This is a genomic window from Pseudomonas sp. NPDC077451, from assembly GCF_044543345.1.
In the GTDB taxonomy this organism is placed as follows: domain Bacteria; phylum Pseudomonadota; class Gammaproteobacteria; order Pseudomonadales; family Pseudomonadaceae; genus Stutzerimonas.
The window spans coordinates 224,237-328,688 of the sequence record NZ_JBITVX010000005.1 but is presented as its reverse complement, the minus strand read 5'-3'; the positions used below and the strand labels follow the sequence as shown (position 1 = coordinate 328,688).

The following is a 104,452-nucleotide window of genomic DNA, read 5'->3' as shown; positions in this document are numbered from 1 at the left end:
AAGCTGCTGCACATCGCCTATGGGGTACTTAAATCGGGCCAGCGTTTCGACCCTCAACTGGCCCTTGCGCGCTAATGGGGAAGACGGTATCTACGCTCAGCTTCCAGCTTCCTTTCGAGTAAACTGCGCAGCCTGTTTTCGTCCTTCCGGTTACCGTCATGACCTTCGCCTCTTTGGGCCTGATCGATCAGCTGCTACGCACCCTCGAATCGCTTGAATACACCCAGCCGACGCCGGTCCAGGCCAAAGCGATTCCGGCTGTGCTCAAGGGCCGGGACCTGATGGCCGCCGCGCAGACCGGCACCGGCAAGACCGCGGGTTTCGCCTTGCCGCTGTTGCAGCGGCTGCTGCACGAAGGGCCGCAAGTGGCGAGCAATTCGGTCCGCGCACTGGTGCTGGTGCCGACCCGTGAGCTGGCCGAGCAGGTGCATGAGAGCTTCAGAAGCTACGGCCAGGACCTGCCGCTGCGCACCTATGCGGTCTACGGCGGCGTCAGCATCAATCCGCAGATGATGGCCTTGCGCAAGGGCATCGACGTGTTGGTCGCCACACCCGGGCGGTTGCTGGATCTGTATCGACAGAACGCGGTGAAGTTCAGCCAGGTGCAGGCGCTGGTGCTGGACGAGGCCGATCGGATGCTCGACCTCGGCTTTTCCGAAGAGCTGGATGCGCTGTTTAGCGCGCTGCCGAAAAAGCGCCAAACCTTGCTGTTTTCTGCGACCTTCTCCGACCCGATTCGGCAGATGGCGCAGGAGCTGCTGCGCGATCCCCTGTCCATCGAGGTCAGCCCGCGCAATGCTGCGGCGAAAACCGTGAAACAGTGGCTGGTGCCGGTGGACAAGAAGCGTAAGTCCGAGTTGTTTCTGCATCTGCTGGCAGAAAAGCGCTGGGGGCAGGTGCTGGTGTTCGTGAAGACGCGCAAGGGCGTCGACCAGCTTGTGGATGAGTTGCAGGCGCAGGGCATCAGCAGCGACGCGATCCACGGTGACAAGCCGCAGGCTTCGCGACTGCGTGCGTTGGAACGCTTCAAGGCCGGTGAAGTGCAGGTGCTGGTAGCCACCGATGTGGCCGCACGTGGCCTGGATATCCATGATCTGCCGCAGGTGGTCAATTTCGATCTGCCTACTGTTGCCGAGGACTATGTGCACCGTATCGGCCGGACAGGCCGGGCGGGCGCAACGGGCGAGGCCGTGTCGCTGGTCGCCGCCGATGAGGTCGATCAGCTCGCTGCCATCGAGACGTTGATTCAGCAAGTTCTGCCGCGCCACGACGAGCCGGGTTTCGTCCCGGATCATCGGGTGCCGACCACCCAGCCGGGCGGGCAGATCATCAAGAAACCGAAAAAGCCGAAGAAGCCTAAAGAGTCGGCTGCCAAAGGCCGTGTTCATCTGGGCAACTGGTTCGATGAGAGCGAGAAGCCCAACGCCAAGCCGATCCGCAAGGTGCCGAGCCTGGGCGGAACGAAGCCGACCAAAAAGCGCTGACCGAGGCGGGTGGCGCGCCGTGCGGGCGTGTCAGCTCGTTGCGTGTTTGTCGCATTGAGATCGCAACAATGGATGAGCGCCGGTTTGCCTGATTGCTCGTGAAGCCGGGCGTCAGATTGAGAAGGCCTGAGGCTTTGCGTTTTTCATACATGCAAGACAGCACAGGAGAGATCGCTTTTGGCACACGCGCAAGCGGAGCTTCACTCGCTTAGCCGAGCTGACGTATGGGCCGGGTTCAGGCAATTGACGCCGATCTCGCTATTCGTTGTGGTGTTTGGGCTGGCCTTTGGCTTGGCCGCGACGCAGGCGGGGCTGAACGACTATTCGATCCTGATGATGAGCGCGCTGGTCTTCGCCGGCGCCTCGCAATTCGCCTCGTTGGAACTCTGGGGCACGCATGTTCCGGTCGTTCCGCTGGTGGTCACCGTGTTTGCTGTCAATGCGCGGCACCTGCTGATGGGCGCGACGCTATACCCCTATCTGCAACACTTGCCGCCGGCGAAGCGCTACGCGGTGATGTTCGTTGTTTCGGATGCCAACTGGGCCATGTCCATGCAGGCGTTCAGTCTCGGCAGGCCGGGGTTAGGCATCTTGTTCGGCGGTGGTCTGGCGCTCTGGACCTTCTGGGTGTTGGGCACCTGGCTGGGGCTTTATTTCGGCAGCGCCATCCACGATCCGGTCAGCTGGGGGCTGGACATGGTCATGGGCTGTTTCCTCCTGGCGATGGTCGTCGGCGGCAAGAAGGATCTGCGGATGAGTGTGATCTGGATCGTCGCGGGTGGCGCCTCGATGTTGGCGTACTGGTATTTGCCTGCCAATAGCCATGTGGTGGTCGGGGCGCTTGCCGGTGGTCTGTTGGGCGCGCTGTGGATGGAGAAACCGAGATGACGCTGGAAACGGCGGGATCCGGCACGCTGATCGTTATTCTGATCATGGCGGTGGTCACCTTGGTGACCCGTTGGGGTGGTGTGTTCGCCATGTCGTTCGTGCCCATCAGCCGCCGAACCGAGCAGTTCATCAGCGCCATGTCCGGTTCGGTGCTGGTGGCACTGCTGACACCCATGGCAGTCAACGGCGACAACGGTGCCCGGCTGGCTTTTCTCGCCACGGCGGTGACCATGCTGCTGCTGAAGAAGCCGTTGCCGGCCATCGCGGCTGGAATCATCGCCGTGGCGCTGTTCAGGCATCTGGCTTAAACGAGCGCCGTTCCATCAGGCGCTGGGCGGGTTAGCAATCCCCAACCAGCGCAGAATGCCCACCGCTGCCGCTCGACCGCTGGCGAAACAGGCGGTTAGCAGGTAGCCCCCGGTGGGGGCTTCCCAATCCAGCATTTCTCCCGCGCAGAACACGCCCGGCACCTGTCGCAGCATCAATCCGTCGTCCAGCACCTCGAACGGCACGCCGCCGGCACTGCTGATGGCTTCGTCCAGCGGGCGGGGGCGCAGCAACTCGATGGGCAGGGCCTTGATCGCCTTCGCTAAACGCTGCGGGTCATCGAAGGCGTCAGCGGGCGCGAGTTCCCGCAACAACCCCGCCTTGACGCCATCAAGACCGAGTTGACGCTTGAGGTGCTTGGCCATGGACTGCGAACCGCGCGGTTTGGCCAAGGCGCGAATGATCCTCTCCAGCGAATGATCGGGTAGCAGGTCCAGCGTGACTGTGGTGCTACCGTTCTGCTCGATCGCCTGGCGGATCTCGGCGGACAACGCATACACCAGGCTGCCCTCGATGCCGGTGGCGGTGACGACGAACTCACCCTTGCGTGGCGCGCACTCGGCGAGACCGAGGCTGACGGTTTTCAGCGGCGCGCCCGCGAATTTTTCCTGCAGGTGCGAACTCCAGCCTGCCACCTCGAAGCCGCAGTTGGCAGGCCGCAGCGCGTTGACTGCAATGCCGCGGCGTTCCAGCACAGGGACCCAGGCACCGTCGGAGCCCAGGCGTGCCCAGCTGCCACCACCCAACGCGAATAGCACTGCGTCGGCGTCGACGCTGATCTCACCCGACGGCGCAAGCAGACGCAAGCTGCCGTCGGTGTTCCAACCCAGCCAGCGATGGCGCGTATGGATCCGCACGCCCGCATCGCGCAGGCGACGCAGCCAGGCGCGTAGCAGCGGTGCCGCCTTCATGTCCGAGGGAAACACTCGCCCGGAACTGCCAACGAAGGTGTCGATGCCCAGCCCATGGATCCATTCGCGCAGGGCCTCGGGGTTGAACGCGTCCAGCAGCGGGCGCAGTTCAGCGGCACGCTCGCGATAGCGCGCCACAAATGGCTCGAAGGCCTCGGAATGGGTGATGTTCATCCCGCCGACGCCGGCCAGCAGAAATTTGCGACCGACCGAGGGCATGGCGTCATAGAGGTCGACGGCAACGCCCGCCTGGCTCAGCAGTTCGGCAGCCATCAGCCCGGCGGGGCCGCCGCCAATGATCGCGACGCGAGATTGTGAGGTGGGCATGGCGAAAGGCCGTGGTTAAAAGGCGGCCATTCTAGCGGTTCGCGCTGCGAAGTCGCAGCGAGAGTGGTGTCGGGGGATACGCGGACAGGACGATGAGCGGAAGAGAACCCCCGGCGCAGGGCGCGCCGGGGTGCAGGCTGTTAAACCGCGTCGGACTGCTTGGGTTGGCGGCGATAGCCGAACATGCCGGCAAAGCCTGCAACGGCACCAGTGATCAACATCATGATCAGTAGCGCCCAGCTGGCTTGCGATACACGTTTGGCGGCTTGTTCAGCCAGTTCACGGGCTTTTTGCTCCGCCTGGGCCTGCAGCTCTTTGAACTTCACATAGGCTTCCTGATACTGCTGCTCGATCTGGCTGACCATTTGCTCGGCTTCCTGCTGGCTCATGTTGCCGCGCTCCTGTATCAGATTGACCATCGCTTCACGGTCGGCGGCATTCAGGGCTTCTTCACCTTTCTGCTGAATGCGGTCGATTAGTTGCGATATCTGCTCATCAGCCTGCTGAGGATTCTGCTGCGCTTGCTCTACGCGATTCTGAGCCTGCTGCTGAACCTGTTGGACGTCTTGCTCAAGGTTCTGCGGGGCCAGTTGCGGCTTGCCGGTCTGGCGCAGTGCCTTCTTGAGTTCAGCCTCGATATTGCTCAGATCGAGATTGATGTCAGCCTGCTTGACCTGCTGCTTGATCTCACCGCCGATGGCGGGCGCCATGGACGCAACACTGGAGCCAACCGCTTGCAAAGTCGAACCCGCCACGCTGGCTGTGCCCGAGACAGCCGAACCGACCAGGCTGGCAATCAGATACACCGTGATCAGAGTCGTGACAGCCCAAACCAGCAAGCCGTGCAGCATGCCGTGACGGGGCGCCATACGGCCCGCGATGTAGCCGCCTATGGCCAGCGATATGACACCGGCAAGCACCATCCAGATAATCGCGCCCATGCCGAGGCCCGCAACGGGGTTGTGTTCAGTTGCGGGGTCGATCGTGGAAGCGCCGATGGCGGTCCCAAGCAAGTGCAGCAGCAGCGAAACAGCCAGTGCCAATGCAATGCCGGCGAACACGGCACTCCATGACGCGTGGGGCAGGTAGCGGGTAAGAGGGTTGCGATAGGCAGTGGTGTCGCGGTCAGTTTCGAGCATTGGTGCATCCTCATTGTTATGTTTGCCAGTGCTTGAACAGCGATCCAGACGTGCCGGGACGGTTCATTCACACATAGAAGTGAGGGTTTCGCTGCCGTTTGAAGTTCCGCGCTGCGAGCGTTGGTGTGACCAGTGGTGTCAGCCCAGGCCGTGTCGCTGCCAGGCGTTCGCGGCGCTGATGTGCAGCTGCGCATGGCGCCGTGCGAGCAGTGCGCGGTCCTTGTCGTAGCCGCCACCGATCACGCCAACCACCGGAATGTCTCGCCCCAGACAGTGTTCGATCACCGCGCTGTCGCGCATGGCCAGGCCGTCGTCGCTGAGCTCAAGCAGCCCCAGCGCGTCATCACGGTGCACATCGACACCGGCGTCATAGATGACCAGATCCGGCTGATACAGTGGCAGCAGGTAGCTGAGCGTATCGTCGACGACTTTCAGGTACTCCGCATCGCCAAGGCCCGGCGCCAAAGCGATGTCCCAATCGCTGCGGGCCTTGCGCGTCGGGAAATTCTTTTCGCAATGCAGTGACACAGTGACCGCGTCCGGTACCTGCTCGAGGATCCGTGCTGTGCCGTCACCCTGATGCACATCGCAATCGAAGATCAGCACACGACCGACACGGCCGCTCTCCAGCAGCGAAAGGGCGATGATGGCCAGGTCGTTGAATATGCAGAAGCCGGAGGCATGATCGTGATGGGCATGATGGGTGCCACCCGCGAGGTGACAGGCCAGCCCGTGCTGCAAAGCAAGATCTGCGGCCAGCAGCGAGCCGCCAACTGCGCGTACGGTGCGCTGCGCCAGTTGCGGGCTCCAGGGCAGGCCCAGGCGGCGCAGTTCGTCGCGGCTCATGTCGCCGCTGCAGTAGCGCTCGACGTAGTGTCGGTCATGTGCGAGCGCCAGCATATCGGGCGGGCAGAGTTCGGGACGCAACAGCGCCGCATCCGTGGTCAAACCGCAATCAACGAGATGGTCGCGCAGCAGGCGGAACTTCTCCATGGGAAAGCGGTGTCCCGGCGGCAGAGCGGGGCTGTAATCGTCGTGAAATACCAACGGCAAGGACATCGAATCGGCCCCATTGAGGTCAACCGCGAGTATGCAGCCGTTACCGAAATCTTCAAGGGAACAGCATGGACGAACCGATGGAACGTATTGAACTGGAAACACCGCGCCTGCGTCTGCGTGCCTGGCGTGATGGCGATCTCGATGCCCTGGTCGAGCTGTGCAGCGACCCGCTGGTGATGCGCTATTTCCCCGAGTTGCTGTCGCGCGACGAATGCGCGGCGGTGATGGCGCGCAGCCGGATCCATTTCGCGCGGTTCGGCTTCGGGTTCTGGGCGCTGGAGCTCAAAAGCGATGGGCGATTCATCGGTATGGCCGGGCTGGCCTGGAGCCGTTTGCAGCTGCCGTTCTGCCCAGCGGTGGAAATCGGCTGGCGGCTCGCCCATGAACATTGGGGGCAAGGCTTCGCGCGCGAGGCGGCAGAAGCATCGCTGGCGTGCGGCTTCGAACGGCTTCAGCTTCCGGAGGTGGTGGCCTACACCGCGGCGATCAACGAGCCATCGCTGGGGGTGATGCAGGCGTTGGGCATGCGGCATGAACCAGCGGATGACTTTGACCATCCGATGATTCCCGAAGGGCATCCGCTGCGCCCTCATTCGCTGTATCGAATCACGCGGGATGATTGGGTAGCGCTTCGCCGACAAGCGCTACCAGTGGAGCCGCTTCGGCGGAATCCGTAACATTGCGCGCCAGCCTCGTGCCTCGCATACATAAAGGAACTACACCATGAGCGACACCCTAGACACGCTGGTCAACCTGCTGTCGCTGGAGCGAATTGAAGAAAACCTCTTCCGCGGTGCCAGCCAGGACCTGGGCTTTCCCCAGCTGTTCGGTGGCCAGGTGGTCGGTCAGGCGCTGTCCGCGGCCAGCCAGACGGTGGCGCCGGAGCGTCACGTCCATTCGATGCACGGCTACTTCCTGCGGCCTGGTGATTCCCACCAGCCGGTGGTCTATGACGTCGACCGCGTGCGCGACGGTGGCAGTTTCACCACGCGCCGGGTCAGCGCGATCCAGAAAGGGCAGACCATCTTTACCTGCAGCGCGTCGTTCCAGGCCGACGAGACCGGGTTCGAGCATCAGTTGCCGATGCCCGACGTGGTCGGTCCCGAGGACCTGCTCAGCGAGTGGGAACTGTTGCACAAACTGACGCCGCTGGTGCCGGCGCGTGTGGCAGAAAAGCTGCGCCGTCCGAAACCCATCGAGATCCGCCCGGTCACGCTGCAGGATCCGATCAACCCGCAGCCGATCGAGCCGGTCCGGCATATCTGGTTCCGTGCCGATGGCTCGCTGCCGGACAACCCGGCGCTGCACAAGTACTTGGTCGCCTACGCCTCGGACTTCAGCTTCATAGGTACCGCACTGCAGCCACACGGCGTCAGTTCTTGGAGCAAGTTCATTCAGCTGGCGAGCCTGGACCATGCCATCTGGTTCCATCGCGAAGTGCGCGCCGACGAGTGGTTGCTGTATTCCATGGACAGCCCCTGGGCCGGTAACGCGCGTGGTTTCGCACGCGGCAGTATCTTCAACCGCGCCGGGCAGCTGGTTGCCTCGGTAGCGCAGGAAGGTCTGATTCGCGTGCGTGAGGACTGGAAGTGAGCCTGGCCGATGCGCGGCACTGGGTGTTCGACATGGACGGCACCCTAACGCTTGCCGTGCACGACTTCCCGGCGATCAAGCGCGCTCTGGATATTCCTGAAGACGACGACATCCTCCATCACCTCGCCGCGCTGCCGGCTGAAGAGGCCGCGGGCAAGCGCGCCTGGTTGCTCGAGCACGAACGCGAACTGGCCTATGCCGCGACGCCGGCGCCGGGCGCCCGTGAACTCCTGCATACGTTGCGCGATCGTGGTTGTCGGCTCGGCGTGTTGACGCGCAACGCACATGAGTTGGCGCTGGTAACCCTGCAGGCAGTGGGCATGGGTGACTGCTTCGCCAGCGATGACATCCTCGGCCGTGACGAAGCGCCGCCGAAACCCGATCCGGGCGGGTTAATGCATCTGGCGGACAAATGGCGCATCGAACCCAGCGAACTGGTGATGGTGGGCGATTACCGCTTCGATCTGGAATGCGCCAAGGCGGCGGGTGCGCGCGGCGTGCTGGTCAACCTGCCGGAAAATCCCTGGCCGGAGCTGACCGAGCTGCACGCCCGTGATTGCATGGCACTGCGCCAGTTACTCGAGGGCTAAGGGGGATCAATCACCCTCGGATCGGCATGCAAAGCTAGGGTGGCTCACGTTGTACCGATCCACGGTGGCGTCAGGCGGGACCCGCCGCTTGGATGTCAGTGCAGGCCGGGGCTCGCCCCATTCGCAGACATCAATAGAGCGCCTGGTACAGCTTGCGTCGGTAGGTGGTGACCAGAGGGTGGTCACTGCCGAGCAGATCGAATACTTGCAACAACGTCTTGTGTGGCAGGCCGTCGGCGTAGCCGCGATTGCGTACGAAGAGCTTCAACAGTCCGTCCAGTGCCGCTTCGTGCTGCTGACGTGCCAGCTGCTGAATGGCCAATTGGTAGGCCGCCTCGTCATCTTCGGCGTTCTGCGCCAAACGGCTCTTGAGGTCGGCAACCTCGGGCAGGTCATTGGCCTGGCGCAGGAACGTCAGCTGCGCGCGGGCGCCAGCCAGTGCCTGCTTGTGTTCGTCGCCCTTTACAGCATCGAGCACCAGTTCGGCTTCGCCGAGCTCGCCACGTTCGGCCAGGCAGCGTGCGTAGAGGATCAACGCGACAGCGTTCTCGTTGTCTTCAGCCAGCGCTTGCTTGAGCAGCTCCTCTGCCTCACCGATGCGTCCCTCGGCGAACAGCGCTTGTGCGGTTTCCAGCGAGTCCGCTTCCGGCGCAGCGGGCGCCTGCACGTGGGGCTCGAGCATGGCGCGGATCGCAGATTCCGGTTGCGCGCCGGCAAAGCCATCGACCGGCTGGCCATCCTTGAACAGCACTACGGTTGGCAGGCTGCGCACGCCGAAACGCGCAACCACGTCCTGCTCGATATCGCAGTTGACCTTGGCCAGCACGAGCTCGCCCTGATACTCCTCGGTGATCTTCGCCAACAGCGGCATCAGCGCTTTGCAGGGCGCGCACCACTCGGCCCAGAAATCCACCAGCACCGGCTTGTGAAAGGAGTTTTCCAGCACCAGCTGCTCGAAATTGGCGCTGGTGACGTCAAAGATGTAAGGAGTCTGGCTCATTGGAATTCTCGGAATGGGCGCATGCGAAATGAGGCGTGCATGTTAAGTGGGGGCGAGCCGATTCGGAAGCAAGGGCGGCGCTGATACCCGATCAGCGACCGGGGGTCGCCAACGGCCAGCTCGCCAGTTCGCTGTAATGAACACCCGATGAGGTGTTTTCTGAGCAATAGAGACCGAAGTGGCGCACCGGCCAATGGAATGCCGGTGGCTGGATATCCGGCAAGGCGTGAACCTGGCGTGAAAGCGTGACGTGCGGCAGAAACGGCCGCGCGTCGAGCATGACGCCGTGGGTGGACAGTCCCGCGTGCAGCTGCTCGACCAGTTGGTTCAGCGGTGACGGGCTCTGGCTGGGCATCAGGCAGGCGAAATCCTTGCCGATCGTCCGCAACTGATCGAGCCGCAGCGCAAAGGCATCGACGCGCACCTTTGTCGCAAGCTGATTCAGGCCCTCGACGGAGGCCGCGGGCTGGTTACCGAGAAAAGCCAGTGTCAGGTGCAGGTTGGTCTGGGCAACGGGCCGACCCCCTACCTCTTGGCTGTCACGCCAGTCGCAGACGGCCTCAGCGAGGTCGGAAGGGCAGGCCAAGGCGAAGAACAGGCGTAATGGTTTGTCGGTCGGCATGTTTCCTCCTGACGGCAGGCGCTGCTTGTCAGCACATCGCGACGGGCACGGCTTCGCGACGGGCGTGGTAGAGGCTGACCCGTCGAAATTCCGCAGGTTCGGCCAGGTCGGGCCAGGTACAGGCGTCAAGGATGTCCAGGCGCTGATACAGCGGGTGCTGGAAATCCCGCACGCGGGAATCGGCCACCAGCGCGACTTGGCCGCGACTGAGGAACTGATCCAGCAAGGGCAGGTTGGCCCGGTCGTAGAGCACGTCGGCCACGATGATCAGGTCGTAGCGGTCAGCCTCGCTGAAAAAGTCTTCCGAATAGTTGAGCTGCACGCCGTTGAGTTCGGCGTTGGCGCGGCACGCGGCAAGGGCCAACGGATCCAGGTCGCAGGCGACAACCTCGGCCGCGCCGGCCTTCGCTGCGGCAATGGCGGCGACACCCGAGCCCGAGCCGAAATCCAACACGCGCTTGTCGCGCACCCATTCCGGCCGCTCGGCCAGCCAGCGCGCCAGGACCAGGCCGCTGGCCCAGCAGAAGCTCCAATAGGGCGGCTCGTCGAGGATCCGCCGGGTTTCCTCCGGGCTGAACGCCCGGTCCATATTGGCCGCATCGATCAGCCATAAACGGATATCGGTGCCGGGCAGCGACTCGATACTCAGCGAAGCGTCGCCGAGCAGCTCAGCCAAGGCTTGTTGCAGCGCAGCGGGCGGGGTCAAGGCGCTGGTACCAGATGCAGCGGGCCCAAGGACTGATTGGCCGGGCTGCTCACCTGCACGGCTGGTAGGCGCATGATCAACTGCCCCGACCGGGTCACTCGCCCACGCAGTTCCACGTCTCGACCCTGGGGGAATTTCTCAGCATTGAACTTGAGGATGAAGGGCAGCTCGGTTCCCCTACCCTGCAGCTTCACATTGCTCAGCAGTCGGTCTGGCTGGTCACGGCGGTTGACCTCCAGCAGCGCCAGCTCGACTTCGCTGTCGGCGGGGACGCCGATCAAGCTGCCGTGCAGTTCGTGCATCAGGGTGGTGGCCTGGGGTGGTTCCTCGAAGGTAACCGCCGCAGTAGGACGCTGGGATTGCTCATTCGAACACCCAACCAGAACCAGCAGCAAAGCAGGCAGAACAAAGGGGCGTAACTGCACGGACGGCTCCATAACATGATGTTGATGCGCGCCTGTATAGCAACAATCCGCTCGATTTGTCTTGCCGGCGGGATGCGCTACCATGGCTCTCCCGACGTCTGACAGCTCTAGCCCATGCATTGTCCCTTCTGTGGTGCACATGACACCAAAGTCATCGACTCGCGTCTCGTGGCCGAAGGCGATCAGGTGCGCCGTCGCCGTGAATGCCTCGCCTGCGGCGAGCGTTTCACCACGTTTGAAACCGCCGAGCTGGTCATGCCGCGGCTGATCAAGCAGGACGGCAGTCGCCAGCCATTCGATGAAGAGAAATTGCGCGCCGGCATGCAACGCGCACTGGAGAAGCGGCCGGTCAGCGTCGAGCGCCTCGAAGAAGCCATCGCCCACATCAAGCATCGCCTGCGCGCCACCGGCGAGCGCGAGATCAAATCACGCGTGCTGGGCGAGCTGGTGATGGTCGAGTTGCAGAAGCTCGATGAGGTCGCCTATATCCGCTTCGCCTCGGTTTATCGCCGTTTCCAGGATCTCAACGAGTTCCGCGAGGAAATCGAGCGCCTGTCACGCGAGCCTGCAAAAACCGAATGAGCACCAACGATCACGCCTGGATGGCCCTGGCGCTGCAGCTGGCACGTAAAGGGCTGTACTCCACGCATCCCAATCCACGGGTCGGCTGCGTCATCGTCAAGGATGGCGAACTCATCGGGGAGGGCTGGCATGTGCGTGCTGGCGAACCGCATGCCGAAGTTCATGCCCTTCGACAGGCCGGCGACCGCGCCCGCGGTGCCACTGCCTACGTCACCCTCGAGCCCTGCAGCCACCATGGCCGGACGCCGCCTTGTGCCGAAGCCTTGGTCAACGCCGGGGTTGGTCGTGTCGTCGCGGCCATGCAGGATCCGAATCCGCAGGTCGCTGGGCGTGGTCTCGAGCGCTTGCGCAGCGCCGGCATCGAAGTGGCGAGCGGCGTGCTGGAGGCAGAGGCGCGAGCGCTAAATGTTGGCTTCATCAAGCGCATGGAAACCGGTCTGCCCTACTTGCGCGCGAAACTGGCGATGAGCTTGGATGGCCGCACCGCCATGGCCAGCGGCGAAAGCCAGTGGATCACCGGGCCCGCTGCCCGAGCCGAGGTCCAGCGGCTGCGTGCGCAATCGAGCGTGGTGTTGACCGGCGCCGATACGGTACTCATGGACAATGCCAGGTTAACCGTGCGCGCCGCCGAGCTAGGGCTCGATGAGGAAATGATTGCGCTGGCCATCCAACGTCCGCCTTTGCGGGTGCTGGTCGACGGAAAGCTGCGCGTGCCGCTGGATGCGCCGTTTTTCCAGGCAGGGCCGACGCTGGTGGCAAGCACCCGTGCGGACCTCGTTGACGTTTACCAGTCGGCTGGTCACGAGCTGCTGACATTTGCCGGTGATGCCGGACGCGTCGATCTGACTGGGCTGCTTCGCCAGCTGGCCGAACGAGGGGCCAACGAAGTGCTGCTGGAAGCCGGGCCGCGCCTTGCTGGGGCCTTTGCGGCCCAAGGGCTGATCGACGAGTACCAGCTGTTCGTCGCGGCCAAGTTCCTGGGGTCGTCGGCCCGACCCTTGCTGGAGTTGCCCTTGGATCGGATGAGCGAGGCGCGCGAACTGCAGATCAAGGATATCCGGGCGGTTGGCGATGACTGGAAAGTCATCGCCGTACCCTCGAACTGACGCTCAATCCGTCGTTATTCGATGCCAACTTGCTGGTCATATAACGTGAATCCGCGAGCCTGGTAGTTCTGCAGCGCGCTTGGATGATCGAGGGTACAAGTGTGGACCCAGACGCGTCGCGTCCCGGGCCATTCCCATGCACTTGTGATCGCATGGCTCAGTAAGCCACCTCCAAATCCTCGGCCGAAGAAGCCGCTTTCCAGCCCGAAATAGAGTATCTCGACGTCGTCAGCGCTACGGCGCAACTCGTAATAGCCAGCGATGGCGCCGCGGTGGTAGGCCACCCAGGTGCGAAGATCGGGACTTTCAATCTCCCGCTGCCAGGCTTCGTCGGACTGATCGAGTCGCTCGATCCATTGCCAAGGGCCGCCGATCAGACGGTAGAGAAACTGATTGAACCGGAACTGCTTGATCTCGCATTCGCTGACCAGCAGGTCCGTCGGTACTGGTTTGGCCCGTAGCTGCGATGGCGCGGTCATCTCGAGGAAATACGTCACCGTTTGATCAGTCAATGTTGAAGTCTCGTTGGCAAACACCGGGCCGCACAGCATACGCGATGGGCTCGCGATTGCTGTGCCGCAGGTGAACCTACTCGCTGAGATCAAGCTTGTCGGGTGGTTAGTTCACCGGCTTCAGCCCGTTGTGATCGAGCTTGGCTTTTCGCTTGTTGGTGCCCAGCAGGTGCCGTGCGACCAGGCTGTCATGATGCGGATTGCCGAAGTGAAACAGCGCCGTGGCGCGCAGCAACGCGGGATCGCATTCATCATTCGCGTGCAGGCTTCGGTAACCCGAGAACAGGTAGAGGTTGCCCGGCTCCAGCTTCAGGCGAATCGGCTTGAGCCAGCCGCGTCGTACCGCAAAAGCGACCAGCTTCTGGCTGGCGGTATTATGCAGCACGGCCTTTTCGATGACGTTGCGCAGGGCGTTGAAGCGGATGCGCCGCACACTGGGAAAGATGATCAGATCGCCGCAGTGCTCGCCTTCCGTCGGGATATACAGCGGCAGTAGTGCGGTGACCGCCGTGGCGTCGAAGTGATAGAAGTGCGATTGCTTGAGCCCGCTGCGCCCCTGGAGACAGCGAATGACGGGAAAGATCTGCTCCGTTGCGGCCGGCTCCCGGCCCGTCTGGAGTCGATAGAGTTCTGTCAGTGTCTCCTTGAACGGCTGTGACAGCGCCAGCCCGGCGATCAGACTGCCGCCCAACGCCTCGATGCCATGAATGGCGAAATATTCGTGGTCATGGCTGGCCGCTTGCTGGTTGATGAAGGCGCGGCCCAGTTCAAGTTGCTCGGGCGAAATGTAGTGCTCAATGACCGTGTAGCCCTGCGGTCGATCTCGGCAGCGCAAGCCGCTGCCGACGGTTCCATAGCCGTAACCTCTGACATACCCAATCCCTCGTGGCACATGTGAAGGTTCGGAGCATTCGTCCTGATCGTGTCCTGATCTGCGCGGAGGATCGGCATACTGCGAGCGGATCCTGGCTCGGCGTGTCGGTACGAAGAATGCGGGAGTGACGTTCCTTCCTGATCGTCTTGCGTTGCGTCGGGTGCGGCTGGCGGCGTCTATGCGATAGCCCGCTGCGATGCGTATGGACAAACAAGCGCAACGCTAGTTGCGAGGATCGTCAGAAATTTTTACTGTCTGGGCTTGAAGTCAAACGGTCGTTTGTCGGCTGCAGAACCGGCGCAACTGTGGTAAAAACTGCGTCGGGCCTTAGCGGCCCACGTTCTCAGGGCGGGGTGAGATTCCCCACCGGCGGTAATAACGATGCGGTTGGCCATGCTGACGATCGTTTAGCCCGCGAGCGCTTGCTTCGGTAAGGTCAGCAGACCCGGTGTGATTCCGGGGCCGACGGTATAGTCCGGATGAGAGAGAGCGGGATGCCTCGACGGGCGCCTTTCGTGCGCGCGTCCACTCCCTATCGATCTGCAGCGCCCTGTTTTATCCAAAACAGGAGTTCGTCATATGCATCGTTTCAACAGCCTTCCACGGGAGGCCGTATGTTCACAGGAATAATAGAATCCATCGGGACCATTGGTGCCATGACGCCGAAGGGTGGCGACGTTCGCGTGCTGGTCGAGACCGGCAAGCTGGATCTGGCGGACGTCAAGCTGGGCGACAGCATCGCGGTTAACGGCGTTTGCCTGACCGCGGTCGAGCTGCCGGGCAACGGCTTCTGGGCCGATGTCAGCCGCGAGACGCTGGCACGCACCGCGTTCGTCGATCTCAAGCCTGGTAGCCGCGTGAATCTGGAGAAGGCGCTGATGCCGACCAGCCGTCTCGGCGGGCATCTGGTCAGCGGGCACGTCGATGGCGTGGGCGAGGTGGTGGCGCGTGAGGAAAACGCCCGCGCCGTTCAGTTCCGCATCCGCGCGCCGCGTGAGCTGGCCAAATACATCGCGCTCAAGGGTTCTATCACGGTGGATGGCACCAGCCTGACAGTCAATGCCGTCAACGGTGCGGAGTTCGAGCTGACCATTGTCCCGCACACCCTGGCCGAGACCATCATGGTCGACTACCGGCCCGGGCGGAAGGTGAATCTGGAAGTGGACCTCTTGGCTCGCTATCTAGAGCGCCTGCTGATGGGCGACAAGGCCGCTGAGCCGAATGCCTCGGGCCTGACCGAAAGCTTCCTGGCCGAACACGGCTACCTGAACAAGTAAGGATTGGCCTCATGGCTCTGAACACTGCTGAAGAACTGATCGAAGACATCCGCGCCGGCAAGATGGTCATCCTCATGGATGACGAGGACCGCGAGAATGAGGGCGACATCATCGTCGCCTCCGAATGTGTGACCGCCGAACACATCAACTTTATGGCCCGTTTCGCCCGTGGCCTGATCTGCATGCCGATGACGCGCGAGCGCTGCGAAACCCTGCAGCTGCCGCTGATGGCGCCGCGTAATGGCTCCGGCTTCGGCACCAAGTTCACCGTCTCCATCGAAGCTGCCGAAGGCGTGACCACCGGCATATCCGCCGCCGACCGTGCGCGGACGGTGCAGGCTGCCGTAGCCCGCAGCGCGAAAGCCGAAGACATCGTCAGTCCCGGTCATATCTTCCCGCTGATGGCGCAGCCAGGCGGCGTTTTGGCGCGCGCCGGGCACACCGAGGCGGCCTGCGATCTGGCGCGCATGGGGGGCTTCGAGCCTTCCGGCGTGATCTGCGAAATCATGAATGACGACGGCACCATGGCGCGTCGTCCGGAGCTCGAGCTCTTCGCCGAACAGCACGGGTTGAAGATCGGCACCATCGCCGATCTGATCCACTACCGGATGATCCATGAGCGCACCGTCGAGCGTGTGTCCGAGCAGCCGCTGGATACCGAGCTGGGCCAGTTCACCCTGGTCACCTACCGTGACGACGTGGAAGACACGGTGCACATGGCGCTGACCCGCGGTGAGATTTCCCCAGAAGAGGCCACACTGGTTCGCGTGCACAACATGGAGCCACTGCGTGACCTGTTGATGGTGACCGTGCCGGGTCGCTGGAGCCTGCGTGCTGCGATGAGCGAAGTGGCCAAAGCCGGTAGTGGCGTAGTGCTGCTACTGGGCAATCCGCTGACCGGCACGCAGTTGCTGGCGCAGCTCAACCGCCAGCAGTCGCCAAGCCCGGCCACCTACAGCACCGTCGGTGCTGGTTCGCAGATTCTTCGCGACCTTGGCGTGCGCAAAATGCGCCTGATGAGTTCGCCGATGAAGTTCAACGCGATATCCGGCTTCGACCTGGAAGTTGTAGAATACCTGCCCGCCGAATAAATGATGTCAGGGCGCCGCAACGCAACGCGGCGCCTTTGTTCTTTAAAGAGATGAGAAACCACCTATGACACTGAAGACCATCGAAGGTACCTTCATCGCCCCGCAGGGCAAGTTCGCCCTGGTCGTTGGCCGCTTCAACAGCTTCGTTGTCGAAAGCCTGGTAAGCGGCGCCGTCGATGCGCTGGTGCGCCACGGCATCGCCGAAGACGCCATTACCATCATCCGCGCGCCGGGGGCCTTCGAGATTCCGCTGGTCGCACAGAAAGTTGCCCAGCAGGGCGAATACGACGCGATCATCGCCCTTGGCGCAGTTATTCGTGGCGGCACTCCGCACTTCGAATATGTGGCTGGCGAATGCACCAAAGGCCTGTCTCAGGTTTCCATGGAGTTCGGCGTGCCGGTTGCGTTCGGCGTTTTGACTGTTGATTCCATCGAGCAGGCCATCGAGCGCTCCGGCACCAAGGCCGGCAACAAGGGCGCCGAAGCTGCACTGTCCGCGCTTGAAATGGTGAGTCTGCTGGCGCAGCTGGAGGCCAAGTGAGCCTTAATCACGACGACAGTCAGGACACCCCGCAGCCCAAGGCCAAGGGCAAGATCGCCACGCGCCGTGTAGCGCGCAGCCTGGCGATGCAGGCCCTGTATCAGTGGCACATGGCAGGTCAGAGCCTGAATGAAATCGAGGCGCAGTTTCGCGTCGACAACGATTTCTCCGGCGTCGATGGCAACTACTTCCATGAGCTGCTGACCGGCGTCGCGCGCGCCAAGACTGAAGTCGACGGTGCCATCGTGCCGCATCTGGATCGCCCGCTTGAAGAGCTGGATCCCGTTGAACTGGCTGTTCTGCGCCTGTCCACCTACGAGCTGATGCATCGTATCGACGTACCCTACCGGGTGGTGATCAACGAAGGCATCGAGCTGGCCAAGGTGTTCGGCGCCACTGACGGGCACAAATTCGTCAACGGCGTGCTGGACAAGCTGGCGCCGATCCTTCGCAGTGCCGAAGTCAGCGCTCATAAGCGCTGAGCCTGATCGTCTGATGGGTGAGTTCGAGCTGATCCGCCACTACTTCGCCGCCGCCGCTTGTGCCAGGGCTGGCGGCGATGTCGTTTTAGGTATCGGCGATGACTGTGCGTTGCTCGCTGTTCCGCCCGGCGAACAGTTGGCAATCTCTACCGACTCGCTGACGGCTGGGGTGCACTTCCCCGATCCGTGCGATCCGTACTCACTCGGTCAGCGCGCGTTGGCCGTTTCTACCAGCGATCTCGCCGGCATGGGCGCCACGCCCATCGGGTTTACGCTAGCGCTGACGCTTCCCTTCGTCGATTCCAACTGGCTGGCCGAATTTGCCCGTGGCCTCGACGCGATGGCGGCTGGTTGCGACATGCGTTTGATCGGCGGCGACACCACGCGCGGCCCGCTGAGCATGACGCTGACGGTATTTGGGCGCGTGCCGGTAGGCGAGGCGTTGTTGCGCAGCGGTGCGCAACCCGGCGATCTGCTCTGTGTTGGCGGAGCCCTCGGCGATGCAGCCGGGGCTTTACCGATCGTGCTTGGCGAGCGGGAGGCGGATACCGTCGAGGCGGCAGCGCTGCTAAGGCGCTACTGGTCGCCGCAACCCCAGCTCGCGCTCGGCCAGGCGTTGCGTGGCAAGGCAACCGCGGCGTTGGATATCTCCGATGGCTTGTTGGCCGATTGCACCCATATAGCCACCGCATCCTCTGTTTCGCTGTTAATCGAGCAAGCCCGGGTGCCGCTGTCGGATTCGCTGGTGCGTTTCGCCGGGACTGAGCAGGCCCTGCAATGCGCCTTGGGGGGAGGCGACGACTATCTCTTGGCGTTTACCTTGCCAGCCGATGCGTTACCGACCATGCAGTCCGAAGGATGGCCAGTTCACGTCATTGGCCATGTGGAGGTGGGAGAGGGCGTTCGGTTGGTTGATGCTGATGGGCGGTCTGTGGGCATCGGCCATCCAGGCTACAACCACTTCACCAACTGAGCTGGCGACGCTCGAATTAACAATGAGGACAACCGTTTGACCGATTCTCTGCAGCCTGCCGCCGAACCGATCCCGCATTCGGTGTGGAGCAATCCATGGCATAACCTGGCCTTTGGTTTCGGCTCCGGCACCTTGCCGAAAGCGCCGGGCACCTGGGGCTCTCTGGTAGCGCTGGCCTTCGTGCCGCTGTGGCAGATGCTGCCGGGCTGGGGATACGGCGCGCTCATCGTCGCGAGCATGCTGTTCGGTATCTGGCTGTGCGGCAAGGTCGCCCAGGACCTGGGCATGCACGACCATGAAGGTATCGTCTGGGACGAGTTTGCCGGCATCTGGATTACCTTCTGGCTGGTGCCTGCGGGCTGGTACTGGCTGCTGCTCGGGTTCGTCGTGTTCCGTCTGCTGGATATCCTCAAACCTTGGCCGATCAGCTGGGTAGATCGGCAGGTCCATGGTGGGCTGGGGATCATGCTTGATGACATTCTCGCCGGATTTGCCGCTTGCGGTGTGATGCACATAGCGGTGCGCTTGTTAGGCTGATTGTCTCGGAGGCTTGGGCTGTGCGTCGGATCGCTGCAATGCCGGAAGGGCTCGTGAAACAATGCGGCCTGTCCTGTTTCAAAAGGCCGCCACTGATGCGCCTCGTTTCTCTGCTGCTTGTCTCCACGCTGTCGCTCCTCTCGCTGGCTGTCACAGCTGCACCTCGTGTGCAGGTGGTCGGCCTGTTTCCTGGCGCTGCTGTGTTGAACGTCGACGGCCAGCGCAAGCTCGTACGGGTCGGTCAGGTAGGGCCGGGCGGTGTAGAGGTAATAAGCGCTGATTCGAAAAGCGCGGTTCTGCGGGTGGAGGGCGTCGAGCGCAGCTATGGTCTCTCTCGTGAGTTGAGCTCAGGGTTCGCCGAGCCTGATCGCCGGCAGCTGAGCATCGCTCAGGGGCAGGGCGGTCACTACTGGATTGCCGGTTCAATCAATGGTCAACCCGTGCAGTTTCTCGTCGACACCGGCGCCACGTCGGTAGCGATCAATGAGATTCAGGCGCGGCGCCTGGGAATCGATTACCGGGTTGATGGCCGGCAGATCGTCGTCGGCACAGCAAGCGGTACGGCCAAGGCCTGGCGGGTCAACCTCAACAGTGTGAAGGTCGGCGCGATCGACGTGCTCGGGGTCGAGGCCGTCGTGGTGGAAGGGGGCTCACCTACGGATGCCCTGCTTGGCATGAGCTTTCTCAGTCGAGTCAGCTGGCGTGAGGATCAGGGCGTACTAAAGCTCGAATCCAAAATCTAGACCTGGCCATCGCTACGCAATCTTGGCGGTATCGCTTCGTTGGCTGCCGATCTTCCGATACAGCTTGCTGCAGCACTGCTGTTACAATATCCGCTTTTCCGCTTTCTGGAGTCTCTCCGGTGTCAGTCGTGTTCGTCGCCGCTTCCAAACTGCCGACGCCGTTCGGTGTGTTCACCATGCATGGTTTTCTCGATCAGGACACTGGCAAGGAACATGTCGTACTGACTCTGGGCGATGTCGCGGACGGCAAGCCTGTTCTGGGCCGCCTGCATTCCGAGTGCCTCACCGGTGATGCCCTGTTCAGCCTACGCTGCGATTGTGGATTTCAGCTCGAAGCTGCGCTGCGCGCGATCTCCGAAGAGGGCCGTGGGGCGCTGCTGTATCTACGCCAGGAAGGTCGTGGCATTGGTCTGTTGAATAAGATTCGCGCCTATGAGCTTCAGGATGCTGGCGCTGACACGGTAGAAGCCAATGAGCGCCTCGGCTTTGCGCCGGACATGCGTGACTACGCGATCTGCCTCCCCATGCTCGAACACCTGGGCATCGCCGAAATCAAGCTGATGACCAACAACCCGCGCAAGGTGAAGGCCCTACAAGGCTTCGGCATCCGCGTCGCCCAGCGCATGCCTTTGGAAATCGCACACAACCCGCACAACGAAAAATACCTCGCCACCAAGGCCGGAAAACTTGGCCACATGCTCGGCGAGATCCATCAGGGCGAAGCCGAGCAGTCGTGAATCGCGCTGCCGCCCGCCGCCAGCTGTCGCTCGATGGCTGGTTCTATCTGCTACTCATCGTTGTGCCTGTGCTCGTCGTCCGCCACTTCCCACAGATGTCAGGCCGCTTCGGTGAGCATTTGGCGTTGCCACTGTTCATTGGCGGTCTTGTCCTGTTGTTTCTTAATCTGCCCCGTTTCAGCGCCTACAAGCACGCCTTGATCGCCACTGAAAAGGATCTCGGCACGGATGCTGAGGTATCGGCCTGGTCGAGGCTGCGCAGCGTCCGGCTGCGGGCTTTGCGTACCGCCGCGTTGCCGGCGTGGCTGGGGGCGATAGGCGCGCCACTCGGACTTGAACCGGTTGCCCAGTTGCTGCTGGTGTGTGGCAGTTTGGCGCTGCTGATGCTCTACCGCCTGCCACGTCAACTGCAATGACCAGAGTGCTGGCTCTGTTGCTGGCACTGTCAGCATCGCCCTGGCTGGGTGCCACCGAGCGAGTCGTCAGCCTAGCCCCTTCGCTCAGCGAAATCATGCTGGAACTGAACGCCAAGGAACTGCTCGTCGGCGTGCTTGACGGCGGTGAGCGACCTGCATCGCTGGCGGCGATACCTTCAGTGGGCCGAATGGGTCAGCTGGAAATGGAAAGCCTGCTGGCCCTTCAGCCAACGCTGGTATTGCTCTGGCCGGACAGCATCAGCCGTGCGCAGCGCGACCAGCTCACGCAGTTCGGCATCCCGGTGCTCGTCGTACAGCCTGTATCCTTGGAACAACTGGCCGAGCAGTTTGCACGGGTTGGTCAGCGCATCGGCCGAGGCGAGCAGGGGCGCGAACTTCAACGTCAGTTTTCTTTAGGCCTGGAGCAGCTTCGGCGTCGATACCACCGAGAGCAGCCGTTATCGGTGTTTTATCAGGTTTGGAATCGGCCCCTGTACACGCTCGGTGGACGCCAGATCGTCAGTGAGGCCATCGAGGTATGCGGTGGTCGTAACGTATTCGCCGATCTGCAACTGCCGGCGCCCCAGGTCAGCGTCGAGTCCGTGCTATCACGTCACCCGGACGTCATCCTGGCAGGCAGCGGTGCTCAGCTATCCGAATGGAATGCCTGGCCGCAGTTGGAAGCGGTGCGTAAGGGACAGCTGTGGGAAGTGCCCGACAAGGGGCTCGAGCGACCGAGCTTCCAGATGCTCGGGGCAATCCGGAAGCTCTGCGAAGTTATGGCGCTGGCAGCGGACTGACCGGTATCAGAAACGATAACCCACGCTTAGCTGTACAACCTCCTCTGGAGCTGGATACAAGGCCCTGTTGCCTGCTTGCCAGCTGCTGTAAGTGGCATAGCTGTCGTAGCGCTTGCCGGTCAGGTTATTGATGCGCAGCTTGGCGTTGAGGCCCTGGTATTCATACCGGACGGCGGCATTGAACAGCGTATAGCCGCCCTCTTTCGGCATTACCTGTCCATCATCGCTGGCCAGGTAGCGCGGGCCTGTATAAATGGCCTCCACGTAGCCGTGCAGGTTCGTCATGATCTGGTAGTCAAGATGCAGGGCAGCGCTGTGGCGCGATACCCAGGGAACCTCGTTGCCCTTGTTGGCGCCGGCCCTCAGTTCTGAGTCGGTGAAGCTGTACTGACCACCGACGCGGAGTCGATCGGACAACTCGCGCTCAGCCTCTAGCAGCAGTCCTTCGCGGCGAGTCCGGTCCAGGTTCACATTCGCGCCCCAGCCGCCCAATGCATAAGGCGCGTAGAGCAGCTCGTCCTCCAGGTTGATCCGGTAGAGGCTGGCCTGATACAGCTGGATGTCGTCCTGCCATGTGGCACCAGCTTCCCATGACTCGCCCGTCTGCGGTTTGAGGAATTCGATTCCAGGCTCGACGAGCGCGTTTTCGTTGACGTTGGCCCAGCGCAGAACCTCTTCGCGCTTGACGAATACTTGAGTCTGCTCAGTCACCTGCCAGCCCAGCGCAATGCTTGAGCTGTCTTCGTTGTCACTGCGCTTGCGGCCGTTGTGTTGGTCGACGGCTTCACTGATGCGATAACCAAGGCTGAGCGTGACGCGATCGGTCAGTGGCTGGCTGAGTTGTGTATACCAGTCCCGCTGCGTTTGTTCAGCGAGACTGCTGAGCGAAGGATAGAGCCTATACGCCGCCTGGTAATCAGCTCTCAGGTGGTCAAACCCCAACAACCATTCACTGCGGCCGGCCGCGCTGTCCCAGTTGGCGGTGATGCGGGGGCTGATGGTTTCCACCCTGGTGCCTTCGGTGAACGGGCTGCCGGAAATCAGTCCATTCCCGTCGCTGTCTCTGATGGTGTAATCCAGGTTGCCTGTCCAGTGGCGGCCAAACGCCTGTTCGCCAGCAACGCGATGCACGTCGGTTTTGCTGTTGTTCCACTCGTTCGAGGTGCTGGCCTTGCGATCAGCACGGCGCTGCACGATGGTGAGGCTGCGCGGGTATAGAAGCTCGTCGTCTACATTCTGATACTCGTACAGCAACCAGCCGTTGGCATGTTCATACCGGAGACGGCCGAACACATCGCGGTAGCTGGCGTTGTTGTGGTCACGATAGTTGTCAGCGTTCCTTGTCTCGCCGCTAGCAAAGGCTGAAAAACCGCCTCCGAGCTCTTGCGACACATGTCCCCGGTAGGCCTCCAGATCGTGACTGCCCTGGGTCGTTTCGACATAGGCTTCGTTGCCAGTCGGGCGACGAGTGATGATATTGATCACCCCTCCTACCGCTTGGTCGCCATATAGGACGGTTCCAGCACCGCGCAAGATCTCGATTCGCTCGATGTTAGCGAGCGGCACGCTGTTCAGATCCGGACCGCTCAAGCTGGGATTGTTCAGCCTTCTGCCATCGACCATAACCAGCACGTTGTTGACTGCGTTATCACCGAAACCACGCAGGCTGATGGAGGCATGATTGCCGTCGCCCAGCGTGTCGCGGATCTGAATACCAGCTTTCCCGTTCAGCACCTCTATCAGGCTACTGGCTGCACTCCGCTCGATTTCATCCCTATCTATCACGCGGGTGCTGGCAGGGGCGGGCCGTTCCAGAGCGGTCGCTCGGGTGATGACCATTGGTGGAGCCTGATAAGGTTCCAGGGCGGCAGCAGCGCCCGGTATCAGGGCCAGCGCAAGCATGGTACGAGACGGCTTCAAGTCGAACATCCTCAAAAGTTCAGCGCTTTTGAGAAGGGCAGGAACAAGCGCAAGGGCACGCAGCCGCGCTTGACGGTGCTGCCCTCCGCAACACCAGTCGAATCCGCCAGGCCGGTCTCCGGGCTTTCGACGCGCACCGCGCTCGCCTTCCCGTGCTGGGCACAGTGGCGGTTGAGCGGGCGGTGATCCTTGGATCACGGTCGATTACCGTTGCGGGGGCAGCGCCGGCCTTGCTCTTCGAGCGCACCGGCTTCCCGTTTAATGCGGACCTGGCGGTCGTGCACACCTGGGCGGATAGGAAATCGCGCGAACCTTACGGCCTGGGCTGGGGAAAGACAAGCGAATGAGCGACGCGCCTCAGTGCAAGGCCGCGGTAAACAGAGCTGATCGGTTGGGGGCTTAGGACGCTCTCGGCCCGGGAGGGATTGATCCGCCCGGCCCAGCTTCGGCAGCGTCGTGTGGATGATGTTTCATCCATCCCCGGACCCAGCGAAGATCGAGGTATGGAAATTCGACTCCCATATACCCAGACCGCCTCGCTGTTGCCCATGGCGGCGCTGGATCCTACGGCTGAGTGTGCAGCCTTGCCAGTCGCGCTTTGACTGCCGCCTCGATACCGGCGGCGTCCAGTCCGCACTCCCTGATCATCTCGCTGGGTTTGGCATGTTCGACGTAGTAGTCAGGCAGGCCCAGTTGAAGGAGCGGTGTGCTCAGGTTTTGCGCGGCGAGGAACTCTCCGACCGCACTGCCGGCACCGCCCATGATGCTGTTCTCCTCGATGGTCACCAACAGCGCGTGGCTGTCGGCTATCTGGCGCACCAATGCCTCATCCAGGGGTTTGACGAAACGCATGTCTACGACTGTTGCGTTCAGGGTTTCGGCAACCTGCATGGCGTCCGGTAGTTGCACGCCAAACACCAGCAGCGCGACCTGCGTACCCTCGCGACGCACCACGCCCTTGCCGATTTCAAGCGGTTCGAGGCCCGGTTCGATCATTGCGTTCGGGCCGGTGCCGCGTGGATAACGCACCGCGGCGGGACCTTGGAAGTGGTAGCCAGTGGTGAGCATCCGGCGCATCTCGTTCTCGTCGCTCGGTGTCATTACCAGCATGCCGGGGATGCAGCGCAAATAGGCCAGGTCGAAACTGCCCGCATGGGTCGGGCCGTCTTCGCCGACCAGCCCGGCGCGGTCGATCGCGAAGAGCACATCGAGGTTCTGCACCGCGACGTCATGGATCAGTTGATCGTAGGCGCGTTGCAGGAAGGTCGAATAGATCGCCACGACCGGCTTGGCACCTTCGCAGGCCATGCCTGCAGCCAGCGTAACCGCATGCTGCTCGGCAATCGCGACGTCGAAATAGCGGTCCGGATAACGCTCGCTGAAATCGATCAGATCCGAGCCTTCCTTCATCGCCGGGGTGATACCCATCAGGCGTGGGTCTACCGCAGCCATATCGCACAGCCATTGGCCGAACACGTTGGAATACTTCGGGCCGCTGGGTTTCTTCGGCTTGACCGGGCCGCCGATGGGGTCAAGCTTGCTGATCGCGTGCCAGGTGATCGGGTCGACTTCCGCCGGAGCGAAGCCTTTGCCCTTTTTGGTGACCACATGCAGAAACTGTGGGCCGGAGAGGTCGCGCATGTTGCGCAGGGTGCCGATCAGCGTCGGCAGATCATGGCCGTCGATCGGGCCGATGTAGTTCCAGCCGAGTTCTTCGAACAGCGTGCCTGGGACCAGCATGCCCTTGGCGTACTCCTCGGTGCGGCGGGCGATTTCCCAGGCACCGGGCAGGCGCGAGAGGACCTTTTTGCTGCCTTCGCGCATGCTCGAATAGGTGCGGCTGGAAAGGATCTTGGCCAGGTAGTTGGACAGTCCGCCGACATTGCGCGAGATCGACATGTCATTGTCGTTGAGCACTACGAGCATGTCCGCACCGACTTCCGGCGCATGGTTCAGTGCTTCGAAGGCCATGCCTGCCGTGAGCGCGCCGTCGCCGATGACCGCGATGGACTTGCGCTTCTTGCCCTGCATGCGGGCGGCGATGGCCATGCCCAGTGCGGCGCTGATCGAGGTGCTGGAGTGGCCGACGCCAAAGGTGTCGTACTCGCTCTCGCTACGGCGTGGGAAGGCGGCGAGGCCGTCCTTCTGGCGCAGGCTGTCCATGCGCTCGCGGCGCCCGGTGAGAATTTTGTGCGGATAGGCCTGATGACCGACATCCCAGACCAGGCGGTCTTTCGGAGTGTCATAGACGTAATGCAGGGCGATGGTCAGCTCGATCACGCCAAGGCCAGCACCGAAGTGCCCGCCGGTCCGGCCTACGCTGTAGAGGAGGTCCTGACGCAGTTCGTTGGCGAGTTCTTCGAGTTCCGCTTCGCCTAGCCGGCGCAGCTGCTCGGGCGTGGCCGCGCGATCTAGAACGGGCGTCGCAGGGCGGACCCGAGGAATCTCATGAAACGTCTTGGGCATCGGGCGAATCATTTTGGCTGAAAAAAGAGCCGCAGTTTACCCGATGGTTACAACGATAAGAACGTCTCAAGCATCAACGGTCGCCGTTATGCCGAACAGACGCAGCGCCGAGCAGTGGCGGTTCGCCGGTCAACTGCGGCGTTCCACGATGAAGCAGGCCAACTGGCGCAGCGGCTCGGCGCTGGGCCCGAACGGGGCGACGGCCTCGAGCGCCAGGTCACGCAGCTCCAGCGCATAGGTCTTGGCGCTGTCCATGCCGAGCAGCGACGGGTAGGTGGGCTTGTCACGTGCGATATCGGCACCCTGGTGTTTGCCCAGCGTAGCGGTGTCGCTTTCCACATCGAGGATGTCGTCTTGTACCTGGAACGCCAGGCCCACCGCTTGAGCGTACTGCTGCAATGCCGCCAGTTTCTGCTCATCGGCACGGCCACTGGCGAGGGCGCCGAGACGTACGCTGACTTCGATCAGCGCGCCGGTCTTGTGCCGGTGCATCAACTCCAGAGCGTTGCGGTCGAGCTTCAGTCCCACCGATCCCAGATCGATTGCCTGGCCGCCGACCATGCCGGCCGGGCCCGCGGCACGTGCGAGGCTGGCTAGCATGTCCAGGCGCAGGGATGGGTCGGTTGGGTTGAGCGGGTCGCGCGCAAGAGCTTCAAACGCGAAGCTCTGCAGGCCATCGCCGGCGAGAATCGCGCAGGCTTCGTCGAAGGCCTTGTGGGTGGTGGGTTGGCCGCGGCGCAGGTCATCGTCGTCCATGGCTGGCAGATCATCGTGCACCAGCGAATAGGCATGAATCAGCTCGACGGCACAGGCTGCGCCATCGGCCAGGGCAACGTCACCTTCGAGCGCTTCGCAGGCGGCGTAGACCAGCAGGGGACGGACGCGCTTGCCTCCGTTCATCACGCTGTAGCGCATGGCCTGGTAAAGACGGTCGAGTTGCGGGCGCGGTGGTGAGAAGAGTGTGCCGAGGCAGTTGTCGACGCGTTGCTGGCAGCGTTTCTGGTAGTCGCCGATCATGCTTCGGAATCCGCCTCGAATGGCGCTTCCTGCAACTTGCCGTCACGCTCCAGAAGGATCTGCACTTTCTGTTCGGCCTGGCTGAGCGCTGCCTGGCAGTCACGGGTCAGACCGATGCCCTGCTCAAAGCAGGTCAGCGAGTCTTCCAGCGACAGCTCGCCGCTTTCCAGACGCTCGACCAGCTGCTGCAACTCGGCGAGGGATTGTTCGAAATCGAGGGCGACTTTCTTGCGGGCCATGGCGGAACCTGTTCTCTGCGGCTGCTCTGAAACGGGCGCGACACTAGCAGAGCTGGCCGGCATACGCCATAAGCCGAGCGGGCTAGAGGCCTGCCGGTGACGGCCAGTACATGGCCTGGAAATAGTAAAGGGTCATGCTGCTGCCCACCAGAATCACGAACAGACGCAACCAGGTCGCGGGCAGTTTCTTGCTCAGCGCGCCGCCAGCGTAGCCGCCAAACGTGGTGCCCACCAGCAGGATCGCCAGCTCGTAGCCGCTCACCCGTCCGGCGATGACGAAGGTCGCTGTGGCGACGCTGTAGATCACCGCCGAGATCAGGTTTTTCAGCGCATTGGCGCGGACCAGCTGATGGCCTTCGATGGAAAACGCCGCCAGCTGCAGGATGCCCATGCCGGCACCGAAATAGCCGCCGTAGATCGAGACCAGCGCGTGAGCGGCCAGCGATGTCGGGGCATGAGGCGGCACCGCGTTAGTGTCCTTGCGGCGCGCCGCGAGCCAGCGGCTCAACCAGGGACTGGCGGCGAACAGCGCGGTGGCGAGCAACAGCAGCCAGGGAATCAGCAGGCTGAAGACGTCATCGCCGCTGGCCAGCAGCAAAAGGCCGCCGAGCAAACCACCAATCAAGCCTGCCAGTAGCAGGGGGATCAGGTAGCGGCCAAGAGGGCGTAACGCCGAGCGTGCGGCCCAGGCGCCGGCGAGGCTGGCGGGCCAGAGCGCAACCGCGTTGGTCGCGTTGGCGGTCACTGGCGGCAAGCCCGTGGCAAGCAATGCTGGAAATGAAAAGAAGGTACCGCCGCCTGCGAGTGCGTTCATGCCTCCCGCGGCAAAGCCGGCAGCGATCAATAGCAGCATATCGAACAAGGGCATCGGGAGGGCTCGAGGCAAAAAGAGACGAAGATTATCGCTGCCGCTGCGTTGCGCCAAGCACCTGCAATATCAATCACCAGCGGTTGGCGTCAGCCACATGCCGACAAGCCACGCGTTAGCGGAGCCGGGCGCGACGCCAAGTGCTGACCGGCGATTGTCGGGTCGCCTAAAACCGACTGCTACGGCTGCGTGATGCCGGCCTTGTTAGCCGCTGGCGAACTGGTCAGCTCGTTGAGGATGCCGCAGCCATGCATGGCGCGATTGCCGGTGCAGCAGCTGCGTAGCTCCTGTAACTGAAGCTCCAGGGCATGGAGGTTTTCCAGTCGCGTACGGACGCGTTCGAGCTGCTCGTCGATCAGGTGGTTGATGTCGCCGCAGCTGGCGTCCGGGTGATTGGAAAATTCAAGCAGCCGGCGAATGTCAGCCAGCCCGATATCCAGCGCGCGGCAGTGGCGGATGAACGTCAGTTGCGCCAGCTGCCTGGAAGAATAGGATCGGTAGCCGTTGGAACCGCGCTCAGGGGCGGGCATCAAGCCGATCTTTTCGTAATAGCGAATGGTTTCGACGTCCACATTGGCTGCTGTGCTCAGTTCACCTATGCGCATCGGGGTCTCCTCATTCGTAAAGCAGCTAAATGTCTAAAAAATGGCTTGACCCTGGAGTTGCTCCAGGGTGTGCAATGGCTCCGAATATAGTTCAGGAGGGCATTCCATGTCGTCGAGATGCTGTGATTCCGGTTGTTCAACCCCAGCGGTCAACCCGAGTTTTCGCAAGGCCCTGTGGGTCGCGCTGGCGATCAACCTGACCATGTTTGTCGTGGAGATCATCAGCGGGCTGCGTTCCGGCTCGGTTTCGCTGCTGGCCGATGCCATCGACTTCGCGGGCGACGCTGCCAATTACGGCATCACCCTGGTGGTACTGTCGATGGGGCTGGTATGGCGCTCACGGGCTGCCATGGTTAAAGGCCTGACGATGCTGGCGTTTGGCGTGTTCGTGCTGGGCCGTGCCGGGTGGTCGGTATACGCCGATGTCGTACCCGAACCGCTGACCATGGGCGTGATCGGCACGCTGGCGCTGATTGCCAACGTCGTCGTCGCGCTGATGCTCTACGCCTTTCGCGAAGGGGATTCGAACATGCGCTCGGTCTGGCTGTGCAGCCGCAACGACGCGATTGGCAACGTCGCTGTAATGATCGCCGCGGCAGGCGTCTTCGGAACCGGCGCTGCCTGGCCGGACCTTGTCGTTGCATTGGTCATGGCGGGGCTTGCCTTGTCAGCTGGCTTCTCGGTCGTCCGTCAGGCCCGGCAGGAGCTGGCCTCGCATCGTTAACGGCCGTTTGAGCAGTGCGCTGTGATCCGATGGGCGACGGTCGAGGCGGCGAAAGGTGCACGTCTCGTTCGGGCTCGCCATACAGGCAAGACGACCGCTAACTGGCAATGGCGGCCACCACCGCGACGACGATCGCTGCTGTCACCGCCAGGCCGCCCGCGGCCAGCTTTCCCACCGTTTCTGAACTCAGCCCGAGGGCTTTGTCTTTCATCTGTTTGCCGAACCGACCTTCGAGGCGATGCAAGCCTTCGACCGGCTGGAACAGGTTGTCGGGTTGTTCATCACTGGCCGGCTCGTCGGTCATCTGGCCGCTCCAGGCCTGTTTGGCCATCATCCGGTCGAGCAGGCCGGGCATGAACATGTTGCCGATGATCGCCTGAAATGACGCACGCCCCAGCCAGAGCTCGCGCGGTGCGTCGGTGGCAGCACGGAGGATGGCGCGCGCCGCCACTTCGGGCGTATGGATGGGGGGAACCGGCTGGGGGCGCTTGTTCATCTTGTTGCGCGACCAGTCGAACTGCGGCGTGTTGTGCGCTGGCAGCTGGACCATGGTCAGCCGAATCCGGCTGTTGGTATGAATCAGTTCGCAGCGCAGCGAATCGGTGAAGCCCCTGATCGCGAACTTGGCTGCGCAGTATGCCGATTGAAGCGGAATCGCGCGGTACGAGAGCGCCGATCCGACCTGCACGATAGTGCCGCGGTTGCGCGTCTCCATGTGGCGCAGCGCAGCCAGCGTGCCATGCACGAACCCCAAGTAGGTGACGTCGGTGACGCGTTTGAATTCCGCAGCACTGATCTTGTTGACCGGCCCGAACACCGTCGCCATGGCGGCGTTGACCCAGATTTCGATTGGCCCCAGCTCCGCCTCGATTCGCTCGGCGGCGCGATCGACGGCTTCGGCATCGGCGACATCGGCGGAAATCGCCAGGACCTTCGCTCCGGTCGCTTCGAGTTCCTCGCGCGTGTCGGACAGGCCCTTTTCACCGCGTGCGATCACCGCCACGCGAAAGCCTGCCCGCGCGAACGCATGGGCGGTTGCGCGGCCTACGCCAGCAGTGCCTCCACAGATCACGGCAGTCTGTTCGCGGTCGCTCATCTAAAAGCTCCTGTCTTGATGGGTTAGCGAAGAAGCGCGTTCCAGCCCGCATAGCGGTGGCGGATCGGTCCGCGTGGCAGGCTCAGGCCGATCACCAGCACGCCGGCGATCAGGCTACCGATGGTGGCCGCGAACCCGGCGCCCTCGAGGAACGAAGGGGCGGCGATCAGCCAGGCGCCGATCGGCAAGTTGAGAAAGCGCAGCGGACGTGCCACTTCAGCGAAGGCCAGCACCGAGACGGTGATCAACAATGAGCCCATCAGGTGGTCGCTGTTGGCCATCGACCCTTCAGTGCCGAAAATCAGGCGTGTGCACATCAGCCAGACGCCGAGGATGCAAAGCAACGCGAGGCCCCACGGTAGGTTCACACCGCGAAGTCCTTTCAAGGTCATGGACGACAGGCTACCGTCGAACTCGGGTGTGTTGTCCTCCCGTGCACCCTCCATCGCATCGCCCTGCCAGAAGGTTTTCCAGAAGGGTTTGCCGCGCTGGCGCGCGTCCTTGAGGAACTGACCCATGGCCACCAGCTCGTCCAGGGCGTAGGGCATCATTACCAGCATGGCCAGTGCCTGGATCAGGCAGAGAGTGCACCAGGTGTCGATGAAGATCGGCTGCGCAATGATGAAGAAGATACTCACCGCGCCTAGCGGCACTACCACCACGCCGAATGCGGCAACCATCCAGGGCATGGTTCGCCAGCGTCGTGCATCGCCCATCACCGCCATCAGCAGCTCGATCATGTAGGCCATGACGCCGACACCGGCGTCCGGTACCGGCCAGGCGCCGGACATGTCGGAGGTGATAATTGTTTCGGTGCCGTTGGGCTGCGTCCCGAAGAAGGGGTCCCAGGCATTGGCGGTATGACCTAGCTGGTAACCGGCCAGATACCGAGCCAGCAAAATGCCGATTACCGCAAGCAAGGCGATGGGCAGTCGCTGCATCCAAGTGGAGGGGTTGTAGTCCCAGCCTGGCGGTACGGCGGCCTTCTGCATCATGCCGCTCATGCTCATGCCGGGCATCATCGGCACCAGCGTCGAGAAGGCGATCACCAGTCCGCCGAGCAGAAGGGCGTTGCCGTAGCTGGCGGGCGAGGGCGTCCAGAACAGCAGCGGCGCGAACATCAGCCAGAGGCCCATGGCGGTGTTCGCCCACTGCGCCCAGGCGATACGTTTCAGTGAGAGGATTGAGAACAGTACGATCAAGGCACCACTGACCACGTCGCTCCAGGTCATCAGCAGCGCGCGGGTGGCCACGTCCGGCAGCTCGCGCTCAGTCGCCAATCGCGGCAAGTCGAGATCGGTTGGCGCTATGTTCAGGTAGCCAAAGATAAAGGGAGCGCTGAGCACCCAGAAGCCCAGCAGCACATTGACGAAGTGACACCAGAGCGTGGCCAGGTGGCGGCGGTCCATCATCTGCATGTGTGCGCCCATGCCCATGTCAGATGGCATGGCGCCCTGTCTCAGGTATTCACCTTGATGCTCCACGAATCCCCCCGAGGCCGGATTGATCAATGACGCTACCAGCCGCTGGTGCCGCTGTTGCAGCAGCGACTCTGTTCAGTGGACCGGAGGGGGATGAGGGAGTTGCAACAAAATGAAACGGAGTGCGGACCGATGGCGATCCGCCGTGCTCGTGATTCTGCCGCTTAGGCGTCGGAACAGTTCGGTTCGGTCGTGAAGGTCTTGGATGAATCCACCAGACCTACCTTTTCCAGGGTGCGACGACCGATCAGAACCGGGTAATTCATCTTGTCCCGATCGTTCAGCGAGAACTGTTCTTCGTACATCTGGTTGCCCAGACAGACCTTCATCAGTACCACCGGACGCTCTTCAGCGCCGCCTGCGCCTCGCACTTTGATGTCGCGCACCATCTTGCGCTCCAGGCGGGTTCTGACGTCTTCGTCTGTATCCACATCCTCCAGCTCGACTGTGAAGCGCACCCATTCGTCGCCATCTTTTTCGAAACGGTCGATATTTTCGGCGTGCATGGATGAGGTCAATGCGCCGGTGTCGAGCTTGAATTTCACCGCGACCTGCTCAGGAAGGATCAAGCCTTTCTCGACCCACCCGAGTACTTGCGGCGAGCTTGCAAGGGCTGTCCCGCTGACTACCGCAGTCAGCAGGGCGGCCAGGATTGACGGGGTATGGCGGGATAAACGGGAGCGTACAGGACGGCGCATCTGTCACCTCAGAAGTCAGCGAATGCTGTGGATTCCATAGAGTGCTATCGCCGACATCGGTTCAAGTTGACTGTGGCTCGAAGCGAAGCGGCGCGCGCGTAGACCTCAGTCGCTTGATGCTGACTCATTGGCAATAGGCATCGGCATGATTGATAAAAACAATCGGACAGTTAGGTTTTTTTAGACTCCACCAGTAGGGCCGCTTGCATTCAATGCCGTCAGCGGCCCATTCACTAAAGGAGGTTGTTTCCAAGGGAAGTCATAAGAATCGAGAGGTGAACCATGTTCGTCCATAACAAACGACTTCAATACACCGTGCGTGTCGCAGCGCCCAATCCGGGCCTTGCAAACCTGATGCTCGAACAATTCGGCGGGCCCCAAGGCGAGTTGGCCGCTGCCATGCGTTACTTCGTCCAGGGTGTGTCCGAGGATGATCCGGGCCGCAAGGATATGCTCATGGACATTGCCACCGAGGAGCTCAGCCACCTCGAAGTCATTGGCTCCATCGTCGGTATGCTCAACAAGGGCGCCAAGGGCGAGCTGGCCGAAGGCGTCGAGAAGGAAGCGGATCTGTATCGCTCGCTGACCGGTGGCGGCAACGATTCGCATATCACTTCGTTGCTCTATGGTGGCGGCCCAGCCTTGACCAACTCTGCAGGTGTGCCTTGGACGGCAGCCTATGTCGACTCAATTGGCGAGCCGACGGCGGATCTGCGCTCCAACATCGCGGCCGAGGCGCGCGCCAAGATCGTCTACGAACGGCTCATCAACGTGACCGACGATCCAGGCATCAAGGATGCGCTGAAATTCCTGATGACCCGGGAGATCGCCCACCAGAAGTCATTCGAAAAAGCGCTGCACGCCATCCAGCCCAATTTCCCTCAAGGCAAACTGCCGGGCGATCCGCAATTTGCCAACGTCTACTACAACCTGTCGCAGGGCGAAGGCGATCTGCGCGGGCCGTGGAATCAGGGGCCGGAGTGGGAGTTCGTCGAAGATCCGCAACCGGCGGTGGACGGCGGCGATGGAAAGCCTTCGGTCGATCTGAGCAAGGCCCAGCAGAAGGTGGTCCAGCAGATGGCGGTGCGGACCCAGTCCGATGTCTCGGTTGACCCACTGACCGGGGCTGATCTCGGTTCGGGCGCTGCAGTTAGCAAAGGTAAGTCTTGATCGGCCAAATGCGCTGCCGATGGCGTCTGGGCACAGGCGCATACGCTGCGTATCGTTGATTGATGAACTGAGAAGCCGGCCATTGGCCGGCTTTTTCGTTGTCAGGCAGGCTGGTGCCGGAGCGAACCGGTACTCAGCGACGGCTTAGCAACGGCACCACAGTGCCCGAGCTAGGGCGACCTAGTGTTTCGCTGATCGCCACGCTAAGCGTGTGCTGTGTGAACGGTTTTGCCAGTGTATGCACAGGGCGGCCTTCCTCGGCCAATTCTGCGTAGCCGCTGACCAGCAGGATCGGCAGCTCCGGTCTCTCGCCCCTAACGATCTTGGCCAGCTGGGTGCCCGTCATGCCCGGCATCATCTGATCGGTGATCAGGAGGTCAAAAGCTCGCTGCTGGCGCAGAACGCTAAGCGCTGCCTCACCACCGTCGACACTGGTGACCTGATGGCCCATATCCTCGAGCAGCGCGGCGGTGTTGGCTAGCACCAGGGGGTCGTCGTCCACGATGAGGATTGTCAGCGCCGGAACGGGCGTCAAGGCGGGCTCGACTTTGTCATCCGAGGCTGGCACGCCCCGCTGATCGGAGACGCCCAAGGGTAACCAGAGCTCGATAGTCGTTCCCTTTTCCGGGCTGCTTTCGATTGCCAGGCTCCCGCCCGACTGTTCGACTAGGCCGTGTGCCATCGATAGACCAAGGCCCGTACCTTTGCCTGGTCCCTTGGTGGTGAAGAAGGGTTCCGTGGCGCGTGCGAGCGTTTCCTGGCTCATGCCGATGCCGGTGTCACGCACGATCAAGGCCACGTATTCCTGCATGCCTTCCGCTGCCGCGCGCAGCTGCCCCTCGATGCAGATGGTGCCGCCCGTTGGCATGGCGTCCCGAGCATTGACTACCAGGTTGATCAGCACCATTTCGAGCTGGTTCGCATCCACGTAAGCCGGCGGCAAGCTGAGGGGGAACCGCGTTTCGATGTTGATATTGGTGTTGACAGAGCGGCGCAGCAGCTCGCGCATGTTCAGCACCAGGTCTTGCAGCACAACCGAACTGGGATTCAGCTCTTGTTTGCGCGCGAATGCCAGCATTCGCTGCACCAGGCTCGCACCGCGCTGTGTCGCCAGCAAAGCGTTGTCGATCAGGGGGGCGGTACGCGTCGTGTCTTGCGGCAGCCGCTTGCGAAGCAGTTCTAGATTTCCGCCTACTACCGCAAGCAGATTGTTGAAGTCATGAGCGATGCCGCCGGTGAGCTTACCGATGGCCTCCAGCTTTTGTGCCTGACGCAGCGCCGCCTCGGCGTGGCGGCGTTCAGTGATGTTCACCAGGCCACCTATGATGAGAGGGCCTTGGGTAGTCTGTTCGAGCCGGGTGGAGGCCAGGACGTCGATGAACGCACCCGCTCGGGCCACCAGTCGGTACTCGGCGTTGAGGCATTCGCCTGTTTTCAATAACACGGGCCAATCCTGGCTAAGCATCTGCCGTGCGGAACGCTCGGTCATGAAGTTGATCAGCGGCCGGCCGATGACGTCCTCACGGCGATGGCCCATTAACACCAACCAAGCATCGCTTACCGATTCCAGCCGACCCTGTTCGTCCAGCGAATGCAGCGGCAACGGCGTCTTGCTGTATAGCTCGCGAAATCGCTCTTCACTCTGGCGCAGCGCGGCGGCTTCGCGCTCGCTGAGGCTCGCCATGCGCCTGTCGTACATCGATGCAGTAAGCCCAAGGAAAAGCACGACGAAGGTCGACCCGGCAACCGCAAGCGCTAGCGTCAGCAGGTCCAGGCCACCACCCGGGAGCGCTGGCGTCGCATCGTCCAAGGGCGTGAAATGTGCACCAGCCATCGCGGAGTAATGCATACCTGCCACGGCGAAGCCCATGGCAACGGCCGAGACGGCCTGCAGCGACAGGCGCCGGCTTCGAGTGGAGAGCCAAAGTGCAACGGTAGCTGCGCCGATGCCGATGCCGAACGAGATGGCCACCCATAGCGGGTCATAGGAAAGCTGCGCATGCATCGTCATCGCAGCCATACCCATGTAGTGCATTGCGCCGATCCCGAGCCCCATGAACAGGCCACCAATCCCCAGCGTGGTACGAGTCAGCCCGCGGCTGGCCACAGCCATGAAGCTTACGGCTGTGACGACAATGGGGACGACCAGCGACCAGAGCGTCAGGGGAATGTCGTATCGAATCTGCATGCCGGGCATGCCGAACGCGAGCATTCCGACAAAGTGCATCGACCAGATGCTGCCGCCCATGCACACAGCCGCTGCGCATAGCCAGGCGTGGCGAATCCAGTCTGCCGACGCACGAGCTCGGCTGGCCAGGTCCAGCGCGGTGAAAGAGCCTGCGATCGCGATCAGGATGGACAGGCTTACCAATGCGACGTTGTAGGTGGTGGTCATCGCAAATCCAATATGACTTAGAGCTGTTTCTTAGGTATTGCACGGGATGACAAGTAAAACCATGCCGCTAGTCTAACGGTCATTGCCCACGGTTCTACGAGATCACCTCTGATAGACAGTCCGCAGCGGGTTTTGTGTGATCTGGTGTCGATACTTCGTCGGGCAGGTTGCTATCGGCGGCTTATCGTTATCCTGCGGCGTGCTCAGGCTTTGCTTGAGACGTGCCGCAGACGCGTGTCCAGCTGCAACGTCTCGCGCAGGTGATGTCTATCTTTGCTACAAGCGGTACGGACTGGTAAGTGCCGGTCAATGTGAGGGCAGAGCAACAATGCGCTACAGCGCCAACGAGAGCTGGGTAGCCGGCGATGTCGTCACCAATGCACGTACTGGCTGGCCTCTGCTGGATAGCGATCAGCGCTGGGAGGCTCATTTGGGCGTCGTTAACCTGTTCGGCCGCGACTAGTAATCCCGTCCACGTCACGCTGTATGCGTAGCCAGACTAGATGTGTCTTCTCGGGAGCCATATCGTGTTAGCAGGTCACCCAACTGAACGGTTCGACATTCGACTTAAACGATCAAACCAGCTGTTATAGGAAGGCCTCAGTGTCGTTTGATGTCGGTATAACGGCAGTCGCTGGATGACTCCGTTTGGCGGACTGTGCAGGTTGTAGCTTTACCGGGTGATGGCACAAAGATATTGTGGCCATCGATGCGCACTCGGCAGTGCTGCAGCGCTCCAAGGATGGCCTTCAGCTCGCTATCTAAATCGCTTATCCGCTGTCTGGCTCGGTCATGAATCGCCTCGGCTAGGGCATCCGTATTGGTATCGTTTCAGGACAGGTGCATGGACAAGAAGTCTTTATCCGAGCGGGATATCTGCAGCAAATTCATCTCGCCTGCGATCGCCATGGCGGGATGGGACATGCAGAAGCAGGTCCGTGAGGAAGTCAGCTTCACCAACGGGCGCATCATCGTGCGTGGCAAGCTGCACAGCCGCGGCGAGTCACGCCGAGCGGACTACATTCTCTACCATCAGCCGAACCTTCCGCTCGCAGTAATCGAAGCGAAGGACAACAAGCACTCCCTGGGCTCGGGCATGCAGCAGGCCCTTGGCTACGCGGAGGCGTTGGACGTGCCGTTCGTGTTCTCCAGTAATGGCGATGGCTTTCTGTTCCATGACCGCAGTGGCACGGGTGATCAGGTCGAAACGGAACTCAGCCTAGGCCAGTTCCCCAGCCCTGCCGAGCTCTGGCAACGCTACTGCCAGTGGAAGGGCCTGGAAGGCGAGGCCCGAAACAAGGCTGAGGCGCCGTATTACGACGACGGCTCGGGACGCATGCCGCGCTATTACCAGACCAATGCCATCAACCGCACAGTTGAGGCGGTCGCCCGTGGGCAGGATCGCATCCTGCTGGTCATGGCCACCGGCACCGGCAAGACCTACACCGCCTTTCAAATCATCTGGCGGCTGTGGAAGTCGAAACAGAAGAAACGCATCCTTTTTCTGGCCGACCGCAACATCCTCGTCGACCAGACCAAGAACAACGACTTCAAGCCCTTCGGTTCGGCGATGACTAAGATCGCCAAGCGGCAGATCGACACGTCCTATGAGATCTACCTGTCGCTCTATCAGGCTGTGACCGGCACTGAAGAAGAGATGAACATCTACAAGCAGTTCTCCCGCGACTTCTTCGATCTGATCGTCATCGACGAATGCCACCGCGGAAGCGCGGCTGAGGATTCGGCCTGGCGCGAGATTCTCGACTATTTCTCCGGTGCTACCCATGTCGGCCTTACCGCTACGCCGAAGGAAACCAAAGAGGTTTCCAGCATCACCTACTTCGGCGAGCCGGTATACAGCTACACCTTGAAGCAGGGCATCGAAGACGGCTTCCTCGCACCCTACAAGGTGGTGCGCATCGACTTCGACAAGGACCTGCAAGGCTGGCGGCCACCCAAGGGCATGCTCGACAAGAATGGCGAGCTGATCGAAGACCGTATCTACAACCTCAAGGACATGGACCGCACCCTGGTCATCGAGGCGCGCACCCAGCTGGTAGCGCAGAAGGTCACCGAGTTTCTCAAAGCCACCGATCCGTTCCAGAAGACCATCGTCTTTTGCGACGACATCAATCATGCCGAGCGTATGCGGCAGGCGCTGGTCAACCTCAATCCCGAACGCGTGGCCGAGAATCGCAAGTACATCATGCGCATCACCGGGGATGAGCAGGAAGGCAAGGCCGAGCTGGACAATTTCATCGACCCCGAATCGCGCTACCCGGTCATCGCCACCACCAGCAAGCTGATGACCACCGGCGTCGATGCACAGACCTGCAAGCTGATCGTGCTCGACCAGCACATCAAATCGATGACCGAGTTCAAACAGATTATTGGGCGCGGCACCCGTATCAATGAGGACTTCGGCAAGTACTGGTTCACCATCATGGACTTCAAGAAAGCCACCGAGCTGTTTGCCGATCCGGCCTTTGATGGCGATCCCGTTGTGATTTACGCCCCGTCAGGCGATGAGCCTCCGGTCCCGCCTGACAATCTGTTGGAAGGTGACGGCATCACCGCAGGCAGCGAGGTCGATGCCAGTGAGCTGGAGTTCACGGGTGAGGATGACGGCAAGAGGCGCATCAAGTACGTCATCGACAGCCTCCCGATCTACGTCATCGCCGAGCGCGTGCAGTACTACGGCCCGGACGGCCGCCTTATTACCGAGTCGCTGAACGACTACACCCGCACCTGCGTGCACAAGCAGTTCGCCTCGCTGGATGATTTTCTTCGGCGCTGGAGCGATGCCGAGCAGAAGAAGGCCATCATCGACGAGCTGGCCGCGCAGGGCGTGATGTGGGAAGCCCTGGCCGAAGAGGTGGAAAAGAAGCAGGGCAAGCCACTTGATCCGTTCGACCTGATCTGCCACGTCGCTTTCGACCAGCCCGCGCTGTCGCGTCGCGAGCGCGCCGAGCAGGTGAAGAAGCGCAACTACTTCGCCAGATACTCCGGTGCCGCCCGACAGGTGCTTGAAGCGCTGCTGGATAAATATGCGGACACCGGCATCGAGCACATCGAAGACATCAAAATCCTCCAGCTCGACCCGTTCAACCAGATCGGTGCGCCCATCGAGTTGATCAGGGCATTCGGCGGCAAGGCCGGCTACAACCAGGCCATCCATGAGCTGGAAGACGCGCTCTATACAGGCTAGCCCAGCCATTCCGTGGGCAACCGCGCAGCCTTGGCGGCACTCGAGGAAGAGCAACGGCGGTTTCGGTGGATTGCGCGTCACATTGGCCGAGGCGCTGGGGTACGCCCATTGGTGGGCTGAAGCCCACCCTACGTGGGAATACTGGTTGAGCCAGGCCATTGTAGGAGCGAGCTTGCTCGCGAAAAGCAGCGTCTGCTGTCACGACCCAACCGCTATACAATCCCCCGCTTTGTTTCACCCGCCGAGAATTCGTTATGTCCATCAGCTCCACCATCAAATCTATCCAGGACATCATGCGCAAGGACGTCGGCGTCGACGGCGACGCCCAGCGCATCGGCCAGCTGGTTTGGCTGCTGTTCCTCAAGATCTTCGATGACCGCGAGCTGGAATGGGAGCTGATGGACGACAACTACCGCTCGCCCATCCCCGAAAGCTGTCGCTGGCGCACCTGGGCTGCCGACCCAGAAGGCATGACTGGCGATGCGCTGAAGGACTTTATCGACAACAACCTGTTCCCCCAGCTGCAGAACCTGCACGAGTACAGCAACACGCCATCCGCCTTCGTGGTGCGCAGCGTGTTCGAAGACGCCTACAACTACATGAAGTCCGGCCAGCTGCTGCGCCAGGTGATCAACAAGATCCAGCAGGGCGTGGACTTCAACAAGGCGCAGGAGCGCCACGAGTTCGGCAACCTCTACGAACAACTGTTGCGTGACCTGCAGAACGCAGGCAACGCGGGCGAGTTCTACACGCCACGCCCGGTCACCGAATTCATGGTGCGCATGGTCGATCCCAAGCTGGAGGAGAAGGTGATGGACCCTGCCTGCGGCACGGGCGGCTTTCTCACCTGCACCATCGAGCACAAGCGCAGCCGCTATGTAAAAACCGCCGAGGACGAGCGCACCCTGCAGGCAAGCATCTACGGTGTGGAGAAGAAGCCGCTGCCGCATCTGCTGGCCACCACCAACATGATCCTCCACGGCATCGAAGTGCCGAACCAGATCCGCCACGACAACACCCTGGCCCGTCCGCTGATCAGCTGGGGCCCGAAAGAGCGGGTCGACTGCATTGTCGCCAACCCGCCGTTCGGTGGCATGGAAGAAGACGGTATCGAAACCAACTTCCCGACTGCCTTCCGCACCCGGGAAACTGCCGACCTGTTTCTGGTGCTGATCATGCATCTGCTCAAAGACGGTGGCCGCGCCGCCGTAGTGCTGCCTGATGGTTTCCTGTTTGGCGAAGGCATCAAGAGCCGCATCAAAGAAAAGCTGCTGACCGAGTGCAACCTGCACACCATCGTTCGCCTGCCCAACGGCGTGTTCAATCCCTACACCGGCATCAAGACCAACCTGCTGTTCTTCACCAAGGGCACGCCGACCAAAGAGGTGTGGTTCTACGAACATCAGTACCCAGCCGGCGTGAAGAACTACTCCAAGACGCGCCCCATGCGCATCGAGGAGTTCGCCGTGGAAGAGGCTTGGTGGGGCAGCGAGGCCGATGGCTTTGCCGCACGGGTGGAGACTGAATTCGCGTGGAAGGTCAGCCTGCATGACCTGAAAGCTCGCAACTGGAACCTCGACTGCAAGAACCCCCATGTCGGCGAGCAGATCAGCCACGACCCGGACGAACTGCTGCGCAACTACGCCACGCTGCAAGGCGAAATCAGCCAGCTGCGCGACCAGCTCAAGGCCGTGCTGGCCGAGGCGCTGGAGCGGCCATGAGCGACGTCGCCATCTACGAAAGCGCCAGCGGCCAGATCGCCGTCACCGTTGAGCACGACAGCGTATGGTTGCGCCAGGAACAACTGGCCGAGCTGTTCGGCCGTGACCGCACAGTGATCGGCCGGCATATCCGCAATGTCTTTGCCGAGGGCGAGCTGGAGCGTGAAAGCAATGTGCAAAATCTGCACATTGCTGGCTCCGACAAGCCGGTGGCCTTTTACAACCTCGACGTGATCATCTCCCTCGGCTACCGGGTGAAGTCTCGTGAAGGTACACGCTTTCGCCAGTGGGCCAATCAGGTACTCAAGCAGCACCTGACCCGCGGCTACAGTCTCAACCGCGAACGTTTCGAGGCCAACGCCCACGAGCTGGAAGCAGCACTGGAACTAGTGCGCAAGGCCGCTCGCACGCCCGAGCTGGGCGAAGCCGGCGGGCGTGGGCTGGTGGAAATCGTCAGCCGCTACACCCAGACCTTCCTCTGGCTGCAACGCTACGACGAGGGTCTGCTCACCGAGCCCACCGGCAGTCCTGGTGGTGAATTGCCCGATGCTACCCAGGCGCGCCGGCAACTGGCTGAACTCAAAGTCCAGCTGATGGCCCGTGGCGAAGCCAGCGACCTGTTCGCCCGCGAACGCGGTGACGGCCTGGCCGCGTTGCTCGGCAACCTCGAACAAAGCGTATTCGGCGAACCGGCTTACCCTAGTCTCGAGAGCAAAGCGGCGCACCTGCTGTATTTCGTGGTCAAGAACCATCCCTTCGCCGATGGCAACAAACGCAGCGGCGCTTTCCTCTTCGTCGACTTCCTGCACCGCAACGGCCGCCTGCTCGATGCCGAAGGCAATGCCGTGATCAACGACACCGGGCTGGCAGCCTTGACTCTGCTGGTCGCCGAATCCGCCCCCGCACAGAAAGACACCCTGATCCGCCTGATCATGAACATGCTTGCCCCGGAAAATCGCCCATGACCGCTCTGCTGACCGACAACCTGCCGCTGCTGGCTGGCGCGCCCAATGGCATCAAGAAACTGCGCGAACTGATTCTGGAGCTGGCGGTGCGCGGCAAGCTGGTGTCGCAAGATCCGTATGATGAACCGGCGAGTGAGTTGCTAAAGCGGATTGCCGAGGAAAAGGCGAGGTTAGTGGCGGAGGGGAAGATTAAGAAACAGAAACCGCTGCCGGAGATTGCTGAAGAGGATATGCCGTTTGAGCTGCCATCAGGGTGGGAATGGTCGCAGCTCGGGCAGATATCTAGTGATGTTCAATATGGCTTCACTGCATCCGCTAATCACCAAAACGAAGAGCCTTTACTCCTCAGGATCACTGATATCCAGAACGATGGGGTCAACTGGGATACCGTTCCTGGATGTGACATTTCACCTGCCGAAATTGCCGGTTACGAGCTGAAAGATGGCGACATCGTTATTGCTCGAACAGGGGGGACCATAGGCAAGTCGTATCTTGTTTCAGGGCTTACTCGTTCAGCTGTGTTTGCTTCATACCTGATCCGAATTGGCCGACTTGACTCGATATACCCTGGCTTCACCAAAGTTTTTTTAGGCTCTCAGTTTTACTGGAAGCAGCTTTATGCCAACTCAATGGGCACAGGGCAGCCAAATGTGAACGGAACGGCCCTAAAAGGACTTCTAATTCCGGTTGCACCGATAGCGGAACAACACCGTATCGTCGCCAAAGTCGATGAATTGATGGCTCTGTGCGACCGTCTGGAAGCCCAGCAGGCCGACGCCGAAAGCGCCCACGCCCAACTGGTGCAAGCGCTGCTCGGCAGCCTGACTCAGGCCGCCGATTCCGAAAACTTCGCCGCCAGCTGGCAGCGCCTGGCCGAACACTTCCACACCCTGTTCACCACCGAATCCAGCATCGACGCCCTCAAGCAAACCCTGCTGCAACTGGCCGTAATGGGCAAACTGGTGTCGCAAGACCCAAGCGATGAGCCGGCCAGCGAACTGCTCAAGCGGATTGCCGAGGAAAAGAGGCGGTTGGTGACAGAGGGACAGATCAAGAAGCAGAAACCGTTGCCGGAGATTAGCGAGGAAGAAAGGCCATTTCAGCTGCCAAAGAGTTGGATCTGGACGCGCTTGGGAAACCTTGCTGGCCTTATCACAAGTGGCTCTCGTGACTGGGCTCAGCATTACTCAGAGGAAGGGGCAATTTTTGTACGTATGGGCAACCTCTCTCGACGAAGCTACGAGTTGCGCCTCAACAACATTCAGCGTGTTTCTCCCCCTGAAGATGGTGAAGGAAGCAGAACCAAGCTTGGAGCAGGTGATTTACTAATCTCTATAACAGGTGAGGTCGGCCTTCTAGGACTAATTCCGGATGGGTTTGGTGAGGCATACATTAATCAACATGTCTGTCTGGTTCGCTTTGTTCGCCAGCTTCAAGGTCGTTTTCTTCCCGAAATACTGCGATCACCACTCGCATACGATCAGTACGAAGCCCCTCAGCGTGGGATCAAGAATAGTTTTCGCCTGACAGATGTATCGGAAATGTTGGTGCCATTGCCGCCTCTCCCCGAACAACACCGCATCGTCGCAAAAGTCGACCAGCTGATGGCCCTCTGCGACCAACTCAAAACCCGCCTAACCCAGGCCCGCCAGCTGAACGAACAACTGGCCAGCACCCTGGTCGAGCAGGCGGTGGCGTGATGGCGTACAACAGGCCATGGAAATCCTTTGCCGAGCAACTGGAACTGCTTAAATCACGCGGAATGCTGGTCACCGATGAAGTAGCGGCGCTCCGTTATCTGGAGCGCATTGGCTATTACCGGCTGACTGCTTACTGGTATTCGTTTCGGGTATTCAAGCTGGAGCAAGACCCGGCCACAAAAGTCCTGCGCACAGCGCGCACCGATCAGTTCGAGGCCGATACCCAGTTTGTCGATGCCGTCGAGCTGTACCTGTTCGACAAGAAACTGCGCCTGCTGGTGATGGATGCCCTGGAACGTATCGAGATCGCCTTGCGCGTGGACATTGCCTACCTGCTGGGCCAGCGCAACACCTTCGCGCACTTGGACGCCAAGCAGTTGCACCCCTCGTTCGCCGGCAAGGTCAACAAGCGCACAGGCATGACCACCTTCGAGGCCTGGCGGGATAAATACACCGGCCTCTTGCAGCGCTCCAAGGAAGATTTCGTCAAACACTATCGTGCCCAGCACGGCCCTGATCTACCGCTGTGGGTGGCGGTCGAGGTCTGGGACTTCGGTGCTGTCTCCCAGCTGCTGGCCATGATGAAAGTGGCCGATCAGCAGCATATCGCCGCCAAGTACGGCGTGAGCGACTGGAAGGTCTTCCAAAGCTGGGTTCGCTCGCTCAGCTACCTGCGCAACCTCACCGCGCACCACAGCCGCCTGTGGAACCGCAACGTGACCGATCAGCCTGGCCTGCCAAACCAAGGAGCGGTTGCCTGGTGTGATGACTTTATCGGCAAGGCGGATCTGATCGCCAAACCCTTCGTGCTGCTGGCCATCGCCCGACATATGGTCAAGGTCGTTTGCCCACGCACCGAATGGCATATGCGTATGCAGCATCATTTGCAGAAATTCCCGCCGCAGCATTCGCGCCGCAAGCTGTCCATCGCGGACATGGGAGCACCGGCCGGGTGGGAAAGCTGGTGGATCGGGGAGATCCAGGCCGGAAAATAAAAACCCCCGCGTAAGCTCACTAGGAACCAAGAGGCGGGGGCCGTGTTGCTGCGAATAATAGGCGCCATGCACCAAACGGGCAAGGTTTTGCTAACGCGTCAGGCCAATCACTGACCACCGGCAAGCCATGCACCAGGGTTGCGCCAAGCGCTCAAAATCGGGCTGGCCGCGCCCTCCACAAGAGGACGGGACCGTAACTCCTTCTACGCTGACGCCCGCAGGCTGGTAGATGAGCTGGTGCGGACGGTAAGAGTTACCGGGCGCAATTTCAAGTGACGTTACGCTATTTCAGACAACCCTGGCATCTGCCCTGACCATCTGGTCAACCCGCCTGCTAGTTGAGTAGGCATTAATGAAAGTCCCCCAATAGACACATGCAAGGAGCACTGATGCAATCCCCCGAACTCTCTCTGGCCGGCAAGCTGGATAACGGCCTGACCAAAGGCCTTTGCCTACTACTGCGCGGCCTAAGGACAGGAAGCCTGTGGCTGCTCGGCCTGCTGACGCTGGCAGGCCTGCCATTGATGATTTTTGAATACGGCGAAGGCCTGGCTGACCTCTCCCTGCTGGAGTGGGGCGTTATGCCGTTGCTGGCCTTGTTATTGTGGCGGCATATCCACTACTGCCAACACTTCACCACTGGCACCTGGCGCGGACTGAGCCGCTTGCTGATGTTCCAGGGCGTGATGAGCGTCCTGGGAATGATCATCATCGGCTTGTTCACGTTTGTGATGGCACAAACCGAGGATATCCAGAGACTCTACCAATACCTGCTGCAGGATGACCCAATCAGCAAGATTGTGACCTTTGGCTCGGTCTTGCTGGCGGTGTATCTCGCGGCACCTACTGCTACGACTGAAAGCCTTTCTACACCCGAAGCAATGCCTGCCCGTGTTGAACCCAGCGTATCCACTACGGCCAAGGAGGCCAGCCTGTGAAACCTACTATCCTGCCCATCGCTTGCCTGCTTGCCAGCTTGTGCGTACCTGTTGCACAGGCCAACGATGACCCCGGCCATCTGATTCAGAGCTGCCAGGAGCTGGTGGATATCTACGCCAAACGGGATCAGCAGCGTTTGCTTGCAGGTGTAGCCACGGGTTTGTCCGAAGCGCTTCGCGCCGGTTACTGCATGGGCGTGGTCGATGAATATCGCCGCCGCTACGAATGCGCTGCTGATGATTGGTTCACACAGGCGCTACAAATTGCCGGGATGCCAGTGTCATTCGGCCCTCGCACCTCTGTAGATGAGCTCCTGGAAATGTCCTGTGAAATCTGACTCCCGCCACTGGCCGGAGCTCTCCCAGGTCTACGACAACTTGTTGTGCAAAAAGGTCGGCCTGGCCAAGCCCTTGAGTCAGCATGGCAAATTGCTGGATGCATTGAAGACGCTGGCCAATGCGTTGTGCCCCTCGAAAAAGGAGCCCGATGAAGTAGAGCGCACCCCTGACAAAAAAAAGACCATCATTATCCAACTGGACTGGACACCACTGGGCTACGGCCGTGACAGCCGTAATCGTGTCCGCATCAACCCCAAGCACATCACCTTGCTATGGAATGCCATTCTGCTCCAGGGAGTATTTGGTGAGCCCAAGCTGGTGGTCGAGTTTCTCAAGCCCGGGGCCAACCGCCATCCCTTGGTCAATTGGGCGAGGCAGTTATTTCTTGAACGCCAGTCTCTCGCTGGCCTCGGCCTGTTGCGCAAAGAGCTGGTCGCTTTTCTGGATCGGCTGCCCGTTGCCGATCTTCGCGAAGAGCCTTTACCCAATCCTTTTGCCGATACCCTCCCGCAGATGGGCCTTGGCCATCTGCATGGCAATCTGCTGAAGGCCCTGGCGGCGCAAACCGCCGCACTTTCCTTGGGGGACAGCATGATGGCGCATTACCTCAGCGGGGATCTGCGGCAGGCCTACCTGCTCGCCTGCGAGGTGCAAACACAGAGTGAGCTGCTACTGCAATATCGCGGCCTGATCATCCATGAATATGAAGAGGCCAAGGACTTCGACGACTTGCTCGATTCGCTACGAAAAAACTAGGCGGCTTGTGGAATCCACGAATCAACACTGGCTTCGTCATCACAGAGGAGCCAGTCATGACAAACCATCAACCACTCCCCACTGATCCTGCTATCGAGCAATTGGATCTGTTTCCCTTGCGCCTCGTACCCCAGTTGCAATGCCTGGACTGGGCCATGGCCGAGCTGGAGTACCGGCGTTTTCTCAGCCTGAAGAAGTGCTATCCCAATCAACTGCTGATGCCGTCTGGTGCTGCCTGGCAGTTGTGGCAGGCGCACGTTCTGGATACCCGCCGCTATCGCAGCGACTGCGAACGCCTGTTTAGCCGTTTTATCGACCACTTCCCCTACCTTGGCTGTGGCAGCCCGGCTGACCGGCGCGAAAGGCATTTCGCTGAACAGCTGTACCAAGGGCTCTATGCCTGGCACTTCTCGATTCCATCTGGTGCATTGAACAACTGACGTTCAACGCGCTTTCGCTACAACCGCAAATCTAAATTCAGACAGCTCGGCTCAGTTGCCTCTGAGCATCGCCCGCTGTCGCCCGAGAAAAGGAAATGATCATGCTGAAGATGAAATTCGTCGGTGCAATCGAAGGTGTCAGCGGCTCGTGCACCTGGCTGCATCACACCGACTCCGATACCCAATTTCTGGTGGACTGTGGCATGCACCAAGGCAACGAACGGGAGGAATGGGCTAATAGTCAGGCATTCCCTTTCCATGCAGCGCGCCTCAAGTATGTGCTGCTGACTCATGCCCATATCGATCACTGTGGCCTGTTGCCCCGACTGGTACGCGAGGGTTTTACCGGTTTGGTTTACGCCACCCGTGCAACCCGCGAGCTCACCGAACTGATGCTGCTGGACGCTGCGCGGGTAAGCGGCATGTTTACTGAGCAAGAAGTAAAGCAGATTCGCTGGAGCGTTCTGGATGATGACCCAGGTTTCAAGTGGGGTCGCAGCATTCGCTTGGCCGAAGGTATCTGGATGGCCTACCTGCGCAGCAGCCATATCTTGGGTGCCTGCTTGATCAGTATTGGCTGGAAGGTGAATGAAGGTAATCGCTCCATTTGTTTCAGCGGTGACGTGGGCTGCCAAACGGATGAGAACGCCTATCTGCCGTTGATGAAGAGCGGCCAACAACCGTTTGCCGACACGGACTACATCGTTGTCGAGTCCACCTATGGCGGGCGGGTGCGAGAGCAGGCGTATCAAAACTCCCAACTGCGTCTGGCACGGCTGGCAGAAGTCATCGCCCATACCCTGTTCGTTAAGGGCGGCAAGGTCTTGATCCCCACCTTCTCGCTGCACCGTGCTCAGGAATTACTGATGGACGTTCTGCACTGGATGAAAGTCAACCTGCCCGCGAGCAGGCAGGTACCTGGGCATAACGGTAACGATCGGCCAATCACAGCCAATATCCATGCACCACTGGGCCATGCGGTGACTCAGGTGTATGCAAAACACCTGTGCAGCACGTCGCCGAACGGCAAGTTCAAATACCTGAATGCTGAACTGTGTGAGTCGCTGGCTATGCACGCCGATGAGATTCAAGCCATGTTGCAGCGCCTGGTAGAGCATGGCCGCTTCAAGGCAGGCGATGAGTGCTACCTGGACATGACAAAACCCAGACAGCCCTCCAATTTTGACGCCGATATCGTGATCGCCAGCGCCGGCATGTGTGACAACGGCCCGGTGGTCAGTTATCTGGAGCGCTGGGGTAGTGATCCACGTAACACCGTGATCCTTACGGGCTATCAGTCCGGAGGCTCCAAGGGAGCGGAGTTGATGCAACGTGCGAGCCTGTCCAGTCTGCCTTTGGACAGCTTGGCCTCTGGCCAGGCGGAAGTGTTCGATATGTCGCCGTACTACTCGGCTCATGCTGATCAACAGATGCTACTGGACTTCCTTTTCCGTACTGATGGCTATGGCTCTGGAAAACCAGCGACTGTCTTTCTCAACCATGGCAATCCTGCAAGCAAATACGCCCTGCGTGAGGCTGTACGGCAGCGTGCTGATTCGGCAACGTCGCAGGACCGCAAGATTATGGATGTCCGAATTGCTGACGCGCGCTGGTTTGACCTGGATACCGGTGAACCTATCGAGGGGAGTAGCGGGCAAGCTGAATTGTTGAGGGAGGTGGAGGCCTTGCGTTCGCAGCTCAGGCAGTTAACCGTGGAGAAAGTGAACAAGGATTCATTCACAGCATCGGGAACGTCGGCTCTTCATCCGTGAAAAGGGAGCCTGATTAATGTTTAGCCACAAAGTCCGGCCGCTTTCCGAAGGCAGTTACGTTGGGTTGCACTGGTTATTCCAACGTCTGCTAGACGGGTCATAGCCTGCAAATGTCATTGCGTTTAGGAGGGGCTGGGAGAGGTCACGAATAAAAAAGCCGGCCTTGTGGGCCGGCTTCCGTTAGCGGTATTGGCTTATTTTTGGTAAGCCGCCACAGCCTTGGTGATGGCGGCGCGGGCGGCGTCGGCGCCTTCCCAGCCTTCGACCTTGACCCACTTGCCCTTCTCGAGATCCTTGTAGTTCTCGAAGAAGTGCTTGATCTGCTCGATCAGCAGCGGCGGCAGGTCGGTGTATTCGTTCACGTCCACGTACAGCTGGCTCAGCTTGTCATGCGGGACGGCGATCAGCTTGGCGTCGCCGCCGGCTTCGTCGGTCATGTTCAGCACGCCCACCGGACGGCAGCGGATGACGGAGCCTGGGGCAACCGGGTAGGGCGTCACGACCAGTACGTCTAGCGGGTCGCCGTCATCGGCCAGGGTGTGCGGGATGAAGCCGTAGTTGGCCGGGTAGAACATCGGCGTGGCCATGAAGCGGTCGACGAACAGGCAGTCGGTGTCGTGATCGATTTCGTATTTGATCGGCGCGTGGTTGGCCGGGATTTCGATGGCGACGTAGATGTCGTTTGGCAGGTCTTTGCCGGCCGGGACTTTGCTGTAGCTCATGAACATTGCTCCGTGGTCGGCCGAGGCGGCCTGGGGCGAAAAAGTGGGCGCGATTATAGGCGCAGTGTCGGGCGTTTTGCCATGCCGGCGGTGGCGAAGCTCCCTGGTCCGGCAATGCGCGTATTCGACGGTCACAAATCAGTGAGGTTCCGCGTATTGCGGATGGTCGCCTTACAGTTGCTGCAGGCGTGTTAGCGGGTCCTGTCGATAGAAGGCCGCCAGCTGTCGGTAGACATCAGGATAGGCCTCGTGCAGCACGTCCGGCGCGCTAAAAAAATACTCGCTGGTGACGGCGAAGAACTCGGCTGGGTTTTCCGCAGCGTACGGATCGATCGCCGTGTGGGCGTGAGGATCGGCATCCAGCTTGGTGTTGAGCGAGTCGTAGGCGTTTTGCATTGCGTGGGCCCAATCCTCGATACGCATGTTGCGGTGCAGCGGGGGCAGGCCATTGGCGTCGCCATTAAGCATGTCGAGTTTGTGCACAAGCTCGTGGATCACTAGGTTGTAGCCTTCCCAGGTGCCGCTCTGCTGGACCCCCGGCATGGCCAGAATCACCGGCCCCTGCAACCAGGCTTCGCCGCTGTGTTCGCCATCCCACTCGTGCATCACGCCAGCGGAATCGCGGTGCTTCTGCGGGCTATGGAAATCATCTGGGTAGATGACGATTTCATGGAAGCCCTGATACCAGTCCAGATCAGCCAGGTGCAGCAAGGGCAGCTCTGCCTGGGCGGCCAGGCGCAGGCGACTGGTAAGGTCTAGCTCGACTCCGGGCAGCGCGGTCAGGCGCTTGGCGTGCAGAAACAGCAGGCTGCGCTCGCGCAAGCGCTCGGTCTCCTCGACGGTTAAACCCTCGAGAATCGGCAGGCTGTCGAGCACGCTTTGCCAGAGCGCCGGCTCGATGGCGAGACGGGCGAGGATGCGCTTGCGGCGCCAGTCGCGGAGTGACCACATGAAGGAGTTTCCTACCGGGAGGACGTCAACCTTAAGCGGGGCGCACGGCGTCAGCAAGCCGCGTAGATGCTCCACCCATCAGCCGCGAACCACGGGGCGTCATGCTGAACGTACTACCCTTCAGATCGGGGCCTATCGGCACTCGATATAACTAGATGAACGGGAGCACCCATGAGCGAATCGGACGTTTCACCCAAACCGGCGTTGATCAATCCGCCCGGACTCTACGATCCCGCCCCCAACGGTTATTCCCACGTAGCGCTGGTGCCAGGAGGTACGCGGCTTGCGTTTATCGCAGGACAGGGAGGTGAAACGGAAGACGGTCGGCTATCCGACGATTTCCGCGAGCAGGTCCGTCAGGCGATGGCGAACCTCTTGATTGCCATCGAGGCGGCAGGCGGGCTGCCGTCGCAGGTAGCCAAGCTGACGGTGCTCATCGTCGATCACTGCGAGCAACGCTTAGGCATTCTCGGCGATGAACTGGCGCGGGCATTCGGAGCGCGTATGAAGCCGGCCTGCACGCTGATACCGGTGCCTCGCTTGGCGTTGGATGGCATGTTGTTCGAGGTGGATGCCGTCGTGGTATTGCCGGAGGCGTGACCGTTAGAGGGCGGGTAACGCTCTGCTGGAGAGCGCTGGCAGCGCTGGCGCGAGCCGGGTGGCCATCCTTCGGAAAGGCACTCAGTCCAACAGGAAATTGCTGGCTTTTGGCGAGTCGTCCTCGAGGCTGAGCACTTCCGCTTCGTCCTTTAGCGTCACCCCTGAGAGTTGGCGGCGGCAGGCCTCGCGCATCAGGTGGATCAGGCGGTGCGCAGCGAGGTTGTAGCTCAGGCCCTCCAGGCGAATGTTGGAGATGCAGTTGCGGTCGGCATCGGTACGGCCGACCTTCGGGTCGTAGGTGAAGTACAAGCCGAGGCTGTCCGGCGAGCTCAAGCCTGGGCGTTCGCCCACGAGCATCACCACCATCTTCGCTTTGAGCCGCTCGCCCACTTCATCGCCCAGCGCGACGCGGCCCTGTTGCACCAGGCTGATGGGGGCGAGGCTCCAGCCATCCTTTTCGATCTGTTCTTCGATGCGCTGAAGCAAGGGTAGGGCGTGGCGCTGGACGGCGAGCGCTGACAGGCCATCGGCAATGACGATCGCCAGGTCGTAGCCCTTTGCGTGTTCAGTGGTGTGGTCTGTCAGCTGTTCGGCGGAAGGCTCGTCCAGCCGTCGTCCCAGGTCCGGGCGCTGGAGGTAAATGTAGCGGTCAGCGGCTGCGGAGCGCAGTTGCAGGGTTCTGAACCCTTTGTCCTGAAGCTGATGAGCCAGTTCTTCGGTGTCGAGGGATAGATGCACGGCGTCGCGTGCCTGCGCATGAGCGAACTGGAAATCCAGCTGGGCATCGGTGGGCAGGCTGGTGCCCGCACGACCCAAAGCGATACGCGCCGGGGTGAGCTGGCGCAGGTGGCTCCATGGGTTGGTAATGGCGGTGGGCTTATCAGGCATGACGGCCTCCGAAGGGTGGGCAAGCTCGATTCGCGAGCAAGGCTGGGCGTACCCGCTCTTGCAGATATCAGTGTGGTGTTGATCGCCAGCAAGCTGGCTCCTACGAAGCGCAGGCCTTGGGGTATCTGTAGGAGTCAGCTTGCTGGCGATCCGAGGCATGCACGGACATGGCCAGACTTCAGCGGGCTGCCTGGGCTCGACGGCGTCATGCCATCCGCTCCAGCGCCTGGCGAAAGGCGGGCGGGAGCTGTTCGCCCATCTGCAGCCGTCCGCCGTCCTGGCGCAGGATATCCATCTTCGCCAGCCATTCCTCGAACTCCGGGGCGGGCCTGAGCCCCAGGCTCTGGCGCAGATAAAGGGCGTCGTGGAAGGAGGTGGTCTGGTAGTTGAGCATCACGTCGTCAGAGCCCGGAATACCCATGATGAAGTTGATGCCAGCGGTGCCGAGCAGGGTCAGCAGCACGTCCATGTCGTCCTGATCGGCTTCGGCGTGGTTCGTGTAGCAGATGTCGCAGCCCATGGGCACGCCGAGCAGCTTGGCGCAGAAATGATCTTCCAGCCCGGCGCGGATGATCTGCTTGCCGTTGTAGAGATATTCCGGGCCGATGAAGCCGACCACAGTATTGACCAGTAGCGGCTTGAATTTGCGCGCCACGGCGTAGGCGCGGGCCTCACAGGTCTGCTGGTCGACGCCATGGTGCGCGTTGGCCGACAAGGCGCTGCCCTGGCCGGTCTCGAAGTACATGAGGTTGTCGCCCAGCGTGCCGCGCTTCTGCGACACGCCCGCCTCGTAGCCTTCCTGCAACACGGCGAGATTGATACCGAAACTGCTGTTGGCCGCCTCGGTCCCGGCGATGGACTGGAACACCAGATCCAGCGGCGCACCCCTGTTGATCGCCTCGATGGACGTTGTGACGTGGGTGAGGATGCAGCCTTGGGTCGGAATGTCATAACGCTGGATGATGGCATCGAGCATCTTCAGCAGTTCGCAGATGCCGCTGGTGCTGTCGGTGGCCGGGTTGATGCCGATCACCGCATCGCCGTTGCCGTAGAGCAGGCCGTCGACAATGCTTGCGGCGATGCCGGCGGCCTCGTCCGTGGGGTGGTTGGGTTGCAGGCGGGTGGACATGCGCCCGCGCAGGCCGATGGTGTTGCGAAAGCGGCTGACCACGCGGACCTTCTGCGCGACGAGGATCAGGTCCTGTACGCGCATGATTTTCGACACTGCGGCGACCATCTCGGGTGTCAGGCCAGGCGCCAGCGCCTTGAGCGCAGCCTCGTCGGCGTCATCGCCCAGCAGCCAGTTGCGGAAGTCGCCGACGGTCAGGTGGCTGACCGGGGCGAAGGCTTCGGCGTCGTGGCTATCGATGATCAGCCGGGTGACTTCGTCGGTCTCGTACGGGATCAACGCTTCGTCGAGGAAGCGCTTGAGCGGGATCTGCGCCAGGCACATCTGTGCGGCCACGCGCTCGGCATCGCTGCCCGCGGCGACTTCCGCGAGGAAATCACCGGAGCGCGCCGGGCTTGCCTTGGCCATTACCTCGCGCAGGCTGCCGAAGCGCCAGTTGGTGCCGCCTACGCTGTGCGTGTATCCCGCCATGCTCGTCTCCCATTGGCAGGTCGTGAACATCACCTGCGTTGGCGTTACTGCGTCGAAAGCAGCCTCATTTGCGAGCCCAGTCCGCAGGCTCATTTCCAACATAGGCTCGTACGCGAACCCGGTCCGCTTCAGTCCGCCCATGATTCGCACGGTTCGGTGGGCTAAAGCCCACCCTACTAACTACTTCAACGCCGCCTCGGCATTCTCGATCGCCGCGAATTCCTCTTCCGGCGTACCTGCGACCAGATGGTGACGGCTGTAAAGCGCAAAGTAGGCGATGAAGACGCCATAGATCACCGCGGCGGCAATGACCACGCGCGGGTCGACGAGGAAGCCCGCCACCACCGCGATGCAGGCCAGCACCAGCGCGACGCCGGAAGTCAGTACGCCACCGGGCGTCTTGTATGGGCGATGCAGGTCCGGACGGCGCATCCGCAGGACGATATGCGAGGCCATCATCAGCACGTAGGAGATGGTTGCGCCGAACACCGCGACCAGAATCAGCAGATCGCCCTGGCCGGTGAGCGAGAGCAGGAAGCCGATCACGCCGGGGATAATCAAGGCCATAACCGGCGCCTTGTTCTTGTTAGTCAGCGACAGTCTGCGCGGCAGGTAGCCAGCCCGTGACAACGCGAAAATCTGCCGGGAGTAGGCGTAGATGATCGAGAAGAAGCTGGCGATGAGGCCGGCCAGCCCGACCAGATTGACGAAACCGCTCATCCAGGTGGACGACCCGTAGGCGGTGGTCAGCGCCTCGACCAGCGGATTGCCGGATTCCACGAGGGTGCTGGAGCCAGCCCCGCCAGGCCCGACCAACAGGATCAGCCCGGCAAAGGCCACCAGAATCAGCATGGCACCGATCAGCCCACGCGGCATGTCGCGCTGCGGGTTCTTGGTTTCCTCGGCGGCCAGCGGTACGCCCTCGACCGCAAGGAAGAACCATATTGCGTAAGGGATTGCTGCCCAGATGCCCACATAGCCATAGGGCAGGAAGTTGCTGGCGCCGGCGGCGGTGGTCGGCGCGATGTCGAGCAGTTTATCGACCGAGAAGTGCGGCACCATCGCGACGATAAACACCGCCAGTGCCAGCGCTGCGATTGCGGTAATGACGAACATCAGCTTCAGCGCCTCGCCGACGCCGAAGATATGGATGCCGATAAAGATGATGTAGAAGGCCAGGTAGATCGCCCAGCCGCCGATGCCGAACAGCGACTCGCAATAGGCGCCGATGAACACGGCGATGGCAGCTGGCGCAATGGCGTACTCGATGAGGATCGCCGTGCCGGTGAGAAAGCCACCCAGCGGGCCAAACGCGCTTCGCGCAAAACCATATCCGCCGCCCGCGGTGGGGATCATGGATGAAAGCTCAGCGAGCGAAAAACACATGCACAGGTACATGGTCGCCATCAGCAGTGTCGCGATGAATAGCCCGCCCCAGCCACCTTGCGCCAGGCCGAAGTTCCAGCCGGCGTAATCACCCGAAATCACGTAGGCAACGCCCAGCCCGACCAGCAGCACCCAACCTGCGGCGCCTTTCTTCAGTTCGCGTTCCTTGAAATAGGTACTGCCAACTGCTTCGAAGTCGATGGCGTGTGTCGCGGGTGTCGCACTGCTGTTTTCGAGAGCCATGGGATCATCCTCTGATGGGGTCGGGTACGGCTGAATCGTTAAAGCAAGCGCTGTGCCTTCGGGCTATATAGGGCGTCTCTGGGGTAATTCGGAAGGGATGAGCAGCCAGGGGCGCACCAGCCCGACGCCTTGCAGCGTGGGCGGGCACCTTTTCGGGGCTGCTAGAAGAAGCCCAGCGGGTTGATGTCGTAGCTGATCAACAGATTCTTGGTCTGCTGATAGCTGTCGAGGATCATCTTGTGCGTCTCACGACCGACACCGGACTTCTTGTAGCCGCCGAACGCCGCATGCGCCGGATAGAGGTGATAGCAGTTGGTCCACACACGCCCGGCCTTGATCGCCCGGCCCATGCGGTAGGCGCGGTTGATGTCACGAGTCCAGACGCCGGCGCCCAGGCCGTACTCGGTGTCGTTGGCGATGGCCAGCGCTTCGGCTTCATCCTTGAAGGTGGTGACGCCGATCACCGGGCCAAAGATCTCCTCCTGGAATACGCGCATCTTGTTAGTGCCCTTGAGCAGCGTCGGCTGGATGTAATAGCCGGTGGAGAGTGAACCTTCCAGCTTCTCCGCCGCGCCGCCGGTGAGCACCTCGGCGCCTTCCTGCTTGGCGATTTCCAGGTAGGACATGATTTTGTCGAACTGCTGCTGGCTGGCCTGGGCGCCGACCATGGTTTCGGTGTCCAGCGGATCGCCGCGCTTGATTTGCGAGACCTTCTTCATCACCGCTTCCATGAAGGGTGCGTAGATCGATTCCTGCACGAGCGCCCGTGACGGGCAGGTGCAGACTTCTCCCTGGTTGAAGAAGCCCAGCACCAAGCCCTCCGCGGCTTTCTCGATGAAGGTCGGCTCGGCCTGCATGATGTCTTCGAAGTAGATGTTGGGGCTCTTGCCGCCCAGCTCGACTGTACTCGGGATGATGCTCTCGGCGGCGCGCTTCATGATGTGCGAGCCCACCGGAGTAGAGCCGGTGAAGGCTATCTTGGCGATGCGCTTGCTGCTCGCCAGGGCTTCGCCGGCCTCCCGGCCATAGCCTTGCACGACATTGAGTACGCCCGGGGGCAGCAGGTCGCCGATCACTTCCATCAGCACGGCGATGCCCAGCGGTGTCTGCTCGGCGGGCTTTAAGACCACGCAGTTGCCCGCAGCCAATGCGGGGGCGAGCTTCCAGGCCGCCATCAGGATCGGAAAATTCCACGGGATGATCTGCCCGACAACGCCCAGCGGTTCGTGGAAATGGTATGCCGCAGTGTGTTCGTCGATCTCGGCGGCGGTGCCTTCCTGGGCGCGGATGCATCCGGCGAAATAGCGAAAGTGATCGGCGGCCAGCGGGATGTCCGCATTCAACGTTTCACGCACGGCCTTGCCGTTGTCCCAGGTTTCGGTGATGGCGAGCATCTCGAGGTTCTGCTCGATGCGATCTGCAATCTTCAGCAGGACCAACGAGCGCGCCTGCACGCTGGTCTTGCCCCAGGCGTCGGCTGCGGCGTGGGCGGCATCCAGAGCCTTTTCGATATCGGCGGCGTCAGAGCGCGGAAACTCGGCAATCGGCTGGCCGTTAACCGGCGACAGGTTGGTGAAGTATTGCCCGTTGGCCGGCTCGACGAACTCGCCGTTGATGAAGTTGCCATAGCGGGACTTGAAGGAAACGACAGCGCCTTCGCTGCCGGGATGGGCGTAACGCATGGTGAGTCTCCGGGGCTTGTAATTGTGTTGGGACTGCTGTCATCCAGCGTAGAACAAAGTCCGTTCGTCGGCTGGCGAGGCGACGTGCGGTGTACCGCTGGTCGGGCATTGGCAGCGCCGGCGCTGTGCTAATCTGCGCCGCAGTTTTCGGCGCCGACAGGCGCGGCTGTGCCGCCTGATCCGATTGCCCGGCGCGGCGTTTTTCAGAGGTCATTCATGCATATCCATATTCTCGGCATTTGCGGCACCTTTATGGGATCGCTGGCAGTGCTGGCCAAAGAGCTGGGCCACCGCGTCACCGGCTCGGACGCCAACGTCTACCCGCCCATGAGCACCCAACTTGAAGCCCAGGGCATTGAACTGACCCAGGGCTACGAGCCCAGTCAGCTCGAACCGGCGCCGGATCTGGTGGTGATCGGCAATGCGCTGTCGCGCGGCAACCCGGCGGTGGAATACGTACTCAACAAGGGTTTGCCCTATGTGTCCGGCCCGCAATGGTTGGCCGATCACGTGCTGCAGGGCCGCTGGGTGCTGGCCGCTGCAGGCACGCACGGCAAGACCACCACGAGCAGCATGCTGGCCTGGGTGCTGGAACACGCCGGCATGAGCCCGGGCTTTCTCATCGGCGGGGTGCCGCAGAACTTCGGCATCTCGGCGCGCCTGGGCGGTACGCCATTCTTCGTGGTTGAGGCCGACGAATACGACAGCGCCTTTTTCGACAAGCGCAGCAAGTTCGTCCATTACCGCCCGCGCACGGCGATCCTCAACAACCTGGAATTCGACCACGCGGACATCTTCCCGGACCTCGCGGCCATCGAACGGCAGTTCCACCATCTGGTGCGCACCGTCCCCAGTGAAGGCCTGGTCATCCATCCCGAGTCTGAAACAGCGCTCAAGCGCGTGATCGGCATGGGCTGCTGGACGCCAGTGCAGACCACCGGTGACGGCGGGCAATGGCAGGCGAACCTGCTGAGCGCTGACGGTTCACGCTTCGAGGTGATCTTCGAGGGTTCCGTGCAGGGCGTGGTCGACTGGGCGCTTACCGGCCTGCACAACGTCAACAACGCCCTGGCCACGCTTGCCGCGGCGCGGCATGTCGGCGTGCTACCGAAGCAAGGCGCCGAGGCGCTGAGCGAGTTTCTGAGCGTCAAGCGCCGCATGGAGAAGGTCGCTGAAGTCAACGGTGTGACCATCTACGACGATTTCGCCCATCACCCGACCGCCATCGCCACTACCCTCGACGGGTTGCGCAAGCAGGTGGGCGATACGCCGATCATTGCTGTGGTCGAGCCGCGCTCCAACTCCATGAAACTCGGCGCGCACCGCGAAGGCCTGGCTGAATCCGTGGCACTGGCGGATCAGGCCATCTGGTACGCACCGGCCAATCTCGGCTGGGATCTGGCCGCGACGGTCGCCAGCTCGCCCGTGCCGACCACGGTGTGCGACTCGCTTGAGGCGATCATTGCCAAGGTCAAGGCCGACGCTGTGCCGGGCACCCAGGTGGTGGTCATGAGCAACGGTGGTTTTGGTGGATTGCACGGCAAGTTGGCTGAAGCGCTGGCGTAAAGCTGTTTGGTGGGCTGAAGCCCACCCTACGGTGCTGATGCGATAGGTTTGATTGAAGTTGCGGCTCCATGCGGGCGGCGATTTTGTAGGGTGGGCTTCAGCCCACAAAAGGAAGCACGACCCAATTGCGCGGAGAGAACTACGAATGAGCGGCCCCGAACGCATCACTTTGGCCATGACCGGCGCTTCCGGCGCGCAATACGGCCTGCGCCTGCTCGACTGCCTGATCCAGGAAGACCGCGAGGTTCATTTTCTGATTTCCAAGGCGGCGCAACTGGTGATGGCAACCGAGACCGATGTCGTGCTGCCGGCCAAACCACAGGCCATGCAGGCGTTTCTCTCTGAATACACGGGCGCCGCGGCCGGGCAAATCCGTGTGTTCGCCAAAGAAGACTGGATGGCACCACCGGCATCCGGTTCAGGCGCACCGACTGCCATGGTGGTGGTGCCGTGCTCGACCGGCACCCTATCGGCAATCGCCACGGGCGCCTGCAACAACCTGATCGAGCGCGCTGCGGACGTGGCGCTCAAGGAGCGTCGTCAGCTGATTCTGGTGCCGCGTGAAGCGCCGTATTCGAGCATTCACCTTGAGAACATGCTCAAGCTGTCCAACCTCGGGGCCATCATCCTCCCGGCGTCGCCGGGCTTCTATCATCAGCCGCAGACCATCGACGATCTGGTCGATTTCGTCGTCGCGCGCGTCCTCAACCTGCTCAACATTCCGCAGGACATGCTTCCGCGCTGGGGCGAGCACCATATCGTCAGCGACGATTAAGCACGGCCGCACCTGCGTTCGCTCAACCCATGAGGAGGCGCCAATGAAACGATCGACTCTCCGGCTCGGCTCGACACTGGCGCTCGTCCTACTGCTTTCCGGTTGCGCCACGGTGCGCACCCTCAATGCTGCCAAACCCGGCGCGCCTGTCGTCTACTCCGGTACTCGTCTGGACTGGTACAGCCTCAACGGCGGTTGCTGTCCGCTGGACCGCTTCGGTGCCGAGCCACCCAGGCATGCAGCCATCGACCTGCCGGCCAGCGCGTTGCTCGACACCCTGCTGTTGCCCTTCGCTCTGGCTGCGGTGCTCGGCATCGGGCTTGGTGTCAGCGGCGGCCTCTGAAGTGCCAGAGGTGGCAGTTTGGTTGGGCTATTACTGATCTGAGTCCAGCGCGGCTGTTCTGAAGGGGGCATAGTCACCGGTAGCCAAAACGTGTGCGCTTGGTTGGCGATACAAGGAGAGCAGGGTGAAAGAGAAAGCCGGATTTCATGTCAGCTATTGGATGTTCGCCGTCCTGGCGTTTCTCGGCATCCAGTACCTGCTGACGGCACAGCAGGAAGTGGCGACGATCCCTTACAGCGAGTTCGAACAGCACCTCAAAGACGGGCGCATCGATGAGCTGGCGATCACCGAGCGGCGTATCGAAGGGTCGTTCAAGGAACCCTTGCCCAGCGGCCAGCGACGCTTCGTCAGCAATCGCGTCGAACCGCAGCTGGCCGAGCATCTGCAGCAATATCCGGTGCGCTACACCGGCAAGGTGGAAAGCACGCTGGTGCGGGACCTGTTGTCGTGGATCGTCCCGGCCGTGCTGTTCTTCGGCATCTGGCTGTTCCTCATGCGTCGCCTCGGCAGCGGGCTGGGTGGCGGCGGCATGATGCAGATCGGCAAGAGCAAGGCGCGAATCTACGTCGAGACCGACATGAAAGTGAGCTTCGCCGACGTGGCCGGCGTCGACGAGGCCAAGGACGAGCTGAAGGAAATCATCGAATTCCTGCGTGATCCGAAAACCTACGGCCGCCTCGGCGGACGCATGCCCAAGGGCGTATTGCTGGTCGGCCCGCCCGGCACCGGCAAGACGCTGCTGGCGCGAGCCGTGGCCGGTGAGGCAAGGGTGCCGTTCTACTCCATTTCTGGCTCAGAGTTCGTCGAGATGTTCGTCGGGGTCGGTGCCGCGCGAGTACGTGACCTGTTTGAACAGGCGAGGGCCCAGGCGCCGGCAATCATCTTCATTGATGAACTGGACGCCCTTGGCCGCGCTCGTGGCGCCGGGCCGATGTCCGGCGGGCACGACGAGAAGGAGCAGACGCTCAACCAATTGCTGGTGGAGATGGACGGTTTCGATACGTCCAGTGGGTTGGTCTTGCTGGCCGCCACCAACCGGCCGGAAATTCTCGACCCTGCCTTGCTACGTGCCGGCCGGTTCGACCGTCAGGTGCTGGTGGATCGGCCGGACAAGGTCGGGCGGGTGCAAATCCTCGAGGTGCACTTGAAAAAGGCGCGGCTGGACACCGATGTCGATCCCCAGGCCATCGCCGCGCTAACGCCAGGATTCACCGGCGCAGACCTGGCCAATCTGGTCAACGAGGCGACGCTGCTGGCGACTCGGCGCAATGCCGAGGCGGTGGCCATGACAGATTTCACCGCCGCCATTGAGCGCATCGTCGCCGGTCTGGAGAAGCGCAACCGTTTGCTGAACCCGCGCGAGCGCGAAATTGTCGCGTATCACGAGATGGGCCACGCACTGGTCGCCATGGCGCTGCCGGGTGTCGATCCGGTGCACAAGGTCTCGATCATCCCGCGCGGCATGGGCGCGCTGGGCTATACCATCCAGCGGCCCATCGAGGACCGCTTCCTGATGACCCGCGAGGAACTCGAAAACAAGATGGCCGTGCTGCTCGGCGGGCGCGCAGCGGAGTGGCTGGTGTTCGCCCACCTGTCCACCGGTGCGGCGGACGACCTGGCCAAGGTCACCGATATTGCCCGGGCCATGGTCACCCGCTACGGCATGTCCCGGCGGCTCGGGCACATGGTGTTGGAGCGCGAGCCCAATTCTTTCCTGGGCAACGAAGCGATGCTGGGCCTCAAGCCGCAGCATGATTACGCGGAAAGTACTGCCACGGCCATCGACGAGGAAGTACAAGAATTGGTGCAGGCATCCTTCCAACGCAGCCTGACGCTGCTCGAAGCGCGCCGAGAGCTGCTGGAGCGCAGTGCTCAGCGACTGCTGCAGCAGGAGACCCTGGACGGGGAGGCGTTGCTTGAATTGAGTGCCGCCACAGTGGTTGCTCCGGCGTAACCTGTGTGCCGGCTAATCCCCGGTATGCGGGTAAGCCGGAGGCCGTTGCTCATGCTGCGCCAGCGCCCATTGGACATGCTCACGCACCAGCTCAGAGGGGTCGTCGCGGCGCGCCTGCAGTGCTTCGAGTACCGGAATGCTCGACGGCGCGTTACCCAGCCCCACGGCGAGATTGCGCAGCCAGCTCTGATAGCCGGTGCGGCGCAAGGGCGAACCCTCGGTGCGGCTGAGAAACTCTTCTTCGGTCCAGCGGAACAGTGTTGCCAGCTCGGCGTTGTCCAGGCTGTGACGTGGCTGGAAGTCGGTCTGCTGGGTTGGCTTGGCGAAGCGATTCCAAGGGCAGACGATCTGGCAGTCATCGCAGCCGAACACGCGGTTACCGATCTTCGACCGTAGCTCGACGGGGATCGGACCTTTCAGCTCGATGGTCAGGTAGGAAATGCATTTGCGCGCATCCAGCACCCGTTCGCCGACGAACGCATCCGTTGGGCAAACGTCCAGACAGGCATGGCAACTGCCGCAGTGGTCGCGATCGGTTGGCTCGTCGACGGGGAGGGCGATGTCGACAAACAACTCGCCGAGAAAGAACCAACTGCCCGCCTTGCGGTTGAGAACCAGGGTGTTCTTGCCGATCCAGCCGAGGCCGGCCTGCTGCGCCACCGCCTTTTCCAACACCGGCGCGCTGTCGACAAAGGCGCGAAAGCCGAAGGGGCCGATCACGTGCTGGATGCGCTCGGCCAGCTGTTGCAGGCGTTTGCGGATCAGTTTGTGATAGTCCCGGCCTAGCGCGTAGCGCGACACATAGGCTTTTTCGGGCTGCGCCAGTTGCTCGGCCATGCGGGTGTCGCCGGGCAGGTAGTCCATGCGCAACGAGATCACCCTTAACGTGCCTGGCACCAGTTGCTCCGGGTGGGAACGTTTGCTGCCATGGGCAGCCATATAGTCCATCTCGCCTTGATAGCCCGCCGCTAGCCAGCGCTCGAGGTGCGCTTCATGCTCGCCCAGATCAACGCCAGTAATGCCGACCTGCTGAAAGCCAAGCTCGCGGCCCCACTCCTTGATGGAGTCGGCAAGAGCGGCTGGGTCGAGGGTGGTACTGGACATGGCGTAGAGTCGTCGGCGTTGCGGCAATGTAATGGCGGGCTGCTGCGGTTTTGGCCTGGCGAACCGGCAGCTGTTGAACCCACCGCGCGGCTCGCTCTCGGGCGGCAATCTTTTCTATCAATCCGCCGCCGACTCGCCACGGGCGGCCGGGCAGGCGCATGCGTATAATTCTGCCAGATATTCGCACGGGTGATTCATGTCCCAGACCACCGATACACTTCCCAGTCGTCTCTACTCTGCCGCTCAGGTGCGTGAGCTCGACGCCCGGCTGATCGCGGCGGGGACGCCTGGCTTCGACCTTATGCAGCGTGCTGCCCATGCCGCTTGGCGCGCACTGCGCCGACGTTGGCCGGACGTTGAGGAAATCACCGTGTTGGCCGGGCGCGGTAACAACGCCGGCGATGGATATCTGATCGCAGCGTTGGCGCAGCGTGCCGGTCGTCAGGTTCGGGTCATTGCGGTCGGCGATCCTCTGCAATTGCAGGGCGATGCCGCACAGGCCCTTGCTGAAGCTCGGGCAGCCGGCGTCAGCGTGATGCCTTGGACGTCCGGTGCCGATCTGCGCGGTGTGCTGGTTGATGCGCTGCTAGGCACTGGGATCACCGGAGAGGTTCGCGAACCCTACGCGAGCGTCATTCGCGCAATGAACGAAAGCGTGCTGCCAATCCTTGCGGTCGACCTACCGTCGGGGCTGTGTGCTGACACGGGGCATCTGCTCGGGGAGGTTGTGCGGGCCGAGCTGACTGTGACCTTCATTGGTCTCAAACTCGGTCTGTTTACCGGTCAGGGTCCGGATCGAATCGGAACGCTGATATTCGATGACCTGCAGGCCGATGCGCAGGTCATCGCCCAGATCGAGCCGTCCGCCCTGCGCTTGTGCGAGGCGAACTTGCCGACCCTCGCACCCCGCTCGCCAACTGCTCATAAAGGAAGCTTTGGTCAGGTGCTGGTCATCGGCGGCGATCTCGGCACTGGCGGCGCCGCGTTGCTCAGTGCCGAAGCTGCACTGCGCTGTGGTGCCGGCATGGTGACCCTGGCGACACGCCCGGAACATGTCACTGCCTCGCTGGTGCGGCGCCCGGAAATCATGTGCAGCGGCGTCGAGTCGACTTATGCATTGACGGCGCTGGTCCAACGGGCCGATGTACTGGTGATCGGACCAGGCCTGGGGCAGGCCCCCTGGGGACGCAGCTTGCTGTCGCTGGCACCGCAATGTCACGTGCCACAGGTGTGGGACGCCGATGCGTTGAATCTGCTAGCGGCCGGCGCGGTGGACCTTCCTAGCGATTGCTTACTCACACCGCATCCCGGTGAGGCCGCGCGATTGTTGGAAATCTCCGTGGCCGAGGTGCAGGCCGATCGACCAGCCGCAGCGCGCGCTCTTGCTGCACGCTTCGGCTGTGCCGTACTGCTCAAGGGCGCTGGAACCCTGATCGCCGACCGCGACGGCCGGCTTGCACTGTGTGATCGCGGGCATCCGGCTATGGCCAGCGCGGGGCTCGGCGATGTGTTGGCGGGTGTGGCTGGTGCATTGCTGGCGCAGGGGCTGGCGCCTTTCGAGGCGGCCTGTCTTGCTGTCTGGCTGCATGCGGTGGCGGGTGAGCGTCTTGGTGCCGCAGGCCGAGGGCTGGTTGCCGCCGATCTGATTCCGATGGTCCGCCAGATACTCGAGGAGCATTCGCCATGTCTGACGTAACGCTGTTTGCTGCCGACGAAGACGCCATGCTGTTGCTGGGCGCGCGCATCGCTCAGGCAACCGGCGGTCGGGGCGTGATTTATCTGCACGGCGACCTCGGCGCCGGCAAGACCACACTGTCGCGCGGGTTGATTCGCGGGCTTGGGCATGAGGGCAAGGTCAAGAGCCCGACCTTTACCCTGGTCGAGCCCTATGAAACCCCGGCTGCACGAGTGTTCCATTTCGACCTTTACCGTCTTGTCGATCCGGAGGAACTGGAATTTCTCGGCATTCGCGACTATTTCGAAGGAGACGCTCTGTGCCTGGTAGAGTGGCCGGAACGTGGCGCCGGCATTTTGCCAAAGGCTGACCTGGACATTACCATTACGCCGCACGGGGCCGGTCGTATGCTGCGCCTGACGCCACGAGGCGAGCGCGGTGAAGGCTGGTGTTCCATCCTGACCGTTGGCAATCAATGAACATCATGGGGTTGGGTATGCGCATGCGCGCGCTGGTTAGTGGTTTGGCATTGATGCTCGCGGCCATGCAGGTCCTGGCGGCTTCCGACGTCCAGAGCGTGCGTCTGTGGCGAGCGCCTGACAACACGCGGTTGGTCTTTGACCTGTCCGGTCCGGTCCAGCACAAGGTGTTCACTCTGACGGCTCCGGATCGCATCGTCATCGATGTCGACGGCGCCAATCTGGCCAAGCCATTCGATCAACTGCCGCTGCAGAACACGCCCATTTCTGGATTGCGCGCAGCGAAATACGACGCCGACACCTTGCGGGTGGTCATCGACTTGAGCTCCGAGGTTTCGCCAAAGAGCTTTACGCTCACGCCGAACCAGCAATACGGCCATCGGTTGGTTGTCGACCTGTTCGACAATGCCGCCGATGCGGCAGCGGCATCCACTGCCAACGTTCCGGCGACCGCCACGCCGAGTACCCCGACTGCACCCGTATCGCCGACCCTGTCGGCGATCAAGTTGCCTCCACTGCCAAGCAGCAAGCGCGATATCGTCGTGGCGATCGACGCGGGGCACGGCGGAGAAGATCCGGGCGCCATCGGTCCGGGCAAGATATACGAAAAAACCGTCGTGCTGGCTCTTGCCAAAGAGCTGCAGCGCCAGATCAACGCCGACAAGGGCTTTCGCGCGGAGTTGGTGCGCACCGGTGATTACTTTATTCCCTTGCGTAAACGCACCGAGATTGCCCGCAAGAAGGGCGCAGACCTGTTCGTCTCCATTCATGCCGATGCGGCGCCGCGGTCGTCAGCCTATGGTGCTTCGGTGTTTGCATTGTCGGATCGCGGCGCGACGTCGGAGACTGCGCGGTGGCTGGCCGACAGCGAAAACCGGTCTGACCTGATTGGCGGCGCCGGCAATGTAAGCCTCGGCGACAAGGACCAGATGCTAGCCGGTGTGTTGCTGGACCTGTCGATGACTGCCTCGTTGTCTTCCAGTCTCAACGTCGGACAAAAGGTGCTGAGCAACATGGGCCGAATCACGCCTCTGCACAAACGCCGCGTTGAGCAGGCCGGGTTCATGGTGCTGAAATCACCCGACATCCCTTCGATCCTGGTGGAAACCGGGTTTATTTCCAATCCATCCGAGGCGCGCAAACTACAGACTGCGGCTCATCAGCAGGCGCTCGCGCGTTCCATTCATAGTGGGGTGCGACAGTTCTTCCATGAAAATCCCCCGCCCGGCACCTACGTTGCCTGGATGCGCGACTCCGGCAAGATTGCCAGCGTGGCTCGCGAGCATGTCGTCCGTTCTGGCGAAAGCCTGGCGCTGCTTGCCGAGCGCTATCAGATCAGTCTGCCTGCGTTGCGCAGCGCCAATAGCTTGAAAAGCGACGTAATCAAAGTTGGCCAAACGCTGAATATTCCCGCTACCACGCTGGCCTCGCAGCCATGATCGAGGCTGCGCGCATCCAGCTGCTGAGTCCGCGGCTGGCGAACCAGATTGCTGCGGGTGAAGTGGTCGAGCGGCCAGCTTCGGTGATCAAGGAGCTGCTGGAAAACAGCCTCGACTCCGGTGCCACCCGTATTGAAGTGGACGTTGAACAAGGCGGGATAAAGCTGCTGCGGGTGCGCGACGATGGTTGTGGTATTCCAGCCGATGACTTGCCGCTGGCCCTGGCTCGGCATGCGACCAGCAAGATCCGTGACCTGGAAGACCTTGAGCGTGTCATGAGCCTGGGTTTTCGAGGCGAAGCGCTGGCGTCGATCAGTTCGGTCTCCCGATTAACGCTGACGTCGCGTACGGCTGATGCTGCCGAAGCCTGGCAGGTCGAGACCGAAGGTCGGGACATGGAGGCGCGCGTTCAGCCGGCTGCCCATCCGGTCGGAACCTCGGTCGAGGTGCGCGACCTGTTCTTCAACACGCCTGCACGTCGTAAGTTCTTGCGCACTGAAAAGACTGAGTTCGACCACTTGCAGGAAGTGATCAAGCGGCTGGCACTGGCGCGGTTCGATGTCGCGTTCCATCTTCGCCACAACGGGAAGGTGGTGCTTGCGCTGCATCCGGCCAGTGATCCTGCGTCTCGGGGGCGCCGCGTCGCGTCGGTGTGCGGCCCCGCCTTTCTGGAACAGGCGTTGCCGGTCGAGATTGAGCGCACCGGTCTGCATCTTTGGGGCTGGGTCGGTTTGCCGACGTTTTCCCGTAGCCAGGCGGATCTGCAATATTTCTATGTGAATGGACGCATGGTGCGCGACAAGCTGGTCGCCCATGCAGTGCGGCAGGCTTACCGCGACGTATTGTTCAATGGTCGACACCCGACCTTCGTGTTGTTCCTCGATGTGGACCCAGCAGTGGTGGACGTCAACGTCCATCCGACCAAGCATGAGGTTCGCTTTCGCGACAATCGCATGGTGCATGATTTCCTCTACGGCACCTTGCACCGCGCGCTCGGTGATGTCCGTCCCGAGGATCAGCTGACCGCGCCAGCCAGCGTGGCGCCGGTAACCACGGTCTCTGGTCGTGATGCTGGAGAATTCGCCGGACAGAACGAAATGAGCCTCGCTGCCAGCGCGCTGGATCAGCCAGCGGCAGCACAGCCTGCCTGGCGCGGTGCCGGCGCTGGCTATCAGGCGCCTCGGCCGATGCCGACTGGCAGCGTTGCAGAAGCGCAGGGTGCCTACCGTGAGTTTTTCTCGCCATTGGCAGAAACGACTGCTGCGGCCCTGCCGGAAAGTCAGGATGACGTGCCGCCGCTTGGCTACGCACTGGCTCAGCTCAAGGGTATCTACATTCTCGCCGAAAATGCTCAAGGTCTGGTCTTGGTGGACATGCACGCCGCCCACGAGCGGATCATGTATGAGCGACTGAAAACCGCAATGGCCAGCGAAGGTCTGCGTGGTCAACCGTTACTGGTACCGGAATCGATCGCCGTCAGTCAGCGCGAAGCAGATTGTGCCGAAGAGCATGCGCAGTGGTTCCAGAGGCTTGGTTTTGAGCTGCAGCGGCTGGGGCCCGAGAGTCTGGCGATCCGCCAGATCCCCTCCCTGCTCAAGCAGGCCGAAGCGACCCGGTTGGTGCAGGACGTGCTGGCCGACCTGCTTGAGTACGGCACTAGCGACCGTATTCAGGCGCATCTCAACGAGCTGCTTGGAACCATGGCATGCCACGGCGCGGTGCGTGCAAACCGACGCCTTACCGTGCCGGAGATGAACGGCCTATTGCGCGACATGGAGCAGACCGAGCGCAGTGGCCAGTGCAATCACGGTCGTCCGACCTGGACCCAACTGGGCATGGCCGACCTGGATAAGCTCTTCCTCCGAGGGCGATAGCTGGTGTGCTCGGTTCGCCGGGTTCAGTCATTGTCCGCGAAACATTTCTTCGAGCATCCGATGCCACGATTACCTCCCGCCATCTTTCTTATGGGTCCGACCGCCGCCGGCAAGACTGACCTCGCTATCGAGCTGGCTCGAGCCTTGCCGTGTGACCTGATCAGTGTCGATTCCGCCTTGGTTTACCGTGACATGGACATCGGCACTGCCAAGCCTTCCCCTGAGCTGTTGGATGCCTTCCCGCATCGTTTAATCGATATCAGAGACCCTGTGCAGAGCTACTCGGCTGCTGAGTTTGTGGCTGACGCCCTGGCGGCGATGGCGCAGAGCACCGAAGCAGGACGCGTTCCGCTGCTCGTAGGCGGCACCATGTTGTATTTCAAGGCGTTGCTCGAAGGGTTGGCGGATATGCCGGCCGCTGATGCTGAGCTGCGTGCGGCGCTCGAAGCACAAGTGCAGGCGGAAGGCGCGGCGGCGCTGCATCGCCAGCTCAGCGAGGTCGATCCTGTATCAGCCGCTCGGATCCACCCTAACGATCCGCAGCGTCTCATCAGGGCGCTTGAAGTCTATCGGGTCAGTGGCATCAGCATGACCGAGCACCGCTCCCGGCAAACCGCTCAAAAAGCCGGAGCCGGCACGCCAGACAGCCGCGTCTTGCCTTATACTGTTGCGCAGTTGTCCATAGCGCCTGCGCAACGGCAGGTGCTGCACCAACGTATCGAGCGGCGTTTCGTTCAGATGGTTGAACAGGGCTTTGTCGCAGAGGTCGAATCTCTTCGCAGGCGCCAAGATCTGCATGCGGAGCTGCCGTCCATGCGAGCGGTTGGCTATCGTCAGGTCTGGCGTTATTTGGACGGTGAGTACTCTGCGCAGGAAATGGTTGAGCGCGGTGTGATCGCTACACGGCAACTGGCCAAGCGTCAGCTCACTTGGTTGAGGGGATGGGAGGGGGTTCACTGGCTGGAAAGTTCGGCCTGTGACAATCTGCCGCGAGCATTGAAATACTTGGATAGGCTCGCCATATTGAGCTGACACTGCTATTTGACCGGCTATTCTCAATCATTGATCGGCCGTGTTCGATTTCGAATAATTAATGAAAAGATCCTTTAAGGAGTGCGGCACATGTCAAAAGGGCATTCGCTACAAGACCCTTACCTGAACACCCTGCGTAAGGAGCGCGTTCCGGTTTCGATCTACTTGGTCAACGGTATCAAGCTTCAGGGCCAGATCGAGTCATTCGATCAATTCGTCATTCTGTTGAAGAACACGGTTAGTCAGATGGTTTACAAGCATGCCATCTCGACTGTCGTTCCTGGCCGTCCGGTGCGCCTGCCTGTTGCTGGCGACGCTGAACAGTCTGAGTCGGGTAACGAATAAAGGGAGCTTTCATTGTTCTTCGAACGTCCCGGTGGTGGTGAGCGGGCTATCCTGGTTCATCTGGATGCTCAGGATCCAGCGGCGCGTGAAGACCCCCAAGAGTTTCGTGAGCTGGCGCGGTCAGCTGGCGCCGAAACAGTTGGTTTCGTCAATGTTGCCAGGCACCAACCTTCCGCCAAGTTTCTGATCGGCAGCGGCAAAGTTGAAGAGCTGCATGACCTTGTCAAGGACGGCGAGGTCGAGCTGGTCATTTTCAATCACACCCTGACGCCCAGCCAAGAGCGCAACCTCGAGCGAGCGCTTGAATGTCGTGTGCTTGATCGGACCGGCCTGATTCTGGATATCTTTGCTCAGCGCGCGCGCACGCACGAAGGCAAGTTGCAGGTTGAGCTAGCTCAGCTGGATCACATGAGCACCCGGCTGGTGCGGGGCTGGACTCACCTTGAGCGGCAAAAGGGCGGTATAGGCTTGCGCGGCCCGGGCGAGACACAGCTTGAAACTGACAGGCGCTTGCTGCGTGTGCGTATTCGCCAGATCAAGCAGCGGCTGGAAAAGGTTCGTAGTCAGCGTGAGCAGGCTCGCCGGGGCCGCCGACGTGCTGATATTCCGCTTATATCCCTGGTGGGCTATACCAACGCTGGCAAGTCTACCCTTTTCAATGCTTTGACCGAATCCGAGGTTTACGCTGCTAACCAGCTTTTCGCTACGCTGGATCCAACCCTGCGTCGTCTGGCGTTGGATGATCTGGGGCCGGTGGTGATTGCTGATACGGTGGGCTTCATTCGTCATTTGCCGCACAAACTGGTCGAATCGTTCCGTGCCACACTCGAAGAGTCGAGCAACGCTGATCTGCTGCTGCATGTCATCGATGCTCACGAGCCTGAGCGCGATCAGCAGATAGAGCAGGTACTGGCGGTGCTGACCGAAATCGGCGCGCATGAGCTGCCGATATTGGAGGTCTACAACAAGGTGGATCTGCTTGAAGGCATCGAGCCGCAGATCCAGCGCGATGCTGATGGCGTACCGCAGCGGGTCTGGGTCTCGGCACAGCAAGGGTTGGGCTTGGATCTGTTGAAGCAGGCCATTGCCGAACTGCTCGGTAACGATCTCTTCGTTGGGACGCTTCGGTTGCCGCAGCAGCTTGGGCGCATGCGTGCGCAGTTGTTCGATCTAGGGGCGGTGCAGTCCGAGGTCCATGATGACGACGGTGTCAGTCTGCTTGATGTGCGTTTGCAGCGTGTCGAACTGCATCGTCTTATCAGCCGCGCGGGCCTTGAGACGGAGCAGTTTTTCGAGCAACACACTTTGCAATAAAGCTCGGGGGGCTTTTAAGCCGTTCGTTCCGGGCTTTCGGTAGCATTGGTGGACGCGCCGCTGGCGCGTCTTTAGCTTTATTTGAATGGAGAGCGCTATGGCTTGGAATGAGCCGGGTGGCAACTCGAACAACCAGGATCCCTGGGGTAGCGGTGGCGGCGGTGGTCGTCGCGGCGGTGGCGGTGGCGATCAGAAAGGTCCGCCGGACCTGGATGAGGCTTTCCGTAAATTGCAGGACAGCCTCAATGGCATGTTCGGCGGCAAGAAGCGCAGTGGCGGGTCCTCGGGTGGCGGTGCTGGTCGCCGTGGCGGGTTTGCGCTGGTCTGGATTGGTCTGGTGGTGTTGCTGGCCGTCTGGCTGTTCAATGCTATCTATATCGTGGATGAGCAAGAGCAGGCCGTGGTTTTGCGCTTCGGCAAGTATCACGAGACCGTGGGTCCAGGTCTGAATATCTATTTCCCGCCGTTTGATAAGAAGTTCCAGGCAAACGTCACACGGGAACGCTCTTACAGCAAACAAGGGCAGATGCTTACCGAGGATGAGAACATCATTGAAGTGCCTCTGACCGTGCAATACAAAGTCAGTGATCTTCAAGCATTTGTCCTGAATGTCGAAGATCCGGAAGCGTCCTTGCAGCATGCGACTGACAGTGCTGTACGTCACGTAGTCGGCTCGACGGCGATGGATCAGGTCCTGACCGAGGGGCGTGAGGCGATGGCGGCTGAGGTCAAGGAGCGCCTGCAGCGGTTTCTTGACAACTACGGTACGGGCATCATCGTGACTCAGGTGAACCTGCAAAGCGCAGCTGCGCCGCGCGAGGTGCAGGAAGCGTTTGATGACGTTATCCGTGCCCGAGAGGATGAGCAGCGCGAGAAGAATCAGGCCGAGTCTTACGCCAACGGAGTGATCCCTGAGGCGCGCGGTCAGGCTCAGCGCATGCTGGAGGAAGCCAGTGGTTACCGTGACGCGGTGATCTCACGCGCCCAGGGTGAGGCGGATCGCTTCTCCAAGCTGGTGGCTGAGTATCGGAAGGCGCCAGACGTGACGCGTGAGCGCCTGTATCTGGAAACCATGCAAGAGCTTATGAGCAATACCAGCAAGGTGCTCGTTACCGGCGATCAGGGTCAAAACAACCTGCTCTATCTGCCGCTCGATAAGATGATCAATGGTCGCGGTGCTGCTTCTGGGCAGTCCCCTGCGACGTCTGCGTCAGGCGCTTCGACGCAGACTACGAGGCTGCCTCCGGAGCTGGATCCGCGTGAAGTGCGTACAAGGGAGGTCCGCTAATGAGCAATAAATCCCTGACCGCACTCATTGTGGGTGTGGTGCTGGCGATCGTGGCGTGGAACAGCTTCTACATCGTGTCCCAGACAGAGCGAGCGGTATTACTGCGATTCGGTCGTATCGTTGAGCCCGACGTAAAGCCGGGCATGCACCTGAAAATCCCTTACGTCAACAGCGTGCGCAAGTTCGATGCGCGTCTGATGACGCTGGATACTACGACGTCGCGCTTCCTGACGCTGGAGAAGAAAGCGTTGATGGTTGACTCCTACGCCAAATGGCGTGTTGACGATGCCGAGCGTTTTTATACCGCGACTTCAGGCATGAAGCAGATTGCAGATGAGCGCCTCGCGCGTCGTCTCGAAGCCGCACTGCGAGACCAGTTCGGTAAGCGGACCTTGCACGAGTCGGTGTCTGGCCAGCGCGACGAGCTGATGAGTCTGGTGACCAACAGCCTGAATCGTGCTGCGCAGCAGGAGCTCGGGATTGAGGTGGTGGATGTCCGAGTCAAGGGCATTGATCTCCCGCGCGAAGTGAACCGTAGCGTGTTCGAGCGGATGAGCTCTGAGCGTGAACGTGAAGCACGGGAGCATCGCGCTAAAGGTAAGGAGCTGGCTGAAGGTATTCGTGCCGATGCTGATCGGCAGCGGCGAGTGCTATTGGCTGAGGCGTTCCGTGAGGCCGAAGAGTTGCGCGGTGACGGCGATGCGCAGGCGGCAGCCATCTATGCTGCAGCGTACGGGCAGGATCGGGAATTCTATTCCTTCCATCGCAGCCTCCAAGCCTACCGAGAGAGCTTCGCCAACAAGGAAGATGTTCTGGTGCTAGATCCCAATAGCGATTTCTTCCGTTATCTGGAATCCGCAACAGCGCAGTGACTGCTGAAGGGTTGTCGGGCGGGCTGAGTGCAGTCCGCCGGGTGACCCGTTGGCGAAACGTTGTTATGATCCGTGAGCCGGGAAAAGCCCGGCTTTTTTGCGTCTGCGCCCCGGCGGTAGCAGGCTGATCCGGGCATGGCCAGCCATGCTGATCCCCTTGGTGGGGCGTGGCGCTGTCGCCATGGTTCGAACACAATCGCACGCGACCGATGGGCGGCTCAGGCTGTTGCCCCGGCGTTCGTCTGCTTGACTAGGCTTGCCGTATCGAGAGGTGATTGGCGAAATGGCAACGATAGACCGCTGGCTTCTGCCAGATGGCATTGAAGAGGTGCTGCCGCCCGAAGCGGCGCGTATCGAAACTGCACGGCGTCGTGTGCTGGATCTTTTCCAGTGCTGGGGCTATGAGTTGGTTATTACCCCTCATGTGGAGTTTCTCGAATCGCTCCTGATTGGCGCCGGGCAGGACCTTGATCTTAAGACCTTTAAGGTCATCGATCCGTTGTCAGGGCGGCAGATGGGCTTGCGAGCGGACATCACGCCGCAGGTGGCGCGGGTGGATGCCCATACGTTGCGTCGCGAAGGGCCTAGCCGCCTGTGCTATGCCGGCAGCGTCCTGCATGCCAAGCCGCAGGCTCTCACCACGTCGCGGAGCCCGATTCAGCTGGGCGCCGAACTCTATGGGGACAGCAGCACGTCTAGCGACCTTGAAGTGATCAGCTTGATGCTGGAAACCCTTCTACTCGCCGATGTGCCGGACCTACACATGGATCTCGGTCATGTGGGTATTTATCGTGGGTTGGCGCGCGCCGCCAGTCTCTCTGGGGACGCAGAGCAGCGCCTCTTCGATGCCTTGCAGCGTAAGGCGATGGACGAGATCGCAGCGCTGACCGCTAATGTCGAGCCCGCCTTGGCGAGCATGTTGCGCGCATTAGCACGGCTCTGTGGTGGTCGCGAGACGCTTGACGCTGCGCGCGAGGTGCTTGCCGGTGCGCCTGCTCCGGTTCTTCAATCGCTTGAAGGCTTGGCGCATATCGCCGAACAGTTGGCGATGCGGTATCCCGAGTTGCCGTTGTATTTCGATCTTGGCGAGCTGCGCGGCTATCACTACCACACTGGTGTCGTCTTCGCGGTATTCGTCCCGGGCGTAGGCCAGTCGATCGCTCAGGGTGGGCGTTATGATGACATTGGTGCTGATTTTGGCCGGGCGCGTCCGGCGACCGGCTTTTCGACGGACCTAAAGACGCTGGTCAGGCTGGGCAATGCCGAGCTCGTCGGCCCGTTGGCCGGTATCTGGGCGCCTTACAGCGCCGATCCGACTTTGTGGCAGACAATCCGTCGGCTGCGTGAGCAGGGTGAGCGGGTGGTGCAGGCCTTGGACGGGCAGCAGAGCGATGTCGCGCCAGGTGTTGGCTGTGACCGGCAGCTACTGTTGCAAGAGGGTTCCTGGGTTGTAACACCACTGGTCCGCTGATGCGGCTGCGCCAGGCAGGGTTTTCAGTTTTTTTCGCCGGTCATAACCGGTAATGCTTCGCCAAGAGGACAAGGTTTATGGGTAAGAATGTCGTGGTCCTGGGCACCCAATGGGGTGATGAGGGCAAGGGCAAGATCGTCGATCTGCTGACCGACCAGGCTGCGGCCGTGGTGCGTTTCCAGGGCGGTCACAATGCTGGTCACACGCTGGTCATCGACGGCGAAAAAACTGTGCTGCATCTGATTCCGTCCGGAATTCTGCGCGAGAACGTACAGTGCCTCATCGGTAATGGCGTGGTCGTGGCGCCGGATGCCCTGATGCGTGAAATCACCAAGCTCGAAGAAAAGGGTGTGCCTGTTCGTGAGCGCCTGCGCATCAGTCCAGCCTGTACTCTCATTCTGCCGTATCACGTCGCTCTGGATCAGGCGCGCGAAGCTTCGCGTTCCGAGGGCAAGATTGGTACTACAGGTCGTGGCATTGGGCCGGCCTACGAAGACAAGGTTGCCCGTCGTGGTTTGCGCATCGGCGACTTGTTCAACCCTGAGCGCTTCACGGTCAAGTTGCGTGAACTGCTCGAGTATCACAACTTCATCCTGCAGAATTTCTACAAGGTCGAGCCTGTCGATTTCCAGAAGACGCTCGATGAGGCGCTGGGCTACGCCGAAATCCTCCGGCCGATGATGACGGACGTCTCGGCGCGACTGCATGAGTTGCGCAAGCAGGGGGCGCGCATCATGTTCGAGGGGGCGCAGGGTTCGCTGCTCGACATCGATCATGGCACCTACCCCTATGTCACCAGCTCCAGCACCACGGCGGGGGGCACTGCTACTGGTTCCGGTTTTGGTCCGCTATATCTGGACTACATCCTCGGTATTACAAAGGCCTACACCACGCGCGTCGGGTCCGGTCCTTTCCCCACCGAGCTGTTCGATGAGGTGGGTGCTCGTCTGGCCGAGCGTGGCCATGAGTTCGGCTCGACCACTGGTCGCGCCCGTCGCTGCGGTTGGTTCGATGCGGTCATCCTGCGCCGCGCAATCGAGATCAACAGTGTCTCCGGTATCTGTCTGACCAAGCTGGATGTACTGGACGGCCTGGATACCATACGCATCTGCGTTGCTTACAAGGACCGTGATGGCGAAGTGCTGGTTGATGCGCCGACCGACGCAGACAGCTATCAGGGCTTGCAGCCAGTATACGAGGAGCTGCCTGGCTGGAATGAATCCACCGTCGGGGTCAAGTCGCTCGAGGCTCTGCCCGCTAACGCGCGTGCTTACATCAAGCGTATCGAGGAACTTGTCGAGGCGCCGGTCGATATCATTTCCACCGGGCCGGACCGCAACGAGACCATCGTGCTGCGTCATCCCTACGCCTGATCACTGGTGTGAAATACAAAGACCGCCCTCGGGCGGTCTTTCTTTTGGTGCGTGCGGTCTAAATGTAGGCCATGTAATTATGTTAGCGGGGCTGTTGCGTGTGTTGAGCCTAAGCAGAAACGAAAAAAACCGAGCCAGTGGCTCGGTTTTTTCTGAAGAGTGGTGCCCAGGAGAAGACTCGAACTTCCACGATGTTGCCATCGCTAGGACCTGAACCTAGTGCGTCTACCAATTCCGCCACCTGGGCACATTGCGATGATTGCTCACCGACTTATGTCTATTGTTGGTCAAGGTCGACAAACCTTGTGTCTATGAAACGCTCGCTGTCGCAAGTGTCTCATCGGATAAATGGTGCCCAGGAGAAGACTCGAACTTCCACGGTGTTGCCACCGCTAGGACCTGAACCTAGTGCGTCTACCAATTCCGCCACCTGGGCACTGCAAACGATGATACTTCGTCGTTTCCGTGTTACAACGTCTACCAGACATTGTGGGCGCGAACTATACGGGCGGGGTTATGCCTTGTAAAGCCCCGTCCAGGAAAAATAATTCGCGTGAAAGCTGCCGTCGGACGGCGTTTCGCGCTTCAATAGATATAGGGCGTTCTGCCTCTATAAATGAATGAAAGGTGACATCTCTTAATGGCCGATTGGCAATCCCTCGATCCCGAGGCCGCACGTGAAGCGGAAAAGTACGAAAACCCCATCCCCAGCCGCGAATTGATACTCAAGCATCTGAGCGAGCGCGGCTCGCCAGCGGCCCGTGAGCAGCTGGTAGAGGAGTTCGGATTATCCTCCGAAGATGACATTGAGGCTCTGCGCCGCCGTTTGCGCGCGATGGAGCGTGACGGTCAGGTGATCTATACCCGGCGTGGCACCTATGCCCCGGTAGACAAGCTGGACCTGGTTTGCGGTCGCGTCAGCGGCCATCGCGACGGTTTCGGTTTCCTCATCCCTGATGACCGCAGCGACGATCTATTCTTGAGTCCAGCACAGATGCGTCTGGTGTTTGACGGCGACCGTTGCCTGGCTCGCGTGGCCGGGCTTGATCGCCGCGGGCGGCGCGAAGGTGCGATTGTTGAGATCATCGGTCGTGCCCACGAAACCATCGTAGGTCGCTACCAGGAAGAAAGTGGAATCGGCTTTGTGATGGCTGATAACCCCAAGATCCAGCAGGAAGTGCTGGTCACGCCGGGTCGTTCCATGGATGCCAAGCCGGGTCAGTTCGTCGAGATCAAGATTACCCACTGGCCGACTCAGCGGTTTCAGCCACAGGGCGACGTGGTCGAGGTCATCGGCAACTACATGGCTCCCGGTATGGAGATCGATGTCGCGCTTCGCAGCTTCGACATTCCGCATGTCTGGCCAGATGCGGTAAAACGCGAAGCCGCCAAGCTCAAGCCGGAAGTCGAGGAGAAGGACAAGCAGAAACGCGTCGACCTTCGCCACCTGCCGTTCGTCACCATCGACGGCGAGGATGCGCGAGACTTCGATGATGCCGTTTACTGCGAGAAGCTCAGTGGCTGGAAGCTGTTTTCCGGTGGTTTCCGCCTGTACGTGGCGATCGCCGATGTCTCGCACTATGTCAAGGTCGGCTCGGCGCTGGATCAGGAAGCTGAAGTACGTGGCACCTCGGTGTATTTCCCCGAGCGGGTTGTGCCGATGCTGCCCGAAGAGTTGTCGAATGGGCTCTGCTCGCTAAATCCGCATGTCGACCGTCTGGCGATGGTCTGCGAAATCACCCTTAGCAAGTCGGGGAATATGACGGATTACCAGTTCTATGAAGCGGTGATCCATTCCCACGCACGACTGACCTATAACAAGGTCAGCAGCATGCTTGAGCAGCCATCTTCGGCTGAAGGCAAACGCCTTATCGGCGAGTACGGTGAAGTGCTGCCCGACCTTAAGCAGCTCTATGCGCTCTATAAGATATTGCTCAAGGCGCGGCATGCCCGTGGGGCAATCGACTTCGAGACGCAGGAAACCCGCATCGTTTTCGGTGCTGGTCGCAAGATCTCGGAGATCAAGCCGACCGAGCGCAACGACGCGCACAAGCTGATCGAGGAGTGCATGCTATGCGCCAACGTGGCCACTGCACGCTTCCTTCAGGATCACGACATTCCGGGCTTGTATCGTGTGCATGATGGTCCCCCCCTGGAGCGTCAGGAGAAACTCCGAGCGTTTCTCGGCGAGCTGGGCCTGACCTTGCACAAGGGCAAAGAGGGGCCAACGCCCAAGGATTACCAGGCGCTGCTGGAGCATATCCAGGGGCGTCCCGACTTCCATGTGATTCAGACGGTAATGCTGCGCTCCCTCAGTCAGGCGGTTTACAGTCCTGACAACAATGGCCATTTCGGCCTGAACTACGAGGCATACGCACATTTCACATCGCCGATTCGCCGCTACCCCGATCTGCTGATCCATCGGGCGATCCGCAGCGTGATCCGCTCCAAGCGCGACACGTCGCACGTTCGCCGTGCGGGCGCTACCAGCATGCCCAAGGCGCGCATCTATCCGTATGACGAGGCCGCATTGGAGCAGTTGGGCGAGCAGTGCTCAATGACCGAGCGCCGCGCCGATGAAGCGACCCGTGATGTCGTGAACTGGCTGAAATGCGAGTTTATGAAAGACCGGGTCGGTGAGAATTTCCCCGGCGTTATCACGGCCGTGACCGGCTTCGGCCTGTTCGTCGAGCTGACCGATATCTACGTCGAAGGGTTGGTGCACGTGACGGCGATGCCGGGCGACTACTACCACTTCGATCCGTTGCATCATCGCCTGTCCGGTGAGCGCAGCGGTCGCAGCTTCCGTCTTGGCGACAGCGTCGAGGTGCGGGTCATGCGTGTCGATCTCGATGAGCGCAAGATCGACTTCGAGCTGATTGGCGGTGGCAGCAAGACCGGAGCCGGCGAGCGCGGAGCCTCGGACGGCCGCGGCGGACGTAAAGATGGTCGCGGCAAGAAAGGCGCTGATGCGTCTTTGTCGAAGGGCAATGAGTCGGTCAGCGATGACGTTCGCAAGAGCCGTGAGATCAAGAAGGCACTGTTAGGCGACGCCAAGGCAGGCAAAACCTCGAAGAGCAAGCCAAAGCGCAGCGGCTCGAAACCGAAGGCGGCCGCCGGCAAGGCCACGCCGAAGCCCGAGGGCGCCGCGCCCCGTAAGCGTAAGGCCAAACCATGAGCGATCTAGAAAAGGTTTATGGTCTTCATGCCGTCGAGGCGTTGCTTCGCCATCATCCGAAGCGAGTCAAGCAGATTTGGCTGGCGGAGGGGCGTGATGATCCGCGCGTGCAGAATTTGCTCCAGCTGGCTGCCGAGTCGAAGGTTCGAGTCGGCCAGTGCGAGCGCCGCGAAATGGACGCCTGGGTCGAGGGCGTGCATCAGGGCGTGATTGCTGACGTCAGTCCCAGCCAGGTTTGGGGCGATGCCATGCTTGAGGAGCTGCTTGATCGCACCGAAGGCGCGCCCCTGTTGCTCGTGCTCGACGGCGTCACAGACCCGCATAATCTAGGGGCCTGTCTGCGAACTGCCAATGCGGCCGGCGCACTGGCCGTGATCATACCCAAGGATAAATCCGCGACGCTGAACGCTACGGTGCGCAAGGTGGCCTGCGGTGCTGCCGAAGTCATTCCGCTGGTAGCCGTCACCAATCTCGCCCGGACGCTGGAAAAACTGCAGCAGCGCGGTTTGTGGGTCGTCGGTACGGCTGGTGAGGCCGAGCAGGAGATCTACGATCAGGATCTCAGCGGGCCGATCGTTATGGTGATGGGGGCCGAGGGCAAGGGGATGCGGCGCCTGACCCGTGAGCACTGCGATTTCCTGGTGCGCTTGCCCATGGGCGGCAGCGTCAGCAGCCTCAACGTCTCCGTCGCTACCGGAGTTTGCCTGTTCGAGGCCCTGCGCCAACGGCGCTCGGCCCGCTCCGCGAGCTAGCGTCTACTTCGCTTGGCCTCATCTGTTAAGACCTTTGCTCTTCAGCGGAAACGGATCGTTTTCGCTGCGGTCAACTGTCCGTTCTGATTCTGACGCTCGAGCCGTCACTTTATTGGTTTGGCTGGGCGTCGGGCGTAGACCTGGCGCCAGCTTTTGATCGCGACCAGCGCCAGGCTCGCATCATGGAGGTGGTATGCCGCAACGCCCGTCTTTCGAGGCTCTGTTCAGGGTTTCGCCAAATGCCTACCTGCTGCTGGATCCCGATCTGGTAATTCTGGATGCGAACGCGGCTTACCTGGAACTCACCGCACGCAGCATCGAGGAAATCGCTGGGCGGCGAATTCAGGACGCGTTTGCCGCCGACCCGCAATTTCCCGAGTCGACTCATGTCGACGAACTGCTCGACTCCTTTGCTAGGGTCCTGCGTACGAAGGCTTTGGATACCTTGCCCGTTATCCGCTATTCCATCGCGGTCAGCTCCGGCAACGGTGCGGCATATGAGGACCGCTACTGGAGCGCGACGCACACACCGTTGTTGGATGATAACGGCGAAGTCATCGCCATCCTTCAGCACACCGTGGATATCACTGAACTGCAGCAGTTGAAGGACTCCTTGCGCTCGGCAGAGCCTGCTGGTCAGCCGGCTCAACAGATCGAGGCGGCGATCATATCCCGAGCGCGGTTCATACAGGATGAAGGCAATCAACTGCGCCGGTTGTTTGCCCAGGCGCCTGGTTTCGTCTGCTTTCTGCGTGGTCCCGAGCATGTGTTCGAGCTGGTCAACGAGGCATATCAGCAGCTTACCGGCCACCGCCAGCTGCTCGGCAAGCCTGTGCGTGACGGGCTGCCCGAGCTGGAAGGCCAGGGTTTTATTACGCTGCTCGATGAGGTGTATCGCACCGGCGAACCCTACACCGACAAAGGCATGCGGGCACTGCTAAACCGCCGTCCAGGTGCCGAACCGGAGGAGCTGTACGTCGATCTGGTGTTTCAGCCAATCGTCGAGCACGACGGCCGAACGTCCGGTATTTTCGTGCTCGGTAGCGACGTTACCGAGCAGCATCGCAGCCAGCAGGAGTTGCGTGAGTATCGCGAGCATCTCGAAGAGCTGGTGCGAGAGCGCAGCCGCGAATTGCTCGACAGCGAGTCCGCACGTCGCACCGCCCAGGCCGCCCTGATGCAAGCGCAAAAGCTTGAGGCTGTCGGCAAACTCACCGGGGGCATTGCGCATGATTTCAACAACATGTTGCAGATCATCGGCGGCAATCTGCAGTTGTTGCGTCGCAACCTGAGCGGTGACGAAACGGCCCAGAGGCGGCTGGAGTCGGCTGTGGGCGGTGTAGAAAAGGGCGCTCGTCTGGCGTCGCAACTGTTGGCCTTCGCAAGTCGTCAGCCGTTGCAGCCACAATCTGTGAATGTCGGTGAGTTGCTCGGTCAGATGAGCGAATTGCTCAACGGTGCCCTGGGGCGCGCTGTCCAGGTTGATGTCGACGTCGCATCGGACCTGTGGCCAGTGCTGGCCGATGTCGGCAATCTGCAGGCGGCGATACTCAACCTGGCCGTCAATGCGCGCGATGCGATGGGCGATGGCGGGACTCTTTGCCTGCGCTTGCGCAACCTTAGCCTGGACGCAGCTCAGCTCGCGGGACAGCCCGGCGCCGATCCCGGTCCGTACGTTGAGCTTGCGGTCATCGATGAGGGCGAGGGCATGCGCCCGGAAATCCTCGAGCGCGCGTTCGAGCCATTCTTCACCACGCGCAAAGATAAAAATTCGTCCGGCCTTGGTTTGAGCATGGTCTATGGCTTCGTCAAGCAGAGCGGTGGATTCGTTGTGCTGGAAAGCGATGAAGGCGAGGGTACGACGGTCCGGGTCTACTTGCCGAGCCGCGTTGCGCTGGGTCAGCAGGGGGGGCGTGTAGCAGCGATTTCCGAGCAGTGCGACTCGGCATCAGCTTCATCCGAGCAGATCGAGCCTGCATACGCGTCAGGCCTTAGGATTCTGTTCGTCGAGGATGACCCGACGCTGCGCATGCTCACCGGAGAAGTCATGGACGAGCTGGGGCACCAGGTCAGCCTCTGCGAGTCGGCCGAGGCTGCGCTGAAGCAGCTCGAGCAGCATCCATTCGACGTGCTGCTTACCGATGTCGGTCTGGCTGGCATGAGCGGTATCGAGCTGGTTCGTGAGGCCAGGTCGCGCGATGCCAGCCTGAGTGTCGTCATTGCTTCGGGCTATGCCGTCGATGCGCGGGACGTGGGGCTGGACGACCTGCGCACCATGCTCAAGCCCTACGATATCCACCAAGTCAGATCGTTGCTCGAAAGCATTCAGGCCGAACGGACCATCGCAGGACGTAGCTAGTCGTTGGTTGGTTAAATATTCACCAAATCGCCTTGCGTGGTCGTCCGGGCTTCTCTAGAATTGCGCCCCTTGCCCGGATGCCAGGCGTTTGCGCGCCTCTCTGGCTGGCAAGTCAACATAACTGATTCACTCCTTGCCTGATCCGCGTTGTGCGGCAGGCTGCAACCCGTAAGGAGCAACAATGCGTCATTACGAAATCATCTTTCTGGTCCACCCCGACCAGAGCGAGCAGGTTGGCGGCATGGTGGAGCGTTACACCAAGCTGATCGAAGAGGACGGTGGCAAGATCCATCGTCTGGAAGACTGGGGTCGTCGTCAGCTGGCTTACGCCATCAACAACGTCCACAAGGCTCACTACGTGATGCTGAACGTCGAGTGCAGTGGTAAGGCACTGGCTGAGCTGGAAGACAACTTCCGCTACAACGACGCCGTCATCCGTAATCTGGTCATCCGTCGCGACGAAGCCGTGACTGAACAGTCCGAGATGCTGAAGGCTGAGGAAAACCGTAGCGAGCGCCGTGAGCGTCGTGATCGCCCTGAATCTGACTCTGCCAATGAAAATGACAGTGACAGTGACAGCGACAGCCGCGACAACAACGCTGACGAGTAATCCACGGACCTATTGAGGAGCCTATTTCATGGCACGTTTTTTCCGTCGTCGTAAGTTCTGCCGTTTCACTGCAGAAAACGTGAAAGAGATCGACTACAAGGATCTCAACACGCTGAAGGCCTACATTTCCGAAACCGGCAAGATCGTTCCTAGCCGTATTACCGGAACCAAAGCACGCTATCAGCGCCAGCTGGCTACCGCTATCAAGCGCGCCCGCTTCCTGGCCCTGCTGCCCTACACCGACAGCCACGGCCGTTAATCGAACTGTTAGACAGACGTAAAGGATAGATCGCATGCGCGCCCTGGCTGAGTTCATCATGCGCGGCCGTATGCAGGCAATTGTTGTTGTGGCTGGCTGTGCAGCGCTGCCGATGTTGTTCTGGTTGTCTGCTGCGGCGGGAAGCCTGGTGTTGCTGCGTCGCGGGTTGAATGATGCACTGGGCGTATTGGTATGGGCTGTATTGCCCGCGCTGGTCTGGTGGTATTTCGGTGATCCGCGGACATTGCTGGTGCTGCTGGGGTCGTTCGGGTTAGCGCTGTTGTTGCGCAACCAGAGCTCCTGGTCCCGGGTGATGCTGTGTAGCGTAGGGCTCGGGTTGTTGTATGCCTGGGCGCTGGGAATGGTTTTTGGCGAGCCAATTGCGGCACTCGCCACCGAGTTGCAAAAAGTGCTACCCGACATGTTGTCGGATGCCTATCAGCAACTTTCGGTGGATGAGCAGGCCCGGTTGGGAGCATTGCTGGCACCGGTTCTGACCGGTTTGTTGGCAGGGCTACTGCAGATCACCACGCTGCTCAGTCTGATGCTTGGTCGGTACTGGCAGGCATTGTTGTACAACCCCGGTGGCTTTGGTCTCGAGTTCCGGTCGCTGCGTTTCTCAGCGTTGCCTGCGATGGTGTTGCTGATGGGCATGCTGCTGGGACCAAGTCTCGGTGTGCAGGTGGCGATGCTGGCGCCGTTGTGCAGTGTTCCGCTGGTGTTTGCCGGCATTGCGCTGGTGCACGGGCTGGTCGCAAAGAACCGGATGTCTCGGTTCTGGCTGGTGGGGCTCTACGTCACGCTGGTGCTGTTCATGCAGTTGATTTATCCGTTACTGGCCGTTGTGGCCATTGTCGACAGTTTGTTTGATTTTCGCGGTCGGGCATCTCGTGATGACGATGCGGGACCTGCGAACGGTGAAGGTTAAGTTAAAGAGGTAAGACTCAAATGGAAGTCATCCTGCTGGAAAAAGTCGCAAACCTGGGCAACCTGGGCGACAAGGTAAACGTCAAGTCTGGTTACGGCCGCAACTTTCTGCTGCCGCAGCGTAAGGCTACTGCTGCAACTCCGGCCAACATTGCCGAGTTTGAAGCTCGCCGTGCTGATCTGGAAAAAGCTGCTGCTGATCGCAAGGTTTCTGCCGAAACTCGCGCTGCTCAGCTGGCTGAACTGGAAGTCACCATCACCGCTACTGCGGGCGATGAAGGCAAGCTGTTCGGTTCCATCGGTACTCACGACATCGCTGACGCGCTGACCGCCTCTGGCGTGGAAGTGGCGAAGAGCGAAATCCGTCTGCCTAACGGCACCATCCGTCAGGTTGGTGAGTACGACGTTGCTGTGCACCTGCACACCGACGTTGAAGCGACCGTAAAGCTGATCGTGATCGCTGGCTGATACGGCTATCGTCTGGCACCTCTGGTGCCTGACGGTTACCATCGGGCACGTTTCCACGCGAGTGGAACGTGCCCTTTGTTTTTCTGAATGCCAAGAATTTCGAGTGCCATGAACGACATCAGTGTGCCCCAGCAATACGACCTGGAAACCGCAGCGCTCAAGGTGCCGCCACATTCCATTGAGGCCGAACAGGCCGTGCTGGGCGGCTTGATGTTGGATAACAATGCGTGGGAGCGCGTGCTGGACCAGGTGTCGGATGGCGATTTTTACCGCCATGATCACCGGCTTATCTTCCGGGCGATCTTTACTCTCGCCGAGCGCAACTCCCCATTCGATGTAGTGACGCTCTCCGAGCAGCTGGATAAAGAAGGGCATCTGCCGCAGGTCGGCGGGCTGGCGTATCTGGGCGAGCTCGCAAAAAACACCCCATCGGTTGCGAATATCAAGGCATACGCGCAGATCATTCGTGAGCGCGCTACGTTGCGTCAGTTGATCGGCATCAGTAACGACATTGCCGACAGCGCTTATGCGCCGCAGGGGCGCACGGGAGATGAAATCCTCGACGAAGCCGAGCGGATGATTTTCCAGATCGCCGAAGCGCGCCCCAATACAGGTGGGCCGATAGGGATCAACGATATTCTGGTCAAGGCCATCGACCGGATTGACTCGCTGTTCAACGCGGGCGAGGACATTACCGGCCTATCGACCGGCTTTGCCGATCTGGACGAGGCGACTAGCGGCCTGCAGCCGGCTGACCTGATCATCGTGGCCGGTCGTCCTTCCATGGGCAAGACCACGTTCGCGATGAACTTGGTGGAGAACGCAGTCTTGCGCTCCGACAAGGCGATCCTGGTCTTCTCGCTGGAAATGCCCGCCGACTCCATCGTGATTCGTATGCTGGCCTCTCTTGGCCGGATCGATCAAACCAAGGTGCGGACGGGTAAGCTCAGCGACGACGATTGGCCGCGCCTGACCTCAGCGGTCAATCTGCTCAACGACCGCAAATTGTTCATCGACGATACTGCCGGTATCTCGCCTTCGGAAATGCGCGCGCGTACGCGACGTCTGGCCCGGGAGCATGGCGAAATCGGCATGATCATGGTCGACTACCTGCAGTTGATGCAGATTCCTGGTTCCAGTGGCGACAACCGAACCAATGAGATTTCCGAGATCTCCCGCTCGCTGAAAGGCCTGGCCAAGGAATTCAATTGCCCGGTTATCGCGCTCTCCCAGCTCAACCGCTCGCTTGAGCAACGCCCCAACAAGCGCCCGATCAACTCGGACCTTCGTGAATCTGGTGCTATCGAGCAGGACGCCGATATCATCATGTTTGTCTACCGGGACGAGGTGTATCACCCCGAAACGGAATACAAGGGCGTCGCCGAAATCATCATCGGCAAGCAGCGTAACGGTCCGATTGGGACCACGCGTCTGGCGTTCCTTGGTAAATACTCTCGCTTCGAAAACCTGGCGCCGGGCAGTTACCAGTTCGACGATGAATAACCGGTAGATGCCGCACCCGCTTGCGGGCCTGACAGAAACCGCCGGACAATAACGGCTCACTTCTGTCCTGAAGGGCTTTCCATGCGTCCCCTGGTTGCAACGGTCGATCTTGCCGCGCTTCGTCACAACTATCAGCTAGCCAAACAGTGCGCTCCAGGGCGTAAGGCTTTCGCTGTGGTCAAGGCTAATGCTTACGGGCATGGTTCGCCCGCGGCAGTTGAGTGCCTACGCGATGTGGCGGACGGGTTCGCCGTGGCGTCGCTGGAAGAGGCGGAGCAGGTTCGATCGGTCGATTCGAACGCGAGGCTGTTGTTACTCGAAGGCTGCTTCGAGCCGAACGAATATGTCGCAGCGGCCGAGCTTGGGTTGGACGTCGCCGTTCAAGGAGAAGCTCAGCTGGACGCGCTGCTGGCTGCACCTATCGAGCGGCCGTTGAGTCTGTGGCTGAAGCTTGACTCCGGTATGCACCGCTTAGGTTTCAGCGCCGATGCGTTGCGCCGCGCCCATGCTCGCCTGCAAGGTGCGACGCAGGTTGCAGAACTCAACTTGATGAGCCATTTCGCCTGCGCCGATGAGCGGGGCAATTCACTCAACGAGGCGCAACTGGAGCAATTCACTGGTCTGCTGGATCTCGAATTCGACAACCGCTCATTCGCCAACTCCGCCGCAGTTCTGACCATGTCTGCTGCACACATGGATTGGCTGCGCCCCGGGATCATGCTGTACGGTGCTTCGCCATTTGCCGAGTTGAGCGCTAAGACCCTGGGGCTGAAGCCGGTAATGACGCTGACGGCTTCGATCATCGCGATCCGCGAGGTTCCCTCGGGCGAAAGTGTCGGCTACGGCGCCAGTTGGGTTGCCCAGCGTCCTTCGCGTATCGCCACGGTTAGTTGTGGTTATGCTGATGGGTATCCGCGTACGGCGCCGCCCGGGACGTGCGTGGCGATCCGTGGCCAGCGTGTTCCGCTGGCAGGTCGGGTCTCGATGGACATGCTCGCGGTCGACGTTACCGATCTGCCGCCGGCGGGCCTTGGCGACGCAGTGGAGTTATGGGGCAACGAGATCCCTATCGACGAGCTGGCGCAGGCCTGCGGCACCATCGGCTACGAGCTGCTGACCAAGGTTACCCAGCGCGTGCCGCGGCGTTATATCAACGGCTAGGCGCCGTTTCGCTTGCGCAGCATCAGCAAAAGCCGACTAATCTGGTCGGCCTTCCTGATCATTTTTTGTGCTATATTCCGCGCCCGTTTTCGTTGCCCCGGTTTCTAGCCATGCACGCAGCCAAGCCCCTTTTTGACTATCCCAAGTACTGGGCCGAGTGTTTCGGCCCGGCGCCGTTCCTGCCGATGAGCAGGGAGGAGATGGATCAGCTCGGCTGGGATTCATGCGATGTCATCATCGTGACCGGGGACGCTTACGTCGACCACCCGTCGTTTGGCATGGCCATCATCGGGCGCCTGCTGGAAGCCCAGGGATTTCGCGTTGGCATCATTAGCCAGCCAAACTGGCAGAGCAAAGACGACTTCATGAAGCTCGGCCAGCCGAATCTGTTTTTTGGCATCGCTGCCGGCAACATGGACTCGATGATCAATCGCTACACGGCTGACCGCAAGATCCGATCGGACGACGCCTACACCCCGGGCGGGCAAGCCGGAAAGCGCCCTGATCGGGCGAGCCTGGTCTACAGCCAGCGCTGCAAGGAAGCCTACACTGACACTCCAGTCGTGCTCGGTGGTATCGAAGCATCGTTGCGCCGCATCGCCCACTATGACTACTGGCAGGACAAGGTGCGCCGCTCGATCCTGATGGACGCCACGGCTGACATCCTGCTGTATGGCAACGCCGAACGGGCTATCGTCGAAGTGGCGCAACGCCTTGCGCGTGGTGAGACAGTTGAGCAAATCACCGATGTTCGCGGTACTGCATTTGTTCGGCGTGACGCGCCTGAAGGCTGGTTCGAGATCGACTCAACCCGTATCGATCGTCCGGGCAAGGTCGACAAGATCATCAACCCCTATGTGAATACGCAAGATTTGCAGGCCTGCGCCATCGAGCAGGAGAAGGGGCCAGTCGAGGATCCGAACGAGGCGAAGGTCGTCCAGCTTCTGCCCAGTCCGAAGATCGAACGTGACCGGACCGTGATCCGCCTGCCGTCGTTCGAGAAGGTTCGTAACGACCCTGCGCTATATGCCCACGCCAATCGCGTGCTCCATCTGGAGACCAATCCAGGCAACGCGCGTGCTCTGGTGCAGCGTCACGGCGATCATGACATCTGGCTGAACCCGCCGCCGATCCCCTTGACTACCGAAGAGATGGACTACGTATTCGCATCGCCGTATGCGCGCGTGCCGCATCCCGCCTATGGCGGCGAGAAGATTCCTGCTTACGACATGATTCGCTTCTCGGTGAACATCATGCGTGGTTGCTTCGGTGGCTGTACCTTCTGTTCCATTACTGAGCACGAAGGCCGGATCATCCAAAACCGCTCGCACGAGTCGATCCTGAACGAGATCGAAGAGATGAAGAAGCTGCCGGGCTTCACCGGCGTGGTATCGGACCTTGGTGGACCGACCGCCAATATGTACCGCATCGCCTGCAAGAGCGCTGAAATCGAGCAGCATTGCCGCAAGCCATCCTGCGTCTATCCGGGCATCTGCGAGAATCTCAACACCGACCACAGCTCCTTGATCGAGTTGTACCGCAAAGCGCGTGCGTTGCCTGGCGTGAAGAAAATCCTGATCGCATCCGGGCTGCGTTACGACCTGGCTGTCGAATCGCCGGAATACGTGAAAGAGCTGGTCACCCACCACGTCGGCGGCTATCTGAAAATCGCGCCTGAGCATACCGAGCGCGGTCCGCTGGACAAGATGATGAAGCCGGGGATCGGCAGCTATGACAAGTTCAAGCGGATGTTCGACAAATATTCGAAGGAGGCGGGTAAGGAGCAGTACCTGATTCCGTACTTCATCGCTGCGCACCCTGGCACCACTGACGAGGACATGATGAACCTCGCGCTGTGGCTGAAAGCCAATGGTTTCCGCGCCGATCAGGTTCAGGCTTTCTATCCGTCACCCATGGCGAGCGCCACGGCGATGTACCACAGCGGCAAGAACCCGCTGCGCAAGGTCACCTACAAGAGCGAAGGCGTGCCCATCGTCAAAAGTGAGGAACAGCGCCGTCTTCACAAGGCTTTTCTGCGCTATCACGACCCCAAGGGTTGGCCGATGCTGCGCGAAGCCTTGCAGCGGATGGGGCGCGGCGATCTGATCGGTAGCGGTAAGAATCAGCTGATCCCGGCGCATCAGCCTGCGACCGAAGGCTATCAGAGCGCCCGTCGCAAGAATTCGACCCCGGTCGGCAGCAAGAAGGCCGGACAGGGCGGCAAGATTCTCACCCAGCACAACGGTTTGCCTCCGCGCAGCCACGATGGCAATGCATGGGACAAGCGTGAAGAGGCCAAGGCGGCAGCCGAAGCGCGGCGTAAGGCTGCAGCCGGTGGCGGCAAGCCTAGCGCAAAGGGGCGTAAGCCTTCCCAGCGTCCCGCTGTCCCTCGTTGAGCCATAACTGGCGCCCATCTGAGGCGCCAGAGCTTCTATACGACTGCGTTCAGCCTTTGAACGCCAGTGTCGCCTGGTTCAGCTCGCTGGCCAGGTGCAGCATCTGTTCACTCTGCTCACGCCCACGGCTGATATGCGTCAGGTTGCTATCGCCGAGCTGATGAATACGTTCGCTGTGGCCACGGATTTCGCTGACCGCTTCGCTCTGCTGGGCGGTGGCTAGCGCGATCTGTGCGGCCATCTGCTCAATGGAACCGATGGTGACCACAATCTGATTCAGCGCCGAATCCGCCGTCTCGGCCAGCTGGGCTGTCTCTTCGGCGTGATTGACCTGGATGCGCATGGCTTGGACCGATTGATGTGCAGCGGTCTGCAAGCTCCCGATCAGCAGCTGAATTTCCTCAGTGGCACCACTGGTGCGTTGCGCCAGGGTACGTACCTCGTCAGCTACGACGGCAAAGCCACGTCCCTGTTCGCCAGCTCTTGCCGCCTCGATCGCTGCATTCAGAGCAAGCAGATTGGTTTGCTCTGCGATCGAGCGAATGACGATCAGTACCTTGCCAATCGTTCCGGTTTCGTCAGCCAAGCGTTCGATGGCCAAGGCGTTGCTTTGCACTTCGCTAACCAGACCGTGCAGTCCGGTCAGGCTTCTGCCGATGACCTGCTGTCCCTGGGTTACGGCGTGGCCCGCAGCGCGGCCGGCCTCGGCCGTCTGGTCTGCGCTGGTAGCGACATCCTGGATGGTGGCTTCCAGTTCGCCCAGCGCGTCCCGGATCTGCGCGGTGTCGCTGCTCTGGCGGCTGGCGCCTTGGTGCAGATCATTGCTCATTTCCGCGAGGCTCCGACTATTGCCGGTCACCTCTTGTGCATGTTGGCGCAGCGTGCCGACAAGCGTGAGCAGGTAGCTGCGTAGCTGGTTGAGCGACGTGCCGATTTCGACCAGCTCAGGTGTTTTGGAGCGAATATCGATAGGTTTTTCGAAATCGCCGCCGGCCCAGGCGGAGAGCGCCGGGGCCAGTTGCCCAAGCGAGCGTGTGAGTTGGCGCTGCAAACGATCAATGGCAAGTGCAACCAATAGAATCAACGCGATGATGGTGCCCTGAATCAGCCGTACTTCTGCTTGGATACGGCTATGTTCTGCGCGGATCTCTGGCTCCAGGTCGTCGAGTGCTATTTGTAGGGATGCGACTTTCTGCTCTGTGCTGTCCATCAGTTTCAGGCGTTGCTCGATCAGTCCGCGTGTGCGTTGCAGTTCTCCTGGATATCGTGTCAGGAGGCTGGAGAGGTCGCGCTTGAAGGCGATGCCTTGGTCTTCAGCTGTCTGCGCTGGGGCTTGCTCGTCGAGGTCCAAGAGCGCAGCGAAGGTGCTTGCGCCGGATTTTTGCTCACTCGCAACGCCGAGCAGCGGTAGGGCTTGCAGCGTTTGCGCTTCCTTCGTTATTGCTTGCAGCGCTTGCTTTACCTCGGCCGCCAACTCGTCGTTGCCGCTGGCCGTCAGCTTGGCTCTCGCGTGGCTGAGGCGAAGCAGTTGTCGACTTGCTTCGAACAATGGCTGTTGATAACGAGTGACGGCTTCATGCTGACCTTGCGCGGCATAGCGATGCAGCTGCTCCAGTACGCCTGCTATCTCACGCTCGGCCTGGAGTAGCAGGCCTTGAGGATCTCCTGCCAGCTTGCCTGCGGCGAGCAGCTCAGTAGCAGCGAACTGGTGGAGCTGTTCCAGGCTCGGCTGTAGACGATTGGCGAACGGGCCGGGCAGGGCGCTCACATCTGCTGCAAGCCCCTCTAGCTCAGTCAGGGCGGCCTTGTGTCGTAGGGCGTCGCCACTGCTTAGGTAGTCCTGGATATTGTCGGCGACCTGATGCTGAAAACGCTGGGAAAGGCTCAGGTACTGACCCATCAGCTGGTACGGACGCTCCAGCGCGCGCTCCGACCACCAAAGCGTTGCGCCGAGGGCAAAGCAAATGGCGACGAGCAGCAAGGTATTTAGGGTGGTAAGGGACTTCAGGCGCATCCTGGCCTCCGGGAATTCTGGAGGCTAGAAGATATGGCTGTTTGATGTCAGTTCTGTGACGGCCGGAACTTGTCCACTCGGTTTCGTCCAGCATGTTTAGCGTTGTATAGCGCTTCGTCTGCCTGCTGAGTCAGGGATTTGATGTCCGCGCTTGGGGTGAGCTCGGCAATGCCGCAGCTAAAGGTGCAGGCCAGATCGACTGGCTGCGCCGGGTAGCGGATTTCGGAGAAGCGTTCGCGTATTTCGTCCAGCACCTTCGCAGCGTTCTGCACCGTGGTATCGGGCATGACCACCGCAAACTCTTCACCACCATAGCGGCCGATGTGGTCGGTCTTGCGCAGGCGTTGCTTGAGAAACAGGGCGAGGCTCTTGATTACCCGGTCTCCCATTGGATGGCCATAGGTGTCGTTGACCTTCTTGAAATGATCGATATCGATCATCGCGAAGCACAACGGTTGCCCGTCGCGGCGGGCACGTGAGCTGGCATCTTCGAGCAGTTGAAGGCTGTGCGTATGGTTGTAAAGGCCGGTCAGGCTGTCTCGGACAATCCTGGCTTTCAAGCTTCGGGCCCTCTCAGCGCGGGTGCGAACCGTGGCAATCAGGTGGCTGGGTTTGATTGGTTTGGTCAGAAAATCATCGCCGCCTTCGTTCATGGCGTCGAGCTGCTTGTCGAGGTCGTCTTCGGCCGAGAGATAAATGATGGGTACGCTGACGTAGCGCTCATGCTGCCGGATCACCTTGGCCAGTTCAGTACCCATGCACTCGGGCATGTACATGTCGAGGATGATCAGATCCGGCTGGAATTCGGCGAGGTAAGTGATCGCCTGAATCGGCTCATTGAGCGTCTGCGTGATGATCCCCGCGTTGTTCAATACCCTTTCGGTGTGTGTCGCCTGGGCTCGCGAGTCGTCGATGATCAGGACGCGGAAGGGCTCGTAATGCGCGGTGCGGGTGAAGATTTCGATTTTTTCCAGAAGGCACGACGCATCGATGGTGCCTGTGAAGAATTCCAGCCCTCCGGCGCGCACGGCCGCCAGTCGCATCGGTGTGTCGGTTTCCTGATGGCTGAAAAAAATCAGCGGCAGCTTTTCTTCCAGACCTTGCTGAATTCGCTCGGCAAGGCGCAGGCCTTCACCGGGCCCATTGAAATCGACGTCCATGACGATCGCGGCCGGGTGCCGCTCATGCATCGCTGCGCGGAATTCGCCATCACTGGCGAAGGCCTGCGCATTCATGCTGAAGAATTCCAGCTGGCGAACCACATGTTGGGCGCGTTGGTGGTCTTCCAGTGCGATGTAGACGGGTTTGCTCAACGGCGGTACGTAGGCAGACTGCCCGCGCGGATCACCATGGCGAAGGCCCGTGCGTGCAAGACGGTAGACCAGCTGGCTGAGAGTGGCGATGGTGTCGCTAGACAGTCGTCCGCGATTGTCGCTGATATCGCCCAGGCAATCTTCGATGCCAAGCGCGAGAAGTCGATGTTCAGTTTGCTCGAAGCGCTCGGCGAATTTTCGCAAACGCTGGTTGGCATCCGCCAGCGCAGACCGGCAAGTGTCATTCCATTCGCTGCGTTGCAGTTGCTGCCAGACTTCGAGAACCTCACGAGCCTGGTGGATGACCCGTTGTGCGAAGTGCTGTTTGAGTTCTTCCTGGTCCGACATGTCCGGTTCCCTGGCCCGCTGCGGCAGTGCTCTCTGAGGCCACTGTAGTGGCTCAATGCTACCACCTATCTGCCCTTTGAGAGCGTGCCGGATAGGCGGTCTGGTTCTCATTATGAGGCTTGCTGTCGACCGGCTGCGTTATAGTGGTTCACATGCCGCACGCTCTGCGTGACCGGCGATCGAATCTTTGAATTTATGACGAGAAGGACAGACGCCCATGTTGGATTGGAAGAATCGCTTCGGCCGCCTCGGCTTATCAGGAAATTCAGCCAGAGCGGACGGGACGACTCGCAATCCGCTACTGCTGGGGATCGTCCTGTTGATCGGCCTCTATTTACTGATAGCCCTCTTGGTCGGGTGGTACTGGAGCTCCGAACCTGACCGGTTCCCGGTACAGCAGCATGTCCGGCAAGCCGCTGATGCTTCGCAGCAGCAGATTGTTAATGGCTACACAACGGTCGAAACCCTTAAACAGGTCGCGGGCACCTTGCTCGACAAGCCAGGCGGCTATCTGAGCAACGACATAGCACCCCCCGGCATTTGGCTGGACAATATGCCAAGCTGGGAATACGGCGTGCTGGTTCAGGTCCGCGACCTCAGTCGTGCGCTGCGCAAGGATTTCGCGCGTTCTCAGTCCCAGTCGACTGAAGACCCGGATCTGTCCAAAGCCGAACCGCTGTTCAACTTCGACAATCGCAGCTGGGCTCTGCCCGCCAGCGAATCGGAATACCGCAACGGTATTCGTTACCTCAACCGTTACCTGGCGCGTTTGAGCAACCCGGCCGCCAACGCGCAGTTCTACTCGCGTGCTGACAACCTGAATAACTGGCTTGGTGATGTGGGGACCCGGTTGGGGTCGCTGTCTCAGCGTTTGTCGGCCAGCGTTGGTCGTGTTCGTTTGGACGGGCAGCTGGCGCCGGAGCTTGGGGGCGAAGGCGTCAGGCAAGTGGTTGAGGAAGAGCGTGTCGAGACGTCCTGGATGCAGATCGATAACGTGTTCTACGAGGCGCGAGGGCAAGCGTGGGCGTTGTCGCATCTATTGCGCGCCATTGAAGTGGACTTTGCCGACGTGTTGGCGAAAAAGAATGCCGCGATCAGCGTCAGGCAGATCATCCGCGAACTGGAAGCTGCGCAGGAACCGCTGTGGAGCCCAATGGTGCTAAACGGCAGCGGTTATGGCGTGCTCGCCAACCACTCGTTGGTCATGGCGAATTATATTTCACGAGCCAACGCGGCGATTATCGACCTGCGTAATCTGCTTTCGCAGGGATAACGGGCGCTCCGCGGCCCTTCGGGGCCGCGGTTTGTGTGCTCAGTCCAGCCCCAGCTTCTTCAGCCGATACCGCATGGAGCGGAACGACAGCCCCAGCCGTTGGGCGGCGGCGGTGCGATTCCAACGGGTTTCTTCCAGCGCCTGCATGATCAGTTTGCGCTCGACCTCTTCGAGGTGGTCTTCAAGATTGTCGATCTGCGCCAGGCTTGCTTCGCCATTCTCCGGCATGCCGGGTGCATCGGAAAGCCGTAGGTCGCTGGGCTTGATTTCTTCGCCTTCACAGAGCGTGTAGGCACGCGCAAGCATGTTTTCCAGCTCGCGCACGTTGCCGGGGAAGCGATAACTCTGCAGTTTTGCCAGCGCATCGGGTTGCAGCCGGGCCGGCGTGTCGCCGCATTCCTGGGCGAGGCGCCGAAGCATCACCTCAGCCAGCTGGGCAATATCCTCGCGGCGCTCGCGCAGGGGCGGCACGCGTAACTCGATGACGTTCAGCCGGTAGTAGAGGTCCTGCCGAAAGCGTCCCGCGGCGACTTCGCTTGCCAGGTCCTTGTGGGTGGCGCAAAGAATCCGCACATCGACCACGACTTCCTTGGCGCCGCCAACGGAGCGCACGGCCTTTTCCTGGATCGCCCGCAGCAGTTTCACTTGCATCGGCAGAGGCAAATCGGCTACTTCGTCGAGAAACAGCGTGCCGCCATTGGCCGCCTGGAACAGCCCGGGCTTGTCTTCCATCGCCCCGGTAAAGCTGCCCTTCTTATGCCCGAAGAATTCGCTTTCCATCAGCTCCGAGGGAATCGCCCCGCAGTTGACCGGAACGAATGGCCGCTCGTGACGGGGCCCTTGCTCGTGGATCAGCCGCGCGACCAATTCCTTGCCACTGCCGGATTCGCCACTGATGTACACCGGTGCCTGGCTGCGCGCCAGTTTCCCGATCTGTTTGCGCAGCACATTCATCGGCGGCGAGGCGCCGAGTAAGCGGCTGTCGACTGTAAGTTCGTTTGGGTTCGGCGTGCGCAGCCGCAGCGCGGTATTGACCAGTTCGCGCAGCCGACCGAGATCCACCGGTTTGGTGAGAAAGTCGAAGGCCCCGGCCTTGAGCGCCCCAATGGCCGTGTCCAGACTGCCATAGGCGGTGATCATCGCGACCGGCAATTGTGGGTACTGCTGCTGAATGAACTGCACCAGCTCCAAACCGCATCCGTCAGGCAGCCGCATATCGGTCAAGCACAGATCGTAGTGCTCGCGCGCCAGGCACTCCTTGGCTTCCTTGAGGTTGCGGGCGCTGCGGGTGTCCAGCTTCATGCGTCCGAGGGTGATCTCCAGGAGCTCACGGATATCGGGTTCGTCATCGATGATCAGTGCTTTCTGGCGAACGGTCATGGTCTCGGTCTTCGACATGGTAGTGCGGGTCCGCAATGTTAACGCTACATGACCTTGGTTGTACCGCGGCCGTGGCCGATGTGTGACCCGTTGCCTTCTCGGCGGGCTCAGCTCAGCTTGCGCGGATGCGCAAAGACGATACGAAAGCAGCTGCCTCCCTCGTCTCGTTCACGGTAATCCAGCCGCGCCTGATTGCTTTCGCAGAGCTCGCGCGAGATATACAGCCCCAGCCCCGTACCCTTGTTCTCGGTGGTGAAGAACGGCTCGAAGATATTCTGGACCTGCTCGGCCGGCACGCCTGCACCATCGTCGAGTACCTCCAATACGGGGAGGTCGCTCGTCTCGTCTCGGAAGAGTTTCAGCCATACCTGTGCCTGGTCATGTTTCTGGCCACTGTAGCGCAGGCCGTTCTGCACCAGATTGGTTAGCACTTGAATCAGTTGATTCGGGTCCATGCGGGTCTGCAGTGAGCTGCCCTGAGTATCCACGTGGACAATCTGCTGAGGCGGTAGCGTCTGGCGAAATTCGCTGGCGAATCGATGCACCCAGTATTTCAGGTCGAGCAGTTGTGGCTCGGCCTGGCGTCGGCGCGAGAGCTGCAGCACGTTCTCGATGACCAGGTTCATGCGCCGCGAGTGATCCTGAATGATCTGCGTCAGCCGTAAATCCGCAGCGTCCAGCACCTCTGACTCCTGCAGCAATTGCGCGGCGTGGCTGATAGCGCCGAGCGGGTTGCGGATTTCGTGGGCGATACTGGCGGTCAGTCGGCCAAGCGACGCGAGTTTTAACTGCTGGGCCTTCTGTGCGATCTGCGAGATGTCTTCCAAAAACACCAGCGTGTCCTGTTTGACGCCATGCTGAAGCGTAGCGAAGCTTGGCTGCAGCGTAGCGCCGTCAGGCGTGGCTTTGAAGTTGCGCGGCCGCAGGGTCGGATTGTCACGCCAGCGTTGCAGGCCCTTGATGATTTCCGGGCAGCGCGGCGCTAGTCGTTCGCCAGTCAGTGATTGTTGGCCGAGCAGCTCGAGAGCGCCCTGATTGGCAAGCAGCACACGTTCCTGAGGATCGAGGACAAGGATTCCGGTGCGCATGCGCTGCAGAATCTGGGCGTTCAAGGCTTCGAGGTTTGCGACCTCTTCGGCGCGCTGGCGGGCAAGGGTTTCGCTGACTTGTAGCCGCCTGGTAAGGCCCTGCACCAATAGTGCGGCGGCGAAGCACAGTGTGCCAAGTGCGGCAGCCTGGACGTACTGACTGCTTGCCGCGCTGTCGCTTAGGCTGAGGTAGAACGTCAGATAGATAAGGCCGGTTGCGGCGACTGCGGCGATGAAAAAGCCGACGCGGCCGTGCAGCAGGATGTTCGCGATGGCGACCGCTACGATCAGCAGGTTACCGATGCCACTTGGCGTACCGCCCGCGAAGTAGAACAGTGCGGCCAGCAGGGTGACGTCCAGTAATGCGAGCACCAGTACCGGCAGTTCTCGCTTGGGGTTCTGCAGCAAGACGGCTGCGAAGATGTTGAGAATCAGGTAGAGCCAGGCGCCGTAGTAGAACGCCTTGGGATTGGTCATGCGCATCAAATCGTTGTGCAGGTCGCTGCTAATGAGCAGAACCAACACCAAGCCGATTACGACGCGATAGAGATGATAGAGCCGAAGGATTCGTCGGCCCTTGTAACCGAAAAACGTCAGGCGTTCAGTTCCCACCCGACTTGTTGTCCTGTTCCAGATGCGCCTGGCTGCAATACCACCGATCATGGCTCTGCAGTGCCCGCTCACGTGGCAGATGCACGCCGCATTGAACACAGCGAACTGTCATGACCGTGGTCTGTTGCGGTTTGCCTGAGGCGGCAGGCTTGCTGGTCAGGCGACGCCAGAGCCAGAACGCCGCTGCAATCAGGATGATCCAGAACAACAGTCGAAACAGGCCCATATATCTACTTCCTGGCTAAGCCGTGCGGGCCTGCCGTTCTGGCAGGCTGCGGTTGGGTTCTCAGTCGAACAGGCCGAAGGTCAGATAGCTCCACCAGGAGCGGTCTTCGCTTTGCTCTTCCTTTGCAGCTTCGGTTTCCGCTTCTCTCAACACTGGGCGCAGTTCGTCCGGGAGATCCTGGGCAGCATTCTCATACTGACGCACCACGTCGCGGTTGGATTGCGAGCGGTCCGGGGCTTTATTTTCGGTATCGATCAGGCCGAGTGTGGCGCGGGACAGCCAGCTGCGGTTGTCGGCCTCTTCCTGGCGAGGCACGAACTCACCCTCTTCCAGGCTTGGGTGTTGCGGGTAGTTGAGCTTGAGCGTTTCCAGGCTGGTGCTAGCGAGCTCCTCGAGGCCAAGGCGCTGATAGGCTTCGGTCATGACGGCCAGGCCATCACCGACTGCGGGCGTGCCTTGGAAGTTTTCCACTACATAGCGCCCGCGATTGGCGGCGGCCACGTAGGCCTGGCGGCGCAGGTAATAGTCAGCGACATGGATCTCGTTCGCCGCCAACAAGTTACGCAGATAGACCATCCGTGCCTTGGCATCTGGGGAGTAGCGGCTGTTCGGGAAGCGAGTGGTCAGCTGAGCAAACTCGTTGAAGGAATCGCGTGCAGCGCCGGGGTCTCGCTTGGTCATGTCCAGCGGGAGAAAGCGCGCCAGCAGACCGCGATCCTGGTCGAAGGAGGCCAGGCCCTTCAGGTAGTAGGCGTAGTCGACACTTGGGTGCTGCGGATGCAGGCGGATAAAGCGTTCAGCCGATGAGCGAGCGGCTTCCGGCTCGGTGTTGCGGTAATAGGCATAGATCAACTCGAGCTGTGCCTGTTCGGCGAAGCGGCCGAAGGGGTAGCGGGACTCGAGAGCCTTCAGCTTGTTGATCGCACTGGTAAAGCTTTTATTGTCCAGGTCGGCCTGTGCCTGCCGGTACAGTTCCGCTTCGCCGAGGTTTTCACTGATGGTTTCGTTGGACGAACAGGCAGCGGTAAGGGCGAAAATGGCGATCAGCAGCAGGTGTTTCACTTGCATGGCGGCTTGCGTCCCTGTGACGGCTGGCTGTCTTGCGCTGAGCCGTCCTGTTATGATGGGCGCCCCGGCTGACCGGGACAAAGACGCCGTATTTAAACACAAGCGTGTTGCTGAAACCAAAGGCTGCACCCGCGTCGCTGTCGAGGGGCTGCTCAGACTCAGGATCTGCCCATAGGCGTCCTGCCTGTCGATCAGAGCATCTACCTCTTTCTCATGTAGCGGCTCATCGCCTGTCGCAATCGGTGCGAATCGCACGGTTGCTTCTCCAACTATTGAAGCGCCCTTAATTATGTCCACGATCACCACCCAGGCCATTCATCTCCGCGCCGAGGTGCCCTACGACCTCGGCGGGCAGCGCCTCGATCAAGTTGCGGCACAGCTGTTCTCCGAGCATTCCCGTTCGCGTCTCTCCGCCTGGATCAAAGAGGGTCAGCTCACCGTTGATGGCGCTGTCCTGCGTCCACGAGACACAGTGCATGCGGGTGCCGTTCTGGAGCTTTCCGCCGAGCAGCAGGCTCAGGGCGAATGGGTGGCGCAGGACATTCCGCTGGATATCGTTTTCGAAGACGAACACATTCTGGTGCTGAACAAGCCGTCCGGGTTGGTGGTGCATCCTGCTGCCGGGCACGCCGACGGCACCTTACTCAATGCCTTGTTGCACCATGTTCCTGATCTGATCAACGTGCCGCGTGCCGGCATCGTGCATCGCCTGGACAAGGACACCACCGGCCTGATGGTGGTGGCCAAGACCTTGCAGGCGCAGACGCGTCTGGTGGAACAGCTGCAGGCACGCAGCGTCAGCCGTATCTACGAGGCTATCGTCATCGGCGTGATTATCACAGGCGGCACCATAGATGCAGCTATTGGTCGGCATGGGCAGCAGCGTCAGCGCATGGCGGTGGTCGAGGGCGGCAAGCCTGCTGTGAGTCACTATCGGGTGCTTGAACGCTTCCGGTCGCATACTCATGTTCGAGTCAAGCTTGAAACCGGGCGTACGCATCAGATCCGTGTGCATATGACGCACATCGGTTACCCACTGGTGGGTGACCCGCTTTATAGCGGTCGTTTTCGTATCCCGCCGGCAGCGAACCCGACCATGGTGCAAACGCTGCGCGATTTTCCACGCCAGGCATTGCATGCGCGTTTTCTGGAGCTCAACCATCCGATCAGTGGCGAGCGGTTGAAATGGGAATCGCCGTTGCCGGATGACTTTGTCTGGCTGCTGACGTTGTTGCAACAGGATCGCGAGGCGTTTAGCGGGTGACCGATTGGCCGGAGAGCTGGATCCGCCCCGACTGGCCCGCACCTCGGCGTGTGAGAGCTTGCGTCACTACACGCAGCGGTGGCGTGAGCCAAGCGCCTTTCGATGGCTTCAACCTGGGCGATCATGTCGGCGATGTGCCCGAGCGGGTGTCTGCAAATCGACAGTGCTTGCAGCGGCTGCTCGGTTGCGAGCCTGCCTGGATGAGCCAGATTCATTCGAATTGTGTTGTTGAAGCCGATCCGCGCAGTTGCCCCACCGCCGATGCCTGCTGGACGGGTGAAGCGGGTATTGCCTGTGCGGTACTGACCGCTGACTGCTTGCCGGTATTGTTCTGCGACCTCGACGGGACCCGTGTCGCGGCTGCCCATGCAGGATGGCGTGGGCTAGCTGCCGGCATGTTGGAGGCTACCGTGGCGGCCATGGCGGTGCCTGGGCCAGAATTGATTGCGTGGCTCGGTCCTGCAATAGGCCCTGCGGTATTCGAGGTGGGCGGCGAGGTGCGTGATGCGTTCATCTCTCGCCACTCCGCTTGCTTCGAAGCCTTTACCCCCAGTCATCGCGCGGGTCACTTCATGGCGGACATCTACCAGCTCGCCCGAATCCGTCTGGCTGCGTGTGGCGTTACGGCTGTCTTCGGCGGCGGTTTCTGTACCGTCAGCGATCCCCGTTTTTACTCCTATCGCCGTGCCGCCCGCACTGGGCGCTTCGCCAGCCTGATCTGGCTGGTCTGAGTTGCGCGGCTCACGACCTTGGCGTCTCGCATCTGGCCTGCGTTAAACCAACGACATGACCTGCGTCAAGGTCGCATGGCTTGAATCTCCAACAATCAACCTCATCTAAGGTCCATCTCGCAGGCTTTCGTTCGGGTGCGGTTCAGCGCACGGCCTGCCTTACCTAGAAAGGTGATTACATGCGTATCGATCGTTTGACCAGCAAGCTGCAGCTTGCGCTTTCCGATGCCCAATCCATTGCTGTTGGTTTCGACCATTCGTCCATCGAGCCCTTGCATTTGATGCAGGCGCTGCTTGAACAGCAGGGTGGATCGATCAAGCCGTTGTTGATGCAGGTGGGCTTCGACATCAATGGGTTGCGCCAGGCGCTGACCAAAGAGCTTGATCAGTTGCCGAAACTGCAAAACCCGACCGGCGACATGAACATGTCTCAGGATCTGGCGCGTTTGCTCAACCAGGCTGACCGCCTCGCGCAGCAGAAAGGCGACCAATACATCTCCAGTGAACTGGTGCTGCTCGCTGCTTTGGATAGCAGCAGTCGCCTGGGCAAGCTGCTGCTCGCCCAGGGCGTGAGCAAGAAGGCTCTGGAAAACGCCATCAGCAATCTTCGGGGTGGCGAGGCCGTCAACGACCCCAACGCCGAAGAGTCGCGGCAAGCGCTGGACAAATACACCGTCGACATGACCAAGCGCGCGGAGGATGGCAAGCTCGATCCGGTGATTGGTCGCGATGACGAAATCCGCCGGACCATTCAGGTGCTGCAACGACGCACCAAGAACAACCCGGTGCTGATCGGCGAGCCAGGGGTGGGCAAGACCGCTATCGTCGAAGGCTTGGCGCAGCGCATCGTTAACGGTGAGGTACCGGACGGGCTCAAGGACAAGCGTCTTCTCTCGCTGGACATGGGGTCGCTGATCGCTGGAGCGAAGTTTCGCGGCGAGTTCGAAGAGCGCCTCAAGGCGGTGCTCAACGAACTGAGCAAGCAGGAAGGCCGGGTCATTCTGTTCATCGACGAGTTGCACACCATGGTAGGCGCCGGCAAGGCTGAGGGGTCGATGGACGCGGGCAATATGCTCAAGCCGGCACTGGCTCGTGGCGAACTGCATTGCGTTGGCGCGACTACCCTTGACGAGTACCGTCAGTACATCGAGAAGGACGCCGCGTTGGAGCGTCGCTTTCAGCGTGTGCAGGTCGACGAACCGAGTGAAGAAGACACCATCGCTATTCTGCGCGGCCTGAAAGAGCGCTATGAGGTGCACCACGGTGTCTCCATCACTGACGGCGCAATCATCGCGGCGGCGAAACTATCGCACCGCTACATCACTGACCGGCAGCTGCCGGACAAGGCGATCGACCTTATTGACGAAGCGGCCAGCCGCATTCGCATGGAGATCGATTCCAAGCCGGAGGAGCTTGATCGTCTTGATCGACGTCTGATCCAGCTGAAGATCGAACGCGAAGCGCTGAAAAACGAGGATGACGAGGCCACCAAGAAGCGTCTGGCCAAGCTCGACGAGGAAATCGTCAAGCTCGAACGTGAATATGCCGACCTCGAGGAGATCTGGAAGTCGGAGAAAGCAGAAGTACAAGGCTCTGCCCAGATGCAGCAGAAGATCGAGCAAGCCAAGGCCGATCTGGAAGCTGCGCGGCGTAAGGGTGACCTGGCGCGCATGGCTGAGCTGCAGTACGGCATCATCCCTGACCTCGAGCGCAGCCTGCAGATGGTCGATCAGCATGGCAAGACCGAGAATCAACTGCTGCGTAACAAGGTGACCGATGAGGAAATTGCTGAGGTTGTCTCGAAGTGGACCGGTATCCCTGTTTCGAAAATGCTCGAAGGCGAGCGCGAAAAGTTGCTGAAGATGGAAGACCTGCTGCACCAGCGCGTGATTGGGCAGCACGAGGCAGTGGTGTCGGTGGCTAATGCGGTTCGCCGGTCGCGGGCCGGGTTGGCCGACCCGAACCGTCCCAGCGGATCCTTCCTGTTCCTCGGCCCGACCGGGGTGGGCAAGACCGAATTGTGCAAGGCTTTGGCCGAATTCCTCTTCGACACCGAAGAGGCCATGGTCCGAATCGACATGTCCGAGTTCATGGAGAAACATTCGGTTGCGCGCCTGATTGGAGCACCGCCGGGCTATGTGGGCTATGAAGAGGGCGGCTACCTGACCGAGGCCGTACGGCGCAAACCTTATTCGGTGATCCTGCTCGATGAGGTGGAGAAGGCGCATCCCGATGTGTTCAATATTTTGCTGCAGGTGCTTGAGGATGGCCGGCTGACCGACAGTCACGGGCGGACCGTGGATTTCCGCAATACCGTGATCGTCATGACGTCGAACCTGGGGTCGACCCAGATCCAGGAGCTGGTAGGCGATCCTGATGCGCAGCGTGCAGCAGTGATGGATGCAGTGAGCCAGCACTTCCGGCCGGAGTTCATTAACCGCATCGACGAAGTGGTGGTCTTTGACCCGCTGGCCCGCGATCAGATTGCCGGCATCGCTCGCATCCAGCTGAGTCGACTGCGCCAGCGACTGGCTGAGCGTGAGTTGAGTCTGGAGCTAAGTGACGAAGCGATGGATAAACTGGTCGCGATTGGCTACGACCCGGTCTATGGCGCTCGGCCTCTGAAGCGGGCGATTCAGCGTTGGATCGAGAATCCGCTGGCACAGAAGATATTGTCCGGCGCATTCGAGCCAGGCACGAGTGTATCGGGCACCGTACAGGGAGATGAGATCGTCTTCGCCTGATGCGCCGGTGATGCAGGCACCCTTCTATCGAGCGGTGCCCGCGGCCTCATTTTAAAGCGGAACGGGGTCGCATCACCGAGTCGTGCAAATCATTGTAGTAAATCGTATTTTTTCTGTTGACAGCCGCGCCGATAACCGTAAAATGGCGCGCCTCTGAGGGGGGAATGCAAAGCGGTAACGCAGTCCATCCGAGGAGCTGGAAGTGAAGTTCCGCGATAGCTCAGTCGGTAGAGCAAATGACTGTTAATCATTGGGTCCCAGGTTCGAGTCCTGGTCGCGGAGCCAAATTCCATATCGGGGTATAGCGCAGTCCGGTAGCGCGCCTGCTTTGGGAGCAGGATGTCGGGAGTTCGAATCCCCCTACCCCGACCATTTTTGGGTCGTTAGCTCAGTTGGTAGAGCAGTTGGCTTTTAACCAATTGGTCGTAGGTTCGAATCCCACACGACCCACCAAAATCGTCTCGTAAAGAGGCGTGAGAAGCCGGGAGATCCGAAAGGGTCTCCCGGTTTTTTTTGGCCCGAATTTTTCCAAGTCTGTTTTTTGGGT

The 104,452-nt window shown here is 60.8% G+C and carries 94 protein-coding genes, 5 tRNA genes and 2 riboswitches; of the genes, 64 read left to right on the top strand and 35 right to left on the bottom strand.

Going from position 1 to position 104,452, the window contains the following annotated elements; genetic code table 11:
- Positions 1–158: 158 nt before the first annotated feature.
- From rhlE1 to ACIGHL_RS11415, 3 genes are all read left to right on the top strand, one after another.
- Positions 159–1,484, top strand: a complete 1,326-nt coding sequence (rhlE1, locus tag ACIGHL_RS11425; RefSeq protein WP_128121946.1) for an RNA helicase RhlE1 — start codon at positions 159–161, stop codon at positions 1,482–1,484.
- 177 nt (positions 1,485–1,661) lie between these two features.
- Positions 1,662–2,372: an AzlC family ABC transporter permease gene (locus ACIGHL_RS11420; protein WP_128121945.1), complete on the top strand. Its 711-nt coding sequence runs from the start codon at positions 1,662–1,664 to the stop codon at positions 2,370–2,372.
- Positions 2,369–2,680, top strand: a complete 312-nt coding sequence (locus ACIGHL_RS11415; protein WP_128121944.1) for an AzlD family protein — start codon at positions 2,369–2,371, stop codon at positions 2,678–2,680. Before ACIGHL_RS11420 ends, ACIGHL_RS11415 begins: the two co-directional genes overlap by 4 nt.
- Positions 2,681–2,695: 15 nt before the next feature.
- Here ACIGHL_RS11415 and ACIGHL_RS11410 read toward each other — a convergent pair whose 3' ends face one another.
- The 3 genes from ACIGHL_RS11410 to ACIGHL_RS11400 form a co-directional block, all read right to left on the bottom strand.
- Complete coding sequence (locus ACIGHL_RS11410) at positions 2,696–3,937, bottom strand: TIGR03862 family flavoprotein (protein ID WP_128121943.1); 1,242 nt, start codon at positions 3,935–3,937, stop codon at positions 2,696–2,698.
- A 140-nt stretch (positions 3,938–4,077) separates the two neighbouring features.
- Positions 4,078–5,076, bottom strand: coding sequence for a YrzE family protein (locus ACIGHL_RS11405; RefSeq protein WP_128121942.1), 999 nt, complete (start codon positions 5,074–5,076; stop codon positions 4,078–4,080).
- Between the two features lie 138 nt (positions 5,077–5,214).
- Positions 5,215–6,135 carry a histone deacetylase family protein gene (locus tag ACIGHL_RS11400; protein WP_128121941.1) on the bottom strand — a complete coding sequence of 307 codons (921 nt, stop codon included), beginning with the start codon at positions 6,133–6,135 and terminating at the stop codon, positions 5,215–5,217.
- A gap of 77 nt (positions 6,136–6,212) precedes the next feature.
- On the opposite strand from ACIGHL_RS11400, the gene ACIGHL_RS11395 reads away from it, so the two are divergent.
- From ACIGHL_RS11395 to ACIGHL_RS11385, 3 genes are read left to right on the top strand one after another with little or no spacing between them, the layout of a single operon-like run.
- Positions 6,213–6,812, top strand: a complete 600-nt coding sequence (locus ACIGHL_RS11395; protein WP_128121940.1) for a GNAT family N-acetyltransferase — start codon at positions 6,213–6,215, stop codon at positions 6,810–6,812.
- Positions 6,813–6,858: 46 nt separating this feature from the next.
- On the top strand, positions 6,859–7,728 hold the full coding sequence (gene tesB, locus ACIGHL_RS11390) for an acyl-CoA thioesterase II (protein ID WP_128121939.1): 870 nt from the start codon (positions 6,859–6,861) through the stop codon (positions 7,726–7,728).
- On the top strand, positions 7,725–8,318 hold the full coding sequence (locus ACIGHL_RS11385; RefSeq protein ID WP_046163208.1) for an HAD family hydrolase: 594 nt from the start codon (positions 7,725–7,727) through the stop codon (positions 8,316–8,318). Before tesB ends, ACIGHL_RS11385 begins: the two co-directional genes overlap by 4 nt.
- 130 nt (positions 8,319–8,448) lie before the next feature.
- Here the strand turns inward: ACIGHL_RS11385 and trxA are convergent, their stop codons facing one another.
- The 4 genes from trxA to ACIGHL_RS11365 all read right to left on the bottom strand — a co-directional run bounded on the left by trxA (position 8,449) and on the right by ACIGHL_RS11365 (position 11,071).
- Positions 8,449–9,318 carry a thioredoxin gene (trxA, locus tag ACIGHL_RS11380; protein ID WP_045424268.1) on the bottom strand — a complete coding sequence of 290 codons (870 nt, stop codon included), beginning with the start codon at positions 9,316–9,318 and terminating at the stop codon, positions 8,449–8,451.
- Positions 9,319–9,409: 91 nt separating this feature from the next.
- Positions 9,410–9,940 carry an RNA 2',3'-cyclic phosphodiesterase gene (gene thpR / locus ACIGHL_RS11375; protein WP_128121938.1) on the bottom strand — a complete coding sequence of 177 codons (531 nt, stop codon included), beginning with the start codon at positions 9,938–9,940 and terminating at the stop codon, positions 9,410–9,412.
- A 28-nt stretch (positions 9,941–9,968) separates the two neighbouring features.
- Positions 9,969–10,646 carry a class I SAM-dependent methyltransferase gene (locus ACIGHL_RS11370; protein ID WP_128121937.1) on the bottom strand — a complete coding sequence of 226 codons (678 nt, stop codon included), beginning with the start codon at positions 10,644–10,646 and terminating at the stop codon, positions 9,969–9,971.
- Entirely contained in the window at positions 10,643–11,071 is a 429-nt protein-coding gene (locus ACIGHL_RS11365; RefSeq protein WP_413818147.1) for a YbaY family lipoprotein, read from the bottom strand. The genes ACIGHL_RS11370 and ACIGHL_RS11365 overlap by 4 nt, the downstream gene beginning before the upstream one ends.
- Before the next feature lie 114 nt (positions 11,072–11,185).
- On the opposite strand from ACIGHL_RS11365, the gene nrdR reads away from it, so the two are divergent.
- Together nrdR and ribD are read left to right on the top strand one after the other, a co-directional pair.
- A complete protein-coding gene (gene nrdR / locus ACIGHL_RS11360) occupies positions 11,186–11,653 on the top strand; it encodes a transcriptional regulator NrdR (RefSeq protein ID WP_045424280.1) in 468 nt (155 codons plus the stop codon).
- The gene (gene ribD / locus ACIGHL_RS11355; protein WP_128121935.1) at positions 11,650–12,759 is read left to right on the top strand and encodes a bifunctional diaminohydroxyphosphoribosylaminopyrimidine deaminase/5-amino-6-(5-phosphoribosylamino)uracil reductase RibD; all 1,110 of its coding nucleotides are present in this window, start codon (positions 11,650–11,652) and stop codon (positions 12,757–12,759) included. Before nrdR ends, ribD begins: the two co-directional genes overlap by 4 nt.
- 14 nt (positions 12,760–12,773) lie before the next feature.
- Here ribD and ACIGHL_RS11350 read toward each other — a convergent pair whose 3' ends face one another.
- Both ACIGHL_RS11350 and ACIGHL_RS11345 read right to left on the bottom strand, forming a co-directional pair.
- Positions 12,774–13,271 carry a GNAT family N-acetyltransferase gene (locus tag ACIGHL_RS11350; RefSeq protein WP_413818148.1) on the bottom strand — a complete coding sequence of 166 codons (498 nt, stop codon included), beginning with the start codon at positions 13,269–13,271 and terminating at the stop codon, positions 12,774–12,776.
- 106 nt (positions 13,272–13,377) lie between these two features.
- Positions 13,378–14,106, bottom strand: coding sequence for a hypothetical protein (locus ACIGHL_RS11345; RefSeq protein WP_499176124.1), 729 nt, complete (start codon positions 14,104–14,106; stop codon positions 13,378–13,380).
- A gap of 374 nt (positions 14,107–14,480) precedes the next feature.
- A riboswitch (FMN riboswitch) is annotated at positions 14,481–14,640 on the top strand.
- Between the two features lie 119 nt (positions 14,641–14,759).
- On the opposite strand from ACIGHL_RS11345, the gene ACIGHL_RS11340 reads away from it, so the two are divergent.
- The 10 genes from ACIGHL_RS11340 to ACIGHL_RS11295 all read left to right on the top strand — a co-directional run bounded on the left by ACIGHL_RS11340 (position 14,760) and on the right by ACIGHL_RS11295 (position 21,742).
- The gene (locus tag ACIGHL_RS11340; RefSeq protein ID WP_128121932.1) at positions 14,760–15,422 is read left to right on the top strand and encodes a riboflavin synthase; all 663 of its coding nucleotides are present in this window, start codon (positions 14,760–14,762) and stop codon (positions 15,420–15,422) included.
- 11 nt (positions 15,423–15,433) lie between these two features.
- On the top strand, positions 15,434–16,513 hold the full coding sequence (gene ribBA, locus ACIGHL_RS11335) for a bifunctional 3,4-dihydroxy-2-butanone-4-phosphate synthase/GTP cyclohydrolase II (RefSeq protein ID WP_128121931.1): 1,080 nt from the start codon (positions 15,434–15,436) through the stop codon (positions 16,511–16,513).
- A gap of 64 nt (positions 16,514–16,577) precedes the next feature.
- A complete protein-coding gene (gene ribH / locus ACIGHL_RS11330) occupies positions 16,578–17,054 on the top strand; it encodes a 6,7-dimethyl-8-ribityllumazine synthase (protein ID WP_019340068.1) in 477 nt (158 codons plus the stop codon).
- Positions 17,051–17,536: a transcription antitermination factor NusB gene (nusB, locus tag ACIGHL_RS11325; protein WP_128121930.1), complete on the top strand. Its 486-nt coding sequence runs from the start codon at positions 17,051–17,053 to the stop codon at positions 17,534–17,536. The genes ribH and nusB overlap by 4 nt, the downstream gene beginning before the upstream one ends.
- A gap of 13 nt (positions 17,537–17,549) precedes the next feature.
- Entirely contained in the window at positions 17,550–18,509 is a 960-nt protein-coding gene (thiL, locus tag ACIGHL_RS11320; protein ID WP_128121929.1) for a thiamine-phosphate kinase, read from the top strand.
- Between the two features lie 36 nt (positions 18,510–18,545).
- On the top strand, positions 18,546–19,046 hold the full coding sequence (locus ACIGHL_RS11315) for a phosphatidylglycerophosphatase A family protein (RefSeq protein ID WP_128121928.1): 501 nt from the start codon (positions 18,546–18,548) through the stop codon (positions 19,044–19,046).
- 95 nt (positions 19,047–19,141) lie between these two features.
- On the top strand, positions 19,142–19,789 hold the full coding sequence (locus ACIGHL_RS11310; RefSeq protein ID WP_046163227.1) for a retropepsin-like aspartic protease family protein: 648 nt from the start codon (positions 19,142–19,144) through the stop codon (positions 19,787–19,789).
- 119 nt (positions 19,790–19,908) lie between these two features.
- Positions 19,909–20,526 (top strand): GTP cyclohydrolase II, encoded by a 618-nt coding sequence (gene ribA, locus ACIGHL_RS11305; RefSeq protein ID WP_046163198.1) that lies wholly within the window; start codon positions 19,909–19,911, stop codon positions 20,524–20,526.
- Complete coding sequence (locus ACIGHL_RS11300; RefSeq protein WP_128121927.1) at positions 20,523–20,942, top strand: hypothetical protein; 420 nt, start codon at positions 20,523–20,525, stop codon at positions 20,940–20,942. Before ribA ends, ACIGHL_RS11300 begins: the two co-directional genes overlap by 4 nt.
- Complete coding sequence (locus ACIGHL_RS11295) at positions 20,939–21,742, top strand: cobalamin-binding protein (protein ID WP_128121926.1); 804 nt, start codon at positions 20,939–20,941, stop codon at positions 21,740–21,742. Before ACIGHL_RS11300 ends, ACIGHL_RS11295 begins: the two co-directional genes overlap by 4 nt.
- A gap of 6 nt (positions 21,743–21,748) precedes the next feature.
- On the opposite strand, the gene ACIGHL_RS11290 is transcribed toward ACIGHL_RS11295, so the two are convergent.
- The 7 genes from ACIGHL_RS11290 to ACIGHL_RS11260 all read right to left on the bottom strand — a co-directional run bounded on the left by ACIGHL_RS11290 (position 21,749) and on the right by ACIGHL_RS11260 (position 28,857).
- The gene (locus ACIGHL_RS11290) at positions 21,749–23,671 is read right to left on the bottom strand and encodes a TonB-dependent receptor (protein ID WP_241509339.1); all 1,923 of its coding nucleotides are present in this window, start codon (positions 23,669–23,671) and stop codon (positions 21,749–21,751) included.
- A 2-nt stretch (positions 23,672–23,673) separates the two neighbouring features.
- Positions 23,674–23,799: a hypothetical protein gene (locus tag ACIGHL_RS11285; RefSeq protein ID WP_425429112.1), complete on the bottom strand. Its 126-nt coding sequence runs from the start codon at positions 23,797–23,799 to the stop codon at positions 23,674–23,676.
- Positions 23,755–23,967: riboswitch (cobalamin riboswitch) on the bottom strand. (Overlaps the previous gene by 45 nt.)
- Positions 23,968–24,226: 259 nt before the next feature.
- Positions 24,227–26,128 (bottom strand): 1-deoxy-D-xylulose-5-phosphate synthase, encoded by a 1,902-nt coding sequence (dxs, locus tag ACIGHL_RS11280; RefSeq protein ID WP_128121925.1) that lies wholly within the window; start codon positions 26,126–26,128, stop codon positions 24,227–24,229.
- Between the two features lie 129 nt (positions 26,129–26,257).
- Positions 26,258–27,145 carry a polyprenyl synthetase family protein gene (locus ACIGHL_RS11275; protein WP_128121924.1) on the bottom strand — a complete coding sequence of 296 codons (888 nt, stop codon included), beginning with the start codon at positions 27,143–27,145 and terminating at the stop codon, positions 26,258–26,260.
- Positions 27,142–27,384, bottom strand: coding sequence for an exodeoxyribonuclease VII small subunit (locus tag ACIGHL_RS11270; protein ID WP_045424316.1), 243 nt, complete (start codon positions 27,382–27,384; stop codon positions 27,142–27,144). Before ACIGHL_RS11270 ends, ACIGHL_RS11275 begins: the two co-directional genes overlap by 4 nt.
- Positions 27,385–27,466: 82 nt before the next feature.
- Positions 27,467–28,252, bottom strand: a complete 786-nt coding sequence (locus tag ACIGHL_RS11265) for a sulfite exporter TauE/SafE family protein (RefSeq protein ID WP_128121923.1) — start codon at positions 28,250–28,252, stop codon at positions 27,467–27,469.
- Between the two features lie 179 nt (positions 28,253–28,431).
- Positions 28,432–28,857, bottom strand: a complete 426-nt coding sequence (locus ACIGHL_RS11260) for a Cd(II)/Pb(II)-responsive transcriptional regulator (protein WP_128121922.1) — start codon at positions 28,855–28,857, stop codon at positions 28,432–28,434.
- Positions 28,858–28,963: 106 nt separating this feature from the next.
- Between ACIGHL_RS11260 and ACIGHL_RS11255 the strand changes: the two genes are divergently transcribed.
- The gene (locus ACIGHL_RS11255; protein ID WP_128121921.1) at positions 28,964–29,581 is read left to right on the top strand and encodes a cation efflux transmembrane domain-containing protein; all 618 of its coding nucleotides are present in this window, start codon (positions 28,964–28,966) and stop codon (positions 29,579–29,581) included.
- 97 nt (positions 29,582–29,678) lie between these two features.
- Here ACIGHL_RS11255 and ACIGHL_RS11250 read toward each other — a convergent pair whose 3' ends face one another.
- The 3 genes from ACIGHL_RS11250 to rloA3 all read right to left on the bottom strand — a co-directional run bounded on the left by ACIGHL_RS11250 (position 29,679) and on the right by rloA3 (position 32,856).
- Positions 29,679–30,677, bottom strand: a complete 999-nt coding sequence (locus ACIGHL_RS11250) for an SDR family oxidoreductase (RefSeq protein ID WP_128121920.1) — start codon at positions 30,675–30,677, stop codon at positions 29,679–29,681.
- Positions 30,678–30,700: 23 nt separating this feature from the next.
- Positions 30,701–32,125 carry a vitamin K epoxide reductase family protein gene (locus ACIGHL_RS11245; protein WP_241509338.1) on the bottom strand — a complete coding sequence of 475 codons (1,425 nt, stop codon included), beginning with the start codon at positions 32,123–32,125 and terminating at the stop codon, positions 30,701–30,703.
- Positions 32,126–32,322: 197 nt separating this feature from the next.
- Positions 32,323–32,856, bottom strand: a complete 534-nt coding sequence (rloA3, locus tag ACIGHL_RS11240; protein ID WP_128121919.1) for a retropepsin-like aspartic peptidase RloA3 — start codon at positions 32,854–32,856, stop codon at positions 32,323–32,325.
- 282 nt (positions 32,857–33,138) lie between these two features.
- Here rloA3 and ACIGHL_RS11235 point away from each other — a divergent pair, with 282 nt between their 5' ends.
- On the top strand, positions 33,139–34,026 hold the full coding sequence (locus ACIGHL_RS11235) for a manganese catalase family protein (protein WP_128121918.1): 888 nt from the start codon (positions 33,139–33,141) through the stop codon (positions 34,024–34,026).
- A gap of 133 nt (positions 34,027–34,159) precedes the next feature.
- On the opposite strand, the gene ACIGHL_RS11230 is transcribed toward ACIGHL_RS11235, so the two are convergent.
- Complete coding sequence (locus ACIGHL_RS11230) at positions 34,160–36,421, bottom strand: MHYT domain-containing protein (RefSeq protein ID WP_128121917.1); 2,262 nt, start codon at positions 36,419–36,421, stop codon at positions 34,160–34,162.
- Between the two features lie 328 nt (positions 36,422–36,749).
- Here ACIGHL_RS11230 and ACIGHL_RS11225 point away from each other — a divergent pair, with 328 nt between their 5' ends.
- The 11 genes from ACIGHL_RS11225 to ACIGHL_RS11175 all read left to right on the top strand — a co-directional run bounded on the left by ACIGHL_RS11225 (position 36,750) and on the right by ACIGHL_RS11175 (position 49,255).
- Complete coding sequence (locus ACIGHL_RS11225) at positions 36,750–36,884, top strand: hypothetical protein (RefSeq protein ID WP_256449911.1); 135 nt, start codon at positions 36,750–36,752, stop codon at positions 36,882–36,884.
- A gap of 381 nt (positions 36,885–37,265) precedes the next feature.
- Positions 37,266–39,629, top strand: coding sequence for an EcoAI/FtnUII family type I restriction enzme subunit R (hsdR, locus tag ACIGHL_RS11220; RefSeq protein WP_216707175.1), 2,364 nt, complete (start codon positions 37,266–37,268; stop codon positions 39,627–39,629).
- 254 nt (positions 39,630–39,883) lie between these two features.
- Complete coding sequence (locus tag ACIGHL_RS11215; RefSeq protein WP_128121916.1) at positions 39,884–41,350, top strand: type I restriction-modification system subunit M; 1,467 nt, start codon at positions 39,884–39,886, stop codon at positions 41,348–41,350.
- The gene (locus ACIGHL_RS11210) at positions 41,347–42,315 is read left to right on the top strand and encodes a virulence RhuM family protein/type II toxin-antitoxin system death-on-curing family toxin (RefSeq protein WP_128121915.1); all 969 of its coding nucleotides are present in this window, start codon (positions 41,347–41,349) and stop codon (positions 42,313–42,315) included. The genes ACIGHL_RS11215 and ACIGHL_RS11210 overlap by 4 nt, the downstream gene beginning before the upstream one ends.
- Entirely contained in the window at positions 42,312–44,015 is a 1,704-nt protein-coding gene (locus ACIGHL_RS11205; RefSeq protein ID WP_128121914.1) for a restriction endonuclease subunit S, read from the top strand. Before ACIGHL_RS11210 ends, ACIGHL_RS11205 begins: the two co-directional genes overlap by 4 nt.
- On the top strand, positions 44,015–45,010 hold the full coding sequence (locus ACIGHL_RS11200; protein ID WP_128121913.1) for an Abi family protein: 996 nt from the start codon (positions 44,015–44,017) through the stop codon (positions 45,008–45,010). The genes ACIGHL_RS11205 and ACIGHL_RS11200 overlap by 1 nt, the downstream gene beginning before the upstream one ends.
- Before the next feature lie 389 nt (positions 45,011–45,399).
- Positions 45,400–45,948, top strand: a complete 549-nt coding sequence (locus ACIGHL_RS11195; RefSeq protein WP_128121912.1) for a hypothetical protein — start codon at positions 45,400–45,402, stop codon at positions 45,946–45,948.
- Complete coding sequence (locus tag ACIGHL_RS11190; protein WP_128121911.1) at positions 45,945–46,286, top strand: hypothetical protein; 342 nt, start codon at positions 45,945–45,947, stop codon at positions 46,284–46,286. Before ACIGHL_RS11195 ends, ACIGHL_RS11190 begins: the two co-directional genes overlap by 4 nt.
- Complete coding sequence (locus ACIGHL_RS11185; protein WP_128121910.1) at positions 46,276–47,043, top strand: hypothetical protein; 768 nt, start codon at positions 46,276–46,278, stop codon at positions 47,041–47,043. Before ACIGHL_RS11190 ends, ACIGHL_RS11185 begins: the two co-directional genes overlap by 11 nt.
- Positions 47,044–47,099: 56 nt before the next feature.
- Positions 47,100–47,483, top strand: a complete 384-nt coding sequence (locus ACIGHL_RS11180) for a glycine-rich domain-containing protein (RefSeq protein WP_128121909.1) — start codon at positions 47,100–47,102, stop codon at positions 47,481–47,483.
- Between the two features lie 101 nt (positions 47,484–47,584).
- The gene (locus tag ACIGHL_RS11175; RefSeq protein ID WP_128120178.1) at positions 47,585–49,255 is read left to right on the top strand and encodes an MBL fold metallo-hydrolase; all 1,671 of its coding nucleotides are present in this window, start codon (positions 47,585–47,587) and stop codon (positions 49,253–49,255) included.
- 194 nt (positions 49,256–49,449) lie between these two features.
- Here the strand turns inward: ACIGHL_RS11175 and ppa are convergent, their stop codons facing one another.
- Both ppa and ACIGHL_RS11165 read right to left on the bottom strand, forming a co-directional pair.
- Positions 49,450–49,977 carry an inorganic diphosphatase gene (gene ppa, locus ACIGHL_RS11170; protein WP_128120167.1) on the bottom strand — a complete coding sequence of 176 codons (528 nt, stop codon included), beginning with the start codon at positions 49,975–49,977 and terminating at the stop codon, positions 49,450–49,452.
- A 171-nt stretch (positions 49,978–50,148) separates the two neighbouring features.
- Positions 50,149–50,928: a M90 family metallopeptidase gene (locus tag ACIGHL_RS11165; protein ID WP_128120166.1), complete on the bottom strand. Its 780-nt coding sequence runs from the start codon at positions 50,926–50,928 to the stop codon at positions 50,149–50,151.
- A 171-nt stretch (positions 50,929–51,099) separates the two neighbouring features.
- On the opposite strand from ACIGHL_RS11165, the gene ACIGHL_RS11160 reads away from it, so the two are divergent.
- A complete protein-coding gene (locus ACIGHL_RS11160) occupies positions 51,100–51,528 on the top strand; it encodes a RidA family protein (RefSeq protein ID WP_128120165.1) in 429 nt (142 codons plus the stop codon).
- 81 nt (positions 51,529–51,609) lie between these two features.
- Here the strand turns inward: ACIGHL_RS11160 and eutC are convergent, their stop codons facing one another.
- The 4 genes from eutC to exaC all read right to left on the bottom strand — a co-directional run bounded on the left by eutC (position 51,610) and on the right by exaC (position 57,327).
- Positions 51,610–52,416 carry an ethanolamine ammonia-lyase subunit EutC gene (gene eutC / locus ACIGHL_RS11155; protein WP_128120164.1) on the bottom strand — a complete coding sequence of 269 codons (807 nt, stop codon included), beginning with the start codon at positions 52,414–52,416 and terminating at the stop codon, positions 51,610–51,612.
- 205 nt (positions 52,417–52,621) lie between these two features.
- Positions 52,622–54,016 (bottom strand): ethanolamine ammonia-lyase subunit EutB, encoded by a 1,395-nt coding sequence (locus ACIGHL_RS11150; RefSeq protein WP_128120163.1) that lies wholly within the window; start codon positions 54,014–54,016, stop codon positions 52,622–52,624.
- A 180-nt stretch (positions 54,017–54,196) separates the two neighbouring features.
- A complete protein-coding gene (eat, locus tag ACIGHL_RS11145; RefSeq protein WP_128120162.1) occupies positions 54,197–55,645 on the bottom strand; it encodes an ethanolamine permease in 1,449 nt (482 codons plus the stop codon).
- A gap of 161 nt (positions 55,646–55,806) precedes the next feature.
- Complete coding sequence (exaC, locus tag ACIGHL_RS11140; protein ID WP_128120161.1) at positions 55,807–57,327, bottom strand: acetaldehyde dehydrogenase ExaC; 1,521 nt, start codon at positions 57,325–57,327, stop codon at positions 55,807–55,809.
- Positions 57,328–57,543: 216 nt separating this feature from the next.
- On the opposite strand from exaC, the gene mpl reads away from it, so the two are divergent.
- From mpl to ftsH, 4 genes are all read left to right on the top strand, one after another.
- The gene (gene mpl / locus ACIGHL_RS11135) at positions 57,544–58,893 is read left to right on the top strand and encodes a UDP-N-acetylmuramate:L-alanyl-gamma-D-glutamyl-meso-diaminopimelate ligase (protein ID WP_216707176.1); all 1,350 of its coding nucleotides are present in this window, start codon (positions 57,544–57,546) and stop codon (positions 58,891–58,893) included.
- 145 nt (positions 58,894–59,038) lie between these two features.
- On the top strand, positions 59,039–59,668 hold the full coding sequence (gene ubiX / locus ACIGHL_RS11130) for a flavin prenyltransferase UbiX (RefSeq protein WP_128120160.1): 630 nt from the start codon (positions 59,039–59,041) through the stop codon (positions 59,666–59,668).
- A gap of 43 nt (positions 59,669–59,711) precedes the next feature.
- A complete protein-coding gene (locus ACIGHL_RS11125) occupies positions 59,712–60,011 on the top strand; it encodes a YceK/YidQ family lipoprotein (protein WP_216707177.1) in 300 nt (99 codons plus the stop codon).
- Between the two features lie 124 nt (positions 60,012–60,135).
- Positions 60,136–61,965, top strand: a complete 1,830-nt coding sequence (gene ftsH / locus ACIGHL_RS11120) for an ATP-dependent zinc metalloprotease FtsH (protein ID WP_128120159.1) — start codon at positions 60,136–60,138, stop codon at positions 61,963–61,965.
- A 12-nt stretch (positions 61,966–61,977) separates the two neighbouring features.
- Here the strand turns inward: ftsH and queG are convergent, their stop codons facing one another.
- The gene (gene queG / locus ACIGHL_RS11115; protein WP_128120158.1) at positions 61,978–63,069 is read right to left on the bottom strand and encodes a tRNA epoxyqueuosine(34) reductase QueG; all 1,092 of its coding nucleotides are present in this window, start codon (positions 63,067–63,069) and stop codon (positions 61,978–61,980) included.
- A gap of 196 nt (positions 63,070–63,265) precedes the next feature.
- On the opposite strand from queG, the gene ACIGHL_RS11110 reads away from it, so the two are divergent.
- The 11 genes from ACIGHL_RS11110 (at position 63,266) to ACIGHL_RS11060 (ending at position 76,231) form a co-directional block, all read left to right on the top strand.
- On the top strand, positions 63,266–64,765 hold the full coding sequence (locus ACIGHL_RS11110; protein WP_128120157.1) for an NAD(P)H-hydrate dehydratase: 1,500 nt from the start codon (positions 63,266–63,268) through the stop codon (positions 64,763–64,765).
- Entirely contained in the window at positions 64,753–65,223 is a 471-nt protein-coding gene (gene tsaE, locus ACIGHL_RS11105) for a tRNA (adenosine(37)-N6)-threonylcarbamoyltransferase complex ATPase subunit type 1 TsaE (RefSeq protein ID WP_045424402.1), read from the top strand. Before ACIGHL_RS11110 ends, tsaE begins: the two co-directional genes overlap by 13 nt.
- 17 nt (positions 65,224–65,240) lie before the next feature.
- On the top strand, positions 65,241–66,662 hold the full coding sequence (locus tag ACIGHL_RS11100) for an N-acetylmuramoyl-L-alanine amidase (protein ID WP_128120177.1): 1,422 nt from the start codon (positions 65,241–65,243) through the stop codon (positions 66,660–66,662).
- A complete protein-coding gene (gene mutL / locus ACIGHL_RS11095) occupies positions 66,659–68,536 on the top strand; it encodes a DNA mismatch repair endonuclease MutL (RefSeq protein ID WP_128120156.1) in 1,878 nt (625 codons plus the stop codon). The genes ACIGHL_RS11100 and mutL overlap by 4 nt, the downstream gene beginning before the upstream one ends.
- Before the next feature lie 60 nt (positions 68,537–68,596).
- Positions 68,597–69,568 carry a tRNA (adenosine(37)-N6)-dimethylallyltransferase MiaA gene (gene miaA, locus ACIGHL_RS11090; RefSeq protein WP_128120155.1) on the top strand — a complete coding sequence of 324 codons (972 nt, stop codon included), beginning with the start codon at positions 68,597–68,599 and terminating at the stop codon, positions 69,566–69,568.
- Positions 69,569–69,658: 90 nt separating this feature from the next.
- On the top strand, positions 69,659–69,913 hold the full coding sequence (hfq, locus tag ACIGHL_RS11085; RefSeq protein WP_128120154.1) for an RNA chaperone Hfq: 255 nt from the start codon (positions 69,659–69,661) through the stop codon (positions 69,911–69,913).
- A 12-nt stretch (positions 69,914–69,925) separates the two neighbouring features.
- Positions 69,926–71,227, top strand: a complete 1,302-nt coding sequence (gene hflX / locus ACIGHL_RS11080) for a ribosome rescue GTPase HflX (RefSeq protein WP_216707178.1) — start codon at positions 69,926–69,928, stop codon at positions 71,225–71,227.
- Positions 71,228–71,324: 97 nt separating this feature from the next.
- Positions 71,325–72,515, top strand: coding sequence for an FtsH protease activity modulator HflK (gene hflK / locus ACIGHL_RS11075; protein WP_128120152.1), 1,191 nt, complete (start codon positions 71,325–71,327; stop codon positions 72,513–72,515).
- Positions 72,515–73,387: a protease modulator HflC gene (gene hflC / locus ACIGHL_RS11070; protein WP_046163172.1), complete on the top strand. Its 873-nt coding sequence runs from the start codon at positions 72,515–72,517 to the stop codon at positions 73,385–73,387. The genes hflK and hflC overlap by 1 nt, the downstream gene beginning before the upstream one ends.
- Positions 73,388–73,670: 283 nt before the next feature.
- Positions 73,671–74,858 carry an ATP phosphoribosyltransferase regulatory subunit gene (locus ACIGHL_RS11065; protein WP_128120151.1) on the top strand — a complete coding sequence of 396 codons (1,188 nt, stop codon included), beginning with the start codon at positions 73,671–73,673 and terminating at the stop codon, positions 74,856–74,858.
- Positions 74,859–74,935: 77 nt separating this feature from the next.
- Positions 74,936–76,231, top strand: a complete 1,296-nt coding sequence (locus tag ACIGHL_RS11060; protein ID WP_128120150.1) for an adenylosuccinate synthase — start codon at positions 74,936–74,938, stop codon at positions 76,229–76,231.
- A gap of 160 nt (positions 76,232–76,391) precedes the next feature.
- On the opposite strand, the gene ACIGHL_RS11055 is transcribed toward ACIGHL_RS11060, so the two are convergent.
- Positions 76,392–76,478: transfer RNA gene (locus ACIGHL_RS11055), tRNA-Leu, on the bottom strand.
- A gap of 102 nt (positions 76,479–76,580) precedes the next feature.
- Positions 76,581–76,667, bottom strand: a tRNA-Leu gene (locus tag ACIGHL_RS11050).
- 204 nt (positions 76,668–76,871) lie between these two features.
- On the opposite strand from ACIGHL_RS11050, the gene rnr reads away from it, so the two are divergent.
- The 10 genes from rnr (at position 76,872) to ACIGHL_RS11000 (ending at position 89,844) form a co-directional block, all read left to right on the top strand.
- Entirely contained in the window at positions 76,872–79,409 is a 2,538-nt protein-coding gene (gene rnr, locus ACIGHL_RS11045; protein ID WP_216707179.1) for a ribonuclease R, read from the top strand.
- The gene (gene rlmB / locus ACIGHL_RS11040; protein WP_128120148.1) at positions 79,406–80,161 is read left to right on the top strand and encodes a 23S rRNA (guanosine(2251)-2'-O)-methyltransferase RlmB; all 756 of its coding nucleotides are present in this window, start codon (positions 79,406–79,408) and stop codon (positions 80,159–80,161) included. The genes rnr and rlmB overlap by 4 nt, the downstream gene beginning before the upstream one ends.
- A 193-nt stretch (positions 80,162–80,354) precedes the next feature.
- The gene (locus ACIGHL_RS11035; RefSeq protein ID WP_128120147.1) at positions 80,355–82,520 is read left to right on the top strand and encodes a PAS domain-containing protein; all 2,166 of its coding nucleotides are present in this window, start codon (positions 80,355–80,357) and stop codon (positions 82,518–82,520) included.
- Positions 82,521–82,701: 181 nt separating this feature from the next.
- Complete coding sequence (gene rpsF / locus ACIGHL_RS11030) at positions 82,702–83,130, top strand: 30S ribosomal protein S6 (protein ID WP_128120146.1); 429 nt, start codon at positions 82,702–82,704, stop codon at positions 83,128–83,130.
- Positions 83,131–83,158: 28 nt separating this feature from the next.
- Positions 83,159–83,389 carry a 30S ribosomal protein S18 gene (gene rpsR, locus ACIGHL_RS11025; RefSeq protein WP_019340128.1) on the top strand — a complete coding sequence of 77 codons (231 nt, stop codon included), beginning with the start codon at positions 83,159–83,161 and terminating at the stop codon, positions 83,387–83,389.
- 34 nt (positions 83,390–83,423) lie between these two features.
- Positions 83,424–84,317, top strand: a complete 894-nt coding sequence (locus tag ACIGHL_RS11020) for a YybS family protein (RefSeq protein ID WP_128120145.1) — start codon at positions 83,424–83,426, stop codon at positions 84,315–84,317.
- A gap of 20 nt (positions 84,318–84,337) precedes the next feature.
- Positions 84,338–84,784 (top strand): 50S ribosomal protein L9, encoded by a 447-nt coding sequence (rplI, locus tag ACIGHL_RS11015; protein WP_128120144.1) that lies wholly within the window; start codon positions 84,338–84,340, stop codon positions 84,782–84,784.
- Positions 84,785–84,892: 108 nt separating this feature from the next.
- On the top strand, positions 84,893–86,287 hold the full coding sequence (dnaB, locus tag ACIGHL_RS11010; RefSeq protein WP_045424438.1) for a replicative DNA helicase: 1,395 nt from the start codon (positions 84,893–84,895) through the stop codon (positions 86,285–86,287).
- 81 nt (positions 86,288–86,368) lie between these two features.
- Positions 86,369–87,448: an alanine racemase gene (alr, locus tag ACIGHL_RS11005; RefSeq protein WP_216707180.1), complete on the top strand. Its 1,080-nt coding sequence runs from the start codon at positions 86,369–86,371 to the stop codon at positions 87,446–87,448.
- A gap of 110 nt (positions 87,449–87,558) precedes the next feature.
- The gene (locus tag ACIGHL_RS11000) at positions 87,559–89,844 is read left to right on the top strand and encodes a YgiQ family radical SAM protein (protein ID WP_216707181.1); all 2,286 of its coding nucleotides are present in this window, start codon (positions 87,559–87,561) and stop codon (positions 89,842–89,844) included.
- Between the two features lie 49 nt (positions 89,845–89,893).
- Here the strand turns inward: ACIGHL_RS11000 and ACIGHL_RS10995 are convergent, their stop codons facing one another.
- Complete coding sequence (locus ACIGHL_RS10995) at positions 89,894–90,673, bottom strand: methyl-accepting chemotaxis protein (RefSeq protein WP_241509123.1); 780 nt, start codon at positions 90,671–90,673, stop codon at positions 89,894–89,896.
- Between the two features lie 1,232 nt (positions 90,674–91,905).
- On the bottom strand, positions 91,906–93,519 hold the full coding sequence (locus ACIGHL_RS10990) for a response regulator (RefSeq protein ID WP_216707182.1): 1,614 nt from the start codon (positions 93,517–93,519) through the stop codon (positions 91,906–91,908).
- Between the two features lie 217 nt (positions 93,520–93,736).
- Here ACIGHL_RS10990 and ACIGHL_RS10985 point away from each other — a divergent pair, with 217 nt between their 5' ends.
- Positions 93,737–94,792 carry a DUF2333 family protein gene (locus tag ACIGHL_RS10985; RefSeq protein WP_128120142.1) on the top strand — a complete coding sequence of 352 codons (1,056 nt, stop codon included), beginning with the start codon at positions 93,737–93,739 and terminating at the stop codon, positions 94,790–94,792.
- 39 nt (positions 94,793–94,831) lie between these two features.
- On the opposite strand, the gene ACIGHL_RS10980 is transcribed toward ACIGHL_RS10985, so the two are convergent.
- The 4 genes from ACIGHL_RS10980 to ACIGHL_RS10965 all read right to left on the bottom strand — a co-directional run bounded on the left by ACIGHL_RS10980 (position 94,832) and on the right by ACIGHL_RS10965 (position 99,166).
- A complete protein-coding gene (locus ACIGHL_RS10980) occupies positions 94,832–96,172 on the bottom strand; it encodes a sigma-54-dependent transcriptional regulator (protein WP_128120176.1) in 1,341 nt (446 codons plus the stop codon).
- Between the two features lie 107 nt (positions 96,173–96,279).
- A complete protein-coding gene (locus ACIGHL_RS10975; protein WP_128120141.1) occupies positions 96,280–97,872 on the bottom strand; it encodes a sensor histidine kinase in 1,593 nt (530 codons plus the stop codon).
- Positions 97,862–98,098: a PP0621 family protein gene (locus tag ACIGHL_RS10970; RefSeq protein ID WP_128120140.1), complete on the bottom strand. Its 237-nt coding sequence runs from the start codon at positions 98,096–98,098 to the stop codon at positions 97,862–97,864. Before ACIGHL_RS10970 ends, ACIGHL_RS10975 begins: the two co-directional genes overlap by 11 nt.
- 60 nt (positions 98,099–98,158) lie before the next feature.
- On the bottom strand, positions 98,159–99,166 hold the full coding sequence (locus ACIGHL_RS10965; RefSeq protein ID WP_128120139.1) for an outer membrane protein assembly factor BamD: 1,008 nt from the start codon (positions 99,164–99,166) through the stop codon (positions 98,159–98,161).
- A 289-nt stretch (positions 99,167–99,455) separates the two neighbouring features.
- Between ACIGHL_RS10965 and rluD the strand changes: the two genes are divergently transcribed.
- The 6 genes from rluD to ACIGHL_RS10935 all read left to right on the top strand — a co-directional run bounded on the left by rluD (position 99,456) and on the right by ACIGHL_RS10935 (position 104,358).
- The gene (gene rluD, locus ACIGHL_RS10960) at positions 99,456–100,430 is read left to right on the top strand and encodes a 23S rRNA pseudouridine(1911/1915/1917) synthase RluD (RefSeq protein ID WP_128120138.1); all 975 of its coding nucleotides are present in this window, start codon (positions 99,456–99,458) and stop codon (positions 100,428–100,430) included.
- Entirely contained in the window at positions 100,427–101,161 is a 735-nt protein-coding gene (gene pgeF, locus ACIGHL_RS10955; protein WP_128120137.1) for a peptidoglycan editing factor PgeF, read from the top strand. Before rluD ends, pgeF begins: the two co-directional genes overlap by 4 nt.
- Positions 101,162–101,340: 179 nt before the next feature.
- On the top strand, positions 101,341–103,905 hold the full coding sequence (gene clpB, locus ACIGHL_RS10950) for an ATP-dependent chaperone ClpB (RefSeq protein WP_128120136.1): 2,565 nt from the start codon (positions 101,341–101,343) through the stop codon (positions 103,903–103,905).
- A gap of 209 nt (positions 103,906–104,114) precedes the next feature.
- Positions 104,115–104,190: transfer RNA gene (locus tag ACIGHL_RS10945), tRNA-Asn, on the top strand.
- A 10-nt stretch (positions 104,191–104,200) separates the two neighbouring features.
- A tRNA-Pro gene (locus ACIGHL_RS10940) sits at positions 104,201–104,277 on the top strand.
- A gap of 5 nt (positions 104,278–104,282) precedes the next feature.
- Positions 104,283–104,358 (top strand) — tRNA-Lys (locus ACIGHL_RS10935).
- The last annotated feature ends 94 nt before the right edge of the window (positions 104,359–104,452 follow it).

Coding starts and splice junctions, on each gene's coding strand:
- rhlE1 (WP_128121946.1), top strand. CDS start 159: ATGACCTTCGCCTCTTTGGGCCTGATCGATCAGCTGCTACGCACCCTC.
- ACIGHL_RS11415 (WP_128121944.1), top strand. CDS start 2,369: ATGACGCTGGAAACGGCGGGATCCGGCACGCTGATCGTTATTCTGATC.
- ACIGHL_RS11410 (WP_128121943.1), bottom strand. CDS start 3,937: ATGCCCACCTCACAATCTCGCGTCGCGATCATTGGCGGCGGCCCCGCC.
- ACIGHL_RS11405 (WP_128121942.1), bottom strand. CDS start 5,076: ATGCTCGAAACTGACCGCGACACCACTGCCTATCGCAACCCTCTTACC.
- ACIGHL_RS11400 (WP_128121941.1), bottom strand. CDS start 6,135: ATGTCCTTGCCGTTGGTATTTCACGACGATTACAGCCCCGCTCTGCCG.
- ACIGHL_RS11395 (WP_128121940.1), top strand. CDS start 6,213: ATGGAACGTATTGAACTGGAAACACCGCGCCTGCGTCTGCGTGCCTGG.
- tesB (WP_128121939.1), top strand. CDS start 6,859: ATGAGCGACACCCTAGACACGCTGGTCAACCTGCTGTCGCTGGAGCGA.
- trxA (WP_045424268.1), bottom strand. CDS start 9,318: ATGAGCCAGACTCCTTACATCTTTGACGTCACCAGCGCCAATTTCGAG.
- thpR (WP_128121938.1), bottom strand. CDS start 9,940: ATGCCGACCGACAAACCATTACGCCTGTTCTTCGCCTTGGCCTGCCCT.
- nrdR (WP_045424280.1), top strand. CDS start 11,186: ATGCATTGTCCCTTCTGTGGTGCACATGACACCAAAGTCATCGACTCG.
- ribD (WP_128121935.1), top strand. CDS start 11,650: ATGAGCACCAACGATCACGCCTGGATGGCCCTGGCGCTGCAGCTGGCA.
- ACIGHL_RS11340 (WP_128121932.1), top strand. CDS start 14,760: ATGTTCACAGGAATAATAGAATCCATCGGGACCATTGGTGCCATGACG.
- ribBA (WP_128121931.1), top strand. CDS start 15,434: ATGGCTCTGAACACTGCTGAAGAACTGATCGAAGACATCCGCGCCGGC.
- ribH (WP_019340068.1), top strand. CDS start 16,578: ATGACACTGAAGACCATCGAAGGTACCTTCATCGCCCCGCAGGGCAAG.
- thiL (WP_128121929.1), top strand. CDS start 17,550: ATGGGTGAGTTCGAGCTGATCCGCCACTACTTCGCCGCCGCCGCTTGT.
- ACIGHL_RS11310 (WP_046163227.1), top strand. CDS start 19,142: ATGCGCCTCGTTTCTCTGCTGCTTGTCTCCACGCTGTCGCTCCTCTCG.
- ACIGHL_RS11295 (WP_128121926.1), top strand. CDS start 20,939: ATGACCAGAGTGCTGGCTCTGTTGCTGGCACTGTCAGCATCGCCCTGG.
- ACIGHL_RS11290 (WP_241509339.1), bottom strand. CDS start 23,671: ATGTTCGACTTGAAGCCGTCTCGTACCATGCTTGCGCTGGCCCTGATA.
- dxs (WP_128121925.1), bottom strand. CDS start 26,128: ATGCCCAAGACGTTTCATGAGATTCCTCGGGTCCGCCCTGCGACGCCC.
- ACIGHL_RS11275 (WP_128121924.1), bottom strand. CDS start 27,145: ATGATCGGCGACTACCAGAAACGCTGCCAGCAACGCGTCGACAACTGC.
- ACIGHL_RS11270 (WP_045424316.1), bottom strand. CDS start 27,384: ATGGCCCGCAAGAAAGTCGCCCTCGATTTCGAACAATCCCTCGCCGAG.
- ACIGHL_RS11265 (WP_128121923.1), bottom strand. CDS start 28,252: ATGCCCTTGTTCGATATGCTGCTATTGATCGCTGCCGGCTTTGCCGCG.
- ACIGHL_RS11260 (WP_128121922.1), bottom strand. CDS start 28,857: ATGCGCATAGGTGAACTGAGCACAGCAGCCAATGTGGACGTCGAAACC.
- ACIGHL_RS11255 (WP_128121921.1), top strand. CDS start 28,964: ATGTCGTCGAGATGCTGTGATTCCGGTTGTTCAACCCCAGCGGTCAAC.
- ACIGHL_RS11250 (WP_128121920.1), bottom strand. CDS start 30,677: ATGAGCGACCGCGAACAGACTGCCGTGATCTGTGGAGGCACTGCTGGC.
- ACIGHL_RS11245 (WP_241509338.1), bottom strand. CDS start 32,125: ATGCCATCTGACATGGGCATGGGCGCACACATGCAGATGATGGACCGC.
- rloA3 (WP_128121919.1), bottom strand. CDS start 32,856: ATGCGCCGTCCTGTACGCTCCCGTTTATCCCGCCATACCCCGTCAATC.
- ACIGHL_RS11235 (WP_128121918.1), top strand. CDS start 33,139: ATGTTCGTCCATAACAAACGACTTCAATACACCGTGCGTGTCGCAGCG.
- ACIGHL_RS11230 (WP_128121917.1), bottom strand. CDS start 36,421: ATGACCACCACCTACAACGTCGCATTGGTAAGCCTGTCCATCCTGATC.
- ACIGHL_RS11225 (WP_256449911.1), top strand. CDS start 36,750: ATGCGCTACAGCGCCAACGAGAGCTGGGTAGCCGGCGATGTCGTCACC.
- hsdR (WP_216707175.1), top strand. CDS start 37,266: ATGGACAAGAAGTCTTTATCCGAGCGGGATATCTGCAGCAAATTCATC.
- ACIGHL_RS11215 (WP_128121916.1), top strand. CDS start 39,884: ATGTCCATCAGCTCCACCATCAAATCTATCCAGGACATCATGCGCAAG.
- ACIGHL_RS11210 (WP_128121915.1), top strand. CDS start 41,347: ATGAGCGACGTCGCCATCTACGAAAGCGCCAGCGGCCAGATCGCCGTC.
- ACIGHL_RS11205 (WP_128121914.1), top strand. CDS start 42,312: ATGACCGCTCTGCTGACCGACAACCTGCCGCTGCTGGCTGGCGCGCCC.
- ACIGHL_RS11200 (WP_128121913.1), top strand. CDS start 44,015: ATGGCGTACAACAGGCCATGGAAATCCTTTGCCGAGCAACTGGAACTG.
- ACIGHL_RS11195 (WP_128121912.1), top strand. CDS start 45,400: ATGCAATCCCCCGAACTCTCTCTGGCCGGCAAGCTGGATAACGGCCTG.
- ACIGHL_RS11180 (WP_128121909.1), top strand. CDS start 47,100: ATGACAAACCATCAACCACTCCCCACTGATCCTGCTATCGAGCAATTG.
- ACIGHL_RS11175 (WP_128120178.1), top strand. CDS start 47,585: ATGCTGAAGATGAAATTCGTCGGTGCAATCGAAGGTGTCAGCGGCTCG.
- ppa (WP_128120167.1), bottom strand. CDS start 49,977: ATGAGCTACAGCAAAGTCCCGGCCGGCAAAGACCTGCCAAACGACATC.
- ACIGHL_RS11165 (WP_128120166.1), bottom strand. CDS start 50,928: ATGTGGTCACTCCGCGACTGGCGCCGCAAGCGCATCCTCGCCCGTCTC.
- ACIGHL_RS11160 (WP_128120165.1), top strand. CDS start 51,100: ATGAGCGAATCGGACGTTTCACCCAAACCGGCGTTGATCAATCCGCCC.
- eutC (WP_128120164.1), bottom strand. CDS start 52,416: ATGCCTGATAAGCCCACCGCCATTACCAACCCATGGAGCCACCTGCGC.
- ACIGHL_RS11150 (WP_128120163.1), bottom strand. CDS start 54,016: ATGGCGGGATACACGCACAGCGTAGGCGGCACCAACTGGCGCTTCGGC.
- eat (WP_128120162.1), bottom strand. CDS start 55,645: ATGGCTCTCGAAAACAGCAGTGCGACACCCGCGACACACGCCATCGAC.
- exaC (WP_128120161.1), bottom strand. CDS start 57,327: ATGCGTTACGCCCATCCCGGCAGCGAAGGCGCTGTCGTTTCCTTCAAG.
- mpl (WP_216707176.1), top strand. CDS start 57,544: ATGCATATCCATATTCTCGGCATTTGCGGCACCTTTATGGGATCGCTG.
- ubiX (WP_128120160.1), top strand. CDS start 59,039: ATGAGCGGCCCCGAACGCATCACTTTGGCCATGACCGGCGCTTCCGGC.
- ACIGHL_RS11125 (WP_216707177.1), top strand. CDS start 59,712: ATGAAACGATCGACTCTCCGGCTCGGCTCGACACTGGCGCTCGTCCTA.
- queG (WP_128120158.1), bottom strand. CDS start 63,069: ATGTCCAGTACCACCCTCGACCCAGCCGCTCTTGCCGACTCCATCAAG.
- ACIGHL_RS11110 (WP_128120157.1), top strand. CDS start 63,266: ATGTCCCAGACCACCGATACACTTCCCAGTCGTCTCTACTCTGCCGCT.
- tsaE (WP_045424402.1), top strand. CDS start 64,753: ATGTCTGACGTAACGCTGTTTGCTGCCGACGAAGACGCCATGCTGTTG.
- ACIGHL_RS11100 (WP_128120177.1), top strand. CDS start 65,241: ATGCGCATGCGCGCGCTGGTTAGTGGTTTGGCATTGATGCTCGCGGCC.
- mutL (WP_128120156.1), top strand. CDS start 66,659: ATGATCGAGGCTGCGCGCATCCAGCTGCTGAGTCCGCGGCTGGCGAAC.
- miaA (WP_128120155.1), top strand. CDS start 68,597: ATGCCACGATTACCTCCCGCCATCTTTCTTATGGGTCCGACCGCCGCC.
- hfq (WP_128120154.1), top strand. CDS start 69,659: ATGTCAAAAGGGCATTCGCTACAAGACCCTTACCTGAACACCCTGCGT.
- hflK (WP_128120152.1), top strand. CDS start 71,325: ATGGCTTGGAATGAGCCGGGTGGCAACTCGAACAACCAGGATCCCTGG.
- hflC (WP_046163172.1), top strand. CDS start 72,515: ATGAGCAATAAATCCCTGACCGCACTCATTGTGGGTGTGGTGCTGGCG.
- ACIGHL_RS11065 (WP_128120151.1), top strand. CDS start 73,671: ATGGCAACGATAGACCGCTGGCTTCTGCCAGATGGCATTGAAGAGGTG.
- ACIGHL_RS11060 (WP_128120150.1), top strand. CDS start 74,936: ATGGGTAAGAATGTCGTGGTCCTGGGCACCCAATGGGGTGATGAGGGC.
- rnr (WP_216707179.1), top strand. CDS start 76,872: ATGGCCGATTGGCAATCCCTCGATCCCGAGGCCGCACGTGAAGCGGAA.
- rlmB (WP_128120148.1), top strand. CDS start 79,406: ATGAGCGATCTAGAAAAGGTTTATGGTCTTCATGCCGTCGAGGCGTTG.
- ACIGHL_RS11035 (WP_128120147.1), top strand. CDS start 80,355: ATGCCGCAACGCCCGTCTTTCGAGGCTCTGTTCAGGGTTTCGCCAAAT.
- rpsF (WP_128120146.1), top strand. CDS start 82,702: ATGCGTCATTACGAAATCATCTTTCTGGTCCACCCCGACCAGAGCGAG.
- rpsR (WP_019340128.1), top strand. CDS start 83,159: ATGGCACGTTTTTTCCGTCGTCGTAAGTTCTGCCGTTTCACTGCAGAA.
- ACIGHL_RS11020 (WP_128120145.1), top strand. CDS start 83,424: ATGCGCGCCCTGGCTGAGTTCATCATGCGCGGCCGTATGCAGGCAATT.
- rplI (WP_128120144.1), top strand. CDS start 84,338: ATGGAAGTCATCCTGCTGGAAAAAGTCGCAAACCTGGGCAACCTGGGC.
- dnaB (WP_045424438.1), top strand. CDS start 84,893: ATGAACGACATCAGTGTGCCCCAGCAATACGACCTGGAAACCGCAGCG.
- alr (WP_216707180.1), top strand. CDS start 86,369: ATGCGTCCCCTGGTTGCAACGGTCGATCTTGCCGCGCTTCGTCACAAC.
- ACIGHL_RS11000 (WP_216707181.1), top strand. CDS start 87,559: ATGCACGCAGCCAAGCCCCTTTTTGACTATCCCAAGTACTGGGCCGAG.
- ACIGHL_RS10995 (WP_241509123.1), bottom strand. CDS start 90,673: ATGAGCAATGATCTGCACCAAGGCGCCAGCCGCCAGAGCAGCGACACC.
- ACIGHL_RS10990 (WP_216707182.1), bottom strand. CDS start 93,519: ATGTCGGACCAGGAAGAACTCAAACAGCACTTCGCACAACGGGTCATC.
- ACIGHL_RS10985 (WP_128120142.1), top strand. CDS start 93,737: ATGTTGGATTGGAAGAATCGCTTCGGCCGCCTCGGCTTATCAGGAAAT.
- ACIGHL_RS10980 (WP_128120176.1), bottom strand. CDS start 96,172: ATGACCGTTCGCCAGAAAGCACTGATCATCGATGACGAACCCGATATC.
- ACIGHL_RS10970 (WP_128120140.1), bottom strand. CDS start 98,098: ATGGGCCTGTTTCGACTGTTGTTCTGGATCATCCTGATTGCAGCGGCG.
- ACIGHL_RS10965 (WP_128120139.1), bottom strand. CDS start 99,166: ATGCAAGTGAAACACCTGCTGCTGATCGCCATTTTCGCCCTTACCGCT.
- rluD (WP_128120138.1), top strand. CDS start 99,456: ATGTCCACGATCACCACCCAGGCCATTCATCTCCGCGCCGAGGTGCCC.
- clpB (WP_128120136.1), top strand. CDS start 101,341: ATGCGTATCGATCGTTTGACCAGCAAGCTGCAGCTTGCGCTTTCCGAT.